General features: G+C 38.7%; 102 protein-coding genes, 3 tRNA genes and 2 riboswitches (1 of these 107 running past the window's edge). Of the genes, 62 read left to right on the top strand and 43 right to left on the bottom strand.

Going from position 1 to position 115,343, the window contains the following annotated elements; all coding sequences use genetic code 11:
- Positions 1–695: the end of a VolA/Pla-1 family phospholipase gene (locus tag C9J40_RS11890; protein ID WP_107246977.1), read on the top strand. It extends 1,738 nt beyond the left edge of the window; 695 of the gene's 2,433 nt are visible here — the last part of the coding sequence; the start codon falls outside the window, past its left edge; it ends in the stop codon at positions 693–695.
- A gap of 45 nt (positions 696–740) precedes the next feature.
- Here C9J40_RS11890 and C9J40_RS11885 read toward each other — a convergent pair whose 3' ends face one another.
- Together C9J40_RS11885 and C9J40_RS11880 are read right to left on the bottom strand one after the other, a co-directional pair.
- A complete protein-coding gene (locus tag C9J40_RS11885) occupies positions 741–1,991 on the bottom strand; it encodes a patatin family protein (protein ID WP_107246975.1) in 1,251 nt (416 codons plus the stop codon).
- A gap of 126 nt (positions 1,992–2,117) precedes the next feature.
- Positions 2,118–2,207, bottom strand: coding sequence for a YnhF family membrane protein (locus C9J40_RS11880; protein WP_107206428.1), 90 nt, complete (start codon positions 2,205–2,207; stop codon positions 2,118–2,120).
- Between the two features lie 658 nt (positions 2,208–2,865).
- On the opposite strand from C9J40_RS11880, the gene C9J40_RS11875 reads away from it, so the two are divergent.
- Both C9J40_RS11875 and panP read left to right on the top strand, forming a co-directional pair.
- On the top strand, positions 2,866–3,837 hold the full coding sequence (locus tag C9J40_RS11875) for a DUF2860 domain-containing protein (protein WP_107246974.1): 972 nt from the start codon (positions 2,866–2,868) through the stop codon (positions 3,835–3,837).
- A 149-nt stretch (positions 3,838–3,986) separates the two neighbouring features.
- Entirely contained in the window at positions 3,987–5,654 is a 1,668-nt protein-coding gene (gene panP, locus C9J40_RS11870; protein WP_107246972.1) for a pyridoxal-dependent aspartate 1-decarboxylase PanP, read from the top strand.
- A gap of 571 nt (positions 5,655–6,225) precedes the next feature.
- Here panP and torR read toward each other — a convergent pair.
- On the bottom strand, positions 6,226–6,939 hold the full coding sequence (gene torR, locus C9J40_RS11860) for a two-component system response regulator TorR (protein ID WP_107206424.1): 714 nt from the start codon (positions 6,937–6,939) through the stop codon (positions 6,226–6,228).
- Between the two features lie 201 nt (positions 6,940–7,140).
- Between torR and torC the strand changes: the two genes are divergently transcribed.
- From torC to C9J40_RS11820, 8 genes are all read left to right on the top strand, one after another.
- Positions 7,141–8,307: a pentaheme c-type cytochrome TorC gene (torC, locus tag C9J40_RS11855; RefSeq protein WP_107246971.1), complete on the top strand. Its 1,167-nt coding sequence runs from the start codon at positions 7,141–7,143 to the stop codon at positions 8,305–8,307.
- Between the two features lie 92 nt (positions 8,308–8,399).
- A complete protein-coding gene (torA, locus tag C9J40_RS11850; protein ID WP_107206422.1) occupies positions 8,400–10,928 on the top strand; it encodes a trimethylamine-N-oxide reductase TorA in 2,529 nt (842 codons plus the stop codon).
- Between the two features lie 131 nt (positions 10,929–11,059).
- A complete protein-coding gene (torD, locus tag C9J40_RS11845) occupies positions 11,060–11,707 on the top strand; it encodes a molecular chaperone TorD (protein WP_107206421.1) in 648 nt (215 codons plus the stop codon).
- A gap of 441 nt (positions 11,708–12,148) precedes the next feature.
- The gene (locus C9J40_RS11840) at positions 12,149–13,285 is read left to right on the top strand and encodes a hydrogenase small subunit (protein ID WP_107206420.1); all 1,137 of its coding nucleotides are present in this window, start codon (positions 12,149–12,151) and stop codon (positions 13,283–13,285) included.
- 3 nt (positions 13,286–13,288) lie between these two features.
- The gene (locus C9J40_RS11835) at positions 13,289–14,992 is read left to right on the top strand and encodes a nickel-dependent hydrogenase large subunit (RefSeq protein ID WP_107246969.1); all 1,704 of its coding nucleotides are present in this window, start codon (positions 13,289–13,291) and stop codon (positions 14,990–14,992) included.
- An 11-nt stretch (positions 14,993–15,003) separates the two neighbouring features.
- A complete protein-coding gene (cybH, locus tag C9J40_RS11830) occupies positions 15,004–15,747 on the top strand; it encodes a Ni/Fe-hydrogenase, b-type cytochrome subunit (RefSeq protein WP_107206418.1) in 744 nt (247 codons plus the stop codon).
- A 5-nt stretch (positions 15,748–15,752) separates the two neighbouring features.
- Positions 15,753–16,298 (top strand): HyaD/HybD family hydrogenase maturation endopeptidase, encoded by a 546-nt coding sequence (locus C9J40_RS11825; RefSeq protein ID WP_107206417.1) that lies wholly within the window; start codon positions 15,753–15,755, stop codon positions 16,296–16,298.
- Positions 16,295–18,037: a hypothetical protein gene (locus C9J40_RS11820; protein ID WP_107246967.1), complete on the top strand. Its 1,743-nt coding sequence runs from the start codon at positions 16,295–16,297 to the stop codon at positions 18,035–18,037. The genes C9J40_RS11825 and C9J40_RS11820 overlap by 4 nt, the downstream gene beginning before the upstream one ends.
- A 416-nt stretch (positions 18,038–18,453) precedes the next feature.
- Here C9J40_RS11820 and C9J40_RS11815 read toward each other — a convergent pair whose 3' ends face one another.
- Complete coding sequence (locus C9J40_RS11815; RefSeq protein WP_107206415.1) at positions 18,454–18,918, bottom strand: GNAT family N-acetyltransferase; 465 nt, start codon at positions 18,916–18,918, stop codon at positions 18,454–18,456.
- Between the two features lie 380 nt (positions 18,919–19,298).
- On the opposite strand from C9J40_RS11815, the gene C9J40_RS11810 reads away from it, so the two are divergent.
- The 3 genes from C9J40_RS11810 to C9J40_RS11800 all read left to right on the top strand — a co-directional run bounded on the left by C9J40_RS11810 (position 19,299) and on the right by C9J40_RS11800 (position 23,043).
- A complete protein-coding gene (locus C9J40_RS11810) occupies positions 19,299–20,981 on the top strand; it encodes a phosphoethanolamine transferase (RefSeq protein WP_107246965.1) in 1,683 nt (560 codons plus the stop codon).
- Between the two features lie 104 nt (positions 20,982–21,085).
- Complete coding sequence (locus C9J40_RS11805) at positions 21,086–21,778, top strand: response regulator transcription factor (RefSeq protein WP_107206413.1); 693 nt, start codon at positions 21,086–21,088, stop codon at positions 21,776–21,778.
- A complete protein-coding gene (locus C9J40_RS11800) occupies positions 21,775–23,043 on the top strand; it encodes a HAMP domain-containing sensor histidine kinase (RefSeq protein ID WP_107246964.1) in 1,269 nt (422 codons plus the stop codon). The genes C9J40_RS11805 and C9J40_RS11800 overlap by 4 nt, the downstream gene beginning before the upstream one ends.
- 345 nt (positions 23,044–23,388) lie before the next feature.
- On the opposite strand, the gene C9J40_RS11795 is transcribed toward C9J40_RS11800, so the two are convergent.
- Genes C9J40_RS11795 through hypB form a run of 5 tightly spaced genes read right to left on the bottom strand, consistent with a single transcriptional unit; the run spans position 23,389 to position 26,858 of the window.
- Entirely contained in the window at positions 23,389–23,730 is a 342-nt protein-coding gene (locus C9J40_RS11795) for a hydrogenase maturation nickel metallochaperone HypA (protein WP_107206411.1), read from the bottom strand.
- Positions 23,730–24,761 (bottom strand): hydrogenase expression/formation protein HypE, encoded by a 1,032-nt coding sequence (gene hypE / locus C9J40_RS11790; protein ID WP_107206410.1) that lies wholly within the window; start codon positions 24,759–24,761, stop codon positions 23,730–23,732. Before hypE ends, C9J40_RS11795 begins: the two co-directional genes overlap by 1 nt.
- Before the next feature lie 2 nt (positions 24,762–24,763).
- Positions 24,764–25,882 (bottom strand): hydrogenase formation protein HypD, encoded by a 1,119-nt coding sequence (hypD, locus tag C9J40_RS11785; RefSeq protein WP_105060057.1) that lies wholly within the window; start codon positions 25,880–25,882, stop codon positions 24,764–24,766.
- Positions 25,879–26,121 carry a HypC/HybG/HupF family hydrogenase formation chaperone gene (locus C9J40_RS11780; RefSeq protein ID WP_005368247.1) on the bottom strand — a complete coding sequence of 81 codons (243 nt, stop codon included), beginning with the start codon at positions 26,119–26,121 and terminating at the stop codon, positions 25,879–25,881. Before C9J40_RS11780 ends, hypD begins: the two co-directional genes overlap by 4 nt.
- A 5-nt stretch (positions 26,122–26,126) precedes the next feature.
- On the bottom strand, positions 26,127–26,858 hold the full coding sequence (gene hypB / locus C9J40_RS11775) for a hydrogenase nickel incorporation protein HypB (protein ID WP_005368248.1): 732 nt from the start codon (positions 26,856–26,858) through the stop codon (positions 26,127–26,129).
- Between the two features lie 319 nt (positions 26,859–27,177).
- Between hypB and C9J40_RS11770 the strand changes: the two genes are divergently transcribed.
- A complete protein-coding gene (locus C9J40_RS11770; protein ID WP_107206408.1) occupies positions 27,178–27,747 on the top strand; it encodes a hypothetical protein in 570 nt (189 codons plus the stop codon).
- 161 nt (positions 27,748–27,908) lie between these two features.
- Here C9J40_RS11770 and C9J40_RS11765 read toward each other — a convergent pair whose 3' ends face one another.
- The 3 genes from C9J40_RS11765 to hutX form a co-directional block, all read right to left on the bottom strand.
- Complete coding sequence (locus tag C9J40_RS11765; RefSeq protein WP_107206407.1) at positions 27,909–28,316, bottom strand: hypothetical protein; 408 nt, start codon at positions 28,314–28,316, stop codon at positions 27,909–27,911.
- Positions 28,317–28,520: 204 nt separating this feature from the next.
- Positions 28,521–29,078, bottom strand: coding sequence for a heme utilization protein HutZ (hutZ, locus tag C9J40_RS11760; protein WP_045130810.1), 558 nt, complete (start codon positions 29,076–29,078; stop codon positions 28,521–28,523).
- 55 nt (positions 29,079–29,133) lie between these two features.
- Positions 29,134–29,649 carry a heme utilization cystosolic carrier protein HutX gene (gene hutX / locus C9J40_RS11755; RefSeq protein ID WP_107206406.1) on the bottom strand — a complete coding sequence of 172 codons (516 nt, stop codon included), beginning with the start codon at positions 29,647–29,649 and terminating at the stop codon, positions 29,134–29,136.
- Between the two features lie 381 nt (positions 29,650–30,030).
- Between hutX and C9J40_RS11750 the strand changes: the two genes are divergently transcribed.
- The 11 genes from C9J40_RS11750 (at position 30,031) to C9J40_RS11700 (ending at position 41,651) form a co-directional block, all read left to right on the top strand.
- Positions 30,031–30,846: an energy transducer TonB gene (locus C9J40_RS11750; protein ID WP_107206405.1), complete on the top strand. Its 816-nt coding sequence runs from the start codon at positions 30,031–30,033 to the stop codon at positions 30,844–30,846.
- 3 nt (positions 30,847–30,849) lie between these two features.
- On the top strand, positions 30,850–31,551 hold the full coding sequence (locus C9J40_RS11745; protein WP_005368267.1) for a MotA/TolQ/ExbB proton channel family protein: 702 nt from the start codon (positions 30,850–30,852) through the stop codon (positions 31,549–31,551).
- Positions 31,548–31,973 (top strand): biopolymer transporter ExbD, encoded by a 426-nt coding sequence (locus C9J40_RS11740; RefSeq protein ID WP_107206404.1) that lies wholly within the window; start codon positions 31,548–31,550, stop codon positions 31,971–31,973. Before C9J40_RS11745 ends, C9J40_RS11740 begins: the two co-directional genes overlap by 4 nt.
- A complete protein-coding gene (locus tag C9J40_RS11735) occupies positions 31,966–32,835 on the top strand; it encodes a hemin ABC transporter substrate-binding protein (RefSeq protein ID WP_107246962.1) in 870 nt (289 codons plus the stop codon). Before C9J40_RS11740 ends, C9J40_RS11735 begins: the two co-directional genes overlap by 8 nt.
- A 48-nt stretch (positions 32,836–32,883) precedes the next feature.
- Positions 32,884–33,921: an iron ABC transporter permease gene (locus C9J40_RS11730; RefSeq protein WP_107246960.1), complete on the top strand. Its 1,038-nt coding sequence runs from the start codon at positions 32,884–32,886 to the stop codon at positions 33,919–33,921.
- Positions 33,918–34,757, top strand: coding sequence for a heme ABC transporter ATP-binding protein (locus tag C9J40_RS11725; protein WP_107206401.1), 840 nt, complete (start codon positions 33,918–33,920; stop codon positions 34,755–34,757). Before C9J40_RS11730 ends, C9J40_RS11725 begins: the two co-directional genes overlap by 4 nt.
- 405 nt (positions 34,758–35,162) lie before the next feature.
- The gene (gene purR / locus C9J40_RS11720; protein ID WP_107246959.1) at positions 35,163–36,167 is read left to right on the top strand and encodes an HTH-type transcriptional repressor PurR; all 1,005 of its coding nucleotides are present in this window, start codon (positions 35,163–35,165) and stop codon (positions 36,165–36,167) included.
- Between the two features lie 198 nt (positions 36,168–36,365).
- A riboswitch (cyclic di-GMP riboswitch) is annotated at positions 36,366–36,456 on the top strand.
- A 134-nt stretch (positions 36,457–36,590) separates the two neighbouring features.
- On the top strand, positions 36,591–37,181 hold the full coding sequence (locus C9J40_RS11715) for a TfoX/Sxy family DNA transformation protein (protein ID WP_105060044.1): 591 nt from the start codon (positions 36,591–36,593) through the stop codon (positions 37,179–37,181).
- 459 nt (positions 37,182–37,640) lie between these two features.
- Positions 37,641–38,255 carry a carboxymuconolactone decarboxylase family protein gene (locus C9J40_RS11710; RefSeq protein WP_107246957.1) on the top strand — a complete coding sequence of 205 codons (615 nt, stop codon included), beginning with the start codon at positions 37,641–37,643 and terminating at the stop codon, positions 38,253–38,255.
- The gene (locus C9J40_RS11705; protein WP_107246956.1) at positions 38,248–40,395 is read left to right on the top strand and encodes an FAD-dependent oxidoreductase; all 2,148 of its coding nucleotides are present in this window, start codon (positions 38,248–38,250) and stop codon (positions 40,393–40,395) included. The genes C9J40_RS11710 and C9J40_RS11705 overlap by 8 nt, the downstream gene beginning before the upstream one ends.
- Before the next feature lie 38 nt (positions 40,396–40,433).
- A complete protein-coding gene (locus C9J40_RS11700) occupies positions 40,434–41,651 on the top strand; it encodes an ABC transporter substrate-binding protein (RefSeq protein WP_107246954.1) in 1,218 nt (405 codons plus the stop codon).
- 95 nt (positions 41,652–41,746) lie between these two features.
- On the opposite strand, the gene C9J40_RS11695 is transcribed toward C9J40_RS11700, so the two are convergent.
- The 3 genes from C9J40_RS11695 to punR all read right to left on the bottom strand — a co-directional run bounded on the left by C9J40_RS11695 (position 41,747) and on the right by punR (position 45,358).
- Positions 41,747–42,847 (bottom strand): YibE/F family protein, encoded by a 1,101-nt coding sequence (locus tag C9J40_RS11695; RefSeq protein ID WP_107246953.1) that lies wholly within the window; start codon positions 42,845–42,847, stop codon positions 41,747–41,749.
- 71 nt (positions 42,848–42,918) lie between these two features.
- The gene (locus tag C9J40_RS11690) at positions 42,919–44,340 is read right to left on the bottom strand and encodes an alkaline phosphatase (protein WP_107206478.1); all 1,422 of its coding nucleotides are present in this window, start codon (positions 44,338–44,340) and stop codon (positions 42,919–42,921) included.
- Positions 44,341–44,455: 115 nt separating this feature from the next.
- Positions 44,456–45,358 carry a DNA-binding transcriptional activator PunR gene (gene punR, locus C9J40_RS11685; protein ID WP_105060039.1) on the bottom strand — a complete coding sequence of 301 codons (903 nt, stop codon included), beginning with the start codon at positions 45,356–45,358 and terminating at the stop codon, positions 44,456–44,458.
- A gap of 105 nt (positions 45,359–45,463) precedes the next feature.
- On the opposite strand from punR, the gene punC reads away from it, so the two are divergent.
- Entirely contained in the window at positions 45,464–46,684 is a 1,221-nt protein-coding gene (punC, locus tag C9J40_RS11680) for a purine nucleoside transporter PunC (protein WP_107246951.1), read from the top strand.
- Positions 46,685–46,828: 144 nt separating this feature from the next.
- On the opposite strand, the gene C9J40_RS11675 is transcribed toward punC, so the two are convergent.
- The 8 genes from C9J40_RS11675 to C9J40_RS11645 all read right to left on the bottom strand — a co-directional run bounded on the left by C9J40_RS11675 (position 46,829) and on the right by C9J40_RS11645 (position 56,218).
- Positions 46,829–47,311, bottom strand: coding sequence for a hypothetical protein (locus tag C9J40_RS11675; protein ID WP_233220317.1), 483 nt, complete (start codon positions 47,309–47,311; stop codon positions 46,829–46,831).
- Between the two features lie 4 nt (positions 47,312–47,315).
- Positions 47,316–54,179 (bottom strand): RHS repeat-associated core domain-containing protein, encoded by a 6,864-nt coding sequence (locus tag C9J40_RS11670; RefSeq protein WP_107246947.1) that lies wholly within the window; start codon positions 54,177–54,179, stop codon positions 47,316–47,318.
- A 1-nt stretch (position 54,180) separates the two neighbouring features.
- On the bottom strand, positions 54,181–54,528 hold the full coding sequence (locus tag C9J40_RS11665) for a hypothetical protein (protein ID WP_107246946.1): 348 nt from the start codon (positions 54,526–54,528) through the stop codon (positions 54,181–54,183).
- Between the two features lie 4 nt (positions 54,529–54,532).
- The gene (locus tag C9J40_RS11660; RefSeq protein ID WP_107246944.1) at positions 54,533–54,874 is read right to left on the bottom strand and encodes a hypothetical protein; all 342 of its coding nucleotides are present in this window, start codon (positions 54,872–54,874) and stop codon (positions 54,533–54,535) included.
- A gap of 9 nt (positions 54,875–54,883) precedes the next feature.
- Positions 54,884–55,216 carry a hypothetical protein gene (locus tag C9J40_RS11655; protein ID WP_107246942.1) on the bottom strand — a complete coding sequence of 111 codons (333 nt, stop codon included), beginning with the start codon at positions 55,214–55,216 and terminating at the stop codon, positions 54,884–54,886.
- 19 nt (positions 55,217–55,235) lie between these two features.
- Positions 55,236–55,562 carry a hypothetical protein gene (locus tag C9J40_RS11650; protein ID WP_107246941.1) on the bottom strand — a complete coding sequence of 109 codons (327 nt, stop codon included), beginning with the start codon at positions 55,560–55,562 and terminating at the stop codon, positions 55,236–55,238.
- A 202-nt stretch (positions 55,563–55,764) separates the two neighbouring features.
- Positions 55,765–55,905: a hypothetical protein gene (locus C9J40_RS22000; protein ID WP_158259553.1), complete on the bottom strand. Its 141-nt coding sequence runs from the start codon at positions 55,903–55,905 to the stop codon at positions 55,765–55,767.
- Between the two features lies 1 nt (position 55,906).
- On the bottom strand, positions 55,907–56,218 hold the full coding sequence (locus C9J40_RS11645; protein ID WP_107246939.1) for a hypothetical protein: 312 nt from the start codon (positions 56,216–56,218) through the stop codon (positions 55,907–55,909).
- A 485-nt stretch (positions 56,219–56,703) separates the two neighbouring features.
- On the opposite strand from C9J40_RS11645, the gene C9J40_RS11640 reads away from it, so the two are divergent.
- From C9J40_RS11640 to C9J40_RS11615, 6 genes are all read left to right on the top strand, one after another.
- A complete protein-coding gene (locus tag C9J40_RS11640; protein WP_107246938.1) occupies positions 56,704–57,012 on the top strand; it encodes a hypothetical protein in 309 nt (102 codons plus the stop codon).
- A 302-nt stretch (positions 57,013–57,314) separates the two neighbouring features.
- A complete protein-coding gene (locus tag C9J40_RS11635) occupies positions 57,315–57,545 on the top strand; it encodes a hypothetical protein (protein WP_107246936.1) in 231 nt (76 codons plus the stop codon).
- Between the two features lie 539 nt (positions 57,546–58,084).
- The gene (locus tag C9J40_RS11630) at positions 58,085–58,678 is read left to right on the top strand and encodes a LysE family translocator (protein ID WP_107246934.1); all 594 of its coding nucleotides are present in this window, start codon (positions 58,085–58,087) and stop codon (positions 58,676–58,678) included.
- A 150-nt stretch (positions 58,679–58,828) separates the two neighbouring features.
- Complete coding sequence (locus tag C9J40_RS11625) at positions 58,829–59,080, top strand: TIGR03643 family protein (RefSeq protein WP_107246933.1); 252 nt, start codon at positions 58,829–58,831, stop codon at positions 59,078–59,080.
- Between the two features lie 653 nt (positions 59,081–59,733).
- The gene (feoB, locus tag C9J40_RS11620; RefSeq protein ID WP_107246931.1) at positions 59,734–62,064 is read left to right on the top strand and encodes a Fe(2+) transporter permease subunit FeoB; all 2,331 of its coding nucleotides are present in this window, start codon (positions 59,734–59,736) and stop codon (positions 62,062–62,064) included.
- Positions 62,064–62,321, top strand: coding sequence for a FeoC-like transcriptional regulator (locus tag C9J40_RS11615; protein WP_107246930.1), 258 nt, complete (start codon positions 62,064–62,066; stop codon positions 62,319–62,321). Before feoB ends, C9J40_RS11615 begins: the two co-directional genes overlap by 1 nt.
- A 355-nt stretch (positions 62,322–62,676) precedes the next feature.
- On the opposite strand, the gene C9J40_RS11605 is transcribed toward C9J40_RS11615, so the two are convergent.
- The 3 genes from C9J40_RS11605 to C9J40_RS11595 are packed head-to-tail and all read right to left on the bottom strand — an operon-like array spanning position 62,677 to position 64,695.
- On the bottom strand, positions 62,677–63,111 hold the full coding sequence (locus tag C9J40_RS11605; RefSeq protein ID WP_107246928.1) for a TraR/DksA C4-type zinc finger protein: 435 nt from the start codon (positions 63,109–63,111) through the stop codon (positions 62,677–62,679).
- Positions 63,108–64,145 (bottom strand): GTP-binding protein, encoded by a 1,038-nt coding sequence (locus C9J40_RS11600; RefSeq protein WP_107246926.1) that lies wholly within the window; start codon positions 64,143–64,145, stop codon positions 63,108–63,110. Before C9J40_RS11600 ends, C9J40_RS11605 begins: the two co-directional genes overlap by 4 nt.
- Positions 64,135–64,695 carry a carbonate dehydratase gene (locus tag C9J40_RS11595; protein WP_107246925.1) on the bottom strand — a complete coding sequence of 187 codons (561 nt, stop codon included), beginning with the start codon at positions 64,693–64,695 and terminating at the stop codon, positions 64,135–64,137. The genes C9J40_RS11600 and C9J40_RS11595 overlap by 11 nt, the downstream gene beginning before the upstream one ends.
- A 584-nt stretch (positions 64,696–65,279) precedes the next feature.
- Between C9J40_RS11595 and artP the strand changes: the two genes are divergently transcribed.
- From artP to artM, 4 genes are read left to right on the top strand one after another with little or no spacing between them, the layout of a single operon-like run.
- Entirely contained in the window at positions 65,280–66,008 is a 729-nt protein-coding gene (artP, locus tag C9J40_RS11590; protein ID WP_107206477.1) for an arginine ABC transporter ATP-binding protein ArtP, read from the top strand.
- 51 nt (positions 66,009–66,059) lie between these two features.
- Entirely contained in the window at positions 66,060–66,788 is a 729-nt protein-coding gene (locus C9J40_RS11585) for an arginine ABC transporter substrate-binding protein (RefSeq protein WP_107206386.1), read from the top strand.
- A 3-nt stretch (positions 66,789–66,791) separates the two neighbouring features.
- Positions 66,792–67,499: an arginine ABC transporter permease ArtQ gene (gene artQ, locus C9J40_RS11580; RefSeq protein WP_107246923.1), complete on the top strand. Its 708-nt coding sequence runs from the start codon at positions 66,792–66,794 to the stop codon at positions 67,497–67,499.
- Entirely contained in the window at positions 67,496–68,167 is a 672-nt protein-coding gene (artM, locus tag C9J40_RS11575; protein ID WP_107206384.1) for an arginine ABC transporter permease ArtM, read from the top strand. Before artQ ends, artM begins: the two co-directional genes overlap by 4 nt.
- A gap of 62 nt (positions 68,168–68,229) precedes the next feature.
- Here artM and C9J40_RS11570 read toward each other — a convergent pair whose 3' ends face one another.
- The gene (locus C9J40_RS11570; RefSeq protein WP_107246921.1) at positions 68,230–69,429 is read right to left on the bottom strand and encodes a 3-phenylpropionate MFS transporter; all 1,200 of its coding nucleotides are present in this window, start codon (positions 69,427–69,429) and stop codon (positions 68,230–68,232) included.
- Between the two features lie 260 nt (positions 69,430–69,689).
- On the opposite strand from C9J40_RS11570, the gene C9J40_RS11565 reads away from it, so the two are divergent.
- From C9J40_RS11565 to C9J40_RS11540, 6 genes are all read left to right on the top strand, one after another.
- Positions 69,690–70,052, top strand: a complete 363-nt coding sequence (locus C9J40_RS11565; protein ID WP_107246920.1) for a cytochrome c — start codon at positions 69,690–69,692, stop codon at positions 70,050–70,052.
- Positions 70,053–70,079: 27 nt separating this feature from the next.
- Positions 70,080–71,513 (top strand): cytochrome-c oxidase, cbb3-type subunit I, encoded by a 1,434-nt coding sequence (ccoN, locus tag C9J40_RS11560; RefSeq protein ID WP_107246918.1) that lies wholly within the window; start codon positions 70,080–70,082, stop codon positions 71,511–71,513.
- The gene (ccoO, locus tag C9J40_RS11555; RefSeq protein ID WP_105060024.1) at positions 71,506–72,114 is read left to right on the top strand and encodes a cytochrome-c oxidase, cbb3-type subunit II; all 609 of its coding nucleotides are present in this window, start codon (positions 71,506–71,508) and stop codon (positions 72,112–72,114) included. Before ccoN ends, ccoO begins: the two co-directional genes overlap by 8 nt.
- A complete protein-coding gene (gene ccoP, locus C9J40_RS11550; protein ID WP_107246917.1) occupies positions 72,111–74,309 on the top strand; it encodes a cytochrome-c oxidase, cbb3-type subunit III in 2,199 nt (732 codons plus the stop codon). Before ccoO ends, ccoP begins: the two co-directional genes overlap by 4 nt.
- A 136-nt stretch (positions 74,310–74,445) precedes the next feature.
- Positions 74,446–74,619, top strand: a riboswitch (Lysine riboswitch).
- Between the two features lie 85 nt (positions 74,620–74,704).
- The gene (locus C9J40_RS11545) at positions 74,705–76,285 is read left to right on the top strand and encodes a Na+/H+ antiporter NhaC family protein (RefSeq protein ID WP_107246915.1); all 1,581 of its coding nucleotides are present in this window, start codon (positions 74,705–74,707) and stop codon (positions 76,283–76,285) included.
- 118 nt (positions 76,286–76,403) lie between these two features.
- A complete protein-coding gene (locus C9J40_RS11540) occupies positions 76,404–76,844 on the top strand; it encodes a VOC family protein (protein ID WP_107206377.1) in 441 nt (146 codons plus the stop codon).
- A 59-nt stretch (positions 76,845–76,903) separates the two neighbouring features.
- Here C9J40_RS11540 and C9J40_RS11535 read toward each other — a convergent pair whose 3' ends face one another.
- The 4 genes from C9J40_RS11535 to C9J40_RS11520 form a co-directional block, all read right to left on the bottom strand.
- Positions 76,904–77,554: a Qnr family pentapeptide repeat protein gene (locus tag C9J40_RS11535; RefSeq protein ID WP_107246914.1), complete on the bottom strand. Its 651-nt coding sequence runs from the start codon at positions 77,552–77,554 to the stop codon at positions 76,904–76,906.
- A 100-nt stretch (positions 77,555–77,654) separates the two neighbouring features.
- A complete protein-coding gene (locus tag C9J40_RS11530; RefSeq protein ID WP_107246912.1) occupies positions 77,655–78,047 on the bottom strand; it encodes a cystatin domain-containing protein in 393 nt (130 codons plus the stop codon).
- Between the two features lie 126 nt (positions 78,048–78,173).
- Entirely contained in the window at positions 78,174–78,515 is a 342-nt protein-coding gene (locus C9J40_RS11525) for a 5-carboxymethyl-2-hydroxymuconate Delta-isomerase (RefSeq protein WP_006645414.1), read from the bottom strand.
- Positions 78,516–78,694: 179 nt separating this feature from the next.
- Entirely contained in the window at positions 78,695–79,051 is a 357-nt protein-coding gene (locus C9J40_RS11520; RefSeq protein WP_107206374.1) for a DsrE/DsrF/TusD sulfur relay family protein, read from the bottom strand.
- A gap of 315 nt (positions 79,052–79,366) precedes the next feature.
- Between C9J40_RS11520 and C9J40_RS11515 the strand changes: the two genes are divergently transcribed.
- From C9J40_RS11515 to tusE, 11 genes are all read left to right on the top strand, one after another.
- Complete coding sequence (locus tag C9J40_RS11515; protein ID WP_107206373.1) at positions 79,367–79,891, top strand: hypothetical protein; 525 nt, start codon at positions 79,367–79,369, stop codon at positions 79,889–79,891.
- Between the two features lie 185 nt (positions 79,892–80,076).
- A complete protein-coding gene (locus tag C9J40_RS11510) occupies positions 80,077–83,145 on the top strand; it encodes an EAL domain-containing protein (protein WP_107246911.1) in 3,069 nt (1,022 codons plus the stop codon).
- A gap of 70 nt (positions 83,146–83,215) precedes the next feature.
- Positions 83,216–83,557: a hypothetical protein gene (locus tag C9J40_RS11505; protein WP_107206371.1), complete on the top strand. Its 342-nt coding sequence runs from the start codon at positions 83,216–83,218 to the stop codon at positions 83,555–83,557.
- Between the two features lie 650 nt (positions 83,558–84,207).
- Complete coding sequence (gene gltS / locus C9J40_RS11500; protein ID WP_107246909.1) at positions 84,208–85,434, top strand: sodium/glutamate symporter; 1,227 nt, start codon at positions 84,208–84,210, stop codon at positions 85,432–85,434.
- 313 nt (positions 85,435–85,747) lie between these two features.
- Positions 85,748–86,977 (top strand): OFA family MFS transporter, encoded by a 1,230-nt coding sequence (locus C9J40_RS11495; RefSeq protein WP_107206369.1) that lies wholly within the window; start codon positions 85,748–85,750, stop codon positions 86,975–86,977.
- 583 nt (positions 86,978–87,560) lie between these two features.
- The gene (locus C9J40_RS11490) at positions 87,561–88,589 is read left to right on the top strand and encodes an amino acid ABC transporter substrate-binding protein (protein WP_107206368.1); all 1,029 of its coding nucleotides are present in this window, start codon (positions 87,561–87,563) and stop codon (positions 88,587–88,589) included.
- Between the two features lie 108 nt (positions 88,590–88,697).
- Positions 88,698–89,897, top strand: a complete 1,200-nt coding sequence (locus C9J40_RS11485) for an amino acid ABC transporter permease (RefSeq protein ID WP_107206367.1) — start codon at positions 88,698–88,700, stop codon at positions 89,895–89,897.
- Positions 89,898–89,902: 5 nt separating this feature from the next.
- Positions 89,903–91,000, top strand: a complete 1,098-nt coding sequence (locus C9J40_RS11480) for an amino acid ABC transporter permease (RefSeq protein WP_107206366.1) — start codon at positions 89,903–89,905, stop codon at positions 90,998–91,000.
- Between the two features lie 13 nt (positions 91,001–91,013).
- Positions 91,014–91,790, top strand: a complete 777-nt coding sequence (locus tag C9J40_RS11475) for an amino acid ABC transporter ATP-binding protein (protein WP_369917481.1) — start codon at positions 91,014–91,016, stop codon at positions 91,788–91,790.
- 248 nt (positions 91,791–92,038) lie between these two features.
- Entirely contained in the window at positions 92,039–92,707 is a 669-nt protein-coding gene (locus C9J40_RS11470; protein WP_005368338.1) for a Bax inhibitor-1/YccA family protein, read from the top strand.
- A 153-nt stretch (positions 92,708–92,860) separates the two neighbouring features.
- On the top strand, positions 92,861–93,190 hold the full coding sequence (tusE, locus tag C9J40_RS11465) for a sulfurtransferase TusE (RefSeq protein WP_005368340.1): 330 nt from the start codon (positions 92,861–92,863) through the stop codon (positions 93,188–93,190).
- A gap of 83 nt (positions 93,191–93,273) precedes the next feature.
- Here the strand turns inward: tusE and yccX are convergent, their stop codons facing one another.
- Positions 93,274–93,546, bottom strand: a complete 273-nt coding sequence (gene yccX, locus C9J40_RS11460; protein WP_107206365.1) for an acylphosphatase — start codon at positions 93,544–93,546, stop codon at positions 93,274–93,276.
- Positions 93,547–93,644: 98 nt separating this feature from the next.
- Here yccX and C9J40_RS11455 point away from each other — a divergent pair, with 98 nt between their 5' ends.
- From C9J40_RS11455 to C9J40_RS11430, 6 genes are all read left to right on the top strand, one after another.
- A complete protein-coding gene (locus C9J40_RS11455; protein WP_107246907.1) occupies positions 93,645–95,051 on the top strand; it encodes a methyl-accepting chemotaxis protein in 1,407 nt (468 codons plus the stop codon).
- A 135-nt stretch (positions 95,052–95,186) separates the two neighbouring features.
- Positions 95,187–96,377, top strand: a complete 1,191-nt coding sequence (locus tag C9J40_RS11450) for a class I SAM-dependent methyltransferase (protein WP_107206476.1) — start codon at positions 95,187–95,189, stop codon at positions 96,375–96,377.
- Between the two features lie 191 nt (positions 96,378–96,568).
- A complete protein-coding gene (locus C9J40_RS11445; RefSeq protein ID WP_107206363.1) occupies positions 96,569–97,192 on the top strand; it encodes a DUF2057 domain-containing protein in 624 nt (207 codons plus the stop codon).
- A 342-nt stretch (positions 97,193–97,534) separates the two neighbouring features.
- On the top strand, positions 97,535–100,735 hold the full coding sequence (locus C9J40_RS11440) for a glycosyl hydrolase family 18 protein (protein ID WP_107246906.1): 3,201 nt from the start codon (positions 97,535–97,537) through the stop codon (positions 100,733–100,735).
- Between the two features lie 459 nt (positions 100,736–101,194).
- Positions 101,195–101,830 carry a murein L,D-transpeptidase catalytic domain family protein gene (locus tag C9J40_RS11435; RefSeq protein ID WP_199187088.1) on the top strand — a complete coding sequence of 212 codons (636 nt, stop codon included), beginning with the start codon at positions 101,195–101,197 and terminating at the stop codon, positions 101,828–101,830.
- 165 nt (positions 101,831–101,995) lie between these two features.
- A complete protein-coding gene (locus tag C9J40_RS11430; RefSeq protein ID WP_107246904.1) occupies positions 101,996–102,562 on the top strand; it encodes an isochorismatase family cysteine hydrolase in 567 nt (188 codons plus the stop codon).
- Between the two features lie 96 nt (positions 102,563–102,658).
- Here C9J40_RS11430 and C9J40_RS11425 read toward each other — a convergent pair whose 3' ends face one another.
- The 8 genes from C9J40_RS11425 to C9J40_RS11390 all read right to left on the bottom strand — a co-directional run bounded on the left by C9J40_RS11425 (position 102,659) and on the right by C9J40_RS11390 (position 110,146).
- The gene (locus tag C9J40_RS11425; protein ID WP_107206359.1) at positions 102,659–102,925 is read right to left on the bottom strand and encodes a hypothetical protein; all 267 of its coding nucleotides are present in this window, start codon (positions 102,923–102,925) and stop codon (positions 102,659–102,661) included.
- An 86-nt stretch (positions 102,926–103,011) separates the two neighbouring features.
- Positions 103,012–103,665, bottom strand: a complete 654-nt coding sequence (locus C9J40_RS11420) for an HAD family phosphatase (RefSeq protein ID WP_107246903.1) — start codon at positions 103,663–103,665, stop codon at positions 103,012–103,014.
- 69 nt (positions 103,666–103,734) lie between these two features.
- The gene (locus C9J40_RS11415) at positions 103,735–106,695 is read right to left on the bottom strand and encodes an EAL domain-containing protein (protein WP_107246901.1); all 2,961 of its coding nucleotides are present in this window, start codon (positions 106,693–106,695) and stop codon (positions 103,735–103,737) included.
- 396 nt (positions 106,696–107,091) lie between these two features.
- Entirely contained in the window at positions 107,092–107,700 is a 609-nt protein-coding gene (locus C9J40_RS11410; RefSeq protein ID WP_107206356.1) for a 2OG-Fe(II) oxygenase, read from the bottom strand.
- Between the two features lie 135 nt (positions 107,701–107,835).
- Positions 107,836–108,165 (bottom strand): hypothetical protein, encoded by a 330-nt coding sequence (locus C9J40_RS11405; protein WP_107206355.1) that lies wholly within the window; start codon positions 108,163–108,165, stop codon positions 107,836–107,838.
- A gap of 10 nt (positions 108,166–108,175) precedes the next feature.
- Positions 108,176–108,496: a hypothetical protein gene (locus C9J40_RS11400; protein WP_107246900.1), complete on the bottom strand. Its 321-nt coding sequence runs from the start codon at positions 108,494–108,496 to the stop codon at positions 108,176–108,178.
- Positions 108,497–108,659: 163 nt separating this feature from the next.
- Entirely contained in the window at positions 108,660–109,172 is a 513-nt protein-coding gene (locus tag C9J40_RS11395; RefSeq protein ID WP_107246897.1) for an RNA methyltransferase, read from the bottom strand.
- Positions 109,173–109,288: 116 nt separating this feature from the next.
- A complete protein-coding gene (locus C9J40_RS11390; RefSeq protein ID WP_107206352.1) occupies positions 109,289–110,146 on the bottom strand; it encodes a PA4780 family RIO1-like protein kinase in 858 nt (285 codons plus the stop codon).
- A gap of 357 nt (positions 110,147–110,503) precedes the next feature.
- On the opposite strand from C9J40_RS11390, the gene C9J40_RS11385 reads away from it, so the two are divergent.
- Together C9J40_RS11385 and C9J40_RS11375 are read left to right on the top strand one after the other, a co-directional pair.
- Positions 110,504–113,347 carry a right-handed parallel beta-helix repeat-containing protein gene (locus tag C9J40_RS11385; protein WP_107246896.1) on the top strand — a complete coding sequence of 948 codons (2,844 nt, stop codon included), beginning with the start codon at positions 110,504–110,506 and terminating at the stop codon, positions 113,345–113,347.
- A gap of 267 nt (positions 113,348–113,614) precedes the next feature.
- Positions 113,615–114,835, top strand: a complete 1,221-nt coding sequence (locus C9J40_RS11375; RefSeq protein WP_107246893.1) for a metallophosphoesterase — start codon at positions 113,615–113,617, stop codon at positions 114,833–114,835.
- Between the two features lie 205 nt (positions 114,836–115,040).
- On the opposite strand, the gene C9J40_RS11370 is transcribed toward C9J40_RS11375, so the two are convergent.
- From C9J40_RS11370 to C9J40_RS11360, 3 genes are all read right to left on the bottom strand, one after another.
- A tRNA-Leu gene (locus C9J40_RS11370) sits at positions 115,041–115,125 on the bottom strand.
- Between the two features lie 15 nt (positions 115,126–115,140).
- A tRNA-Cys gene (locus C9J40_RS11365) sits at positions 115,141–115,214 on the bottom strand.
- A 20-nt stretch (positions 115,215–115,234) separates the two neighbouring features.
- Positions 115,235–115,321, bottom strand: a tRNA-Leu gene (locus C9J40_RS11360).
- Positions 115,322–115,343 lie beyond the last annotated feature (22 nt).

Below are 115,343 nucleotides of genomic sequence, written 5' to 3'. Positions count from 1 at the left end.
AAACGTTATTTAATATTGATACCGTTGCACTCGCAAACCCAGGTGCTGAAATACCATACTTACTACTAAACTCGCCAAGTTTTAGTGATCTCATTAAAGGTGGAATAGTTGACGCAACTAACCCATCATTCTCTAAACAATGTGGTAACACAAATCTTGCATTGTGTTTTAAGAGCTATATTGCACAGCTAAATACAAGTAAAGATTCAGGGAACTCACTGGCCCAAATAACACTCGATACTTTAAATGACAATTTTAATAAGTTTGCCTATGCCGCGCAAACCGTCATGGACCCAGAAGATCCAATAAATCACGCTTCATTTATTCCAAAAACAACCGTTGTTTTATTAGAAGAAATGAAAAATGATATGGTGATTCCAAATAAATCGACACAAGGCACGGATCCAATTTATTCACCATTTACAGGAACTACGCCACTTCTAAAACCACTACAATTGACTCAAACACTCAAGTCTGTAACAGGGTCACCTCTGAAAACAGCGGTGAGATTTGAGGGTGGATATCACAGTTCAGTGCTTACACCTCTGAATCCATCCGAGCTATCACAGCCCGCAACAGAACAAAGTATTGCTGCAACAAATGAAATGCAGAGTGTTATCGCCTCATTTATTAATAGTAAAGGAACATCGCTTACTATTAATAATGGCAGTGTTATTACTTCATTTTATGATTAATAGATAACAAAGAGACAATAGCCGAGTAAGCAATTCTTACTCGGTTTACTCATTTCGCATGTACTGCATTAAACTGCTTTTTTCATTTAAAATATTTGAAAAACAATCTACAAACTTACGTCCAATTATCTTTCCTTCTCGATAATCCATTTCTAAATCATCTTTGCTACTCAATAGGGCTCGGCTCTTCAATGACTTTTCAGGCGCTATTTGGATAACTTGTAACCCATCGGGTGGATTCACTAAAAAATCATTCATATCTTGGTGAGTTTTGTAATATTGAAGTAACATTTCAATTACGTCGGAATTATTACTCTGCCTCGCTAATTTTAATAAACGTTCAATATTCATATGTGATAGCCAACTTTTATTACCAAAAATAGGCAGCTTCAATGCCTCTTTACTTTTACTATCCAAATATGAAAGTTCTTTCTGTATATCATCTTTATCTTTAATATCGATAGTGTCGTTACGGTATTGTTCTCGCCACTGTTCAAAACGGTGACTTAATTCATGATGAACCGTTTTAATTTTATCTACCGATTCATTAAGGCTAAGCTTATTAATATAATAGGGTAAGTAAGTTTCAACACTTTCACGCCAGTCATCAAAGATCCCCTTATCGGCATGATTGTCATGATCAAGAGGCTCAGTTCGAATCACAATAACCAGATCAGCCCCTCGACGCCATGCTTCTTTAGCCGGTATCGCAGCGCTCACACCACCATCAACCCATTCCAGCTCATTCATATTAACAGGTAAATTGTATAAAACAGGAATAGCACAACTCGCACGCAAAACTTCATACCAATCATCTTGGTACATCGGCATATAGATATCTTCAAGGGTATCTTTACGTGTTGCGCAGGCGAATGCCTGTCGATGTTGTAGGGTTCTTTTCGCGGTATGAAAGTCGAGGGCTAATTCGCCAGTGGGAGAAACGACTTGCAGCGCCCAATCAAGGTTCATTGGCTGTTGTTTGCTTAAGTACTTATACAAGCTAAAAAATTTATCTGTTGTTGTATAGTTTTGAATAAACTGATAGCCGAAACGTGGCTGACGGCTAATAAATGAAGATAAATTGAGAGCACCTGCAGATGTGCCTATATACAAAGCAAAAGGATCAAACTCGTGTGCTAAGAAACTGTCTAAAACACCAGCCGAAAAAATACCTCGCTGTCCCCCACCCTGAACAACTAATGCTATTTTCTTATTATGTGCATCAAAAAGCTGTGATGAAAAATGTGATATCGATTCTTCATCAAAAGCACTCAAACTAAACGGCAGATAATTCATTTCTCCCCCAAAGGTTAGAAAACACTCTGACGTAATATACGTATTTAATTTAAGAGTTGGAATCGCTTATAAAAAACAAGTTAAAGAAATTAAAGCTCTATCTTATCTTTTTAACTTGCCATTGTATTACGCTAATAAGGCTACTGCTGCGTAACTAAAGATTGTCGTTAGCGTCATTGTTGCTGTAACTACAGCAAGTTTCAAATTACTATCCATACTTCGCCCCTTAAAATCTTTCAAATGTAACATTTTGTTAACCATAGTATAGTTATGTTACAGCTTTGTTATCAATTAAATTGTACAGAATTTAAGATAATTATCACATTAATATCAATACTGTATATTGCATTAAATTTTCCACTGTCATCACGGACTATCGTTTGATGACATGGTAGAAGTGAGCGCATTATTTTCTTGGGTTGGAACGCCATTGAAATCATTACATTTTGCTTTCAACAAGTGTTAGCAGGGACATCAAATGAAACTTGCGACAGCACTGCTTATTATGGTTTTAGTGCTAACAGCGGAATTTGCAAAGTGATTAACGCCGCCTATCGATATCAAACAGTCGTTAGATAGCTATAATGAAAAAGCAGAAATTAGTTGCAGTAACATGCAAATAGCCCTTTAAAATATTGCTCTTATTTTCACACCTTCCTATAAAATAAGAGCAATTATCAACGTAGTGCGGTGGCATTTCATCCCAATTTCCATTGAATAAATAAATCTATTATCAAATAAACAACAAAATACTGTATTTCGATTTAATAACATCCATCGCTATTATAAAATTAATCTATATTTAAACTTTATTTTTATTCCTTACGTTAACCATTATCACAGTAATGAATAATTGAAGAAAAGGATGCTTAAAATGAAACCGATTTATATTGGTTTAGTTACCGTAGTTGCCAGTTTTAATACCGTTGCAAAACCGGTGGATTGGACACCAGGTATCAGTGGTGATATCTCGCTCTTGGCTGCATACACTAAAACAAATTCACAGTTTGATTCTGATAATGTCACCACCTCAAATTTGAATTCATCAGGTGATGATCAAGGTCACACACGTATCGCCCCACTTGGTACACTTTCATATACTTTCAGCAATGCTAAACAGCAATTATTTTTTGGTACTGATCGTTCTGATGTCGCTTTAGGGCGTTTCCATACTGAGCTTGGCTTTCGCCAACAACTTCAAGGAAACGGCACTGTTTCGTTAAGTTACATTCCTGGATTATTAGAATTAAAAACATGGCAAAACCCCTATTTAACAGGGGAGCCACGTGTAAAAACAGGAAGTAATGTAAAAGCGGTACGTGCGCAGTGGGACAATATTGCTGGCTCTATGTACTCATTAGATACTGCATATGGTCGTTATGAAGTAGATCAAGAAAAAAGTGGAGAAGGCTTAGCTATCGATCAAAATCTACTAGATAGAAACGCAAAACTCTTTTTTGTAGAAGGAAGCCACCTACTTCCACTGAGTCGAACACAAATGCTTCGTACCGCATTAAACTACAGTGGTATTGATGCTGACGGTAAAGCAATGTCTGCCGATATTTTTGGGGGTTCAGCCACTTTTATTCAACTCTTCCAGCGTTCAAGCCTAGCTTTTACTTTAAGTTATAAGAAAGCTTTGTTTGATGCAGAAAACCCTATTTTTGATAAGAAACAAGAAGAAGACCGTTTAGGTGCCTTCCTAGCTTATGAATACAAACAACCATTTGGTTGGAAGAATTGGGGCGTTGTTTCATTAGTGGGCTACAACACCACACAATCAAATATCAACTTCTATGATGCAGATACTATGCTTGTTAGCTTAGGTATGAACTACACCTTCTAACAACAATAAATGCCATCCCTTCTTCATTGTAAGCGATGAAAATTATGGCTCTGTTATGATACAGAGCCATAAATTTTACGAGACATAACACTACTTTTCTATTAGATTAACAGCACTTTACCAAAGTTAAAGAAACGTTACTGAGTATTATGGCTGTTAATAATCGCACTGCCGATGCATCACAAGAATCTCTGCATCGAATTTTTACAGTACCGGAAGCCCCAGATTCAACACTGGGTATGATCGAAAAAGAGCTATCAGAAAACTTAAATGAATTTCTGCGTACTCACATTGCTGCAACAGAAAAACCACTACTCGAAATAGAGAAAGACTTCTCCGATCCAGCAATCCCTGAAATACCGAGCTTTGTCTCCGAGCATACCCAATTTCTATTAAATAAGCTGGTTTCGCAATCAGTCCACACCTCAGCGCCAAGCTTTATCGGTCACATGACTTCTGCCCTGCCTTACTTCATGATGCCGCTCTCTAAAATCATGATCGCGCTGAATCAAAATCTCGTAAAAATCGAAACCTCTAAAGCTTTCACTCCTCTTGAGCGACAAGTTTTAGGAATGCTTCATAAGCTCATCTTCAATGAAAATGAAAGCTTCTATCAGCAATGGATGCATAGTGCTGACCATTCCTTAGGTGCTTTTTGCTCTGGTGGCACAATTGCTAATATCACAGCATTATGGGTAGCAAGAAATACAGTCCTAAAACCTGACGGGGATTTTAAAGGTATTGCCCAAGAAGGATTATTTCGTGCGATGAAGCACTACGGTTATGATGATTTAGCGATCTTAGTGTCTGAACGTGGCCATTACTCGTTAAAGAAATCAGCAGATGTATTAGGCATTGGTAGAGATAGCCTCATTTCAATTAAAACTGATGATGATAACCGTATCAACATCGACCACCTACAGTCGACGTTAGCTGATCTGAAACAGCGTAACATTAAACCCTTCGCCATTATTGGTATTGCAGGCACAACAGAAACAGGCAATGTTGATCCTTTAGATCAATTAGCAGATATTGCCACTGAGCACGATTGTCATTTCCATGTTGATGCAGCTTGGGGTGGCGCGACATTAATGTCTAATAAGTACCGTCATTTATTGAAAGGGATTGAACGCGCCGACTCTATTACAATCGACGCTCATAAGCAGTTGTATATTCCTATGGGTGCGGGCATGGTGATCTTTAAAAACCCAGAGCTCATGACAGCAATTGAACATCATGCTGAATATATTTTGCGTAAAGGATCGAAAGATTTAGGTAGTCACACCTTAGAAGGGTCACGAAGCGGTATGGCTATGTTGCTATACGCTAGCATGAATATAATTAGTCGCCCTGGCTATGAATTGTTGATTAACAATAGTATTGAAAATGCACGTTATTTTGCTGATTTAATTAAACAACAAATAGATTTTGAGTTAGTTACTGAGCCTGAACTGTGCTTGCTGACTTACCGTTATGTTCCGGAAGCGACGCAAGAAGCATTGTTAATCGCTACAGATGAAGAGCGCGAAACATTACTGGAGTTACTTAATGACTTAACCAAGTTCATCCAAAAACGTCAGCGTGAATCCGGTAAATCATTTGTATCTCGTACCCGCATTACACCGGAAAAATGGCAGCATAAGATAACAACTGTGTTCCGTGTCGTATTAGCAAACCCACTCACAACAGAGACCATCTTACAAAACGTGCTAAGCGAACAACGTCAATTAGCAAAAGAAAGTACCATTAGTCTGCCAAAAATAGAAAACTTAACCGCAGAAATAATGAGAAAAAAGACCGCAAATCGATATAAATAAGCTGTTTATCTATATTATTTTTTTATTATTTAGTGTTAACGCCCAGTTTTACTGGGCTTTTTGCATTTTATAACCATTAACAATCAAAAAATTCTATGTCTATCTTATGAATAATCTGCAAATCAACTATGAACAGCACATTATTGTAGTATGAATAGCTTCAATAATTGGCCAAATATCTACTTTCATCTCTCGCATACTGTTTCTTATTTCTAAGATAAGTATTCATTGCTCTATTTTGAGCACTGTTCAATAAATTGCCTTATTCACATTCTGTCATTATTTTTTTGTGTTGTTAACGATATGATCTCAATGTTGTTCTTTATTCTCATTACTAATGTTAATGAAAAGTTTAAATAAATGTATGCATTTGAGAATGGTTAACAATTACAGTTTTTGGTTAAAAAACAAGCAAAAAGACACCTCTTCATTGATTGATTTATATCAAGAAATTAGCTCATTTTTTTCTAGAAAAAAGGCCATATCACCGAATGATATGGCCTTTTTATTTCAAAATGTTTCACTGCAATATGCAATTTTTGATATCAGTTATATCTAGTATTGAAGGAAATTAATCCCCTGCAAACATATATCCTTCACCGTGAACGGTAACAAAAATCTGTGGGTTCTTTGGATCTAGCTCCATTTTAGAGCGCATACGACGAATTAAAACATCAATAGTTCTATCGTTTGGCGCTTCGACTCTATGGCTTAACATATTTAAAATACGTTCACGACTCAACACTACATTTGGGTGTGAAGAGAAGGCGACTAATAACTCATATTCCGCTTTAGTTAGCTTCACCGGAAGACCATTATGAGTCAGCGCTCGTTTGTTAATATCGAACTGCCATTCGCCAAAACGAATGATGTTATCTTCTTGCATTTCGACCAAGGTTTCGTCACGTGCTTTTTCCACTAAGGTTATGCGCCACAACAAGTTTTTCACTCGAACAAGGAGTTCGCGAAGCTCAAAAGGCTTAGTGACATAGTCATCTGCACCCATCTCTAAACCCACAATTCGATCGATACTATCAGTACGTCCTGTGACCAAAATAATACCCACTTCAGAGCGACTACGAAGCTCACGTGTAAGCATCAAACCATCTTCGCCAGGAAGGTTAATATCAAGCATGACGAGGTCGATTTTTTCAGTCGCCATGATCTCTCGCATCTGTGCGCCACTATCCGCTTGGCTAACCTTATATCCTTCATTCTCAAAATACCCGACCAGCTTAGTACGGGTAACAATTTCATCTTCCACAACAAGTACGTGATGAGTCATGTTTGTCTCTTTTAGTTTTTTAGGTGTTCTTACGAAACGTTAGCACAAACCGTAGTTATTCACAATTTGTCATAAACATGAGTTTGCTATTCATTCGTACCGTTAACCTTATTCACATCGTGGACATAAGATTACCCCATAAAATTTATAACGTCACCGTAGCTTACGGTGGGCATTCATTCTTAAATGGAATCATTCAACATGAAAAAACTTTGGCAGATGTTGACAAAACCAAGTAGCAAGTATTCGATTCTTGCTCTTGTATTTGTTGGTATTGTTATCACCCTTGTTGGTATCTTTGCTGCACATAAAGGTTTTGAGCACGCATCAACCAATGAATTCTGTATCGGTTGTCATACCATGCAGCAAAACTTCGATGAGTATAAAGAATCTGTTCACTTTAAAAACGCTTCTGGTGTTCGTGCTGATTGTGTTGACTGTCACCAACCTAAAGATTTAGTTGGTATGGTTCAAACTAAGCTGATGGCATCAAAAGACGTATATAACCAATTTATTACTAAAAAGATTGATACGCCTGAAAAGTTTGAAGAGCACCGTTTAGAATTAGCTCAAATGGTATGGGATCGAATGAAAAAGCAAAATTCGAGTACCTGTAAGAGCTGTCACAATTACTCTGCAATGGATCACGCTAAACAATCACCTGAAGCTGCTGCTGCAATGACAGACGCTGCTGCAAAAGACATGAACTGTATCGAGTGTCACAAAGGTATTGCACACGAACTACCAAACATGGCTGGCGGCTTCCAGAAAGACTTCCAAGGCCTACAAGCAGAAGCAACTGCACAAGGTGCAACCGCTGACAAGCTTTACTCTCTTGGTGAGAAAGATATGTTCGCCACTGACGATGCTAACGCTAAATCAGAAGGTAAATTACTACCAGCGTCTGAAGTAACGGTACTTGAACGTAAAGGCGACATGCTAAAAGTTGAAGTAAACGGCTGGCTAGAGAAAGCGGGTAAAGGTCGCGTTATGACAGAATACATGGGTAAGCGCGTATTTAAAGCGACTATCCGTGGTGACATTAAAGCTAACGAGAAAATTATTAAGGAAGAAACTGATCCAGCAACTGACATCGTATGGCAGAACGTAACAGTACAAGCATGGATTACTAAAGCTGACATGATCGATAGCATCCAGCCTATCTGGAACTATGCAGAAGAAATGTACGGCTCTACTTGTAACGCTTGTCACGCGGCGCCAGCACCAGGCCATTTTACTGCAAATGGCTGGATCGCAAGTCTGAAAGCCATGAGCTCTTACTACCGTCTGTCTAAGACAGAAGAACGTACGCTACTGAAATATCTTCAGAACCACGGTAGCGATACAGGCGGTGCAGGTGCGCACTAATCCTGCAGCCTAATAACAAATAAATGATAGGCGGGTGATATCACTATCCCCGCCCCATCGATAAAAATTAAAGTTTAAGGATTCTCCAACATATGGCGACTCAAACTCATAAAACTGGCATCTCACGCCGCCGCTTCCTATCTGGCCTTGCAATGGCAAGTGCTGCATCGGTTGTAGGTCCTAGCCTTCTTGCTCCTCGTAAAGCAATGGCTGCAGAAGAAGCAAAAGCAGCGTTTTCTGGCGAAGTGTTATCTGGCTCTCACTGGGGTGCATTCCGCGCTAAAGTTGTTGACGGTGTTTGGACTGAAACAACGCCATTTGAAAAAGACAAGAACCCAACAGATATGATCCAGGCGGTACGTGAAGTGGTTTATAACCCTGCACGTGTTAAATACCCAATGGTACGTATTGATTGGCTAAAGCAAGGCTACAAGTCAGATACAACACAGCGTGGTAATAACCGTTTTGTACGTGTGCCATGGTCTCAAGCGTTAGACTTCTTCTACCATGAGATGGAGCGTGTTCAGAACAACTTCGGTCCAAGTGCACTGTACTCTGGTCACACAGGCTGGCAATCAGTGGGTAAACTGCATAACGCAGGTACCATGATGAAGCGTGGTGTTGGCCTTCACGGTACCAGCCTAGGTAAGATGGGTGACTACTCAACAGGTGCTGCTCAGGTAATTCTTCCTTACGTTGCTGGCGCAATGGAAGTTTACGAGCAACAAACATCATGGCCACTAGTACTTGAGCACACTGACACTATCGTTATTTGGGCATCTGACCCAATTAAAAACCTGCAAGTGGGTTGGTTAGTACCAGACCACAGCCCATACCAGTACTATGATCAACTTGCAGAGAAAGTGAAGAATAAAGAAATCAAAGTGATCTACGTCGATCCTGTGGTTTCTAGCACACAAAAAGTGGTTGGTGGTGAGCAGATCCGTGTTAACCCACAGACTGATGTTCCATTAATGCTTGCTATTGCACATACGCTATACACTGAAAACTTATACAACAAAGACTTCATTGCTGATTACACAACTGGCCTTGATAAGTTCATGCCTTACGTTCTTGGTAAGACTGACGGTGTTGTTAAGAACCCTGAGTGGGCTGAAAAGATCTGTGGTATCAAAGCTGATGATATCCGTGCTCTTGCGCGCACAATGGCAAGTGGCCGTACGCAAATCATCGGTGGCTGGTGTCTACAACGTATGCAGCACGGCGAACAGTACGCGTGGATGCTCGTTGTACTTGCAGCAATGCTAGGTCAAATCGGTTTACCTGGTGGTGGTTTCGGTTTCGGCTGGCACTACAATGATGCAGGTTCAATCACCTCGAATGGTCCACTAATGTCAGGCTTTAGTGGTGTTACAGGTGTTGCTCCAATTCATAACGGTTCATTTAACGGTTACTCTACTTTCATTCCAGTTGCTCGCTTTGTTGATTGTATCGACAACCCAGGCAAGACCATTAACTACAATGGTCAGAAGATTAAGTACCCTATTATGAAGATGGCGATCTTCAGTGGTAACAACCCATTTGGTCACCACCAAGATCGTAATAAGATGATCAAGGCTTGGACTAAGTTAGAAACTGTTGTATCGATTGAGCACCAGTGGACAGCAACTTGTCGTTTTGCAGATATCGTATTACCTGCAACAACAACTTACGAGCGTAACGATATCGAACAGTACGGTAACCACTCTAACGCAGGTATTATTGCCCTTCGTAAGATTGTTGAGCCAATGTACGAATCGAAAGATGACTTTGAGATTTTCCGTGAGCTATGTTCTCGCTTTAACCGCGAAGAAGCATTCACTGGCGGTAAGACGCAAATGGAAATCATTGAAGAGATCTACAACGGTGCGCGTCTGCAAGGCCGTGGTCTAGGCGTTCGTATGCCTAACTTCAAGAAGTTCTGGGAAGGTGAAGGTTTCATCGAGTTCCCTGCGGGTAAAGAGTGGGTTCGCCACGAATCATTCCGTAAAGAACCTGACCTTGAGCCACTAGGTACGTCTTCAGGTATGATCGAAATCTACTGTAAGACTATCGCAGATATGGGTTACAAAGACTGTCAAGGTCACCCAATGTGGTTTGAAAAGACTGAACGTAGCCACGGTGGTCCTCGCTCTGATCGCTTCCCGATCAACATGCAGAGTACGCACCCGAAAGATCGTCTACACTCACAGTTATGTTCGTCAACGGATTTCCGTGCGACTTACGCTGTTGCTGAGCGTGAGCCTATCTTTATGAACACTGAAGATGCTGCTGCTCGTGGTATCAAATCTGGCGATATCGTACGTGTATACAACGACCGTGGTCAGGTATTAGCAGGTGCTGTTGTAACAGATGATTACCTACCAGGTGTTTGTCGTCTACAAGAAGGCGCATGGTACAGCCCATTAGAAGGCGGTAAAGTAGGTACTATCTGTACTTACGGTGATCCAAACGTATTAACAGAAGACATCGGTACTTCTAGCCTAGCGCAAGCAACATCTGCAGCTGCTGCCCTAGTTCAGATCGAGAAGTACACAGGTGTTGTTCCTGCAGTAACAGGCTTTAACGGTCCTATCTATGAAGAAGGTATCGACCCACTGTTCCCTGCTATGGATAAGTAATTTTACTTAGCTAGTTGATTAAAATAAGGCGATGAACGAAAATTCATCGCCTTTATTTCACCTTTTTAAAATAGATTCCAATATAATGTCTTAAGTTATATTTGAATGTGTTTTATCTGTCTGGAGTGACAATGCAAGAATTTATTGCTTTCAACGAACAACGTGCAGAGATCTACTGGTGGATGTCATCACTTTTCGCTCGCGAACTCACTGATGCAGATCTACATGAATACCACGGTGGTGAAATGTACACATTCCTTTCAGGCTTAGGCATGACCGAGGAATTAAAAGCCCCCGTTGAAGCTTTTCGCGAAGTAATTAATCAATCAAACACACGTCCTGATGAACAACTTGAGCTAGCGGCAGATTTCTGTGGTTTATTCTTAAGTACACCAAAAACAGGCGCGCTGCCTTACGCATCTATGTATGTAGGTACTTCTGGTTTACTTAACGATAAGCCAGCACAAGATATGAATGTACTAATGAATGATTACGCGATTGCACAGCGTAAAGAATTCAATGAGCCAGCCGATCACCTTGCGGTTGAATTGGATTTCATGGGTAACCTTATCATCATGGCAAACCAGCAAGAAACTGAAGAAAAGCGTGAAGAGCTAATGCAAGCACAGCTTTCTTTTATTAACACTATGCTGCTTAACTGGTTACCACTGTTTGTGAAAGAGTGTCAAAACCGAGATCAATTTGGCTTCTATGCTGCAGCGGCTAATTTATTATTGGCATTCTGTAAACTTGATGCGGCTTTCCTTGCCGGTGAATAATCAAGCAACATGTTAATAATTAAACCTCAGTATCGACTGAGGTTTTTTCTATCTGCATTTAAAATACACAAAAAAAACTAAATACTTCTAATTTTCTATTTTTTCCTCTCTCGTTAAATATTATTTATTTTTTATCCGAAAATTAAGTTGCATATTCAAGCATATTATTCGCATTTGAAATCAATACCACTTATTACGTTGATATTTTTAATCTTTAAATTTCAAAACCTTAAGCTCACGATTGACACCGCAAATTAATGAAAAGAATTCTCATTAAGAATATCAATGAGTTATTTATGCATCCCGCCATTTTTGATTTTTTATATTGTCATACAAAAATCAAAAATCTGATATAGATCAATCATCTCTCATCATTACAAGCATAAGATCTGTACGCTATTCCCTTAGCGTATAAGTATTCATAATAAACAAGGTTGATAGATGGACTCGCATGCAGCCCTTTTCGAGCTAGGCAAGAAGCGTCTTGCAGAGTTACGAGCAATGAAACCTCTTCGTGAGGAATCATTCAAAGATAAATTAGAACAAAATGGCATTACCCGTCGTGACTTCATGATTTGGAGTGCCACTATTACATCCCTACTGGCTTTACCTTTACCGTTTAGCACCATGGTTGCAGAAGCTGCAGAGCTTTCCGATCGCGTGCCTCTTATCTGGTTAAGTCTTGCAGAATGTACTGGCTGTTCTGAATCACTAACACGTACAACCACGCCAGATATTAGTACCCTTTTATTTGAACATGTTTCTCTTGAATACCAAGAAGTATTAATGGCAGCGGCTGGTCAACAAGCTGAAGAAAACCTCGAAAACGCAATGAAAGCGTACAAAGGCAAATACCTATTAGCAGCAGAAGGCGCAGTTCCTACTGCTAATAACGGTATTTATCTTACGCTTGGCAGCAAAGCTGAAACCGGTATGTCACTGATAAAGCGTGTGGCTAACGATGCAGCAGCCGTTATTTGTGTGGGTACTTGTTCTTCTTTCGGTGGTGTACAGGCAGCTCGTCCTAACCCAACGGGTGCGAAAAGCGTAGGTGCCGTGATTGATCGTCCAGTGATTAACGTTGCAGGTTGCCCACCAAACCCAGCCAACATCACGGGTACATTGATGTACTACATTATGTTTGGTCGTCTTCCTGCTCTTGATATGTTTAACCGTCCTAAGTGGGCATATGGCGCACGTGTGCATGATAACTGTGAGCGTCGTGGCCACTTTGATGCCGGTGAATTTGTCACTGAATTTGGTGATGACAACGCAAAGCAAGGGTACTGCTTATTTAAAATGGGTTGTAAAGGTCCATACACGTACAACAACTGCCCTACTGAGCGTTTCAACGCGCACACAAGTTGGCCTGTTCTTGCCGGTCATGGCTGTATTGGATGTTCTGAACCAGATTTTTGGGATGAAATGGCGTATTTCGAAAAACCATTAAGCCGTCAACCTTTACATGGTTTAGATGCCACTGCCGATACCATTGGCGCTGTGACATTAGGCGTTACTGCTATAGGTATTGGTGCTCACGCAGTGAGTAGTATTTTTGCAAAGAAAGTCGAGGAATAATTCATGAGCAAGCGTGTCGTAATCGATCCCATTACTCGTATCGAAGGCCACTTACGCATCGAAGTTGAACTTGATGCTAACAATGTTATTGAAAAAGCTTATGCCTCTTCTACCCTGTTCCGTGGTTTAGAGATCATCATGAAAGGCCGTACACCTTATGATGTAGGCCTATTAATGCAGCGTATTTGTGGTGTATGTACATCATCACACTACCTATGTGGCACATTAGCGGTTGAAAATGCCATTAATGCCCAAGTGCCTATTAACGCGAAATACATTCGTAGCTTGATTTTAACGTCACTTGAAATGCACGACCACATTGTTCATTTCTACCTACTACACGGCCTTGACTGGGTGGATGTGGTTTCTGCATTAAGTGCCGATCCTGCAAAAGCGGCACAAGAAGCAATGAAGTGGTCAAAAATACCAATGGCCGCGGGTGAAGGTGAACTACGCGCAGTACAAGAAAAAGTACAAGGCTTAGTAAACACAGGTAAGTTAGGCCCATTTGCTAACGCATACTGGGGCAACAAAACATATGCATTTACACCAGAGCAAAACCTAATTGGTTTATCTCACTACCTTAAAGCACTTGAAGTTCAACGTATTGGCGCTGAAATGATGGCAATTTGGGGTGGCAAAAACCCGCACCCACAATCTATTGTTGTTGGTGGTGTAACTTGTGTTCGTGACATGTTAGATCCTGCTCGCCTACAAGAGTTTAAACAAAAGTTTGTTCATGTCGCTGAATTTATTGAACGTGCCTACCAAGCGGACATTTTGATGGCGGCAGCGGCATTTGGCAAAGAGCCAAGTGTATTAGGCGGCTGTAACGTTAGCACTTTCATGTGTAGTGAATCTATTCAACTAAACGAAGAAGATCAGCTATTTACTGGCGGTGTTATTCGCAATAAAGATCTAACCAAAGCAGAAAAGGTTGACCTTAGCCTGATTGCTGAAGACGTGACCCACTCATGGTACAACGCTGATAAACCACAGCACCCATTTGATGGTACAACGATTCCTGAGCACACTCCGTTTATTGAACGTGACACCTTAGAAGGTAAACGTCCAACGATTAACGAAGCCGGTAAATATTCTTGGGTTAAATCGCCACGCTATAACGGCGAGCCTGTTGAAGTAGGCCCACTAGCGACTATTGCTGTGAACTACGCAAAAGGTAATCCATACGTTGTACCAGTTGTTAACGAGTTCTTAAAAACAACAGGATTACCTGCTGGTGCGCTATTTACAACATTGGGTCGTACAGCAGCACGTATGCTTCATACCTTGATCATTGCACGTAATGGTTTAACTACCTTTGAATCTATGGTCGCCAACCTAAATTCAGATCAAACTACGTACATTGAACCAACCATTGATCCTAAAAAAGAATACAAAGGTGTAGGTGTGATTGAAGCGCCTCGTGGTTTATTAAGTCACTGGTTACGTATTAAAGACGGTTTAGTTGAAAACTATCAAGCGGTTGTTCCTACCACATGGAACGCAAGCCCAATTGATGGCAACGGCAAAATTGCACCTTATGAAGCTTCTTTAGTCGGCTTAAAGTTAGAAGATCCAACTAAGCCTCTTGAAGTTCTTCGTGTGATCCACTCATTTGACCCATGCATGGCGTGTTCAGTACACGTGATGGATTACAAAGGCCAATCTTTGAGTGAATTCCGTATTCCAGCACAAGCAGTGTAAGGAAGGAATTTATGTCAACAGATACAGTGTTGTACAAACGATCCTATGTTTTCTCTTTTATTATACGTCTATGTCACTGGCTCCGTGCTTTTGCCATATTTGGTTTGGTGATCACAGGCTTTTATATTGCTTGGCCATTTTTGGTTGCGCCAGATAACACCAACGTATTAGAGCAAGGCTGGGTACGTTTTGTCCATGAAGTACTGGGGTTTGTCCTTATCGCTGTCACGTTAATTCGTGCTTATTTGTTCTTCTTTAGCCGCAGTAATGTTGAAAGACGTTCAGTAAAAGATGCTGTAAGTCCGAATAGCTGGGTAAAACAAATCAAAGCCTATTTTTGGGTTGGACAACCACCCCATCATGGTGCTTACGGCCCGTTACAGTTAGTGGTTTATGCGGGTATTTCTATCGCCGCTATTTTCATGTGTGTAACAGGTTTAACCTTGTATGCCAACGTGTATCACCTCGGTATGGGAGGCCTATTCTGGCAGCCAGCTGAGTGGGTAACCTATGCGATGGGCGGATTAGCTAACGTTCGTGAATGGCACCACATTGTAACTTGGGCGTTCATCGTGTTTGTCTTAATTCACGTTTACATGGTGATTTGGACAGGTATTCGATTCCGCAATGGCTCCGCTGACGCCATTATGTCGGGTTTTGATTACCACCCAGTGCACATTAAAGATAAGAACAAGGGTAACGACCCTGTTCAGCATCAAACTCACCAAACAAACACTGACCATAAAGGCCACTAGCACTAATGAAGATATTGCTACTTGGTATTGGCAATGTCTTGTACGCCGACGAAGGAGTCGGCGTACATTTCGTCAATTACCTCACCGAAAACTACCGCTTTTCACACCCAGAACATCAGATTGATCTCGTGGATGGCGGTACCCTTGCGCATAGTTTGATCCCAACCTTAACCCAATACGATCACCTTATTGTGATTGATACTGTTAATGCTGCTGGTGTAGATGCAGGCGAAGTCTACTTTTTCGATTTTGATAAAGCACCACCTGAGATCGACTGGCAAGGCAGTGCCCATGAAGTAGAAATGCTGCAAACATTGATCATGATGGAATTGGTCGGCGATCGCCCTAAAACATTCGTATTAGGTGTTACCCCTACTGTACTCGAGCCGATGCATTTAGGACTAACACCTAAAATTTATGCTGCTATTCCTACCATGGAATCAGCCATTCTGAATCATTTAACGGATCTGGGCATTAGCTGCGAACGTGTGAACAATATTGAGATTAATAGCTTGATCCCAACCGCTTATAAACGAGGAGTAGAGGCATGAAATTAATTCAATTTTCTTTTAAATGCTCACGCCAAGTGCCGTTTTATGCGCAATTATGTAATGACTATTTAGCCAATGAGCCTTATGAAATTACCGTTGGTTTTGTTAAAAATCGTTATCTAATTGAAGCGGTCGGTGAACAAGCACAACTTGAAGCATTAGCTGAAAAAATTGCCAATGATTTCCTGCTTTCCATTTGGTTAGTTGAATCTAAAGTGGAAGAAATCATCCATCGTGAAGGCAGTGTTGTTCCTCTGGTTAATACTCAACACCACTTACCTTTTTGCCAACATTGCGAACCATTGTTAGGCGATAACCAATCGCCACGATTTGGTGAGCTAGCATTACCTTGTGCATGTTGTCATGGTGAGCAGCGTTTACATCAAGCAATTAGCATCAACCAAGTAAAAGTTTGGGCTAATGATATTCTTACCACTGGCAATGTGTTATTTACCTTAACCACAGAGCAAGGTAAACATCAGGTATTCCAACTCAGTACAACACCGGTTTTAACCTCATCGCAGGAACGCCCACAAATTCTGATCTGTAATCCTAATAATGTACCTTCGCATTTCTTTACTCCATCAGAGCACGTACTCGCGTTATCAAGCCTTGAGAAACCGCGCGTGACTGTACAACCCAGAACACAGCATCGACAGTTACAAGCCCCCTTGTATGATTTGTGTTTTAGCTATAATCGCGTGCTCACTGTACTTACTGAAATTTTACGTCAACAAGGCGTTGATTTCGTATTTATTGATACCAACCATTGGCAACCCTTAATTACATGGATTGAAAAAGGTTGGAGCCAAGTCGATAGCGATCCTGAACTTGATCTTCCTGTGTCAATCAAAGCACTTGAACCCTTACACGATCAAGCCTGTATCAATGGCTTAAATGCCTATTGGCATAAACGTCGTATTCATTTCGATTATAAGCCGAATCATCCAAACGATGTCCCCTCTCATGCACTGCCTATTTGTGCGCTGCATGGCGGTAATATTGAATCAGGAAATGGACGAAATACCGCGGTTATTTATTTTGGTCGATACGCCGCAGGTGAGATTGTTTGCCAAGATAAATTTACCCGTACAGATAGCTTTTTAGTTTTACCTAGCTTGCCACAAACAGGTCATGAAATTATTCGCCTAATGGCAGCAGGAGAACAAGCAGCGATTCTTGCCAAATTTAAAGAATCGCTACCTTATAGCTATCAAGCCCTAAGCCAAATTAACCTTGCTGATAGTCATAATCAGCTATCAGGTTTATTTGCTGTTGCTGCCACCATTCTTGGCTTATCAACATCGAGTACTAATAGTATTCAATACTTAAACGATGCACTGATCGCTAAAGCATTACAAAATAGTGGTCAAAAAGGTCATCGTGTTGATTATTCATTAGATATGGTGAATGGCAAACGCACGATTGAATGGGCAAAAACACTGGGCAGCCTAATGAGTTTTTGCTTAGTTGTTGATGATTCAGAGCTTGATAAACTTGCTTTTGGTATCATGGATTCACTGGCTGACTATATTGCTAACTGGCTAGAGCGTATAGATGAAACCACGGGGTTAAATGCTGTTGTTTTAGCTGGCAGTGATTTTGCCAATGAAGTGTTGACTGAACGCCTATCACTCCGTGTGGGTAAAAACTTTGCAATTACTGTTAACCGTCAATTAGAACTCGATGGTAGCAACCTAAGTGCTGGCGCGTTATACCTAAAAATGCGTCGACGTTAATTCAATTAAAGCTCTATTTAGCTTTCGATAAATAGAGCTTTAATGGTCAATTCACATAACAACGTTCTCATTAATACATGAGTTATTAATTCCTGCTTATTCTTGCTATATGAGAACATAACATTGCAAATGATTATCATTAATGTTTGATAGCCAATTTTTTGACACCCTGTAAAGAAAAATGAATATATGCAATAGATATAACATAATATGTTAGGCATATAGCCACTAAGATCTCAATCTGAATATCGTGTTATTCAAATTATCTTCAGAATGTTCTAGATTAACTTCATACCTAGCCGGTAATTAGGCCCCTTGCCTAAAAATAATCTGAATTCATTGATTATTAAGCCTCATTCTCAAATGAGGCTTTTTTATTCCCTTTCAAACTACACGGTTGTCTTTTATAAAAAATCTTATTCCGCTGCAAACGTGTAACACATAAACAAGCTGTGGGGATCCGGTAAATAATCAGCAAACGGTTCACAATATTCAAAACCAAACTTTTCATATAAACGACAGGCTGACTCAAAAAAATTATGTGAGCCTGTCTCTAAGCTAATGGTCTTAAACCCCCTGTTATTGGCTTCAATTAAAACATGTTCTAAGAGCCTTGCTCCCACTCCTTGGTTTCGCGCATCAATCTTCGTCCGCATTGATTTCAGCTCAGCACTTTCAGCATTTAGACGTTTAATTGCAACACAACCAAGCAACATATCTTGCTTCCAACAGGTATAAAACGTCACATCCTCAGCCTGAAGTGCATCTAAATCTAACGCATGAACACTATCAGCAGGCGATGTTGCATACATATCTTCTAAATGCTCCATCAACAACTGAATGACTTGTGGGTGTGTTAAGTCACCAATTTTAATATCCATTTAAAATTCCTTTTACCATAATCTGAGCTGCTAACTACATACCTTGAAAACACGAGTTATAACATGATCGTACTAGGTAAACATTGACTTACCTATTATTTATAAAATGGCACCATAACGAGTGGTAAAATCCTTCCTCAATTTCTCACTCAATTTATTTTCTAAGAAGGTAAGCACTCTCTAAATTTGTAACTATTCTCAATAAAGTATGTTCAAAACTGAAACAATCAACATTCTAAATAAATTGCACTAGAGATAAAACGTTTCAACATTTTTTTCACCTTTTAGCGTTTATAACTTACGGCGAATAACGACGTGGAGAAAGAAGGGTTATTCCGCTTATTTGCATCAATTTGGTTTGTAATCCTTCGAAATAAACAATGAATATGATTAAGCAAAAACGTGTTGGTGGCGTATCTTATGCTACCTTTACTTTCCTACTCGCACTGTATTTTACAGCCATAGTTAACTTACCTGTATATAAGGCACTGATTGGAATATTTAGTCAACTTGAAACCGTTAAACTTGGTTTTGTACTCACAATCCCACTTTTCTTTCTCGTCTGCTTAAACTTTCTTTTTTCATTATTTAGTTGGCCTAAGATAAGTAAGCCGTTCTTTATTATCTTACTGATTTTATCAAGTATGGTGAGTTATGCTGGGTTCAACTATGGCATCATGTTTGACTACGGCATGATTGCCAACATCATAGAAACAGACAGCAGTGAAGCCAGCTCTTATCTCAGCTTATACTCTGCAATGTGGACACTTCTAATGGGTGTCATACCCGCGCTGCTCATCTATAAACTGCCAATCAAGCCAATAACAAGCCCTATGACTTTTATTACAGCCAAGCTTGTATCAATGCTAATTTCATTAGTGGTGGTTGGGTTAATTGCAGCAGTGTATTACCAAGACTATGCCTCGGTTGGACGTAATAATAGCTATCTGAAAAAAGTGATTATTCCCACTCAGTTTGTCTACAGCACTATTAAATACGTAAAACACACCTATTTCACCACTCCACAACCTTATAAGCACATAGGTTTGGATGCTAAACAAAGTGACGCAGCCTTAGCGCAGGCAAAAACAAAACCCACACTGATGATCATGGTAGTTGGTGAAACAGCTCGTGCGCAGAATTACGAACTAAATGGCTATCACCGTAACACCAACCGTTATACTCGTGAGCTTAATATGATCTCGTTTCAAGACGTAACAGCATGTGGTACAGCAACAGCAGTCTCGGTGCCTTGCATGTTTGCCAATTTGAACCGAGACAACTTCGAACGCTCGCAAGCGGATAACCAAGATAACCTCCTTGATATTCTGCAACGCGCTAACGTTTCTCAGCTATGGAAAGAGAACGATGGTGGTGATAAATCTGTCGCGAAGAATATTACTAAGATCGAGATAGATCGTTCCCGTAAAGATGAGATGTGTAATGGCTCAACTTGTTACGACATGGCGCTACTTGAAAATATCGAACAAGATATCGAAGATCTAAGTGGTAATCGCATGATCACGCTTCATTTAATTGGTAGTCATGGCCCCACGTACTATCAACGTTACCCATCAAATAAAGCGATATTCCAGCCTGATTGCCCACGAGCTGATATTGAAAACTGCAGCCAAGAGCAAATCATCAACAGCTACGATAATACGATTTTATATACTGACTATGTGATCAGCCAAATGATCGAGAAACTACAACAACTGAATGAGCAATATAATACTGCGCTGGTTTATATCTCAGATCATGGCGAGTCTCTCGGTGAAAACGGCACTTATTTGCACGGTATTCCTTATCGGTTTGCCCCCGAATACCAAACCAAAGTACCGTTAATAGTATGGATGTCGCCAAGTTTTCAACAAACGAAAAATATTGACTATACCTGTTTAAAACAAGCAGCTAGCAAAACGGGCACCTACTCTCACGATAATATCTTTCATTCCATGCTGGGCGTGATGGATATCAGTACCGAAGAGTATCAAGCAGAATTAGATATTTTCAGTCAATGCCGTGATAAATTTGCAACTGAAGTTGCGAAATATAACAATTAACTATCATCAATCTAACGAATAAAAGAAAAGAGAATAACTAACCTAACAACCTATTCTCTTTTCTCGTTACTTAGCGTGCTGATCAACCATCGAACTTAAATATAATGAAATTATTACTCATTGAAGATCACCAAGATATAGCCAATATCATCTTCGACTTTTTTGAAATTAAAAGTTATACGCTTGATTACGCTAACAATGGCATCCAAGGATACAAACTGGCAAAGCAACATCATTATGATTTGATCATACTTGATGTCATGCTGCCACGTATGGACGGCTACATGGTATGTCAACAATTACGTAAAGATGGCATCGATACTCCTATACTCATGCTTACAGCCCGAGATACTCGTGAAGATACATTAGAAGGTTTTGCAACGGGTGCTGATGATTACTTAATTAAGCCTTTTGATTTAGAGATCCTTGAAGCAAGGATTACCGCTTTAACCCGTCGCCGTAAAGGAAACACAGCGGCACAAATACTGCAATTTGGTGATTTGTTCCTTGATCTCAAAACTCACATTGCCACCCGTGAAAACAGACAGATACCACTTAACCCTACTCTATTTACTATTTTGAAATTAATGCTGTTACGAGCACCAGATACCCTCACAAAACAAGAATTAATTAATACCTTATGGGGCGATGATGAACCTGAAAACAATGTACTACGTAGCCACATCTATCAATTAAGAACTCAAATAGACAAAGGCTTTAATCATAGCTATATCAAAACTATCCCTAAAGTGGGCTACCAGCTCATCAAACAGATTAAAGAAGATAAGCAACAATGAAAAAACTACGCTCTGCACGCGAAATAACGTTTTTCTATTTTGCTGTTGTCGCTATAGCCATGATCACCATCCACTTCGCTTTAGTTGAGTCAACAGTGGATGAGCTCGAATTATTAAATGCACAAAATGCCCTAGAACACAAAACTGAAGATATTATAAATAAGCTACAAAACTCACCTTCAGAATTACAGTACATAACTCGCACCAGCCAAAGTTATGTGGGTTTAGCCAATGTTCCTAAACACTTTGATATTGATAAAGATCTCCCCTATAACGAGGCGATCGAAGTATACCAACCTAATGGATACTCAACAGACTATTTTGTAATGAAAAGTTTAATGACCAATAGTAACGGTCATCATGCTGATCTCTACACTTTTTACTTTGATGAAATCTATGAGCTTAGTGAAGATCAGATCTTTAAAGAGAATATCGAGCAAGCCGTAATTTCAGTCATACTTTTAATTATCACCTTGACGATTATGCTGCTAATTTCACGCCGCCTAAACCATCCTTTATCGGTTCTCACCCATCAGTTGCAACGTCGTTCAGCCAATGATTTAAGCCCAATAGTCATCCCCAAAGGTGTTAAAACACAAGAGTTAACCATGCTTGTTGATAGTTTAAACCAATACCAAGATCGTATTAAGCAATCCATCGAACGGGAGAGAGCATTTAATCGATATGCAAGTCATGAACTTCGTACACCACTCATGGTGATAAAGGGAGCAACCTATTTATTAGCACATTCTTCAGCACCCGAGTTTATTGACACGCAACGGGATCGTTTATCTAGAGCCTGTGATGAAATGAATGACTTCGTTACAACGTTACTTTCTCTTACTCGTGAGGAAAATCTAGATGAGCTACAAAGCCGTGAGTTAACCAAAGACGAATTAGAAGAAATAGTACAAAGTCACTTACATTTGTTAAAGAATAAGCCCGTCGAATACCGTATTGAATTAAGCCACTCTATTGACATTAAAATTCCTAAAACCAGTTTAAAAATCCTAGTAGGAAATTTACTCAAAAACGCATTTTCTTGCACCGAGAAAGGTTCAGTCGTGATTAGTGTTACCCCATTACGTATATCGATTATTGATACTGGAATCGGATTAGAGAAAAAGCCAAGAGGTGTGGAAGGATATGGCTTAGGATTACTCATATCCCGTGATATATGCCATAAATACGGTTATGAATTCGAGCTTCTGAATAACCCACACGGTGGTTGTCGTGCACAAATAAGCATTCAGCCGGATCAGTAATTTCACTAATATACCCAAACAACTTCAAGATGCCTGATTCAGAGCGAAGTCACTGAGTTGAATTCAAGGAAGACAACGAAGCGGAATAGCGAGCTCTTTCCAAGTTGTCTGACGCAAGAAGTCGGCTCAGTGACACGCTCCCAAAGGGCGAGCGTCCTTAGCTCTCAGACTTTGTTAACAATTCTCAATGTAGAACCACTATATCTACGAATCGTTGCCGCGCCTGAGAACTAAGGTCGTCTCGCTGAACACTGCATCTTGAAGTCGCTTGGGTATATAAACATAAAGAAAGGCAGCCACTGTATTCGACAGCGCTGCCTTTATCTTATTCATAGGATTGTTGCTTTATTCCAACTCAAGTTGCATCAGTAACAAATCTTCGCCATCAATAACCTGTGTGCGATTACTCTGGCAATGGCTGCAAATAATACTGCGCTCGTTATGCGTGGTTTCTTGCCCACACTCAAAACACGATAATACTAAGGGTTGGATCTGCATTTCAAATATTGCGTCATGACAAACCCCTTCTAACTTAAAGGTTTGAAAGGCTGTTTCTAATAACGCTGGTTCAACACCGCTTAATATACCGACTTTTATTGCAACACGAGTCACTTTGGTCGCGTCATTATCTTCGGCATGTTGTTCGCATTGTTCAATTAAAGCGCCAACAATGGAATATTCATGCATTAACAAATCCTCGGAAGTAACTCACCTTGTGGTAAATCAAGGTAACGACGGCTACCCCATCCGCTAGTTAAGATTACGCGACCTGCATAATCATCACTGACTTCACCAATAATGGCAGCATCACCACATGCAGCAAATGCGCTTAATACTTCTAATGCTTTTTCTGCTTGTTCTTGTGGTAGTGCGATAATAAATGTTCCTTCGTTTGCAAGATCAAACGGTTCAAAACCGTATAACTCACAAAGCCCACGTACTTCTTCACTTACAGGCACATCATCTTCAACCACATTGATACCAATGTCAGACGCTTGCGCCCATTCGTTAAGTACTGCAGATAAACCACCACGTGTAGCATCACGCATTGCATGAATATCAAGATCTGCGGCAATTAACGCCTCAACCGCAGGCCATAAGGTATTGCAATCACTAATAAGTTCAGATTCTAGCGTTAGCCCTTCACGTGCCATTAAAATAGCGGCGCCATGACGACCAATATCACGAGAAACAATGATTGCATCACCTTGTTTTAGGTTACGTACCGAAATGCCAGATTTAGTAATAGTGCCAACACCTGTGGTATTGATAAACAAACCATCCGCACACCCTTTAGGCACAACTTTAGTATCGCCGCACACGATTTTAGCGCCAGAAATACTGAGCTCATTTGCCATGCTATCAACAATGGTCTTTAGATTAGCAACATCAAAGCCTTCTTCGATGATCACACTGCAACTCAAATACTGAGGTTTTGCGCCCATCATCGCAAGGTCGTTCACCGTACCTGCAATGGCTAATTTACCGATATTGCCACCAGCAAAAAACAATGGCGAAACCGTAAAGGAATCGGTAGTAAAAGCCGTGTTACCTTCCAGTGTTAAAACCGCAGCATCTTCTTCATTACGAAGGATATCGTTATCAAACGCTTTAAAGAATAAGCCTTTGATCAGCTTATTCATTTCCTGACCACCGCCACCATGACTTAATTGAATCGACTTGGTTGTAGATAAGGTTGTTAAATCAATATCAGTCATTATTAAACGCCTCGGTAACGGAAATAAGCATTACATGCACCTTCAGAGCTCACCATACAGCTACCTAATGGTGTTTGCGGTGTACAACCACGTCCAAAGACTTTGCAATCTTGAGGTTTCGCTAAGCCGCGAAGAATATCACCACATTGACATGCTTTATGATCATCAATCGGTGTCATGGGTAAGCAATCCGCAAAACGTATTTCAGCATCACGGTGTTGATAAGCAGCATTTAATTTCAACGCAGAATTAGCAATAGGTCCTAAACCACGCCAGCGAAAACTATCGCGCACATCAAAACAACGTTTTACGGCTTGTTGAGCAACCGTATTACCCTCTTCTGTTACTGCACGCGTATATTGCACGTCGAGTTCAGGTTCACCCGCGATTTTTTGTTTAGTGATACGTAAAATAGATTCCATCACATCAACAGGTTCAAAACCTGCAACGACTACGGGAGTATTGTATTTCTCAACCAACGGACGATAAATCTTCGCCCCTTCAATCACACTCACATGTGACGGGCCAATAAACGCATTCACTTTTACCGCTGGATCAGCCATTACCGCATCAACAGCAGGCGGCACTAAAACATGGTTAATGTGAAAGTAGAGATTATTGATTTGGCGTTGCTCTGCAAGCTCAACTAAAACGGCGGTCATAGGCGTTGAGGTTTCAAAACCAATGGCAAAGAAAACCACCTCTTTATCCGGGTTTTCTGTCGCAATGGTTAAGCAATCAAGCGGATCGTAAATAGGTCGAATATCACAACCCTTAGCACGATATTGCGCCAAACTACCTTTTGAACCCGGAACGCGGATCATATCGCCAAGGGTAACTAAAATAACATTGGGTTGGCATGCCAGTGCAGCGGCATGATCAATACGTTCTTTGGGCATAACGCAAACAGGACAACCAGGGCCATGAATAAAATCAATATTCTCAGGTAGTAACTGCTTTAAACCATACTTCATGATGGTATGTGTATGGCCGCCACACACTTCCATCACTTTTAAAGGCTCAGGTAATTGTGGCGCTATGGCTTTTATCTGCTCGGCTAAACTCAGTACAGTATCAGCATCACGAAAGCCTTGATATAACTGTTTTAAGTCAAAACTCATAATGCTAATGGCCCTGCTTCAGCCAACAGTAAACGGTACATTTCTAAACTTTCTTGGGCATCTTTATCATCAATTTTGCTCATCACAAAACCAATATGGATTAATACATAATCCCCTAACGCCAAGGGCTCAGTTAATAAATGACAGCTTACTGTTCGCTTAACTCCCATGGTATCAACCGTGACACTATTTTCTTCAGGATGTAACTCAACCACCTGTGAAGGAATAGATAAACACATGATAATTATCCTTCAATCAGATTGTTGTTAATCCATGATACAAGTGGTTGGAAGCTTTCAGGATCTTTGGTTGATAATGAAATAACTTCAACATTAGGATTAAGTTTTTGTAGTTGCGCTTTTGCTTCTTCAATACTGAAATCAAAATACGGCAATAAATCACACTTAGTAATAAGAACGACATCAGCGCGGCGGAACATCACTGGGTATTTTTCAATTTTATCATCGCCTTCTGGTACTGAGACCAATACGATATTTTTATGCGTGCCCACATCGTAACTCGCAGGGCAAACAAGATTACCGACGTTTTCAACGAAACAAATATCAAGATCATCTAATTCAATATGATGAAGCGCGGAATGCACCATGAACGCATCAAGATGGCAGGCCGAACCCGTTTGAATTTGGTAGGCATTAATCCCTTGCGCTTTTAATCGATCAGCATCGCGTGATGTTTCTAAGTCACCTTCAACAACGGCATATTTCAGCGGCGTATACTGATGTAGATGTTCTAATAAGGTCGTTTTACCGCTACCAGGGCTACTCATTAAATTAAATGCAGTCACATTCTTAGCATTAAAATGCGCACGATTGTGTGCCGCTTCTACATCATTTTTATCTAGTATTTTGTGAATTACCGATAAGGTTTTTTTATCATTAAGCTGAGGGTTTGCTTGTAATTGGTGATGATGGTGATGATCACCACCAGCGAGTGAACAACCGCAATCTTGACACATAGGAGCTCCAACCGACATCAGTTTACCGACTCAACGAGATAAAGAGGTAAACCTTAATAGACTAAAAGGTATAAAGTGGTCATTTAATATGCAATAACCAAAAATTTAGCCTCAATTATCTATGCTATAAAAGAATATTGCAATTGTATGACGATTTATTTGCGTAGAACTATGATTTACGATATTAGTAATAAAAGTTAATACGCAGGCAATGCGAACAATTGTCAGACTATATTCAGGCTTACTGACTATCATCTGACAATACAAATTGAAACGCATCGTATATTAGCGATATCAACATAATTAAAGAGAAAGTCATATGCATACTAAAGCATCAAGCTTAAAATCAAAGCTACTAAAAGCAGCTGTTCCTCTAGCACTTGCATGCGTATTTACCGCAGCTCCTGCTATGGCTAAAGAGGCTACCGTTGTTCCAGCTGCTGCTCCTCAGATTACAGCTCAACAGCAAAATATCGCTAACCGTATTGGTGTGATTCAACAAGAGCTTGCGGGTATCCGTCATCAGACTCTTCAATCTCACCCTGAATTGGTGAAAGAGCTAAAAGCTTACGAAACAGCTTTTAATAACAAAGTAAAAGAAAAAGGTTACAACCCAGAGAAGCTAATCAAACGCGCTCAAGAAATTCAACTTGAAGCACGTAAAGACGATTTATCTAATGCGAAGCGTACTGAGCTTATCAAAGAGTTTACTAACATTCGTATGGAATTAGCGAAACAGCAGCAATCTATCCTGTCTGATCCTGCAATTAGCAAGCAAGACAAACAAGTACAAAAAGATGTACTTACAGCTATGAAAAAGCAAGATCCTAAAGCAGAGAAACTGCTTACTGAACTAGATAGCTTAGTGAAACAATTCAAAAAAAGTTAATTCCTTTTATTAACTTTTAAAAAAAAGGATAGCACTATCGCTATCCTTTTTTATAAACAAAATTTGCTATCAGCACTACTCGGCGTCAATCACCTCAAAAAAAGAGCAACCATGTTAGCTACTCTTTCTTCTTAACTTAATGTTTCACCAAATGGCTAAGCTTATAAACACATTGGCTTATTTTCGCTTAGCATTCTCATGCCTTTAATAATTTTAAATAGCCAATAAAGTACAGCAACGATAGCAATGGCAGCGCCAACAAATGGTAGAACATTTAACACACTATTCATTACATCGTGAAGCATTGAACCTTGCACCCAATAATCAGCACCGGCAACCATACCCGTTGTTGTTGCCGCTGTTACACCCAATACCACAAAAAATGTAAAGAATAAAAAGAAACTACGGATAATGGAGTAATAGTGGCTATATGTAAGCTCGTCAGTACCTTTGTTTAATTGGTACCCTGCATAAATGATTGCCACAATACCAGAGGTAAGCAGTGTAAACGGAGTAAGAAAGCTTGCTATATACGCAAACCAAACGCCTTTTTTATTATCCTGTGTCATAACGTTAATCCATATCTGCAATAAAGGTAATGATTTAGCTCTAATTATCACAGGTATTTCAGCGACTTCAAGTTTCGCTGCAAATTAGAATGATCAGGATCAAAACAGGCTGTTTACACTTCGCTAAAGTCTGCTATAACACCCTAAACAAACAAATGCCTGTACATTTCAGCACAGGCATTTATAAGAGAATAGTTTGAAATACTATAGCTTTTCTTCGGCTGACTCGATCTCACTCCCGTCTTTAACACGACGGTGACCTTCTTGTAGATGAACAAAATCTACTAAATCATCGCCACTGACTTGGAATGCCTGGCCAAACCCTTTAACAAATAAACCTTGAGTCGGTGCTAAGCGGAACAATGAAAAATCTTCTAACCCACTTAAGCCTTCTACAATTTCACCAAAACGCGTTTGCAGTGCAGCAATTCCTTGATGCCAACGATCTGATTTTCGTTCAATCACACTCACATCAGCTTCAAACGTTAGACGCTTGCGGGCGTAAAGCACTTTAGATGCAGATTCGTCTTCAATCATCATTAAAGAGACTTGCGGGTTTTCAAGTAGATTTCTGGCATGTTTAGCAATTTGGCTAATTAATACGTAATAACCATCATCAAGCAAAGCGAACGGTGCATAGCTCACATTGGGTTTACCGTTCGCATCTACCGTTGCTAATTGTAGCGTTTGGCATGCTTCGCGGAATTCTTTAATCTCAGGACCAAGGCGATTTTGCAAACGTTCCTGTTTTACTTCACTCATGATATTTCTTCCTCAATTTGACTAGCTTTTCTTTGGCCTAGTTCTTCGACTAGATTTATTTAATTTGTTTTAACAACTTAAATTTCTCAATTTGCTCTGGGAACAAGTTACGATGTTTATCTCTACCTAAATAGACTTTAAATACACACTCGCCTGTTACGGCAAAAAAACCGATGAAGTAACTTTCCTTCCCCATAAAAGGTTTACTGACGAGCGCAACGTCCGAAACATGATCTAAACGTAAGTGACCATGTAACTCGCCCTCTTTACCCATTAGATTATAATATCCACGCGCTTCTTTGCCTTTTGGGAACGCCGCTTTTACTTCAAAGATAGAGCCCATTGAATGCACAATCGTAGTAACAGGTCCCCATTCAGGTAACGACTCTACGATTGTTTTCGCTAAGTGGCCGGGCAATAAACACACCATTTCATCAGGGTAAGACATGACAACCTCACCTTCTGTTACGGCTAATTGCTCTGCGATTGAAACAGCATGAAGTTTTGGGTTATCAGTTAATAAATCAGCGACTTTCAATTTCAATTCTTCACGAGTGTATTGCTCAAACACCTTGGTTTTCCTTCTCTTTAGATATTTTTCTATACAACCAGCTTCCATAGAAAAAAAACTATTTATTGCGTCCATAAATTCTATGCATTTTTACTTTAGCCTTTGTTACTTAAACGTTCTCAATTGAGCAAGTCTAAGTCTTACATCATCGGCTAACTGTGCTCATGATATTAACGATCAAATAATATTGCAAATGATAATTGATATTATTCGTATTTCATGGATAATGATGTTTATACTGGTTATAAACATTAGTGTTACATCTGAAAAACAACTCTAATCTATTGAATAAACGGAATTATATTAAGAAATACACCATGCAAAAAACCGCAATTAAACATTTAGTTCACATTCCTTCATCTGTTCAATAAGGCGTACATTGTGAATATAAAACGTTATCTCATTGCTGGCTGTGCCTCTATTCTCTTCCACAGTCTTATTGTGTCAGCAATGCCAGAGAAGAAGATCATTACAGTCCCTCTTGAAAAGTCGACGAGCGTGGCTGTCAACTTAGTATCACTACCTAATATAAAACCAGAAACCATCGTTGCACCTGCTACGGCTCAGCCTTCAGCAATCGTGACTCCTCAACCGGTTGTTAAAAACACACCAGCGCCAAAAACAACAATGAAAAAGTTGGTCAAAAAATCACAACCTGAAAAGAAAAAGAAAACAGTTAAAGCTCCGGTTCAACCCACGAAGAAAGCCCCAAAAAAAATAGAAAAGAAGCCAGTAGTAACGAAAAATATTCAGAAAAAAGTTGAGAAAAAAACAGCGACTAAAAACGTAACAAATGCCCAACGAAAAACTGAGAAATTTGAACTTAAACCAACAAATTCTAGCCAGCCTGTGTCATCACAACTGGCATTAAATAAGACAACTAAAGCTAAAAAAACAACCGTTGGAGCACATTCACCTCAATTGGTCTCAAAACCCACGTTTGCCACGAAACCTTCCGCTGTGAAGTATCCACAATTAGCAAAACGTCGTGGTATTGAAGGCACAGTCTTAGTTGAAGTACTGATTGCAAAAGATGGTCATCAAGTTAAACAAAAACTGGTTAAATCATCTGGTGCCAATGTGCTTGATGATGCGGCACTTAAAGCGATTAAAAAGTGGCGCTTCTCACCCCATATTGTTGACGGCATTGCTATTGCACACCGTGTTCAAATTCCCGTTCGTTTCAAATTGGATTAAATCATGCCTTTTATTGATAACCTCAACCAGCAACTTGGCCTAATGGCGTGGCCTCTTATTATTTGTTCTGTGCTCACTGTTATGATTTTAACTGAGCGTCTTATTCAAGTTTTGTTATGTACCGGTGTAGGCAAAACAAAAGTTACAGCACTCCTTGCTCAACAAAACCGTCACGACGAACACGCACTAGATAATTTAACCGAGGAGCTAAAACAGCAACGCCCTTTGCTTTATAAAGGAATTGCGATGTTAATTGCGCATCGCCATTTCACTAAACCATTACGTGAAGATGCTGCCGCTATTTGGTTAATACAAAAACGCACTGAATTACGTTCAGGTTTACGCTTATTAAGTCTGATTGGTGTTATTAGTCCGTTACTTGGTTTACTCGGTACAGTGCTTGGCTTAATTGATATGTTTACCGGTATTTCCCATTCAACAGGCTCTGTGACTCCCAGCGATCTTGCTGACGGTCTTGGTCTTGCTATGCGAACAACAGCTGCTGGTTTGATCATCGCACTTCCTGCCATTACTGGTGCACAACTACTTGGGCTATGGGCTGATAATGTTACGGCTAAACTAGAACACAGTTTAAACCGTTGTAATCTTTGGCTTGAAGGAATGAATGTTGACGCTGAAAACGGGAAAACATCAGCCTGTGATACCTGCGAACAAAACCCTGCCGTTAATGGGACTGCATCATGATCAAAGCCAACAGTAGCGTTTTCCAAACCGAGGAAATGAATCCAGACCTGACTCCATTACTGGATATTATTTTTATTGTCATGGTGTTTTTACTGTTAACAGCCACAGTGAAAATTAAAGCCCTCGATGTCGATTTACCACAAACAGCAACCAAAACATTACAGACAACCCAAGCCGATCCTATTGCTATTAATTTAGTATCAGAAGCACCTTATTGGGCACTGCAAGGTAAAAAAATCAATCAATGGGATGACTTCAAAACAGCCTTGTTACAAGAAGTGAAAACTAACCCAACGAAACCTGTTGTGATTGGTGCAGATAAAGCAGCCTCTGTTGAACAAATGCTCAAATTACTCGCCTTCTTGCAAGAAAATAATATCAAAGCGACTCAGCTACTTATGGAAGAATCAAACAATGCATAAACTCTCTCTATTAAAAACCTCTTTATTGACGCTGGTGTTAGGACTTAGTAGCTACGCGCAAGCAAGTACGGACTCAGCAACTGAGAAAAATAAAATCATCAGTGCTGGTGCTTCAGTTACTCAAATCATTAACGCCTTAGATGCTACTGATCAAGTCGTCGCCGTTGATCTAACAAGTAAAGGATTAGTGGATAAATCAACCCCTAAAGTGGGTTATCACCGCCAGCTTTCAGCTGAGAACTTAATGTCTTTATCCCCGACTCACCTTGTTGGTTCTAATGAAATGGGGCCACAAAGTACACTTAACCTACTTGAGCAATCAGGTGTTGAAGTTGATATTGTTAACTCAGGGGAAACCGTTAAAGATCTACTTATACGTATCGATCAAATTGCTAAACTCACTGATCATCAAGATCGTGCTGAAAAGCTAAAACAAAAGCTTAATGTTCAGCTAGATAAAATTAATACTGCAACTGCCAATATTAAGACTCCTAAAAAAGTCTTGTTCTTAATGATCCATGATGGTCGCCCAATTAACATTGCAGGAAGTAATACTACTGCAGATAGCATCATTACACTTGCTGGTGCTAAAAACCCTGCTGCAACATCAATCAGTAACTACAAGCCTATATCTGGTGAAGCAATTGTTACCATGCAACCAGATATTATTTTGTTGAGCACACGTACAGCTAGCAAGATCAAAAACATGCAAGATCTTATTGCCCAAATGCCATTAATTGCCGCAACACCGGCTGCAACAAATAATGCATTACTCACAATAAAAAGTACTGCGCTCATTGGTGGTTTAGGACTCGAGAGTGTTAATGAAGCTTTAAAGCTTAATCAGGCTATTTATCCTTAAATTACGCCTCTATCATCCCTATTTATTCGTGCGTAAGGTTGTTGTTACATGTATGCAAAACGCTTCTCAGCCCATCATATTTATATAATAAGTATCGCCTTACTTATTTTTACAGGGCTTTCTTCTATTGTTATAGGTCCTATGGCGATCAGTTATAAACAAAGTTTGTTAGCACTATTACCCGGTGATCATGAACTTGCTAAACATGTCAGCCTAGTGATCCATCAAATTCGTTTACCACGTACGCTTCTCTGTTTTGCTATCGGTGCAATTTTAGCTGTATGTGGCGCTGTACTACAGGGACTGTTTCGCAACCCGCTTGCAGATCCTGGGATCATCGGAATCACGGGCGGTGCAGGCTTAGGTGCTGCATTGGCCATTGTCTTATTTGCCCCTCTCACCGCATCATTCCCTCAGCTTTTAAACTTCGCTATTGTGCCTATTTTTGCCTTTATTGGCGGCGCAATCAGCACCGTTTTAGTTTATCGCTTAGGCACAGATAAAAACGGCACATCGGTGATGATCATGCTACTCGCTGGTGTCGCGATAACCGCAATTTCAGGCGCAGGGCTTGGGTTACTCAATTATGTTGCCGACGATCAAGCCTTACGTGATTTATCATTGTGGTCAATGGGTTCACTGGCTGGTGCAACATGGACAGGCATTATTCTCGCCTATTGCACATTCGGGTTACTCTTTACCTATTTTTATCGTCATACCAGTAATTTAAACGCGTTGTTATTAGGCGAAGCTGAAGCTCGACATATGGGGGTTAACACGCAAAAACTAAAACGTAATTTAATTATTACATGTGCTGCGGGAGTGGGTATGACTGTTGCCGTTTGTGGCCCGATTGGCTTTATTGGCTTGGTTATTCCTCATGTGGGTAGAATGCTAACAGGTCCAAATCATAAAACCTTATTGCCAATTTCGGCTTTACTTGGCGGCTTAATCCTCTTGGTTGCCGATATGATTGCTCGAAGCGCATTCTCGCCTCAAGAGCTGCCGGTTGGGATCATCACCGCCATGTTAGGCGCGCCTTTCTTTATCTATTTATTAGTTAATCAAAAGAGTCAGATGTCATGACGTTAAATCATTCAGCAAAGGTCGATTTTACAGCAAGTAGCGACAAAGTCTGTGTTATTCAGGCTCGCGACTTATCATTACAATTCGGTGATAAAGTCCTGCTAAATCATCTTGATATTGATATTCACGCAGGAGAAGTCACCGCATTACTTGGGCCAAACGGTGCAGGTAAAAGTACCCTGTTAAAAGTATTATGTGGGGAGATTACGCCAAAATCAGGCACGGTTTCTTTCTTTGATCAACCGCTTAATAATTGGGCTCGGGAAGAATTGGCATGTCACTTAGGTGTCCTTCCACAACATAGCGCATTATCGTTTGCCTTTACCGCGAAAGAAGTTGTCGAGCTAGGCGCAATTCCATTGCAGCTCACTTCGCCTGAACTGAAAGATGCAACAGCATCAAGCATGCAATACGTTGATATTAACAATTTAGCTAAACGTCTCTACCCCACCTTATCGGGGGGTGAAAAACAGCGTGTACACCTTGCCCGGGTTTTAACACAACTCAGTAAAGCCGGTGATAAATGTATCTTGATGTTAGATGAACCCACCTCAGCACTCGATCTCGCCCACCAGCACCACACCTTACAAATTGCCCAAAATATGGCTATACAAGGCGCCGCTGTAATTGTGGTATTGCACGATTTAAACCTTGCAGCCCAATACACTGATCGGATGATTTTCCTTAACGAAGGAGAAATAAAAGCCGACGGCACGCCAACACAAGTTCTTACTCCTGAAGTAATAGATACCTTATATGGTTGGCCTGTCAGTGTTCATACTCATCCAAGTGGTGATTTTCCTTATCTTTTATCAGCCAATCATTCTGTTTTTTAACGTTTTATCTATTAATGACTAGATATACACAATAAATTGAAGCTATTAGCATGACAAACATCGAGTTTTTACGGTTAATGATCAATTAATTCAATCAAGTTGAATAGAAAGATTGCACAACGCAAAACACACAGTAAAATGTGATCGCAAGCGATTACATGTGTAATTAGTGTAAAAATAGTTTCTATCTTCTAATGCCGCATTTTACTGCGGCTTTAGTTGTTTATGATCCATGATAATTGCAACACCCTATAATTCGGTATCAAATTGAATAATTAAGTAGCTAATAACTAAAGGATCTTCATCTCTGCGAGTGAACTCGTAAGCCATAGACTACGTAATTAATCAATTTGGTATCAAAAACCTTTGTCAGATCCTAATCTGACCATGATAAGAAGAATAAATATGGCAACCATTAAAGACGTTGCACGTATGGCAGGTGTATCAACTACTACAGTGTCGCACGTGATTAATAAAACACGCTTTGTTGCAGAAGCAACGCAACAAAAAGTTTTGGCTGCAGTAGATGAACTTAACTACGCCCCAAGTGCAGTAGCGCGAAGCTTAAAATGTAATACAACACGTACTATCGGCATGTTAGTCACTAAATCGACTAACCCATTTTTTGCCGAAGTTGTGCATGGTGTTGAAGAATATTGTTATGGTGCAGGCTACACACTGATCTTATGTAACACCGAAGGTAACTTAGAAAAACAACGTGATTACTTACGTATGCTTTCTGAAAAGCGTGTTGATGGCCTATTGGTTATGTGCAGCGATCTGGATCAAATGCTGCTCGATTTACTTGAGCGTAAAAATGATCTTCCTATGGTTATCATGGACTGGGGCCCAGAAAGCCCACATACTGATAATATTCTAGATAACGCTGAAAACGGCGGTTATATTGCGACTAAGCACCTTATTGAAAATGGTCATAAGAAAATTGGCTGTTTATCTGGACAAGTTGATAAGTCTACTTGTCAAGAGCGCCTAAAGGGCTTCCGTAAAGCGATGAAAGAAGCAGATCTCACTGTTAATGATAATTGGCTACTTGACGGTGACTTTGAGTGTGAGTCAGCCGTTGAAGCTGCTCATAAGTTTATCGCAATGGAAGATCGCCCTACTGCTATCTTCTGCTTTAACGACATTATGGCTATGGCTCTGATCAGTACCTTTGAACAGGCAGGTCTGCGTGTTCCTGATGATATCTCAATCATTGGCTACGATAACATTGACCTTGCGCCCTACTTTGCGCCACCGCTAACAACTATCCACCAGCCTAAACGTCGTTTAGGTAAAAAGGCCATCGAAATCTTGCTAGAGCGTGTGAAAGACAAGAATCATGAGCGTCAAACCTTTGAAATGACGCCTAAACTTGTTGAGAGAAAATCGGTTAAAGATCTCAACTAATAAAATTTATCTTTCTATGTTAAGGAAAAGCCGATAAGTTAACCTTGTTGGCTTTTTTTTTACTTATAAAAAACAATCATGAGTATTTATAATTATAAAGCTTATTAAAATAAGCTAAGAACAAATACCTGAACCAATATCACATTTTTGAGAGCTTAGATTTAATATTAAAAGTATTATTTAATATAACTTTATATAGTCACGAACTGGCAAATTAATTGAAAGATTAAGACGCAAAACCACCGGCCTAAAAATTATGTTAATAATTCAAGGTAGCGGGGTTACCGAAGGATTATTATTGAACCGACAATATTATGACACAAACTTAACAATATATTGACAGTATCAATGTGTAGATTAATTAATCTATTTCCTCGCTCTTAATGTTTAGGTGACACTCATATTTTTTCACCGAGTAGAAGCATGGATAAACCAATATTAAAAGATTCATTAAAATTATTTGACCATTTTGGTTCAATAAAATCACGGTCGATGTTTGGCGGTTTTGGCATTTTTTCTGGTGATACAATGTTTGCATTAGTTGTGAACGATAAACTTCACTTACGTGCAAATGCTGAAACTGAAAAGGAATTCAAACAAGCTGGCTTGGAACCCTATGTTTATAAAAAACGTGGCTTCCCTGTTGTAACCAAGCACTATGCAATACCCGACCAATGGTGGGATGAACCCACAAAGATTGTAGCTCAAGGTAGGTATTCACTGGATGCAGCAGAAAAAGACAAGCAAGAAAAGGAGAGTTGCGTACCTGACCGAATTAAAGATTTACCTAATCTACGATTATCAAATGAAAGAATGCTTAAAAAAGCAGGCATAAACACTATTGAACAACTTCTAGCAGTGGGCTCTCTTGGCGCATATAAAGCACTTCAAGAATCACAAACAAGTCCATTGAGTATTGAATTGCTTTGGGCATTGGAAGGCGCAATTAGCGGTCAACATTGGTCAGTTATTCCTGAGCAACGTCGAAATGAACTATTATCTGCCTTATCTTAAAAATATAAGTTGTCTTAAATATAAAATACTTAGGAATAAAAGAGCCCCCATTCTTTTATTTCTAAGTATACCTTTCAAAAATAATTTCCGTATTATCCTTATCTTCCTTTATAAAATTCAATATTTATTTGGTTTAATTGCATAATAACAAACTTTTGCCATTAAATTAATTCCCTCCGTTTTGCACTCCTTGATTTATATAAATGATAATTATCTTTATTTATATTCCATGCCTAATTATTTGCTAATACGACCAATAACCCATCTTCTCACTAATAAATAACGCGGCGCTTTAAACTGTCTTATCTCCTGCTGATTTTTTCACCAACCAATTGAAGAAAAAGAAATATTTATCATTAAATGAAATACAATGTCTGTTGTTAAGGTCTACATGTTTACAACTGCTACTGAGTAAGATCGTATAAAACCCTACTTTTAGGGTGTTTTTTAAGGAATCACATGCGCATTTCGATCAAAAAAATTGACTCTTTATGGGTAAAGCCTTTGCTATGGCTTCAAGCTCGCCACTATGGTCAAGTATTAAACCCTGCAAAGCTATGGGGACGTAAACCTGTCTTATTTTGGTTAGTCGCAGGTTTTTTTGGTTTTCTCGACCGTAAGAAGTCACCGATTCAAGATGTCATGCGATCTTTGGTCTGTGTGCGTGTTTCACAATTAAACGATTGTGCCTTTTGTGTTGATGCCAATGGTATGAAGCTCGCCGAACGTTGTGATTCAGAAGATAAAATTAAAGCACTCGCCAACTGGCAACACTCTACGCTGTTTACAGATCAAGAACGCGCTGTGTTGGTCTACACTGAAGCGATGACAATAACAGGCAAACGAGTGACAGATGAAATGCTTGTCGCGCTACAAGAATGGTATAGCAGTGATGATATTATTGAACTCACTGCTTTAGTTAGCTTTCAGAACTTGTCGGCGAAATTTAACACTGCGCTCGATGTGCCAGCACAAGGCTTTTGTTCTCTTCCTATTACGCCTAACGATATTGCTCAAGATAACGTGCAAGCATCAGATAAAAACATAACGAAAAAGGATCAGGCAAATGAATAAGAAAAAAACGCTATTGCTGCTGGTCATTGTCAGCCTTATTGCGTTATGGCTACATTTTGATCTAGGCCAATACCTTACCCTTGAGTTCATCAAGCAAGAGCAATTAGCCCTACAAGCAAAGATTGAAAGTCAACTTTTCACTGCTTACTTGTTTTTCTTTGTACTCTATATTGCCGTGACAGCCCTTTCCTTACCCGGCGCTGCAATTTTAACGTTGCTTGGAGCGGCATTATTTGGTTTTTGGCCTAGCCTTATTATTATTTCTTTTGCCAGCACAATAGGTGCAACATTGGCTTTTCTATCAAGCCGCTATATTTTGCAAGACTGGGTACAACAGCGGTTTGGACAACGCCTCGCGACCATTAATCAAGGGATTGAAAACGAAGGCGCATTTTATCTATTAACGCTGCGTTTAATCCCTGTAGTGCCGTTTTTTCTGATCAACTTACTAATGGGTTTAACCCCGATTAAAACTCGTACCTTCTTCTTTGTCAGTCAGCTTGGCATGCTGGCTGGAACTGCTATTTATGTGAATGCCGGTACTCAACTGAGTAACATTAATAGTTTGAGCGAAATCATCTCATTTCCTGTATTGATATCTCTTGTATTACTCGGGATCTTCCCACTGCTCGCAAAAACAATTATTAATTACATCAAAAGCCAAAAGGTTTATAGCGGTTGGCAAAAACCTACAGTATTTGATCAAAACCTAGTGGTAATTGGTGCGGGTGCTGGCGGTTTAGTCAGCTCCTATATCGCGGCAGCCGTAAAAGCGGAAGTCACATTAATTGAGCGTCATAAAATGGGCGGCGATTGCTTAAACACAGGTTGTGTGCCATCTAAAGCCTTAATCCGTGTCGCTCATAGCGCTTATGAGCTGCAACAAGCAAAACAATTTGGTATTGAAGCTAAAATTGAAAAAATCGACTTTAAAGCCGTTATGACTCGTGTTCACAAGGTTATCAAAGATATCGAACCGCATGATTCTATTGAACGTTACAGCAAGCTTGGTGTGAATTGTGTCCAAGGTGACGCGACGATTTTGTCGCCTTGGGAAGTAGAAGTTAACGGCAAAGTGATCACCACACGTAACATTATTATCGCAACAGGGGCTTCCCCATTGTTGCCCAATATTTCAGGCTTAAACACAGTCAATCCATTAACGTCCGATAACCTATGGCAACTAGATACTTTACCTGAAAAATTATTGATTTTGGGTGGTGGTCCTATTGGTTGTGAATTAGCTCAAGCGTTTCATCGTCTTGGCGCATCTGTCATCTTAGTTGAAATGGCAGATCAGCTACTTAATCGTGAAGATAAAGATGCAGCCGATTTAATCTATCAAAAGCTAACTCATGAAGGCGTTAGAGTTCTTCTTAAGCACAAAGCCGCTAGTTTTGTAGAGAAAGGGGCGGCGCAATATCACCTCGTTAAGCTTGATGATCTTTCGGCAGAGCAAACGATCGACGTTGAATTTGATCAGGTTATTGTGGCGTTAGGTCGTGTTGCTAATACCAAAGGTTTTGGTTTAGAGCAGCTAAAATTAGCAACTAACCCACAAGGGACTATCAAAGTTAACCACTACCTACAAACGCAATATCCTAATATATACGCTGTGGGTGATGTGGCAGGCCCTTTCCAATTAACTCATGCAGCCGCGCATCAAGCATGGTATGCCTCAGTAAATAGCTTGTTTGGTACATTCAAAAAGTTTAAAGCTGATTACTCGGTATTACCTGCCGTTACCTATACTGCACCAGAGTTAGCTCGAGTTGGTCTCAATGAAAAAGAAGCTATTTCACAAAATATCGATTATCAAACATATACTTACCCTATATCCGATTTAGATCGTGCGATTGCCGACAATGCTGCCGAAGGTTTCGTTAAAGTTCTAACCCCGCCCAATAGCGATAAGATTTTAGGGGTCACAATTGTCGGCCATCATGGCGGCGAACTACTGGCGGAATTTACCTTAGCAATGCGCTACAAACTGGGACTGAATAAGATTTTATCGACGATTCACCCTTACCCCACCATGAGTGAAGCCACTAAATATACGGCTGGTGTATGGAAACAGGCCAATGCCCCACAAAAGTTATTGGCAATGGTTAAACGTTATCATCAATGGATGCGTAAATAGGTCATTCGGTACAAGGAATTAAAAAGGACGAAACTCTGATGATGAAAAAAAATGTACTCAAAGCCTTGTCGAAAGGCATCGCGTTATCGTTAACAATTTCTAGCTTCGCTTACGCTGAAGAAACGAAAGCACCTGCAAATGAAAGTCAAAGCTGGCAACAAATTGAACAAAAAGCCAAAGGTCAAACCGTCTACTTCAATGCATGGGGTGGCAGTCAAGAAATCAACGACTATTTAAAATGGGCCGATAAACAATTACAAAAAAGTTACGGTGTAACTCTAAAGCAAGTCAAAGTCACCGATATCGCTGAAACGACCCAGCGCCTACTGGCAGAAAAAACAGCGGGGAAAAACACCAACGGTGGGGTTGATTTAGTTTGGATCAATGGTGAAAACTTTCGTTCAATGAAGCAACATCACCTCTTGTACGGCCCTTTTACTCAACAGTTACCCAATTGGAAGTATGTTGATACTAAGCTACCTATTGATCAAGATTTCAGCGAACCAACAGAAGGCTATGAAGCGCCTTGGGGCGTTGGTCAACTCGTCTTTATTTACGATACCAGTGTGCTTAAACAACCACCTCAAAGCTTTAAAGAGCTATTAGCATTAGCGCAAAAGAATCCTGGTAAGATCAGCTACCCTCGCCCACCAGAGTTTCATGGTAGCAGCTTTTTAAAAGCAGCATTGCTAGAGCTCACTGACGATAAAAAAGCACTCTATCAGCCATTATCATTACCCGCAGAAAAAACGCTATTTGATAACGTGACAGCACCGCTTTGGCACTATTTAGATCAGCTCCATAAAGTGGCATGGCGTGGTGGTAAACAGTTCCCAGCGGGCACTGCAGAAACCGTACAACTGCTTGACGATCAGCAATTATTATTAGCTGTCACTTTTAACCCCAACGCTGCCTCAGCTGCAATTGAGAACGGTAATTTAACTCAAAATGCGAAAACCTATGCCTTTAAGCAAGGGGCATTAACCAATATTCACTTTTTAGCGATACCATGGAATGCATCAGCAAAAGAAGGAGCACTGGTTGCGATAAACTTTTTAATGAGCCCAGAAGCACAAGCGCGTAAATCAGACACCAAGATTTGGGGCGATCCAACAGTGCTAAAAGCCCAAGCATTTAGCCAATTAGCTGAGCCTTATAAGAGCCAGTCTTTTGAGCTTTATCCATCTATTGCCGAACCCAACCCTACATGGTTAATGGCCATTGAGCATGAATGGCAAAAGCGTTACGGACACTAAACTTTGTTATGTTGCTCTAACTGTTATTAAAACAGCCAGCACATCACTGTGCTCTGCTCTTTCATCAGCAAGTTCAGACATGCTGGCTGTTTTTATTAAGCTTTTTCTAATTCGATTTGCGCGTTAGGCTCAAACTCTTTACTGATCATCCAACATGCTATCCATGCCGTAATAGGTGCAACAATAATCAACGATAAACTACCAATTAATGTTCGTGCAATTTCGGCTGCCACGACTTTCATGTTGATAATTTGCATCACATCGTTACCACGACTCGCAAACAACATAATCATTGTTAAAAAACTGCCTGAATAGGCTAACAATAAAGTGGTTGTCATCGTCCCGATCACCGCATTGCCAACTCGAAAACCTGATCTCAACAAATCCATTTGATTCATGTCTGGCGCATTGATTTTTAGCTCTTCCATCGTCGCCGCCATTTCCATCGCAACATCCATTGCCGCCCCACTCGCCCCAATTAAAATGGCGGCATACAGAATATCTAGCATGTTTAAATACATGCCCGTTTCAAACAATAAGGGCTGAGCTAAAGGTTGTGTCATACCGTCTAAATGAAGTAACTTGCCGACCAACACACACAGAATCATGGTGACAATTAATCCAATAATCGTGCCTGCCAATGCCGCCTTTCCTTTTGCTGTCCAACCGGCAACGGACAAAATGATCAAACTACACAGCATTAATAAACACACGGCGGTGACTAACAAAGGAGAATAACCCGCCATAAGCCCAGGGATCAGAAGCTCTACGATGATCACAATAGATCCAATGAACGACATTAACGCTTTGGCACCGACTTTTCGTGCATACAGTAACAAGCCTAAACTAAAGGCGATTGCTAAGCCGATTAATGCAGGAAGACGATAACGAGATATCACCCTTGTACGTGTGTGATCATTCTTCGCTATCGCCACTAAGACGCGATCGCCAACCTGATAATATTCATCATATTCCATCGCACCATTCATCAAATTGTAGGCAACGACTTTTTTATTATTACTCAGCGTTAAATCTAACGCCTGCTCTCCCAGACGATTACTACCAATAATGGTGACCTTGCTGTTATTAACCGCAGTTACTTCACCGACTTTATAGTCAGATCCTGTCACACCTTGACTAAACATTTCACAACACGTCACTAGAAGAACGATAAAGGCTAAAATCACACCGCGCATTTTTGTTTCCAACTGCTTTAAAAACCACGAAAAAAGGCTGTCCAAGACAGCCTTTACCTAAAAATTAATCCCTAACTACCAATTTTTACGTTCATTAATGTCGCTAATGTTTTCGCCACTTGGGTGTTATCTTCAAAATTGCCAAATTTCTCAGCACCGACACCAACTGCAGAAAGCGGTAATTGTGTCGCGGTATGCGCATAGCTTGTCCAGTAAACACCTGCTCGTTGTGAAGTGATGTGCGCTACAGCAATGGCTACTGGATCATACCCACCATAAGTCGCATCATTATGCGTGCTGTAACCGTCAAAATCAGTGATATTTTTAGCACGAAGTTCGTCATCGATATCCATCGCATGATTTAGCGTTTGCTGCTCTTCCTTCGTCAGCAACTTCAAACCAAAATGCTCATCAATATGCTTCATGAAGGCTTTACGATCGCCGTTATATACACCTTGAAGCTTGTCTTCGATAGACTCATCAACATCTTTTAGCTTATCTAACTGTACAAAATAGTTCTCACCTAAGCCTAAGCCCATACCACCAGTTTCATGATCGCCCGCTACAATAATTAGTGTTTCATCTTTATGGTGCTCATAAAAATCAACAGCCGCTTTTACTGCTTGATCAAATGCGATGGTATCTTGAATCACCGTTGATACATCATTAGCATGTGCCGCGTGATCAATTCGACCACCTTCTACCAACATGAAGAAACCGTCAGGATCGTACTTCAATGTTTCGATCGCTTTTGACGTCATTTGCGCTAGAGATGGCGTACTAAGATCTTTCTTACGATCAATTTCATAAGGAAGGTGCGATGAGGCAAAAGAGGCGAAAACCTTTTGCGAGTTCGTTGGATGGAAGGCTAAGAAATCCGCCGAAGAATCAGCACCAATAAAAGTGTGGTAGCCTTTTTGTTTGAACCCATCAACAAGGTTCTTACCGTCTTTACGTTTACTGCCTTCGCCATTAATAAAGTGACGAGAGCCACCACCGGCAAAGAAATCGACATTCGATGCTAGGTAATCATTGGCAATTTCATTTTCGTTATCGCGACTAATGTTTTTAGCAACAAAAGTGGCTGGTGTCGCATGGGTCAAACGTGTAGTGGTAACAATACCTGTTGCCATCCCCTTGTCTTTAGCTGCATCCAACGTTGAGCGTAACTTATGCCCTTTTGGATCCATTGCAATAACGCCATTATCCGTTTTTACTCCGGTCGCTAATGCTGTACCTGCTGCTGCAGAATCGGTTACTAAAGTATTAGCTGAATGGGTGGTAATAATGCCTGCTACAGGCATTGCATTAATGGCTAAACGTTGTGTCTGATCCCCATTTTGTTGCTGCAAGTAGTATTCACTGATCTGACGTTGGGCTGTCCCCATACCGTCACCAATCATAAAGAATACATATTTCGGCGCATCTGCTGCATGAGCACTTAAAGAAAGAAGTAAAGATGATGCAATTAAAGTGGGTTTTAAAATAGACATTGTTAACTCGCTGTTTTTATTGAATGCGAGCAAGCTACATTGCATTTATTAAACAATTCTTACAAAACACACTATATGCTTTATGGGTATTCTCAATGGAATCAATATCACCTTATTAACGCATCCATTCATGATGAAGCTGCTCACTGTCGCCTAAATAATCGAGTAACCAACTGACAGCTGGGCTCAACGTTTCTGTATTCCATGCTAAACAACAGGGACTCATTGAAGGCTTCACCGCGAGCTCTTTTTCCACCAGCTCTCCTGATTCAATTTTACTGATCGCCATATGGCTAGGAACAACAGAAATACCCAGCCCTGCTTGTAAACATTGAAATGCACTGTGCCAACTTGGCACCATGATCCGACGTTGGTTATCCATTAGCCAAGTTGTTCGTTTAGGTAACGTTCGAGAGGTATCTTCTAAACAAATCGCAGGATATTGCGCTAATTCAGAAGGCTCTAACGGATGCGATGCCATTGCTAAAGGATGATCTGGCGATACCACAAACTTCCACGTTAAAACGCCCATATCACGATAATCAAAGCTGCCACCAATTGGCACTGCAGCAGTTGCGCCAATGGCAATATCAGCCCGCCCATCAGCTAAGGCATCCCATACCCCATTAAACACTTCCATTGTTAGGTGCAACTCTACATCTGGAAAATGTAAATAGAAATCTCGAACAAGGGTATTTACTCGACTTTGGCGAACCACAGTATCAAGCGCAACAGAAACATTTTCTGACCAACCATTCGCTACCCGTTGGGTTTGATATTTAATGGTATCCATCTGTTTAATAAGTTTGCGCGCTTCTTCGACGAAATACTCACCAGCGGGTGTCAATTTCACCTGCCTGTGCAATCGAACAAATAATTCGACAGCTAATCGCTCTTCTATTAATCGAACAGTATAACTAATCGCACTAGGGACCTTATGTAATTCTTCAGCCGCAGCAGAGAAGCTGCCACGACGGGCAACTACGTCAATAACTTGGAGATCGTTGTATGAAAACATATCAAATCAAATTTTTTGAAAGCAATGTTGAAATATTAGCGTTTCACAGCGATTTAAACCAGTATTACACTACACATATGTCATATAGATATAGTTATAATAAAAATGAATAAACAACACGCTAAACCATCAAAAATCACCCTATTTTGGTTCGCTTGCTTAAGCATGCTGGGCTTTTTAGCCACAGATATGTATTTACCTGCGTTTGAAACGATTCGTGCCGACTTTGCTACAACCCAATCTCTAATCGGCCTTTCGCTAAGTATCTTCTTACTTGGTATGGCATTAGGCCAACTGGTTTACGGCCCACTGTCTGATCGTATTGGACGTATTAAAGTACTACTTGGCGGTATTGCGCTATTTAGCCTTGGCTCTTTAGCCTCTGCTTTTGCGTCAAACATTGAAGTGTTCTTATTAGCACGTTTCGCTCAAGCATTGGGTGCATGTAGCGCAACGGTTATTTGGCAGGCAGTGGTTGTTGACCGTTACGAGGGTAAAACTTCTGAGCGTGTATTCGCAACCATTATGCCGCTTGTCGCGTTATCTCCAGCATTAGCACCATTATTAGGCGCACTGCTTGAACATCACGTAGGCTGGCGCAGCATCTTTATTGCATTAGTCGGTTTTGGTGCTGTTTTAGCAATGCTAACGCTTAAAGAAAAAGAAAGTGCTGCATTAGATAAAGAGCAAGAAAGCGTAACGGTTCAACTACGTAAAGACTATAGCCAAATCCTACGCTCTAAAAAGTTCTGGGGTAACATGGTTATTTTCGCAGCATGTTCTGCGGCATTCTTTGCTTACTTAACAGGTTCGCCATTTGTTATGTCTGCAATGGGTTACTCAGGTGCAGATATTGGCCTAAGCTACGCACCACAAACAGTGGCATTCATCGTGGGTGGTTACGGTTGTCGTACTTTATTAAACCGTTACTCAGGTAAGCAACTTCTACCGTGGATTTTAGCGCTATTTTTTGCAAGCGTAGCGGTAATGTTTATTATCTCGGTAACAACAACAGTAACAACAATCTGGCCTATCTTAATCCCATTCTGCTTCCTAGCAGTGGCGAATGGTGCGATTTACCCGATTGTTATTAGCGCAGCACTGTCTGACTTTAAAAACTGTAGCGCAACCGCTGCTGGTCTACTTAACTTCATGCAGACTATGGTATGTTTTGCGGCTAGTGGTTTAGTTTCAGCATTCGCTGCACACGGTCTACTAACAGTAACAACTGGCATGTTCATTACCGGCTTTATTGCAATCGTTGGTTTTGTCCTAGTCGTTCAAGCTCGTAAAGAAGAGCAAGAGGGTGAGCTACAAACTGCGTAATATGCTTTAGCCAATCTACATACTGGTTTTACAAAAGGGGGAGCTGAATTATCAGCTCCCCCTTTTTTCTTCATTAACTCTGGCAGTTAAGAGTTCATTAACGTAATACTATTTAGCTTCACTGTTTGTAACGTTACCAGAACGTTAAGCTTTCAAATCTTTCTCATATAGATTAAGCACTCTTTCATCTAGCATCGTAAGTCTAGATTTAAGTTTGCTTGCATTTTCCGGGGTTGCAGGTACATTGACAGGGACTAAATTTGCAACAGAATCTCCACATTCCGCAGCTTCGACCCACTCTTGCATCGCACCTATATACGAATCGAGAGCACAAGCCGCGTTAGGACTATCGTCGCAAGTTAGGTAAATGCTAGGTAGGTCTCCAACGACCACCCACAGCCATTCATCAACATCAGGACTACCTGGTTTTATTTTGAATAAAAAGACCCCAACAACTCCTGCAACGAAGATACCCACGTACGATTCGAGAATTTCCGAGCACCAGTTATAAAAATTCAACTCTGAATGCGCCTCAATGAGCATTGAATTAAATTCGCTTTTATCTTCAGAAATGCTAGATATGTAGATATCAGTCTTTACCACTTTCGAAAAATCAATTTCAACCACTTTATCATCTCCTTCTCTTACCCCAACGAGAGAAATCTCCCGCATCTTTATGTCGCTGCCTATGATTATCAGCCGTTCTTGGTTTCACATTGGATACGTGGTCGGGGCCACCATCATTCAAAGGAATCTCATGCGAAACATCCTGATTTTTTCCAGTAGCAGGATCTTTTGGCCAAGATTGATTGTGCTCTTTCTCCCAGTCTTTCCGTAGTTTTGGGTTAGTTGTATATCGTTCCTTATTAGACCAACTAAATGGTCCATTAGGCCCATCGGTTACAACTCCATTCTTTGTAACACGATTATAAACTTCTTCAAATGGTTTGGCTTTTTTAATCGCCACCATAGCCGCCCCATCAACAAGAGCTTTCACTCCTAAAGTTAGGTTTTGTTGAAAGGTTTGAGAAGCACTTAAAGCATCATATACATTTGTCCCGACTGTAATGACATCTTCAGGTGTAGACAAAAAGCCATTATAAACAATATCTGCTGCAAGTTGTTGATCAATAATTGAGAAACTAACTTCTTCACCAATAACTGCAGGTTTATTTGGCATAGAGTCGGGTATATAATCTTTATTACTGTCACGATGTCGGCTTTTTCCATTGTCGTCACGATCTCCATAAGGATTATTTGGCGAACGGTCAGGATTACCAACACTTCCTCCATGACCATCAGGTTCGCCTTGTCCAGATGGATTTCTTTGTCCTGTCGCCATATTCGTATTATCGCCAGCCCAGGAGTAGCCAGTTGGATCAATATACTTTAATGGGTTATTCATCACATACGAGTAACGGTTGAAGCTATTGGTCATAAATGGGGCTTGTATAATCGGATCTGGGCTAATGAAACGCCCAATATCTGCATCATACACCCGCCCATTCATGTGGATCAGGCCAACTTCCTCTAAATGTTCATGCCCCGTGAATCCCCGCGTGGTTAAGCTCAATTGCAATAATGTGGCTGGGTTATTGGTATCTTGCCATAGAAGTTTACGTGCTTTGCCCCATGCATCAAAACTACGACGTTCAACAATGTTCCCGTATCCATCTGTGATTAAATCTACCGATGAAAGAGCATCGTAATGCATGTAACGAATTTGTTTATCTCTCAGGTTTCTCTGATTGTCATAGTCGCTAACATGCAACGCAATTAGCTTACCGTCGGCATAAATGTACTGTTTGTGTTCAACACGTTTGGTTTTGGTATTAACAACTTGCTCGTAAGTTTTTCCAAAGTACAGAGTCTGTTTACCACTACTATCTTCACGATAAAAACGGGCATGATTAGCATCATACTCAAACGAGGTTGTATGCCCATTGCGTGTAATACGTTGCGGTTTGTTAAAACTTGTCCAAACAATACTGCGTTCTTCTTTACCTTGTTTAGTCGCTCTTACCATATTGCCAGCAGCATCATAGGTATAATGCGTATCACCCGCTTGAGTTACGGCATGCTTATGTGATGAACGATAGTAGTACTGGCCTACTCCTGTTTTATAGGTAATGTTGCCTAATTTATCGTAGCGGTAATCAAACCGTCGATTAAAATCAGGATTACCAGCACCATGTTGATTACGATCATCCAGCATTGGTGTGGCACTAGTTACTCTGTCGAGTAAATCGTAAGTAAAGCGTTCGTTTAACCCTAGGCTTCTATCATAACGTTGAGTAACATTACCCCAATTGTCGTAGTTGTAATTTATGTGTCGATAGCCATCTCGCGCAAATTGACGACTTAACAATTGTGTACGACTGGTAACTTTACTTGCTTTATGGGTGGCAATAATTTTTGCACGTCCCGTCTTTTCACTGTGAACATAACTGTTTGCTAGTCCATTACCTAAAACTTCACTCGTCGTGTGATCGTAGGCGTCAGTGTTAGTACGCTGCCAATAGTAAATAAACGCATCTTTATTCGCTTTTGCTAACTCTGATTGGCGGATAATAGTTTGCAAGTGCGTTTTTTGCTTAGCTACTTTTTGTATATCTTGTTTATAAAGCCCACTTAATTTGGCTACTTCTTGTGATAGCGATACTAACTTTCCAGCCAATTCGCTATAGGTTTTATAACGTGCATTAGCGATTTCACTCGCCAGTACAAGCTCTTGCGCTGTGAAGTTAATTTCTTGCGATGTCGATGCATCTTTATAAGCCCCGTAAAGATGCTTACCTGCAATTAGATCAAGTGAACCATTATCATCGTGATCCTTTAATACCCAATCATCTTGCTGTGTAGCTCCACTTCGGTTTAACTCATGACTTGAGGTTTCATAAACCGTCGCGTCATAGTATTTATTGCCACCTTTGCTATGACTGTAGCGTTTAGTTAGGCGGTAATACTTATCAATATTGACATCTAACGGAATAGAGACGTCATCATGTAAAATAAGCCATGTGGCAGGTTGCAAGTAGCAGGTACCCGCACTATTACAGTATTTTCTAAATCGCTGTGCACCATTTAGTAAGCCTAAAGATTGCGAATCAAGCTCATGAACATCGACACTGTTGCCTCTTATTTCACTGGCTTTTCGATTATAAAAATCCCTTTGCTGTGCGTAACGATTGGCTAAATTCAGGTACTTTTGTGCCTGCGACGAAGCATCATTGATAAGAGCCCGAACGTCTTGTTGGAAGCTTAAACTGGTAAAAATACTGTCAGCCGCTGATTTAGGGCTTCTTACTGCACTATGGTAACCAAACTCATTGTAAACATATTGCAAGACGAGGTTATTCGGACGAATTTCTTGCGCAATACGCTCAAAATCATCGTATTCATAACGCTGAACCAGTGTTTGCCCTTTAGCTTCCATTTTTTCTTCTACAAGCAAGCCATTGCGATAGAAGAAATTTTTTATATTTCCTGAGCTTTTTTGTCGATGGAGAAGCCCCTTTCCTCGTCCGTCATATTCCCATGTTGATACGATACCAGAGACATCTTCACGTATTTTACGACCTAATTGATCATAGGTGATACGTGTCGTTTTACCGTTTGCATCACGCTTATATACCAACTCACCAAAGGTGTTATAGTCGTAATGTAACGTACCTAAATCTGGATCGATCAATAACTTGCGGTAGCCAAGGTTATCGTATTGAATAGTCGTCGTATTGTTGGACGAATCCGTAGTTGTTTTTAACTTACCATCTGGGTAGTAAGTGTAAGTTTGTGAGGCGCCTAATGGCTCATCAATTCTTACTACATGGCCTAGTAAATTTTTGGTGATGGTTTTTGTGTATGTTCCCCCCGCTTTTGACTCTGTATAGGTTTCTTCAAGGCCTTTATAGCTTACTCTGCTCTCTTGCCACCCACTCCCAGAATCTGAAGGTATTTTGCTATAAGTTTCACGATCCAAAGAATCATAGCTAAATTGGCTATGAGGAACATTTGACATGAAATCATCGGGCTTTTCGAAGCTTGCTCGGCTATGACGCAATTTTCGCCCAAGATTATCCCAATGTTGGTCTACATATACCCAGCGTCCATCAAATGATTGATGGATATTGCGAACTTCTCGGCCGCTTCTATCGAACTGTGTGAACGTTTTTCCATGACCATTTCTTTCAGTTACGATACATGAAATAGCTTTGCTCGCTTTAGTCTCACAATTTGATCCCAATTTGTATGAATATTTGATCCAATTGTTTCTTCCAGGCAACGAAGTTTGCTGTAAACGCCCATAAGAATCATAAGCGTAGTTAGTTACACGATTATTAGGATCGGTGACCTTTGAAACAAGTCCAAAACGCTGATCATATTCATAAAGTGTTGTATGACCTAGGGAGTTTGATGAAGAACGAGGAAATAACCCTTTACTATCAAAAGTGGTGCGAACTGTTCTTGAACCCGTTTGCGTTCCCCCTGTTGATTCAGAGATAACATTGCCATAACCATCATATTGGAATTGTTGTACAAGTGACTTTGCGCCTATCGAACTACTGCCATAATCACTCGATTGAGTTGTTTGTGATAATAACATTCCACGGTTATCGTACGACATAGAACCGATGGACTTTTGTGTCAACCCGTTAAAAGAAACGGTTGTCACACGTTGCTTAATAGCACCCGTTTTCCAAAATTCCCTACCTGACTCTGAAATCAGTGTAACCAGTGATCCTTTATGTGAAACAATATCTTGTAAGCCATCACCATTATGATCATAAATATAGTACTCACCACACAGTTTGGGCGATTTTGATTTAAAGTGAGATTCGCTTACGGCTGTATAATTTGTCTTATTTATATGTATATTACCGGTTATATTCGATGAAGTGCTGGCTACATCTAACCGATAAAAATAGGGGTAATTTCCAATCAAAATTGGAGTTACAACGTCACCATGAATATGTACGAATTTATTACGTGGTTTAATGTATTGTTTATTGTCATTTCCACACCAAACATCTAGATGTTCAAAGTTAGCTAGATTTCGCGCAATATTACTTGAGCTAGTATTTTGCGCTTGATTAATAACTTTATAAGACGGCGTTCCCGATGATACGTAGCTAGTTTCATCAGTTTGAGTAAACTTTGTCTGACCAGATAAGGACTTTGTCGTTACTGTTTTTGTTACTCGACCTAATGAATTGTGAGTATATTTTTTTTGAGTTAAGCCTAAATCTTTGCCAAGTTCATCTTTAACTTGAACTTTATTTTCAGTCTGTAATATTTGGTATGAATACTTACCACCATAGCCATACTTAGGTCTATGTGTATATTTATTCCACTCTTCACGGATTAATTTATTGTTTCTTTTTTCACTTTGATAAATCAGCTTTCCAGTAGGTAATTTTTTTATTAGCCCGCCAACATTTCGATACTGCTCGTATTTAGAGTATATCTCTGTTATTACACCTGATCCGGAGTAGTACTTTGAGGTTATTGATTCAAAGCCTAAAAATCCCCCGCCGTTAGCATGTGATTTTGCACCAACATAATCATAATGGGTTCTTCCTTTTTTTCTACTGTATACATTTTCGACAACAATTAATGAAGGCGTGCTGTTCAGAACAGGAAAATCAAAATAATTTTTTTGTTTATGATAGATTTTGTTTGATATCGCAGTATAACTCAACTCTACTAAATCAGAGTATGACTCTATTGAACTAACATTATATAAACTTGGTGTAAATCTTATTTTCGATGAATATTTATTTCCATCGACTGTCAATTTCTCAATAATATTATCTGAGTTTGTATCAACGTAATAAGCATTACCATTGTAGTTTTTGATGGCTTTTACTTTATTAACATCAGAATCAAGATAAACTATTTGATGATTATTATCATGCTTATCTTTTAAGATAATTTCTTTAAGTCCATCATTGTTAACATCAATAACTTGAGAGATATAATTAGAAGTATTATTAAGTTCAACAGGTGCCTCATAGTCCTTTCCATTATTCAAAAGAATATAATAATTACCTGATTGATATAAAATATCCTTATAACCATCATTATTAAGATCGATAAATTTTACATTTCTTATCTTCCCCGTTCGGTATCTATAGTCAGCAGTTTGGGAAGGACATCTCATTCTTATGTATGTACAATAACTTAGCAATCCAAATTTTTCTTTATTATTAAATTTCACATACAAAGAAGAATAATCATAAGACCAATCTTTATCGTTAGAACCACTAAACCTTCCTTTTTGGCTATCAGAACGAAATATAAACGAATCTAATAATCCATCATTATTAATATCTAATACATCCCCATCACCAGAACTATCAGTCTTTCCATCACCATTTGTATCATGTCTTTTTAATTTAGATAGGTTGTTAATTCCATCGCCGTTATCATCAGCAACATTACATCCTGTATTAGAATTACAAGCTTTTATTTCTTTTAAACCAGTACTATTCCAAATTCCTAAAGCATGATTATTTGATTTTGAAACAACATCAAAAACACCATCCCGTTCTTTGTCGTATAAGATCGGATTGGTTACATTTAAAATATTTTTTGCCGGTGAACCAGGGTGCTGTACCTGATAATCCCATTTAATATCGATAGGTTTTAATTCATGACCAGAAATAGTGCTAGAAATTTTCGTAACAAGAGATATACCAGAAGTATCTGCATATTTATAATTCAAGGTATACTTACTGACTTCCTGATTATATGCGTTATATATTTTTACATCATTTAATCTTTTCTTCCTTAATACTTTATGACCAAGAAAGTATTTTTTATAATAATCACTTCTATCTGAATAATTAAAATTCGCCCTACCTCCAGAATAACTAATTGAAGATAAATATATTACATTATTATCAGTAATATATTTATACTCTATTTGGTTATTTGAGTTATCTTTCTTATTACTAATTTCCCATCTTAATATATTATTGGATAATGATAATCTAGAGTCAGCAGTACCACCGAATGTATGCTCGATACCTGACGGTGTCCAAGCTTTAAAATATTCGGGACCACTCCCTTTTTTATTAAAGGATACGTATTTATTACCATCATCAATTTCAGTACGATATTCTGTAAGATGCTCACCATCTTTACCAGTTATAGCAATGAGTCGTTTTCCATTAACACAATATCTATCATTACTATCAAATTTTACACCTCCCCACTGTCCATCCGTTGACAATGTACGTGCACACCTTGTAATTGTGCTTTTTCCTTTCAACCACCACCCTAATCCAAGCTCTTGATTCGTCCCATTGCTATTATATCCAATCGCTAGCGAGGGAGTATGACCCGCTCTACCTTTCGGTAAATCAAGGGGAAGCTCATAATTAGCCTGACCACCTGAAACATGAAAATCACCCTCAAGATAAGGTGCGTCTGCTTTTACATAACCGCAAAACAAAGGTAATGAGAGTAAAAATCCATTTATTATTTTTTTCATTTTAATCCTTAGCCACCATCTCTCTTAACTTGTTTATTTCACGCTGCAATCTAATTAATTCAACGTCTTCGGACTGACTATCACTTTCATAACTTAGCTTTTCTAAGCCAACATTTATCTCTAAAGGCTCATCTGTCGGTTCTTTGATATAAGAATGTGTTAGCACCTGCTGTAATTGTTTCATTGGCGCAGGGTATTCAGCTTCAAAGCCTAATTCTTTTTTTGTGTGATCAGGAAAAAAAATGCTTTCACTTTCTTTTTTATTGGGTTCGTCAGTTAGAAATAAAAAAAGAAAAATACATATGAAAGCGAGCACAAAAAATAACAGTAACTTAAAATATTTATTCATAATATCAATTATTATTTATATAGAAACTTTTGAGTTTTGCAGTATTACCGTGTACAGGACAATTACCGTCACCATCATCACCTACTAACGATACTTTTTTTCCTGTAGTTAATGCTGTTAAGGCTGCAGATATAAAAAACTTTTCATCTTCAAGTTTATGGAATGCCATTCTATATTGCTGTGGGCAACCACAATTATTAATTTTATCAACATTAATAAAAATAGTACCATCTTTATATTGATGAACTTGAGTTACCATTGCGTCAGAAACTTTGCATTCTTTAGAAAATGAGAATGTTGAAAAACTTATGAAAAAAAATAAGATAATTTTATTTAAATTAGACATAATTTTTATTTATCCTATGCGATGAACGCGAATTCTGCCTTCAGCACAATCACCTTTACTATCAAAACCTATATTGATTTTTTCTTTTGTACTGTAAGCTGCCAATAAACGAGACAAGAATCTATTCGTGATACTATCTTTTGTACTTGCAGGTATCGTAAAAAAATCCGTTTTACATTGTGGATGAGATTGTGGCTGATTTTCTAATCTAAATAACACAGAGCCGCTACTATAAGTCATTACACTTATCACTTTTTCTGACATATTCGCATCATAACCAGCCTGAGTAAATGTAGTAAAAAATAAAGTACCAACTATGACTAAAAATCTTGATATACGCATAAATAACCTATCTGAAGTTTTAATCTAAAATAACGATATAATTAATATCTTCGCCATCAGCCCAACGACTGCAGGTATTTAATCCTGTGATAGTGACCGTTTTATTTGCCAATTTCGCTGCTAATATTTGACTAAATTGACTTTTACCTGAAGTACTATGTTCATCTTTTATTAACCAATAAGAGTATTTCGCACAAGCAGGTTTATTTGTTGCATGATTTCCTTCTAAGAAAATCAAGTGTAAATTATCAGAAGCTCTCGCATAAAATAATCCAATTTTTCCCGTTTGCTCACCAGCAAAACTGAAAGGCGTAAATAAGCTTAAAATTAATAGTATTATTCTCATGGTTTATTTCATCTTGACAGACATGTATGAAAACGTGGGAAAATGGCCATAACAGTTCCAGAGACATAAAAATTTACCCTTTTTCCAGCAGCTGATGCAGCAATCAATAAACTTAACGTTTCTTTACCCGAGTCCGAATGATCTTTATTCCAACGTATGGAACTACTATGACAGTTACTTGGACCAACAGGGATATCTAGTGTTACATAACATGTACCATCACACCTAAGTGACATCCGATTTCACTAATTTCTCGCCAGCCTGTTGCTCCTGTAGACGCCGAATAACTTGAAGAAGAAAATATGATCAATAGGGCAATATAGATATATTTAGTGATTCTCATACTAGTCCTTGTAAGTTCTTACTATAAAAGCATTTGTTGAGTAATCAGTTTTGTTACAATTGAAATTGTTATTTTCATAAGCAACCATAACTTTTTTACCTGACATATGTGCTGCTAATAATGCTGAAAACCTTTCCTTTGTTCCAACATCTGTTAATACACCCAACTTTCTCCATACTCCACTTTGAAGATAAAGAACTGAAGCATTCTCAATTTGAATATTATCCACAATAGCTACAGGGCAATCTTTGCGAGCATGTGTATTTAAGCTGAAAAATAGCAATAAAACTGTAATGGTTATTTTAAAATGCATGTTTATACACCGTGTTAAATGAATAAACATATTACCTAATTAGTTTTTATAATTCTCTTTGTTAATTTGTTATTTAGACTTTAATCACACTTTTTTACTTTTAATTTATTATAATTAATTTTTAATTTTTAATTTTTATATGGGCCTGAAATGAAATATTTTTTATTTGTTTCTCTTCTATTACCTTTGCAAATACTTGGTCTGGTTCAGTTGTAGGTTCTATCGCTAATATAGATGTAGCACCTGGTGAAAATTATGGGTTTAGAGTTTCTTTAATAGGTAAACCACCATTATGTGGAAATCAGCATACTTGGGCTTACCTTCAAGAATCTGACTCTAATTACCATACATTTGTTAGTGTTATACTTGCTGCAAAAATGGCAGATAAAAAAATTCAGTTATATACACGAAAGAAAAACAATGCTGATTCAGGCTATTGTCATATAGGGTATATTGTTTTATTATAATGACTTAGGTATTTAAACATGAAAAAGATTATTTTTTTATTATTTTTATCCTCAAACACTTTTGCTGCAAGTAAAGATGCAAGTGGTACCGTTCAACTATTTGCAAATCATGGCGAGATAATTCTTCAAGTTAGTGATAACAACTCTAATTGTGGCAATAGATACTTTTTTAAACCAGATACCGATTATAATAGAGCGTTATTAACTATGTTATTAGCAGCACAGATGTCTAATAAAAAAGTTTGGGTTAATGGCTCGGGGAATTGTATTGAAGATTATCCTAAAAATAGAGCATATAAATTAGAAAATATGACAATTTTGAAATAATAATACATTACAGGCGATATAGTACGTTTAAACATACTGAGATACTGGTTAAACAACAAAAGGGGGGAGCTGAATTATCAGCTCCCCCTTTTTTGTTTCCAGTCTATTCAACGTGCTCGTCCACCTCAGCTAGACATGAAGCCACTCGCAAAATACAGAGCTTGAAATGAAATATCAGAATAAAAGCGTCTACAAAGGCAGATTTTAACTAGCCAATAATTGCTTGGTATTAGATTTAACATTAGTAAAGTGATGTGACATTCATTCAAGCGTCAATCTATTGAGCAACTAAGGTATTTCCAATGCTAGATACGTACCTCTCTTACATCAAAATATTAACGAAAGACTTTGCGAAATATTTTCTCGCTACGGTGTTAGTGCTCAGCATAAAAGGTGAATTGTTCAATATCGGCTTGCGAGTTTGGTCAGACAACGAGATGTCATTTTATGAAGATGGTTTGTGGCAAATCACTTTGATCTTATCATTCTTGATTACTTGTTGTGTGATGATAAATAAATATGCACCTGAGTAGTTGCTCTATAATGCGATTTCTTAATCAAATACAGCATTATATAAAGAGCAAAAAAGCGTAACGCTCACTACGTAAAGAATGGAGCCAAATCCTACGCTATAAAAGTTCTGGGTAACATGGTAATTTTTCAGCGTGTTCTGAAGCATTCCTTGGTAGCTTATTTAACAGGCATGTTCATTACCAGCTTTACTACAATCGCTAGTTTTGTCCTAGTGGTTCAAAACCGTAAAGACGAACAAAGTGGCGAACGACAAACTGCATAATATGCTTTAACCAATCTACATACTGGTTTAACAAAAAGGGGGAGCTGAATTATCAGCCCCCCCCCTTTTTGTTTTTTGTCTATTCTACTGCCCTGCCATCCTCTTTAGATATGTTTACACTTCTATTACAAGATAGTTAGCGTATTAATAGAGTATCATTAATACGCTTTACTCGTTTTTCAGACAAAAACGACCTGTAACATATCTACCAACATTAAAAGTCACCTCGTATGGCTTGTCTCAACAATCACGATTTATGACTAATAAAGGAAAATAATGTCACTATTTATGGCAATGTTTTCATTCGCACTCGCAATGTCTATTTCACCCGGCCCTGTTAATATGATCATTGTATCTTCAGGGGCTTCTTACGGTGTCCGTAAAACAACACCTTTCGTTTCAGGTGCAACTATTGGTTTAGTTTCATTATTGTTATTTATTGGCTTAGGGTTCAGTAAAGTTATTGATTTATATCCAAACTTTTTAAGTTATCTAGAAGTCGCAGGTTCACTATTTATTATTTATATGGGCTATCTTATTGCGTCATCAAAGCCTGAGTTAGATATAAAAAAGCAAAAACAACCCACTTTCATCCAAGGGTGCTTATTACAATGGTTAAACCCTAAAGCTTGGATTGCATGTGTTGCTGGTGTGTCAATGTTTTCAGAAGCCAATAACAATCACATCTTTTTAAGTTTTGTATTTATTTACTTTATCGTTTGTTATCTATCATTATTTTCTTGGTCTCTCTTAGGCAGCAAGGTCACTCTCTTCCTTAATAACGAACTGAGACTAAAAGTATTCAATCTTTTTATGGGCTGTTTATTAATTCTCACCGCTTGTTATTTACTCTATACACAATTTAGTTAATGAATAAATCCACTTAATAGGGAGCTAATCATTAGCCCCTATTTTCATACCTCACATCTCGCTTTCAAATCACCTTAATTAATACCAAAAAATTAAACTTTATATTAATCAATTACGTATTAGCTTTAATGTGTAAATGGAGAGTAATTGATGACAAGCAGACAAGAGTCACTATCACGTATCATCGAGATGGCTTGGGAAGATAGAACCCCGTTTGAAGCGATTGCAATACAATATGGTCTGGATGAACAAGGTGTGATCAAGCTAATGCGCCAACACCTTAAGCCAAGTAGCTTTAAACTATGGCGACAGCGCGTATCAGGAAGAAAAACCAAACACTTAAAATTGCGCTCACCATATGTCAGTCGTGGTTACTGTCCGACACAATACAAACAGCGTTAAACACGTTTTATAGGGTTATTAATGCGCCCTATTCTTACAGCACTTACCATTAATTTAATATACAGTTAAACGTGAATCTCTTCCTTTCAGCTCTTTAAACTTACCAACTTGACTAACCTTCATACTAAAAAGGTTTATTTCCTAACGTTCTAATTTTACCTCGATACTTTCCTTTTACTGTGTAGAAAAATTTTTTCTTCACCAGCAACCTACTTTAACGTAGTAAATAATATCTATGTCGCATTATTAATTGTGATAATAAATATCAACTATTTTTATATCCTTACTAAGAAATACTTTTACTACAGCTAAAATTAGAGAATTAGCAAGGTAAGTTTAATTATTTCAATATTCATCTATATAATTCAATATTTAAGTAAAAACTCTATTATTTAAATTCAAAAGTAAAATAGTGCTAACATATAGGCTTAATATAACTTTCTCCAATTTTGAACATTAATTATTCATAAAAAACATATCATCCAAGCCATTGACTAGAATGAAAAATTACATTTTATTCATCTTTTTATTTTCCTTAGTAAAAAAAATTATTGACTGAAATAAGTATTCTTTTTATAAGTGCAATTGATAAGCGATATCATTTTCGCTTGTTAATTATTTTATCTATTAGTAATTGGTTGGAGAAATAAATAATGGCAAATACTATTGCCTTATTAGGTAACCCTAACTGTGGTAAAACGACTCTGTTTAATGCCTTAACTGGCGCAAGACAACGCACAGGCAACTGGGCTGGAGTTACTGTAGATAAAAAAGAAGGAAACTACTCTTACCATAATAAGAATATAAATATTGTAGATTTGCCTGGTATTTATTCTATGTCTTCATCCGATGAACAAGGTTCACTCGATGAGCGCATCGCTTGTGAATATATTCTTTCTGATGAGGCTGATCTTGTCGTTAATATTGTCGACGCGGCCAATATTGAGCGAAATTTATATTTAACATTACAACTGCTTGAAATGAAAATTCCATGCATTGTTGTACTTAACATGTTAGATATTGCTAAACAAAAAAATATAAATATCGATGCGGAAAAGTTAGAATCTGAACTTGGTTGCCCTGTTGTTTCATTAGTTGCAAATAAATCTAAAGGACTCGATGATTTAAAAGGCTCGATTGAAAAACATTTACAAACAAAATCACTGCCTCGTCTATTTACTCAATTTCCTATTGAATTAGACCAAACCATTTCTCAGCTTTCTGACGTATTCGATGATCAAATAATTGTTAATAATAGAAAGAAATGGCTTGCTATACGCTTACTTGAATCAGATTCATCAGCCCAAAAATATATAAACGGTACAGATATCGCCTCTTTTGTCTCTCAATTACAAGCCGATTTTTCAAACACACATAATGAAAATATTGACTTATTAATTGCTGATGCGCGCTACCAAACTGTCGCCGAGATCATTCATCATTGCATCTCAAGTTACCATGCAGGACAGCATAATCTGACTCAATGGATCGATAAGATTGTACTTAACCGTTATCTGGGGATCCCGATTTTCCTCATCGTGATGTATTTAATGTTTTGGCTATCAATAAATATTGGTGGAGGGCTTCAACCTATTTTTGATGAAGGCTCTGCAGCAATATTCATTAATGGCACCGCATGGTTATGTTCATCACTCGGTTTTCCTAGTTGGCTAACTGCAATTTTATCACAAGGGCTGGGTGGCGGTATAAATACCGTTATGCCCTTTATTCCTCAAATTGGTTTGATGTTCCTTTATCTATCAATATTAGAAGATAGTGGTTATATGGCGCGAGCAGCGTTTGTTATTGATCGCTTTATGTCTACGATTGGATTACCAGGAAAATCCTTTGTTCCGCTTATTGTAGGGTTTGGTTGCAACATACCTTCCATTATGGCGTCACGTACCCTCGATACACCAAGAGATCGTATCTTAACGTCTATGATGACACCCTTTATGTCTTGTGGCGCAAGGTTAGCAATTTTCGGCGTTTTCTCAGCAGCTTTCTTCCATGGTATGGGAAGCTTTGTCGTCTTTTCTCTCTACTTGCTTGGTATTTTTGTCGCCGTTATTACTGGTTTTGTGCTGAAGAAAACCTTATTAACGGGTGAAGCATCACCTTACATAATGGAATTACCAACCTACCACCTCCCAAGCGCTAAAACGACGCTTATCCATAGCTGGAGTCGCTTACGTGGATTTTTAGTCAAAGCGTGTAAGATCATCATTCCGATTTGTGTGCTAGTAATGGCGTTGAATAGTGTCAATTTTGAAGGACAAGTTATTGAAAGTAATAACCAACAGAATTCAGCCCTATCAGAAATTGGTCGTTGGGTAACACCTGTATTGTCTCCCCTTGGTGTTAATGAGAAAAATTGGCCAGCCAGTGTGGGATTATTAACAGGATTTTTAGCAAAAGAAGTGGTTGTCGGCACTTTAAATACCCTATACACCGCAGAGTTAAGTAACAATCAAGCTGCAGATGATGGGCAATCTTTCCACCTACTGCCTGAGTTAAAAGTGGCATGGCAAGATACTATTGATGGTGTTGCCAATAGTTTTTCTTTATCAACACTTAAAAATCCGATAAAAGCCAGTGAGGCTGATGGCTCAATGGGAACAACCGCAATGGGGCAAATGCACCAAGAATTTGGTTCAATGGCGGGTGCCTATGCATACTTAATCTTTGTTTTACTTTACGTGCCTTGCGTCTCTACTATTGGTGTTATCGCCAAAGAAATTGGTCGAAATTGGGCTTGGTTATCGACAGCATGGGGAGTGGTTGTCGCCTACGCGCTTTCAATCGCCTTCTATCAAACCGCGACTTTCAAAGCACATCCATTAGAAAGTCTGCTCTGGTTATTTTTTGCTTTGAGTATCGTCACTGTATTTATTATAGGGATTAAGCGCTTATGCAATAAAGTCGATTGGCAAATGTCGATACCAGACACACCTGCGACACATAACTGCGGAGGATGCCATTAATGATATCGCTAATTACAGTAAGAAATACGGTACGTGATGCAAAAATCATTTCCTTTAGCCAGCTTACAAAGCATTTGAAGTGTGAGCCAAGATGGTTAAGTGCATTATTAGATGAATTAATTTTACGTGGGAAAGTTGAGAAATGTGATTCATCGCCTTCTTTAGCTTGCGGGAAACATTGCCAAAATTGCCAAACGCAGACAACAGATCCTGTCTACAAATGGTGTGAAAATAAAATCGCTATTTCGTTATGCTAATAGCTAAAGCATAATGAAAAAAGACCACATATACGTTATGTGGTCTTTTTTTATGTCTTATCAACACCTAGCGTCTTAGGTAGAGCCTACATTCTCGAAACATCTTTGATTCACTTTAGCGCTTTTTTGCTAGCTCAAACCATTGCAATGCTTTTTGCCTTTGTGATTCGCCATACAATTGAACGAATTTTTCGTCATGTAATCTTTAGAAGAGCTAAGAGCAGTAATATACCCTTCAACATACGATAAGGTTAAAGGTTGTTTGCAAAACAATAATGCAGTGATGTCATTCTTGAACTTTGCGGAATGATCGCCGTATTCATATAGGCCTACCTAATGATAATTGAAAATAGGATCAATCTTTGTATTGAATTTCTTTCATTTCCATCAGCGATTTTACGTCAGCACTGTACTCTGCAGTCGGTCTTATCAGTAACCGAGGAATACCTATTGGCTCACCGGACTCTAAGCAATAACCGTAGCTACCTAAACGAATTCGCTCTAACGCCAATTTGATTTTGGGCAAAAGTTTTTGTTCTCGTTCAACAATTCTTAAAGCAATGCCTGATTGCTCTTCTAACGTTGCGCGATCACTGACATCACTTAAATCACTCGCATCTGCCGTGTGCCCCATTTCCTCTCTCGCAGATTGAATGTGATGAGATGTCGACTCATAGAGAGCAATCAATCTTTGTTTAAAAAACGCCAATTGATAATCATTCATGTAATTATCTTCAGGCTCTTGCAATATTTGTTCTTCAGTTAGCATTCTAATTTCAGTGTTGTTCATGTTATTTCACTCATGTTATTAACAATCAAACAATCTAAAAGCTTGCCTTCCAATTCATCATCTAATGTATCTGCGATAATTTCGACACGGCTTTCAGCACACTCATCAAGCTCAACCTGTGTGATTCCATCTGCCGTTTTGTTATAACCAAAGATCCCATCAGAAGTAATAAACACGGCCTTCATTCGCTCAACATTCAATGTTTGAAAGAGCTGATGTAATGATTGACGATCAAAGACTTTTTCAGATGCAAAACGCCAGCCAATACTTTTGAAACCTTCACCTTGGTTAGTAGCTTTTATCATGCCACTTTCAGGTATCAGCTCTTCTGATAGTGCTTCTTCAGATACACTTGTCTGCCTATCACGATGAAGATAAGACGTCGGTAATACTTCTATACGGGTCTCACCATCAAACTCATTAGATGGGATCACACCATGTTTAGCAAAAATCACTTTAGTTTTTAGGCTCGCAACTTGCGCGACAAAAGCTTTCAACTTTTCTTTATCTTCTGTTTGATAAAGATCGGTCTTGTTTCCTACCACCGTATCGGCAATTGCAATCTGTTGCCTAAAGGTATCATGTGAGGTATAGCGAGGATCGGATAACTTCCTTGCATCCACTAATGTGATATTTTTCTGTAACGATAAGACATCGCGATAGTATTCAGTAGAAAGCACTTGCATCACTTCTTTAGGATGACCAAGCCCTGTGGGTTCGATGATCAAACGATCCGGTTTTGCTTCTGAAAGTAGTTGATTAAGCGCAATTTGCATTGGTAATCCAGCGGTACAGCACATACAGCCACCAGGTACTTCGCGGATAAATATTTGTTGCTCGTTACCGCCTTGACCTTGCAGTAAACTACCATCGACACCAATTTCACCAAATTCATTCACCAGCACAGCCCAACGCTCGTTATCAGGTTTACTTTTCATTAAGTGAAGAATGGCTGAAGTTTTCCCGACGCCAAGAAACCCAGTAATAATGTTGGTTGGTACCGCTAAAATTGGCGATGATATCTTAAAGCTCATTAGCAATCCTCCTGTATCCCTGAACCAGTTCGTGGTTAGCAGATACAACCGATTCAGAAAAAGCGGAATATTCAGGTGGGATTTTCGAAATACTATTTAAGTCAAAACCTGTACCAATATTCGTCATTGGCGGGACATGAAAATTTTCAGGCAGATCTAATCCATCGACAACGCAGTTATGACGGATCACACACCCTTCACCAATAACGGCATTAAATACCACAGAGTTGAAACCAATAAACACATCATCACTTACCTCACACGGCCCATGAATAATTGAACGGTGAGCAATAGAAGAACGCTCACCAATAGTGACTGCAGCCCCCGCTTTTGAGTGAATAACCACACCATCTTGAATATTGGTATCGCGTTTGATCACAATTGCATCCATTTCGCCCTGCTCATTTACTTCATCAGCACGTATTACGGCATAAGGCCCAATGAATACGTTATCTTCTACAATCACTTTGCCACAAATAATCGCAGTAGGATCAATAAACGCAGTTTCAGATATTGTTGGCATATGCCCTGTAGGGTTTCTTCTTAGCATCTCTTTTTCTCTTCACTATTCGCGCAATCACTCGCAACTTTTAATTCCCCCCTTACAGCAAAGTCGTACAGGGAATAGTTCAGTCACTACTCACGCAGTAAATCAAACATTAATGAAACGTTATAACATAACAATAATGGGTTATCTAGATGCTACTCGTACGTAAATATCAATGGTGTTTATTCTAACTAAGCTTATTGTAAAACAATTGATCAACACCGCCACGATGTCGCTTTCAACACATCGTTTTACTCTCTTTAATACATCTCAGTAAATCCCGTTCTTTCTCTTACTATATTCTCATTTTCGCCACCCATAATTACACAACCACAATCTGAATAATTATCCAAGTGGGGTTCTTCTTAAAAAACACACCATTTAGTCAATTGTTAACATGCTATTACATCAATTTTCGCCAGCTACATTTAAACGTTAACCCTTGGTTTTAATTAGAATATAAAACCAACAAAAGACTAAGAATTAAACAATAAATTAACAAATTAAATTATTTTCAATTTTTTATTGCATAGAATTCCAACTTAAGTAATATAAACCACAAGTGAGAACAAATGCAGAATAAGCGCATGGGCATTCAAGTAAGGAACATTAATAAATTCTATGGTAAGCATCAGGTTTTACACGATGTAACCTTCGAATGTAATAAAGGTGAAACGCTGGTTTTACTTGGCCCAAGCGGTGCAGGTAAAAGCTCTTTACTACGGGTATTAAACCTATTGGAAGATGCTTCTGCTGGCGAGCTGAGTATTGCAGAAAATTATTTTGATTTTAAAAAAACAATCGTTGAAAAAGATGGTTTAAAACTGCGTCGTAAAGTTGGCATGGTATTCCAACAATACAATTTGTGGCCCCACAAAACTGTGTTGGAAAATTTAATAGAAGCACCAGTAAAAGTGCTCGGTATCGATAAAGCTCAAGCGAAAAAAGAAGCGTTAGAGCATTTATCAAAATTACAGTTAGCAGATAAAGCCGATGCATGGCCTTTGCAACTGTCTGGCGGCCAACAACAGCGTGTTGCAATTGCACGTGCGTTGATGATGAAGCCTGAAGTGTTGTTATTTGATGAGCCTACTGCGGCGCTTGATCCTGAGATCACAAGCCAAATTGTACAAATCATCAAAACATTAAGCGGCACAGGCATTACCCAAGTTGTGGTTACCCACGAAGTGGATTTTGCAAAAAAAATCGCCAGTCATGTGCTTTACATGGAAAACGGCAAAATTATTGAACACGGCAGTAACGAGGCGTTTAGTCACCCTAAAACCTCACAATTTGCTGACTACTTAAAACATTAACGAATTATATCCCCTCTATATTCGTTCGTAATAGACGCATGGAGTATCGCGATGAACAAAATTTTATTAGCTAGCATTATCGGTCTGGTTTCTTCTCAAGCTATGGCGCAAGACATTAAGTTTGCGATGGAAGCAACCTATGCCCCTTTTGAGTACATGGATGAGAATAATCAAATCCAAGGCTTTGACGTTGATATTGCTAAAGCCCTATGTAAAGAGATGGATGCTACCTGTACTTTTCATAACCAATCTTTCGATAGCTTAATTCCAGCTCTTAAATTCAAACGATACGATGCAGCTATTTCAGCAATGGACATTACTGAAGCGCGTCAACAGCAAGTCAGCTTTACTCAACCTTATTACGATAACGCTGCTGGCTTTATTTCAATCAAAGGTAAAGTCGCTGATGTTGCCGCCCTTAATGGTAAGCGTGTTGGGGTACAAAATGGTTCGACTCACCAGAGCTATTTAACCGATCAAATGTCAGGTGTAACTGCGGTTCCTTACACCAGTTACCAAGATGCCTTTATTGATATGAAAAATGGCCGTATTGATTCGGTATTTGGTGATACTGCTGTTATCGCTGAATGGTTGAAAAAAGACGATAACCTTGCGTATGTAGGTAAGCCTGTGACAAACCCTAAATACTTCGGTAACGGTTTTGGTATCGCAGTAAACAAAGGCAACCAAGAATTGGTTACACAGTTGAATACGGCACTCGCTAAAATTAAGCAAGATGGCCAGTATCAAGTTATTTTTGATAAGTACTTTGGTAAGTAAATTATGATGTTATCGGGATATTCTCTTTCCCTGTTAGAAGCTAGCTGGATGACAATCCAGCTCGCTTTTACCAGTTTAGCGGTTGGATTGGTGCTGGCTATGTTGTTTGCTGGCGGTGAGATGTCTCGATTTCGCTTCGTGGCATGGCCAACGACAGCCTTAGTGACAGTATTACGAGGCTTACCTGAACTACTGATTGTTTTATTCATCTTTTTTGGTTCAGGCCAGATTTTATTTTACATCACGGGTGATTATATCGAGATCAGCCCTTTTCTTTCAGGTGTTATTGCGCTTTCACTGATTTTTGCCTCTTATGCAGCGCAAACTATCCGTGGTGCCATTAAAGCTGTGCCTAAAGGACAAAGAGAAGCAGCCAGTGCGCTTGGGATCAGCAAAGCAAGAACATTTGTCGCTATTATTATTCCCCAAGCGATCCGTCATGCATTACCAGGGTTAACTAACCAATGGTTGGTGTTATTAAAAGATACCGCCTTAGTATCGCTCATCGGTGTGACGGATCTTCTAAAACAAGCACAGTTAAGCTCTGCAGCAACGCATGAAAGTTTTACTTGGTATGCAACAGCTGCGGCAGTGTATTTAGTTATCACTCTAATTACACAACAAATTATTAAACGGATTGATGCGAAATATAGCGCTCAAGAAGGTTCAAGCAACGACAAAAAAACGGTTGTTGAAGGAGCGATGGCATGAATGAACAACACTTCTGGCAATTAATGGATGGCCTTGCCACCAGCTTACAATTGACCGTTGCATCGTTATTAGTTGGCTGTACTCTCGCTCTCTTAATGACGATGACATTGATTTTAAGAACCCCTGTTTTGCATTGGTTAAGCCGTGGCATCATTACCCTATTTACGGGTACACCTTTATTAGTTCAAATCTTTTTGATTTACTACGGACCGGGGCAATTTGAAGGTATTCGTGAAAGCTTTGTATGGCAATGGCTCAGCCAACCGTGGTTCTGTGCGATGTTGGCACTAGCATTAAATACTGCCGCTTACAGTACTCAACTGTTTAAAGGGGCGTTTGATGCAATTCCTAAAGGTCAATGGCAAGCATGTCGTGCGTTAGGCATGGAGACCAAAACGACATTACATACCTTGTTACCTTTTGCCATCCGTCGTTCTGTACCGGCTTACTCTAATGAAGTAATTTTAGTGTTTAAAGGTACATCGCTTGCCAGCACTATTACTATTATGGATATCATGGGTTACGCTCAACGTATTAATGCTCAAACCTACGATACGTTAACTGTGTTTGCCATTGCTGGTGCTATGTATCTTACCGTTAATGCCCTGCTTTCTATTGCGTTTAGACTAATAGAGAAAAAAGCCTTGGCGTTTGAAGTGGCGAATTAAATTTCATCTTTCACCGATTAAAAAGCCGATAATACACTTATCGGCTTTTTTATTTTTAAAGGTTAAGCTGAAGCAAATATTTTATTTCTCACTGTTTGTTGCTCTTCTTTTCTATTTGGCACAGTGTCTTTTACTTTTAAGAAAATACAAGGTATACCCATCGCAGCCATAAACCAGAACATATTTATTTCAGAATGATGCATTAACCATCCGCAAAATACAGATACAAGCGCTAATACAAAACCTGCAGGAATGGCATGGTATAATGACTGTAAAGAAACATAATTATGTTTTCGATTTTCTTCCACATAACGAACCGAAGATAAAATCGTACCAGAGAACGTAATACCATGTAGAATCTGACAGAATATAAGCACATATATATCATTTGTCGCTGCGGTTAATCCCCAACGCACCACAACAGCAATTGCAGCAAGTCTAAATAATGTTGATACTTTCCAATTAGCGAACGCTTTACGACTAATTAAGTAAAAAACGATCACAGAAATTGTCGATAGGCTCCATAAATAACCAATCGTATCAGAGTTTAGCCCCTGTTCTTTCCAGTAGACGGTACTGAAGAAATAATAACCACCATGGCTTCCCTCTAACAAAGAAGCGACCAATAAAAATAATAGTGTCTCTTTACAACATAAGACTTTGAAAATATTCTTTCTTTTTTGCTCATCATGGTGGCATACCATAGGTACTGCTGGCTTCATTAGCGTACCTAGTAATGTTGCACCCAAGCCAATAGCTCCCATGATTGGTACAGAACTGACACCAAAGTTCTGAACAACCCATCCCATACAAGCTGACGCAACCGTTAATGCAACCGCTCCCCATAAGCGAGTGTAGCCATAATCGAGTCGATCATCTCGAGCATAGTGATTTGATATCGCATCCGAAATCGCTACCGCAGGACCAATTGCTAAATTAAATAACACGAGTAGTAATGCAAGTACCCAAAATGTTGGCGTAATCGTACCTATCCAGATAAACGCAATAAAGCCGAGCAAGCTTAAAAACATTGACCAACGAAGGAACGGTATGAGATGCCCAACCTTGTGAAATAAAGGTGTTAATGTAAAGTTGATCACACAGCGAGCGGCAAGTCCAAAACCGATCAGCATCCCGATATCGGCATCTGAAATCCCTAATTTTTCTAACCATAATCCTCTAAAGGGTAAATACACCCCATACGAGAACCAGAACATAAATTGATACGTGGACATCCATACTGATGGTCGACAATTAAGCATTCGTACGATTACTCCTTTCAATGTTTGAGTAACAGTAACGAAAATAGTTATCATTAACAATTTGAAGAAATACCAAAAAATAATTAAAAACAGCCACATCACATGACTGCTTTTAGAATAAACTGAAAAATATTTTGATTTATTCCTTTAATTTCTGATGTTTTCTTAAAACAGATGTTGCGAAAATGTAAAATAATCTATCTTTATAAATGTGCGTCTATATTACGACTTCTATAAATAAGATAAAAAGGGAGATGAGCATGTCTTTAATCCTATCCATTAAGCGGTTTTTGTTTGTGGTTTTAGTTGTAACTCCCCTCGTTTCATCAGCCGATGAAATGACACCGAAACAACAATTTGAGATCGGGAAACAAAAAGCCCTTGTTTGTATGACATGCCATGGTGTCGATGGTATTTCAGCAACGGATACCTATCCCAACTTACAAGGCCAAAAGCAGCAATATTTGGTCGCTGCACTTAAAGCATACAAACAGAATCAACGTGTTGATGGTTTAGCGATATTAATGCAGGGTTATGCTAAAGATTTAAGTGATCAAGATATGAAGGATCTCGCGTATTACTTTAGTACCGTAAAAACAGATACCAGCCATCAATCACAATAAACGGCATTACTTGCTAAGGTTATGACGATGGATACTCAGTATAATTATAAAATCGTTAAGTACTTTATGATCGCGAGTGTTAGTTGGGCGTTCATAGCTATGTTAATTGGTGTTATTTTAGCTGCGCAACTTTATTGGCCTGCCCTTAACCTCGATTCTGAATACTTTCAATTTGGTCGTCTCCGTCCATTGCATACTAATGGCGTCATTTTTGGCTTTGTCGTCAATCTTTTAATGGGAACGTCCTTTTATATTGTTCAACGCACCTGTAAAACACCGCTATATAATAACACTGCTGCTTGGTCTGTCTTTTGGGGTTGGCAATTTATCCTTCTTCTTGCCCTTATTACCCTGCCATTAGGTTTTACTACCTCAAAAGAGTACGCCGAACTTGAATGGCCAATTGATGTCTTAATTGCTGTTATCTGGGTGATGTACGCCATTGTGTTTTTTATGACAGTCGCCAAACGTACCGTTCATCATATCTTTGTTGCTAACTGGTTTTACGGCGCGTTTATTATTGTTATTGCGATGATTTTTATTGCTAACAATCTCGAATTGCCCGTCACGATGTGGAAATCTTACTCTATTTACTCAGGGGCTGAAGATGCTATCGTGCAATGGTGGTGGGGACATAATGCGGTTGGTTTCTTATTAACCGCTGGCATCATTGGTATGAACTACTATTTCATTCCCAAAATTGCCGAGCGCCCTATTTACTCTTATCGCTTATCTGTTATTCACTTTTGGGGCTTAGTCGGCTTTTATACTTGGGCTGGTACGCACCATCTTATTTATTCTTCTGTGCCAGATTGGTTACAAAATCTCGGCATTGTGATGTCGTTAATTTTATGGCTTCCCTCATGGGGTGGCGCGTTTAATAGCATCATGACCTTGCTCAATAATAAGCAGAAACTTAAGCACGATTACATTATGTGGTTTTTCTTCTCTGCCATTGTTTACTACGCGCTAGCGACTTTTGAAGGGCCATTATTAGCCATTCGTTGGTTTAATATGATTGCACATAATACCGATTGGATCATCGGTCATGTGCATTCAGGAGCCCTAGGTTGGGTTGGCATGTCTGCCATTGCCGTATTTTATTACTTTATTCCTCGTTTATATGGTCACGAGCAATTGTGGTCAAATCGTTTAGTTAAATGGCATTTCTGGTTTGCGCATATTGGGATAGTACTTTATGCCGTTGCACTGTGGATAGCTGGAATTGGACAAGGCTATATGTGGCTAAAAGAAGATGCTAATGGCTCTCTTAGCTATAGTTTTGTCGAAGCGATGAACTTCAGTGCACCGTGGATGTTAGTTCGCTTTATCGGTGGTGCGTTGTTTGTGTTAGGTATAATTTTAATGATTTATAACCTATACAGAACGCTAAAACAGCCAAAACCTAGATCAGTTAAGCATCAAAATGCAGCAACAGAAAAGGTAGATACTCATGATTAATAAAGATTTTACCTCATCTGTAGTGATCCTTATTGTTGCAACAACTTTGGTTGCTGCCTTTTCATTCTTAGTATGGGTACTTCCTGCTTTTTTTTACCAAGATAAGTTAATTGCTGAATCAAGCGCGAAACCATTAACCGCATTAGAAGTTGCTGGGCGTGATATTTATATCAGTGAAGGTTGCCATACTTGTCATACCATGATGGTACGTCCATTAAATGCAGAAATTAAACGTTATGGACGATATAGCCGAGAAAGTGATGATATTTATGAACATCCCAATTTATGGGGTTCAAAACGTACTGGACCTGATCTCACTAATTTAGGTCGAAAATATTCTGATCAATGGCACATCATTCACCTAAGAAACCCTCGTGATGTTGTACCAACTTCGATTATGCCCTCTTATCCTTGGCTCTTTGAACAAGTACTTGATGGTGAAGATATTGATGCAAAACTAATTGCATTACGTACGCTTGGTGTTCCTTACACTGATAAGGAAATTAAACAGGCACGATTAGAAGTAAAAGGTAAAACCAAGGCACAGGCATTAATCGCCTATCTACAAAGTCTGGGACAAGATCAAGGAGTACGACCATGAGTACTTTTTGGAGTGGTTGGGTCATTATCCTAACCCTTATTTTTCTCGCAATTATGATCGTCGTTGTTGCGTACTACTGGAAGAAAAACAGTGCAGCCAACGCTAATCGAACCGTCGATAGCTTTGATGGTATCGATGAAAACGATGCCGCCGTACCAAACCTTTTACTTCTTTCTTATCTTCTCGCTTTCATTATCGCTGCCGTTTTTTTGGTGCTCTATCCTGGCATGGGAAACTGGCAAGGACTCATGAAGTGGCAATCAAGTAGTGAAGCGGCTTCAACCTCTACTACTTCATTAGCCAAACAAATTAGCCAAGTACCTAATAGTGATACATCATTTCAAGCATTAAGTACCTCGCCTGAAATTGTGGTCGCTGGGCGTGCTTTATTTCAAACCCATTGTGCGGCTTGTCATTTAAATCAAGCACAAGGTCAGCTTCATTTCCCTAATTTAAGTGATACCGTTTGGCTTTATGGTGGTAGTGATGAGGCGATCCATCATTCGATTGTTAAAGGTCGTAACGGAGTCATGGCTGGTTGGAAAGATATTCTGACTGAAGAAGAAATTGAGAATGTTTCATATTATGTCGCTTCACTTGAAAAAAATCGCATTATCTCAGAGCCAGCGGTCAAGCTTGAACTCGGTAAAACCGTATTTGATGCTAACTGTACGGCTTGTCATGGCAGTAATGCAAAAGGTAATACTGCGATTGGTGCGCCAAATCTAACCGATAATATCTGGCTTCACGATGGCAGCGTTGAAGGTATTATTTCAACGGTAAAATATGGCTTGAACAATCTCATGCCTGCTTTTGAAGAGCAACTCAGCGATAGCGAAATTCAAGCATTAGGGGCTTATATTCGCCACCAAGGAAATAGACAAAACGAGAAACTCGCAGCACTTGATCCGGATATGGTTAGTAAAGGGCAATACCTTGCTTATGCAGGAGATTGTATTGCTTGTCACACTGGTGAAGGTGGCGAACCATTTGGTGGCGGTTTAGGATTTTTAACGCCATTTGGCACGCTTTATTCTACCAATATTTCAGCACATCCAACCTATGGTATTGGGGATTACACCTACGATGAATTTTATGATGCGCTACATAAAGGTAAAGGCAAACATGGCTACCTATATCCAGCGATGCCCTACTCGTCTTATCAATATGTGACAGATGAAGACACCCAAGCACTTTGGGCTTACATGCAATCGCTTAATTTTGTGAATACTCGTAATGAAGAAAACAAGATGATGTTCCCAAGTAATATCCGGTTAGGACTACTTGGTTGGAATATTGCCTTTCTTAATACCGACCCTTTGCAATACCCAGCAGATGCCACCGAACAATGGAAACGGGGTAAATATTTAACCATGGGGTTAGGCCATTGTTCGGAATGTCATACTCCACGTAACGTTGCACAAGCCTTGATAGAAAAAGAGCTATTCCAAGGTAATTTGATTGATGGCTGGAAAGCCCCAAATATTACCGCAACAGAGCTATATCAAGATCGTTGGGATGTAAAAACACTAACCGACTTTTTAAAAACGGGTCATTCAGATAAAGGAACCGCATTTGGTGGTATGGCGGAAGTGGTACAAAACAGTACCCGTTTCTTGACAGAACAAGACGTCGCAGCCATTGCGGAATACTTGATCACTGGCGATAAATATAACGAGTTAGATAGCTCGGTTCCTCAGCTTAACCCACCAGGCTTTGGTGACTTGGTGCCAGCCAATGTTGATATTCAAACCGTTGAGCTAAAACCGTTAAGTAGCAACGATCCTGAAAACGAAGCCAAACTATATGGTGTGTATGTGCAAACCTGTGGTGCATGCCATGGTAAAGACGGTAAAGGTAGGAAAGGGATCGCCCCTACGCTGCTTAACAACGGGATAATTATGCACAGTGATCCTTACGATACGATTGCCGTTACCATTCGTGGTTTATCGCCAAACTTCATGGAACAAGACAGTAACTTTATGCCTATGAGTAGCTTTAACTCGGTGCTCAGTGATGCCAACCTTGCGAAATTAATTAGCTTTGTCCGCGATAAGTTAGGTGATAGAACTGTACCTGTTACACCACAAGAAGTAGCAGAGGTAAGAAAAGATTTAATTAAAGGTGGCTATGCTGGGAATATACACTCCATGACAACACCAGAACAAAATCAGCCCAATAGCATAACAGAATGAGCGATTATCTAAATGGAATATATCGCTACTAATTGGTTAACATGCCATCAACAGTAACAATATTTACAATTAATATGCATTTTCTGTCTGCTTTTTATTGCCTAAGCAAAATTAATAGGTATCATCAAATTTCAATCCTTTGAGTAGAGGCGCGCTGCCTAAAAGTATCCGGATGGAGGGTGACACCTTTGAAGTCTGGGGAAAGGAGTCGGCGCCGAAGTGTTTGTTGTGTCGTCAACAATCGCTGGGTCTGCATTAAATAAGTGCAGAACTGCCATAGTTATTTTGTCTATGGAGCGCTACCCTAAGGGATACGAAGAAGTATTTTTTCTCCTGAAATCTGTTTCTCTATCCTTTCGGTAGATCTCCACCTAATATAGGTGTTTAAGAGATCCATGAATCTAGTTCAATATTCTGACTCCCTGCTATCTGTTGTACCACCCTTACTGGCGGTTGTTTTAGCAATCACTACACGACGTGTATTGTTATCACTTGGCCTTGGTATTGTTGCAGGCGCAATCCTTCTTAATGATTACAGCCCTTTAGCGGCGCTTCAATATATCGTAAATAAAGTTGTAGGCCTTGTTTGGGCAGACGGTGCTGTAAATAGCGGTAACGTTAATATGATCATCTTTATGCTTTTGCTCGGTGGTTTGATCAGCTTAATGACGGCAACAGGTGCCACTAAAGCATTTGCTGAATGGGGTGTTCGTCGCTGTAAAGATCGCCGTAGCGCAAATATGCTAACGGGTTTAATGGTTTTTGCTTTCTTTATTGATGACTTTTTCCATAGCTTATCTGTGGGGCCTATTTGTCGCCCAGTAACAGATCGCTTCAATATCTCACGTGCAAAGCTTGCTTATTTACTTGATTCAACGGCTGCACCTGTTTGTGTTATCACGCCAATTTCTTCTTGGGGTGCTTACATTATTGCTATTCTTAGCGGTATTTTAGTAACAAACCATATTACCGATATCAGTGCTATTTCATTGTTTGTTCAAATGATCCCAATGAACTTATACGCCGTGTTTACGCTATTAATGGTTATCGTTGTTATTTTCTTCCAACTTAACATTGGTCCAATGCGTCAACACGAAGCATGGGCAGAAGAAGGTAAGCTATGGGATGAATCTAAAGGCCACCCTAAAGGTTTAGAGATCACGACTGAGTCTGAAGGCCAAGGTACTATGATTGATATGGTATTGCCTATTCTGACACTGACAGTCTCAAGCGTTATCTTTATGATCATCAGTGGTGCTGAAGTATTAAGCGCAAAAGGCGAGGCTTTTAGCTTAATTGCTTCTTTAGAGCATACCGATCTAGGTGCTTCATTGGTTAATGCATCTTTATGTAGCCTAGCTGTTTCTATTCTTCTAGCTTTACGTTTAAAGCTGCCACGTAAGACTTGGTTAACTGCGGCACCTCAAGGTGTACAAGCGATGATCCCTGCAATCATTATTCTACTTTTTGCATGGACGATCGGTACTGTTGTGAGTGATATGTCTACAGGCCAATACCTAGCCTCTTTAACAAAAGGGGGGTTCCCAACGGAATTACTACCAGCATTAGTCTTCATCCTTTCATGTGCAATGTCATTTGCGACAGGTACAAGCTGGGGCACGTTCGGTATTATGTTGCCACTTGCTGGTGATATGGCGGTAGCAAGTGATGCTCACCTATTAATGCCGATGTTATCTGCAGTACTTGCAGGTTCGGTATTTGGTGATCACAGCTCACCTATTTCAAGCACAAGTATCTTGTCTGCAACAGGTGCAGGTAGTCACCATATGGATCACGTTATGACTCAGCTTCCTTATGCTATTACTGTCGCTTTTGGCGCACTATTAGGTTATTTGGCAATGGGTATCTTATCTTCAACAATTGCGGGTATTGCAGTAAGCTCTGTTTGGTTCCTTGCATGTTGTACGATTCACCTACGTCGTCATAAGAAACAACTGCAAGCGGTAACAGCATAAATAAATACATTAATATTAGATCATAAAATCTAATAATCCCCGTTCGTTTTAATACGCATTTGCTTTATGCTAAGTATTAGACAACGGGGATTTTTTTGTATAAAAGCTAGGAAATAGAATGGAATACTTACATACCATGGTACGAGTGAGCAACTTAGATGCTTCACTGGATTTTTACTGTAACAAGCTTGGTTTGGTAGAAATTCGACGAAAAGAAAGCGAACGTGGACGTTTTACTCTCGTATTTTTAGCTGCACCTAATCAGGCAGAAACGGCAAAAGAAACACAATCGCCTTTATTAGAACTAACTTATAACTGGGATCCAGAATCGTACACTGGTGGCCGTAATTTTGGTCACCTCGCTTTTGCCGTCGATAATATTTACGATTTATGTGCTCATTTACAAAATAATGGTGTTGTCATTAATCGCCCACCCCGTGATGGACATATGGCATTTGTTCGTTCACCTGATGGCATTTCGATTGAACTGCTACAAAAAGGTGACGCACTAGAACCCGCTGAACCTTGGGCTTCGATGCAAAACCAAGGTGAATGGTAAGAAATAGCTTTTGTTTGTCGGTATTATTTTATTCGATAATACCGACAGTTATAGAGCCTTTAAAGCACAATAATGCCAAGTTGACTTAGTAATTGCTCTTGTTGCCAGTCGCAAATTTTTACACCGTTCAAATTCACACGTCGAATATCAACCCCCTCTAAATCCACATGACAAAGATCTGCGTCTTCTACAACGCATTGACCCCACTGTTCAGAGGAAAACTCACCGCGACTTAAGTCAGATCCTTTAAACGATGTTGCCAACAAATTAGCCCCATTCCATCGGTTTTCAAACAGTTCGCACTGCTCTAATTTTATGTCTTCGAAATTGCTATAACGTAAATTGCAGCCAGTGATAAATGCCGAGCAAAAGAAAGTGTTATGGGTAATATAATTTGCAAAAGAAGCATATTGAAAATCAACGCCTTGGAGATTAGATTGTCGCATTTCTATGCCAAAACACTGCGCATTACGAAAACTAGCCATTGACAAATTACACTGCTTAAAACTCGCATCTTTGAGCTTTGAATAGGAAAAATCACAGCCTTTGTCATCCCCCACATCAATAAAATTACAGTTGATAAAACTCGCTTCAACTAAATTTGCACGTGAGAAATCACAACGATAAAACTGACAACTTTCAAAAATAGCTTCGGACAATTCTTGTTTAGAAAAGCTTTCATCTTGATAGCACTGACCTACAACATGCATACATTATCTCTTCTATTACTCTGCGACTGATCAAAAAAAAGCGCAATTACTGATTGCTCAATAATAGCGCTTTCTCAATCTATTAGAACTTATTATTTAATTACTTATGAACATCACAATTCGAAGCTACTGATGATACTTGTTTTACATCTTTAACATCATAAGTATTCTGTAGGCTATGGAAAACAGTCGCATTGTAGTAATCACCATTTTCAATACTAAATGTAATTGAGTAGTTCATACCTGCAACCACTTGCTGTGTTACATGATAGATTTCACCGAGCTGATGCTCACCAGGGATTGCTTTAACGGCGTCTTTTGCTGCTTGTTCCACTTCAGGTGTTATGTCACCTTGTGCCCAACCACCAACGATTGCGTGAGAAAAATTACAACTTTCTTGCATATTCGCCTCATTCGAAGTTACGTCTTTTGCAGAATTACATGCAACTAATGTAACTGAGCTTAAAGCAATGAGTAAAACTTTCTTATTCATCATCAAATCCTAATTCACATTTTCTGCATATATATCAACAGAAAACATGATTAAGTGCAAATATACTTTATTCGAACGGTGATTTATTGCTATAAGTAATGATATAAAGCAATTATATTTGCATTTTTATATGACATACTTGCGATAAGATTGCTGATTAATATCTTCAATCTCGACTGTGACGCAAATATCATTCTGAAACATTGCTGCCACTTGGTGCAAGATGACTTCCGATAGATTATCTTTTTGCTTTGGATCTCTACCTGGAAGTACCCTTACGGTAATATGAACGAAAGGCTTTTCGGTTGTCCCTGTACGATATAACTCATAAGGTATGGCACGGGTTTTTATATCTTCTTCATCAAAAAGCCCTGAACTAAACGTCGCGTAATGCGTTGTTGCCATTAATTCATTTAAATTAATCTCTGTTTCAAGATCTTTGGCATATTCAATAATGCAATGCGGCACAGCTTATCTCCTGTATATGAATAGCTTATTTAATGACACTAGCATATATAAATAAGAGAACTCTTAGTTTGATCAGCTTTTTGATAATAAATACATTTAATATCTGAGTTCTTTTGCTTTCTGTGATTCCTGTACAAAAATAGCTCTTTTCTGTTACGTTAAATCACTGAGCATAACAATTAAAATGTTAGTACTTTTTCCGCCTTTAGTGTCCAACTTGCTAAATCATCTAACGAGCCTATTTCACAATCTTCAATGAGCAATGACTCAGACAGCCCTCGCGCACAACAACAGGTTTTACACAATTTGACCTTGCTTCCTTGTGCAATAAGGATTTCAAGCATTTGTTGAATATCATAGCCTTCTACCGGATTTTGCTGTTTCATCGCGCACATCACAGCATCAGACATTAAAAACAATTTGAGACTTACAGGTTGTTCTTCCTGTTCATTAAGTTTAATGGCTAAGCGTAATGCATTAAAAGGACGCTCAGAGCCATAAGGAGCGTCATTGATAACGATTAAAATAGTTTGCATTTAATACCCATCTAAAAAATAAAATCAATTGCCTTTATTGTCACACAAAATGAGATTAAATATATAAAAACCCCAAACACTACTGATCAATAATAGCAATAGTCAATTAATATCACAGTTCACATTTCTAATGTCTTTACGTCACTGTACGTCTACAAAACATTCAGTTAGTACACATTATTATCTCAAATTCACGTTATATGCATATTCTACTATTCTCAACTCGAATAATTTGGCACATTACCGCCTCAGTTGATTTAACACGTTTATTCATAGCAGCTGAAGTGTACTTAACCTCTAGAATGAGAACATAAAATGAGTCATCGTCTTCAACTAACCGATGCACCATCGGTCCTATTTTTATTTGGTCTTTCTGGTGCCGGTAAATCTTTTGTCGGTGATGTCATTGGTGCTCATGACGATTGGTTTGTTTACCATGCAGATGACGATTTAACTGATGAAATGCGTGAAGTTATTGCTGCGAACAAGCCTTTTACGGATGAAATGAGAGATGATTTTTTTATTCGTATCAGTCAAAAAGTTAATCACTTCCGGACTCTTTATCCCCGTGTAGTGGTTACACAAGGTGCTTATAAAAAACAACACCGTGATTTCCTACGTCAAAGTATCACAGACATAGATATGATTTATGTCACTGCAACGGACTCGTTAATTCACCAACGTTTAGAGTATCGTATCAATGGTATTTCTAACGAAAGTGCAGACGCTATAAAGCATATTTTTGAAACACCTGATGATACTGTAAAAACAATTTTTAATTGTGAAGGCAAGGCTTCTATCATTGCGCAATTAAACCGTTTTTATAACAATATGCAATAAAAACATGATAGATAAGATCATTAAATTTTATGTTTATAAATTTAACCTTGATGCTACCTTGTTACTTTTATAACTTCCTTGAAATATTTACCCGTCACGTTTCTCATTATTTCCCCTTAACTATATGAACACTTTAGCATAGACTTATACATTGTATGTCTATGGATTCATATTAAGGTGTCTGTGTGAATGGGTTAAAACAGTATCTTCTTGCCATTTTAGTACCATTAGTTGCTATGGTGACTATTTTAAGTCTCTATTTTTACCAGAAAGACAGTGTTCAGCTTGCAGAACATATCAAAGAAAATGAACTGCGCCAGTTAGATTCTCTTATACAAATTAGTTACTTACATCTAAACACTATCACTGAAGATTTAAACCGTCTCACTTATCAATTACAGCAAGAACCTCTTCATGAACCATTACGGGTCTTGGAAAAGGCAAATGTACTAAAACAATTTAAGAGCATCCTTATTACCTCAGAGCTCTATGACTCCATTCGATTAATTGACTATAAAAACAGCCAAGTTCTTCTCCTGGACAAGGTGAAAGATGGCTTTCATATTGATTACAGTAAAGTCATTGAAGAACCACAAGAATTAAAAAATATAGATCATACATTTTCTCTTAATAATAAAATAAGTTACATTTATAAACATCAAAATAAAGTATCATTTTATCAACATTTAAAATTAGAACACAGCAATTGGGTTGTGCAGCTAAGTTACCACCAAATCCCTGTTAGTAATATTGCAAGCAATAAAGAGCGTACAAATTTTATTATTAACAATGATGCAAAATGGATCACACAGCCATACTTAAACAAATCACTGACCCCATCAAGAGATGATAATACAAGTTCTGATGACGTACTTTTCTCTGTTACCTATCCTTATTTATGGAACGCTGTAAAACGATTAAACAAAGGACAAACGATCATTGGTGACTATCTCTACACCTATACCCCACTGATATTTAAAGATAAAAAATTAAATAAAAATATAGATAAAAACACATCTGAGTGGGTGTTAATTTCCTCACTAAATTTTGATAAAGAACTGAACAATCTGTATTTTTCTAATTTTACACGAATACGTTTAACCGCCATTTATATTACGTTTTTTATTTTAATTATTAGCTCAGCAATGTTGATACGACGATTAATTAAGAATCGTAAAAATGAACAGATATTACGTAAGCAACGAGATCAAAATATAAAAAGATATACGGCGGTTATTAAAAATAGCGAAGATGGTATTGTAGCACTCAATAAAAATAGAGAAATTACAGCGATTAATGACGCTGCTTTTAAAATACTTAATATTCATTCTCGCGCTTTACAAAAACCATTAATAGGTCTCTTCTATTCAAAACAAATTCAAGATGAACTCACAACCTTACTTAATACTATTGATCAATTACCTAACACAGAGCATTTAAAGACTCATATAAAACTTAAATATAAACGTTCAAAACACCTTGAAGTTATTGCAACTAAGCAAGTTGATAATGTTGAAGATAACATTTTACTTCATATTGCTGATATAACTTATTGGGTTAATCGTGAGAAGAAATTACAAGCCTTATCTCGCGCAGCAGAACAAAGCGCAGAATCCGTTATCATTACCGATAAAAATGGCTTTATTCAGTATGTAAATACGGCTTATGTAAAAATGAGTAACAAGCCTTTAAATCAGCTTATTGGTAGCCACAGCTCAATTTGTATTAATGACTATATCGATAATAAGCATGAACAAGATGAACTCATTAGCAAATTAGTCTCAGGACAATCCATTCGCCATGTTATTACCAAAAAAACGGATAACGATATAATTTATATGGATTATACCATTTCACCTATTCGCGGTGATGATGGCAATATTTGTAACTACATAGCAACAAGCAAAGACATAACAGACAGAGTCAGTTATGAAAATAGATTACACCGTCTTGCACACTATGATGCATTAACCCAGTTACCTAATAGAACAATGTTTACTCAAGATATTGCACACAGCATGCAAGAAGCAATTCGACATAAGGCTCAAATTGCTATCATCGTGATCGATTTAGAATTAACAAAACAGCTTCATGAATCCATGAGTAATGAAGACATTGAAAAAATCCTTTTAATTGTCTCAAAACGGATAAAATCTAATTTACGAGAGACAGATGTTTTAGCCCGTATTGATACTAATGAATTTGGCATTTTAATCAGATCATTTCACGATTTACAAACAATCACGCAAGTGGCTGAACGATTACTACAAAATACTAATGCGCCGTTATCTATCGATAGCCAAGTACTTTCTATCTCAACTAACATTGGTATTGCATTAAGCTCAGACACCGAATCAGACCCAAAGCTGATACAAAAATACGCTCATATGGCCTTATATCGCGCTAAAGGATTATCCGGTAGCAACTACTGCTATTTCACTGAATCGATGGAAGCGGAAAACATTCAGCGTTTAATACTTGAGTCTGACCTTCGGAAATCCGTTGGTAGTGAACAATATGAATACTTCTATCAACCTAAGGTGAATGCCAATACACACACACTGTGCGGTGTTGAAGCCCTACTACGTTGGAAAAACAGCAAAGGAGAATACCGTTCACCTATTGATGTTATCCCTGTTTTAGAATCATCCGAGCTTATTATCGATGCTGGGCGTTACCTGATAAATCAAGCATGCCTTCAATTAAAATCTTGGCAAGACAAAGAGTATTACTTTGATATTGCAATCAATATTTCTGCAAGACAGTTATTAGAAGCCGACTTAGTAGAAACAATAACACAAGCGATTAACAATACGGGTTGTAACCCTCATTTTCTCGAACTTGAATTAACAGAAAGCGTGCTCATGTGTGATGTTAATTTTGCTTTAAAACAGCTTAAATCTTTACGTAAACTAGGCATTAAAATCGCTATTGATGATTTCGGAACTGGTTACTCTTCCCTCGCTTATCTTTCGCGCTTTCCTATAAACATTCTAAAAGTCGATAGAGAATTCATCAAAGATCTGCCTTTTAACAAAGACAGTATTACGATTTGTCGTTCTATCATAGAACTTGCTCATAATTTAAATTTAACAATTGTCGCTGAAGGTGTTGAAACAGAAGTTCAACTTAAGTTCTTAGAATCTCTCGGCGTGGAAGAATTACAAGGCTTTTATTTTGATAAACCATTACCATTATCCGATTTTGAGAGGAAATATTTAAACACAAATGAAATAAGGTCAACTTTAAGTTGAAAACAAGGTTCTCATCATTCTTAATGTGTCTTATTATTATGGTAATGAAATTGTTATGTAGGATGCTTTGATGAGCTTTGATGACCACTTAAATAACTTTATCAAGCAGCGCGATCAATTTGGTGGCACAGCCCAACAACGGCAGCAGAAACGTAATAGCTATGTCGTTGTCGATGCAACGGATCAAAGTAAAGCCCGTGAGTCGATGGCTCGTGAACAAGAATTAGCTGCAAAACGTGCTGAATTTGAAACCAAACAACACCATGAACGCGTGAGTGGGCGTTGTGTTTTACCAGATGAAGCACAAACATTGGAAAACAATAAATTACAAGCAAGACCGGCAGATCCTAGTCGTATCGCATATATACAGCAGCTTAAAAAAGATCTAAAACTCAAAAAATACAGTAACTGATTTTATCTTCATTCATCAAAAGGAAGCTATCGCAATAGCTTCCTTTTTTATTGTAAATAACCAAATAAAATTACAATAAGTTTTAATCACAATAAATAGAACACAAAAAACAAGCACAAATTACAGCATTGAATACTCTTAAAGTGTAAATCGCTCAATTTTTTTAATTTTTTATCCAAATAAATCAAAAAACATCTGTGCAAAAAACAACCAATCTTATATTGTGAGAAATTTCCGTTTTTTTTCAATTGCATTCATAATAACTAAAATTTCATTTTAACCTTCGTATTACAGTGCACATTTCGTTATAAATATGACTCAACTTACTGATTTAGGCAAAAACAATAAGATAAGCATATGTTTTATAATAAAAATTAAATTTAAAAGATGACATTTATGTAATTTTTATTTGCAGTTTTAACCTTCGAAAAATAACAACCGTCAACGCATAAAAATAAAACAATTCAATAACATCAAGAGCACCAGAAAGTAACTTCATTTACTTTTTAAAGTAGGTATATTCGATATTTTATACAATATCACCACTTAAAGCTTAATTGACTACTACATTATAATTTGAATAGCAATATGGTAAGAATACCTTTTAAACGTTAAAATTAGCGTCAAAGAAGTACAATAGAAGATTATCGATGAACACAACTATTCAAATTAATGAGCTCGAATCATTGCTCATAGCAATAATCGTGCTTTTTCTAGGTTACTTTATTAATAGTAAAGTTGCGATTTTAAGAAAGTATAACATTCCAGAGCCGATTGTTGGTGGCTTGGTTGTTGCTGTTATTATAACAATCTTTCATTTCCAAGGGTTTGATATTAGCTTCAAGCTAAGTATGAAAAATGCATTAATGGAAATGTTCTTCGCAACAGTTGGCCTTGCTGCTAGCTATAAACTCTTAGCGAAAGGTGGATCACGTGTCTTCTTATTCCTAGCCTTAGCAACGGTATTTATTGTTATTCAAAATGCTGTTGGCGTTGGCTTAAGTAAGCTACTTGGTCTAGATCCATTACTGGGTCTTGTTGTTGGCTCGATTACATTATCAGGCGGTCATGGTACAGGCGCCGCTTGGGCACAAACCTTCTCGACTGACTATGGCTTAAATACGCTTGAATTATCGATGGCATGTGCAACATTTGGGTTAGTCATGGGGGGTATTATTGGCGGACCTGTCGCACAGCGTCTTATTAATAAATACAACCTAAAATCAGATTTTGGTGAAAGTGGTAATCACCATATTGATCACCCTGATCTTGTAACATACAGCGACAAAGAAGAAGATCGTATTACCTCAAAGAATACAATTGAAGTGTTATTTATTCTTCTTGTCTGTGTTGCTGGTGCATCACATGCTAAAGAGTTTGTTGATAGCTTTGGTATTAGCGCACTTCGGATTCCTGAATTTGTTTACGCACTTTTCATTGGTGTCTTCATTACTAACTTTTGTGAAGGCACTAAGTGCTACAAAATCAATAAGGAAACCGTTGATGCTTTAGGTACTATCTCGTTATCCCTATTCCTTGCAATGGCCTTGATGAGCCTGCATTTATGGGAATTAATGGATCTCGCATTACCTATGTTGGTGATTCTTATCGTACAGACCATCGTGCTCGCGCTATTTGCTTACTTCGTAACTTTCCGCGTAATGGGTAAAAATTACGATGCCGCAATTATTGCTGGCGGCCACTGTGGCTTTGGTATGGGTGCAACACCAACAGCTGTAATGAACATGGGGGCACTTGTATCTCGAAATGGGCCATCACCACAGGCATTTATGGTTGTACCTATTGTTGGTGCTTTCTTTATTGATATTACTAACCTACTTGTACTACAGGGCTATATAAGTTTCCTTGGTCACTAATAGTAATCACACTTCATAGTTCATAAAGGGGAAAGAGATGCACTCTTTCCCCTTTTGTTATTCCTTTTGAAACACTCAATAACGCCACAAATAAATAACACCCCTATTACATTCACCTCTCAATTAAAACGCTATTCAAATTCAGTTACACTCTAACTTTCATACTTTCAGCTCATTTGTAACAAACAATTTCTAGCCAATTTTAAATTTAAATAATCTTGATAAGATTCGCGCACTTTAAAAAACCCATTTAGATATAACATTATCTTTGTTGGCAAAGTGATCTGCTGACATCGCCTTAATTGAGAAAAGTATGAAAAAATTTGATAGAGCAATGCAGATCTTACTTGCTGGATTCTGCATTAATTTGTGTATGGGTATTCTTTACGCATGGAGTGTTTTCAAAAAAGCACTTGTTGTTGATTTAGGCTGGTCAAATGCCGACGCTTCGCTACCTTATACGGTTGCCATTATTACCTTCTCATTATCATTATTGGTGGCAGGTATTCTGCAAGACCGTATGGGTCCACGTCGAGTACTCATCCTAGGTACAGTGATGGTTGGTCTAGGTATGATCATTTCAAGCTTTGCTACCACGCCTACGTTACTGATCGTAACATTCGGTATCTTAACAGGTAGTGGTATCGGTTTTGGCTACGCGTGTCTTAGCCCATCTGCAATGAAATGGTTCCACCCTTCGAAGAAAGGTCTAGTTAATGGCTTAATTGCAGCAGGCTTTGGTTTAGCAGCTGTATACTTAGCCCCGCTAACATCTTTCCTGATTAAAGAAGTTGGAATAAATACAAGTTTCTTAGTATTAGGTATTGCTGTACTTATTATTGCAGTGCCTCTTGCTTGTACCATTAACAATCCACCAGCAGGCTATACACCAGAAGTCCCTTCTGGCTACGATGTAAATAATAAATCAGGTAATGCTGCAGATCTAAACTGGCGTGCAATGCTAAAAACACCACAGTTTTACTCTCTTTGGGTAATGTATGCATTTGCTTCTGCATCAGGTTTGATGATCATTGGTAACATCACCTCTATTGCAGCAACACAAGCAAATATCGCAGATGCTGCATATTTAGTTGTAATTTTAGCAATATTCAACTCTGGTGGCCGTGTAGTTGCAGGTATCCTATCTGACAAGATCGGTGGCATTAAAACCCTCATGATTGCCTTTATTATGCAAGCAATCAACATGGTAATGTTCGCAACGTTTAAGTCTGATTTTACGTTAATTATTGGTGCAGCCGTTGCAGGTATTGGTTACGGAACACTGCTTGCAGTATTCCCATCAATCATTGCTGATTTCTATGGTTTGAAAAACTATGGTGCAAACTATGGTGTACTTTATACCGCTTGGGGTGTGAGTGGTTTCATTGGCCCTGTCGTAGCGGCGTTCGCTGTTGATACTACAGGTACTTACACACTGGCATATACCGTGTGTTCTATCATGCTTGGTGTCGCGGTTGTGCTTTCTTTTGTGACTAAAAAAGTAGATTCAGTCGCACTGGCAGCAAAAGCGACAAACGCATAACGAACTAAAATATAAGTAAGAAAGACTCAATTTTTATTGAGTCTTTCTTTATAAGACGATATTCCCCAACTCGCAAAAAATTCAAAACACTAATTCGAATAACACAAAAAATTCAGACTTAAATACTTAATGCATCAACTAAATATGATATTTAAGTTTAAGCTACGACAAAATACCAAACAATTTAACTACAAAGCAGCACTCCCACCAAACCGCATAAAAAATCATAATTATGCAAATTGAACATCTTTGAAGATATCAAGATGCAACTTAACCTCTGCGCACACCAACTTAAAACACCCGTTTAAATAAGGCCACGGCGCAATAATCACGCCAATATACTCATTATTTTCAATCCCTAACCTCACACTATTCAAAGCACCCAGCATGAATAATTAGTCACATATGGTAATGATTATTATTTTATTCTAATTTTCATCTTGTTAGCTTTTCGTGATCTATATCTTTTCGTTCACTAGACCTTTTATTTTCTCTTCCTATAATTAACAACTGTTAACATGTTGTTAAAATTATTAACGATCTATTTTTAATTTCACATCAAGACCAACAAAGGAAGGTACAAATGGCTAATAAATTATCAGTGGTATTTGCGGCGTTAGCCTCTTCAACTGCCCTTTTTGCTGCAAACGCCAATGCTGAAACTACGTTAGACAAAGTGATGAAACAAGGTTATGTCCAATGTGGCGTAAGTGCTGGTCTACCTGGCTTTTCAAACCCTAATGCAAAAGGTCAATGGGAAGGCCTTGATGTAGAATTCTGTCAAGCTATTGCGGCAGCAACTATTGGCGATAAATCGAAAGTTAAATACATCCCACTGACAGCAAAAGAGCGTTTCACTGCACTACAGTCTGGTGAAATTGATGTTTTATCGCGAAATACTACATGGACACTCCACCGTGATACCTCTTTAGGCCTCAACTTTACCGGTATTAACTATTACGACGGTCAAGGCTTTATGGTTAAAAAAGACATGGGCATAAAAAGCGCTAAAGAATTAGATGGTGCGGCAGTTTGTGTCCAATCAGGAACGACTACGGAGCTAAACCTTGCTGATTACTTCCGTGTTAATGGTATGACTTATAAGCCAGTTGTATTTGATACAGCACCTCAAACATCTAAAGGCTTTGATTCTGGTCGTTGTGACGTATTAACAACGGATCAATCTGGTCTATATGCTCTGCGTTTAAACTTAAAAGATCCTAATTCAGCTGTTGTACTACCAGAAATTATTTCTAAAGAGCCTTTAGGCCCTGTAGTCCGTCAAGGTGATGACCAATGGTTCAACGTCGTTCGCTGGACGCTCTTCACTATGATCAATGCTGAAGAATTCAATGTAACTTCTGCTAACATTGATAAATTAGCGAAAGAATCAAAAGATCCAAATATCCGTCGTCTTATTGGCTTAGATGGACCAAAAGGTAAAGGCTTAGGACTTAAAGATGATTGGGGCTACCAGATTATCAAACAAGTAGGTAACTACGGTGAGAGCTTTGAGCGTACTGTCGGTGAAGGCTCACCACTTAAAATTAAACGTGGTTTAAACGCGCTTTGGACGAACGGTGGTATCCAATACGCACCACCAATTCGTTAATCACACGCATAGATATTTATTGAAAGAAACATAGTACAACGTAGCACTATATAGGGATTCGGCAACGGGTCCCTACTTTTACATCTCAATAGGAACTGAGGTTGTTGTATGGCTCCTACACCACATACATCGGATGTATCGAATCCAAAGTCCAAACAGAACATTTTTTATAACCCAACTTTCAGAGCGGTTATTTTTCAACTTATTGCTGTTATTGGGCTAGTGTTCTTTTTTTACTCCATCGTAAATAATGCCCTTACCAATTTAGAATCACGAGGTATCTCGACAGGATTTGACTTTCTTAACCAAGAAGCAGGATTTGGTATTGGCTTAACACTGATTGATTACGATGAAACTTACACTTATGGGCGAACCTTTGTTATTGGATTACTAAATACTGCGTTAGTTGCAGGATTAGGTATTATCCTTGCCACAATTATTGGCTTTATCATGGGCATTGCTCGACTCTCTTCAAATTGGTTAATCAGCCGTTTAGCTGCTGTTTATATTGAAGTCTTTCGTAATATTCCTTTATTACTGCAAATCTTTTTTTGGTACTTTGCAGTACTCCAGGCACTTCCCTCTCCTCGACAAAGTATCAGCTTAGGCGAAGCTATATTTTTAAATATTCGCGGACTATCAATTCCTAGCCCTATCTATGGCTCGGGCTCTGAAATTGTTGGATGGTGTTTAGCCATTGCTGTTGTTATTTCTTTGTTCTTTTATCAATATGCTAAGAAAAAACAACAACAAACAGGTCAACAACTTCCCGTACTATTAACCGTAACAGGATTAGTTTTAGGCTTGCCGTTAATCGCCTTTTTTGTCACAGGTATGCCCATTGATTTGGAATATCCAGAACTTAAAGGTTTTAACTTTAAAGGTGGAATAACCATCCTTCCTGAACTTGCAGCCCTTTTACTGGCACTAAGCATCTATACCGCTTCATTTATTGCTGAAATTGTTCGTTCAGGTATCAATGCTGTTAGTCATGGTCAAACCGAAGCCGCTGAAGCGTTAGGGTTATCGAGAAATAAAACCTTACGCCTTGTCGTTGTACCGCAAGCACTGCGTATTATTATTCCGCCGCTCACCAGCCAATATTTAAATTTAACCAAAAACTCATCGCTTGCGATGGCCATTGGCTATCCCGATCTTATTTCTGTCTTTGCAGGAACAACCTTAAACCAAACAGGTCAAGCTATTGAAATCATAGCAATGACTATGGCTGTCTATCTCACATTAAGCCTATTCACCTCTTTGGTGATGAATATCTATAACAAGAAAGTCGCGTTGGTAGAGAGGTAATCACTATGAATAAACATCAATTTCAACCCGATCTACCGCCACCAGCTAATACCGTCGGGATTATAGGCTGGTTACGTACCAACTTATTTTCCTCTTTGACCAATAGTATCGCGACATTTCTCTTAGGCTATTTTGCTATTTTAGGCATTTGGTACATCGTTGAATGGGCATTTATTAATGCTGACTGGACAGGTGATAGCCGTGATGCATGTACCAGTAGTGGTGCATGCTGGACATTTATTAACGTCCGTTTTGATCAGTTTATGTTTGGCTTTTATCCAACAGAAGAGCTGTGGCGACCTAAACTTTTTTACGCAACATTAGCCCTGTTCATTGGACTATTAGCTTACGAAAAAACACCTTATCGTGGATGGATATGGCTATTTTTCGTCAACATTTATCCATTCATTGCCGGCTTCCTGCTTTATGGTGGCGTATTTGGTTTACCGATTGTTGAAACGCACTTATGGGGCGGTCTATTAATTACCTTAGTAATTGCGATTGTTGGTATTGTGGTTTCTTTACCCATCGGCGTCGTACTCGCCTTAGGGCGACGTTCAGAAATGCCTATAATTCGTAGTATTTGTACGGTTTATATTGAGTTATGGCGAGGTGTTCCACTGATCACCGTACTCTTTATGGCATCGGTGATGCTCCCTCTTTTCCTTTCCGCCGAAATGGAAACCAATAAATTATTCCGCGCACTTATTGGTGTGGTGATGTTTAGTGCCGCTTATATGGCAGAGGTTATTCGTGGAGGCTTACAAGCAATCCCTAAAGGGCAATATGAAGCAGCGGATGCATTAGGTTTAACGTATTGGAAGAAGATGTACCTTATCGTTTTACCTCAAGCGTTAAAGATTACCATTCCCTCTATCGTAAATACGTTTATCGGCTTGTTTAAAGATACCAGCTTAGTCCTCATTATCGGTATGTTTGATGTATTAGGTATAGGGCAAGCAGCCACCAGCGATCCTGAATGGTTAGGCTTTGCAACTGAAAGCTATGTCTTCGTTGCTTTAGTCTTCTGGATTTTCTGTTTTGGGATGTCACGTTACAGTATTTATTTAGAAAACAAATTACACACTGGGCACAAACGTTAGCAAGGACAGCATTATGACGAGTAGTACTTCAAAACCTAACACGGATAACACCAGCTCTGATCTTATGATCCAGCTAACTGATGTGAATAAGTGGTATGGTCAATTCCATGTTCTGAAAAATATTAACTTACAAGTAAAGAAAGGCGAGAAGATCGTGATTTGTGGTCCTTCAGGATCAGGTAAATCAACCATGATCAGATGTATTAACAGCTTAGAAGAACACCAAAAAGGACAAATTATTGTTGGCGGTACAGAGCTAACTGATGATTTGAAAAATATCGAATTAGTACGTAAAGAAGTCGGCATGTGTTTCCAGCACTTCAACCTCTTCCCTCACCTAACGGTATTAGAAAATTGTACCCTTGCTCCTATTTGGGTGAAGAAAATGCCAAAGAAAGAAGCAGAAGCCCTAGCGATGAAGTACCTTGAGCGCGTTCAAATTACCGATCAAGCAAATAAATTCCCAGGACAACTTTCTGGTGGCCAGCAACAACGTGTTGCTATCGCCCGCTCACTTTGTATGAATCCGCAAGTTATGCTTTTTGATGAGCCGACATCAGCACTCGATCCTGAAATGGTTAGAGAAGTGCTTGATGTTATGGTTGAATTGGCAAATGAAGGCATGACGATGCTTTGTGTGACTCACGAAATGGGGTTTGCACGACAAGTTGCTGATCGGGTTATATTCATGGATCAAGGGGAAATCATTGAAGAAAATAATCCTCATGATTTCTTTGATAATCCAAAATCTGATCGTACCCAATTGTTCTTAAGCCAAATATTACATTAAGCCGTATAATTTAAATGTTTCAAAGAAAACAATTGATTAGTACTACTGCTCATTGCTACTTTGAAACATTTACTTACACATTTGTCTGATTTTCATCGCCGCGGTTAAGTAATATACGAGCTAAGTGATGATAACGTGCTTCAGTACAAATATTTTAATGTTGAGTGCTTAGTTAAACTTGCTTTTATGGTAATTTAGCCTCATATATAAATTAATAGTCTCAATATAACTACCCTAAGGGGATTTTTATGAACGATCGTATAGTTAATCGTGACGGCGGTTACGAAGGCTTACTATCTACCAACAAGGTTCTACGTAACACCTACTTCCTACTTTCGTTAACTTTGTTATTTTCTGCAGGTATTGCAGGTGTAGCGATGGCAATGAATGTACCGCCTGTACACTGGATTGTATTACTTGTAGGTTTCTATGGTTTAATTTTCTTAACCGAACGTAACCGAGATAGCAGCTTAGGCTTAGTTTTCGTCTTCGCACTGACTGGATTTATGGGTTATACCTTAGGTCCAATTCTAAACATGTATGTTGGCGCGGGTATGGGCGATGTTGTAATGACTGCCCTAGGTGGTACAGCAGTAACTTTCCTTGGCTGTTCAGCTTACGCACTAACAACTAAACGTGACCTATCGTTCTTAAACGGTATGTTAATGGCAGGCTTTATCGCAATTCTTGTTGCAGTGGTTGCTAATATCTTCTTGAAGATGCCAATGCTGTCACTTGCTATTAGCGGTATGTTTGTTCTGTTCTCATCAGCTGCAATTCTATTGACTACACAGTCAATTGTTCGTGGTGGTGAAACAAACTACATTTCAGCGACAGTAACGTTGTACGTTTCTATCTACAACCTGTTCCTAAGCTTGTTGCAAATTCTTGGTGTTATCAACAGCGATAATAACTAATAGCAACCGCTATTCTTAATACTAAATGCCCGCTATCTTGCGGGCATTTTTATATCAGCAATAGTCAAATACATCAACATAGTGAACAGTTTTACTTGCAGCGCCGTACCACACTCACTATGCTTTGAGCCGTAATGAATACCGAGGCTCACCATGCTTGAATTTAATAAAAAAGAAATCGAAACAGATGCACAAGGCTATCTGAAAAATGTTAGTGACTGGTGTGAAGAACTTGTCCCTTTACTTGCAGAAGAAGAAGGGATTGATCTTTCTGCTGCGCACTGGGAAGTGATCCATTTTGTACGCGAATTTTATTTAGAATTTAATACATCACCGGCTGTCCGTATGTTGGTTAAAGCAATGGCGAAAAAATACGGCGAAGAAAAAGGAAATTCTCGTTATCTTTATCGCCTATTCCCTAAAGGGCCAGCAAAACAAGCAACAAAATTAGCCGGATTACCGAAACCAGTAAAATGCATTTAATTCACTACTGTTACTAACCCTCCGTGGTCACAGGATACGCATTGACTTGCTATTTTGTGACCCTCTGTTATTGACAACAATGTCTACTTAATCGTAAATCCATCAACATGCCGCCATTCCAACTCTTCCGTTGTTATTGACTTAACATCAGCTAGCTTTACCCCGCTCCCTAACCAAAGTAATAACGCATCTATATTTTCTTTTTCACCACAAGCTAAAATTTCCACACTGCCATCAGGTAGGTTTTTCGCATAGCCTTTTAAACTGTATTTCAACCCTTCATGAGCAGTGTGAAAACGAAAACCCACCCCTTGCACACGGCCTGTAATATTCGCTCTTATACATAACTGTGACATTCATCACCTCAAGTTCTAAGTAATTTTGTCGATGTATATGTAGTTACACCATCAATGTTATCTCGCAACCACTTATCTATGCTCATTAGGATGTAAGTATGAAAGAAGTCGCTTTTCGATGGATCGATAAATACCTTATACATTTAAAAATTACAGAAAAATTTTACTTACTTTTTCTTCTTCCGTTTGCCGCTATTATCTTTGTTAGTGCTATTTTAGTTGATGCCGCCTCTCAACAACGCTTAGAAATAACACAGCAACAACTAAAGCTGACCGCTAACATCCTCCAACAACAAAATATTTCTTCTACTGATGCTGCCATTTTACTGCAAAATAGCGCAATAAAAGTGACAAATTCATCATCAGATTCTGTATTAGTGAATGGTCAAAATTATAGTTTACAAGCTGTCACACAGACTGGATTATTTGATTATTTATCAACAACTCAGTTTATAGTCACTGGCATTTTATTGGTTATTATTCTTGCTTCTGTGTACTACATCATGACCTTCATTGGCGGTGCGATGTTTAATATGCAAAAAGCGCTACAAAGTTTAGCCGATGGCGATCTCACCCACCGATTAAATTTCTTTCCTGTTCGAGATGAATTTAGCCTGATTGCTATCACAATTGATAAAGTCGCAGAACGTGAACAACAGTTAGTACTCGCAACGCAACAAGCTGTCGCGCTTATGCAACAAATAAGTGTGGATTTACATCGTCGCAGTGATAACAGTGGTGATTTATCACAATCTCAACAAAGCCATTTAGATTCACTCGCAAGTGCGACTGAAGAAATGGCAAGCTCAATTCGTGAAGTTGCTACCCACGCCCACGAAACATCACTGCAAACTCAAGAAGCACAATCGGTGAGTGAAAATGGTCGTGTAAAAGTAAGCGAAACAAAAAATGCCATTTCGATTCTTTCTAATGAAATTAATTCCGCCGCTCAAGCAGTATCTGCGTTAGATAGCAATGCGGCAAAAATTGATGACGTTGTCACAACCATTAATGGTATTTCAGAACAAACTAACCTACTTGCACTAAACGCAGCAATTGAAGCGGCACGTGCGGGTGAACAAGGGCGTGGGTTTGCCGTGGTTGCAGATGAAGTACGTACCCTTGCTGGGCGTACCCAAAGTGCTACTGTTGAAATTCAGCAAATGATTGAATCACTACAACAAAATAGCCAACAGCTCATTGCAGTTATGAAAAATACCGTTGATAACGCCATTAACAGTGAACAATTAATGGATTCTGTTGATAGCGAAATTGGCCAAATTAACGAACGAAACCAAGGGATATCTGATCGTAGTTCCGAGATTGCAGCAGCTGCTGAACAACAAGGTGCTGTTGCTGAAAATATCGCAAGCAGCGTAGAACAGGTTCGTACCCAATCCAGTCAGATAGCACAGATGATCAGTGAATCTAGTAATGAGATTGAACAACTGAGCCAGCAAGCACAAACCCTTGAACAGTTAATGAGTGGTTTAAAAGCCTCATAACCAGTTCGATTGCTTAAATCCTCTTTTATGCCGCTATCTTGTTTGTATCCGATAAGATAGCGGCTTTTTCATTTGATTTTATATGCCTAGAGAAAGATAATACGCCCCCACTCGAATTCCATACTGGGCATGTTCATGACAGCTTCTATTTATTTGGTAAAAGGCCGCGAAAAATCACTACGTCGTCGCCACCCTTGGGTTTTCTCTCGCGGTATTGATCGCATTGAAGGTAAACCAGGCTTAGGCGAAACCGTCGATATTTACGACAACAAAGGCGAATGGTTAGCAAAAGGCGCTTATTCACCACAATCACAAATTCGCGTTCGCGTATGGAGTTTTGAGAAAAACGAAAATATCGACGTTAACTTCTTTATTAAACGTCTAAACCAAGCACAAGGTTTGCGCGATATTTTAGCTCAGCGTGATGGCTTAACAGGTTATCGTTTAATTGCAGCAGAATCTGATGGCCTACCGGGCATTACGATTGACCGTTACCAAAACTTTTTAGTTTGTCAGTTACTCAGTGCTGGTGCTGAAGCACAACGTGATGTGCTGATTGAAGCGCTTCAACACTGCTACCCAGAATGTAGCATCTACGAACGTTCTGATGTTTCTGTGCGTAAAAAAGAAGGCTTGAAACAACGTACAGGCGTTCTTCATGGTGAAGAGCCACCTAAATTTGTAATGATTGAAGAAAACGGCGTTAAAATTAACGTTGATATTGTTGGTGGTCATAAAACAGGTTTCTATCTTGACCAACGTGACAGCCGTGAAGCTTCTGTTAAATACGTTAACGGCAAACGTGTACTTAACTGTTTCTGCTACACCGGTGGTTTCGGTCTTTATGCACTGAAAGGTGGCGCTAAAGAAGTGGTTAACGTTGATGTCTCTCAACACGCGCTTGATACTGCATTACAAAATGCACAAGACAACGGCTTCCCTGTTGAAAATGCACAATTCTTAAATGCTGATGTATTCAAATTACTACGTGAGTACCGTGATCGTGGCGAGTTATTTGATGTTGTGATTATGGATCCACCAAAGTTTGCTGAATCTAAATCTCAGCTTGTTGGTGCATGCCGTGGTTACAAAGATATCAATATGCTAGCAATGCAAATTCTTAAACCTGGTGGTACGTTACTGACTTACTCTTGCTCAGGTTTAATGGATAACGGCTTATTCCAAAAAATCATTGCCGATGCCGCTCTTGATGCGAAGCGTGATGTTCAATTTATTGAGCGTTTTAGCCAAGCGGCGGATCATCCATTAGATAGCGCCTACCCTGAGGGTTTCTACCTAAAAGGATTTGCGTGTTACGTTAAGTAATCATCAAATTAGCTTTAATTAGTGCCTAATGTAACGAAAGCCCAATGAGCATAACTCATTGGGCTTTTTATTTTCTAACTGTTTATAAGCTTAATTACAAATAGACATTATTTGTCATTGGTATTAATAAAAGAATACAATAAGAAAATACCAATAGCGCATTTAGCTATCAACAAATACAAGGAATTAACATGAAATTACGTACAGCACTTTTAACCTTAGCCGTTTGTGGTGTGAGCTTCTCTTCTTTTGCTAACGTTTCGCTTACACTACCCGACTCAGCTGATCTTGTGCTTGTTAATGGTACAAAAGCGCAAGGTAACGGCCCACTGTCATTAAAAGATGGTGATAATCAAATCGCTTTTCGCTATGAAACTAATTACCGTGAAAACGGCGATACTCACCTATTCAAATCTGAAGTTGTGATCGTCACATTTGATGGTACAGACGCACACTACACATTGAATCTACCTAAAATTCATAGCCAATATGAAGCTAGAGCATTTAACAAGCAGCCAAATGTTGTAATTACAGACAAACAAAATAATGATATCGCCATTAAGCAGGATGTATTAATCAAAAATGGCGTGCAAATTGGACGAAATTTTCAGCAAGAAATCGCTAAGTATAATTTAAGTAACGCACCAGCAGCTCTAACCACTGCAATTTCTGTTTCTGTACCTCAAGTACAACAAATAGCTGTTGAAAAAAGTGGAAAAGTCGATCAAGCCTACGTAACCAAGATGCTAAATTACTGGTACAAAAAAGCAGACAAGGCTACGCAAGAACAATTCAAATCTGCTATTAACAAATAAGTAATTTATAAAACTTTTTCTAATCAATAGGATAGCTTACAACTTGTGGCTATCCTACATATTGCATTATAAAAACACTGCGCAAAAAAAGCATTTAACCAGCACTCCTCCGACGACAAAAAAGCCCTAAATACTGTTGAAGACTTGCTTTTAATTCAATAACAGCAAGTTTATTTACATTTTTTTTACACCTTTCCGAGAGCATGTCTGAAGATCAGTACATCGCATCGTGCAAATTTAGCTATCAGCATTATAGTTTTTTTACGGCACTCAAAAAGATTCACAAAAGAATAACGGACAAACTGAGTGTTGCTTATTTTACTGAAACTAAAAGGATACCTAATGGATAATGGTAAACATGGAACGATGAGGAAAGGGATTTTCACTCTTAGTACTCTAACTATGTCATGCTTATTTGCATTCAACGCACAAGCTGCTGTTGATTGTACTGACCTTACAGAATGGAAAAGTGACAGCGTTTATACTGGCGGCGATCAAGTTAAACAAGCGGGTGTTGCTTATAAAGCAAATTACTGGACACAGAATAATTCTCCGAAAGACAACAACGGTCCGTATTCACAATGGGTTCAACTCGATCTTTGTTCTGGTGGCGAGCCACCTATCGACCCACCAGTTGATCCAGTAGAAAATGCAGCACCTACAGCAAGCCTTACAGCACCAACAGCAACAACGGCTATCACAACCGGTGAAACTGTTCTCATCAAAGCAAATGCAACCGACACTGACGGTACTATTGCGAAAGTTGACTTCCTAGTCGACGGACAAGTTGTTGGTTCAACAACAACAGCACCATACGAGTTTGCATGGACCGCAACAGAAGGCGTACATAGCCTTTCAGCAATGGCTTTTGATGATAAAAATGCAGCAAGTAGCCAAGCAAGTGTTAGCGTCGATGTTGCACCTGAAGGACCTGTTAACGAAGCGCCTACCGTTTCTGTTGCTGTTTCAGCGACAAGTGTGGAATTAGGTGAAGTTATTACCATTACTGCTGATGCTGCAGATACTGATGGCACGGTAGAAAAAGTTGATTTCTACGTAAATGGCGCACTGGTTGGCACCGCAGCTACAGCCCCTTATGCTCTTGAATACACAACGGTTCAAGCTGGCAATGCAAAAATCTTTGCTCGTGCAACTGATGACCAAAACAAAACTTCTGATTCTGCCGTAAGTTCTGTTGCAGTTAATGGCGCTGTTGTATCAAATGGTTGTCGTCCTGACGGTTTATACCAAACTGAAGGCGTAAATGTGCCTTACTGTTCTATCTATGATGAAGATGGCCGTGAAATGATGGGGGTTGATCACCCTCGTCGTGTTATTGGTTACTTCACTAGCTGGCGTGCAGGCGATGATCCTCAAAGTAGCTACTTAGTTAACGATATTCCATGGGAACAACTAACTCACATTAACTACGCATTCGTTAGTATTGGTGAAGACGGTAAAGTTAATATCGGTGACACATCAGATCCAAGTAATGCCGCTGTAGGTATGGAATGGGATGGCGTTGAAATCGACCCAGCACTTGGCTTTAAAGGTCACTTCGGTGCACTTGCAACAGCAAAAGCGAAACACGATGTTAAAACATTAATCTCTATCGGTGGCTGGGCTGAAACAGGCGGCCACTTCGGCACAGATGGTGGTCGTGCAGCTGATGGTGGATTCTACACGATGACAACAAATGCTGATGGTTCTATTAACCATGCAGGCATTGAGAAATTCGCCACATCTGCTGTTGAAATGTTACGTAAGTACAAGTTCGATGGCCTTGATATTGATTACGAATACCCAACGTCTATGGCGGGTGCAGGTAATCCATACGATAAAGAGTTCATGGAACCGCGTCGTCCATACCTATGGGCTTCTTACCAAGAACTGATGAAAGTACTTCGTGAAAAACTGGATGTTGCTTCAGCAGAAGATGGCATTCACTACATGCTAACGATTGCAGCACCATCATCTGGTTACCTACTACGTGGTATGGAAACATTTGATGTAACGAAATACTTAGATTATGTAAACATCATGTCTTACGACTTACACGGTGCTTGGAACGACCACGTTGGTCATAATGCTGCGCTATTTGATACAGGTAAAGATTCAGAGTTAGCACAGTGGAACGTATACGGCACTGCAGCATACGGTGGTATTGGTTACCTTAATACTGACTGGGCTTACCACTACTTCCGTGGTTCAATGCCTGCTGGTCGTATCAATATCGGTGTTCCATACTACACCCGTGGTTGGCAAGATGTTAAAGGTGGGGATAACGGTCTATGGGGTCGTGCAGCACTACCTAACCAGTCTGAGTGTCAGGCTGGTACTGGTGAAGGCGAGAAGAACAACTGTGGTTACGGTGCTATCGGTATCGACAACATGTGGCACGATCTTGATCCAAATGGTAAAGAAATGGGTGCCGGTTCTAACCCAATGTGGCACGCGAAAAACCTTGAGCAAGGTATCTTCGGTTCGTACACAGCCGCTTATGGCTTAGATCCTGTTAATGATCCACAAGATAAACTTGTTGGTTCGTATACCCGTAATTACGATGATGTCGCTGTTGCACCATGGCTATGGAATGCAGAGAAGAGCGTATTTATCTCTACAGAGGATAAAGCATCGGTTGGCGTGAAAGCTGACTACGTAATTGATAAAGAAATCGGTGGTATCATGTTCTGGGAGCTTGCAGGCGACTACAACTGTTACTTATTTGATGCAAACGGTAAGCGTACTAACACTATTGACGCAACTGAAAAGGCATGTGCTTCTGGCAACGGTGAGTACCACATGGGTAATGCTATGACGAAAGCTATCTACGATAAGTTTAAGTCAGCAACTCCATATGGTAATACAATCGCAACAGGTGCAATCCCAACTCAAGCAATTGATATTGCAGTTAACGTTAGCGGCTTCAAAGTTGGTGACCAAAACTACCCTATCAACCCAACCGTAACCTTTACCAATAACACAGGTACTGATTTACCGGGTGGAACTGAATTCCAGTTTGATATTCCAGTATCTGCACCCGATAACGCGAAAGATCAATCTGGTGGTGGTCTGAAAGTCATCTCTTCTGGTCATACTCGTGGTGATAACATTGGTGGCTTAGACGGAACAATGCACCGTGTTGCCTTTACTCTGCCTAAGTGGAAAACATTACCAGCGGGTGAAAGCTACGAGCTAGACTTTATTTACTACCTACCAATCTCAGGCCCTGCTAACTACTCAGTGAATGTAGATGGTAATGAGTATGCGTTTAAGTTTGAGCAACCAAACCTACCTATCGGTGATTTAAATGCCGGTGGTGGTAATAATGGTGGCGGCGATACAGGTGGTAATAATGGCAACTGTGATTCAGATGGCCTAAATACTTACCCTAACTGGCCTCAGACTGATTGGCAAGGTACGCCAACTCATGCTGGTAGCGGCGATGAAATCATCCATGATGGTGCTGTATACAAAGCTAACTGGTGGACATCATCAGTACCAGGAAGTGACGGTAGTTGGACGAAAGTTTGTAACATCTAAATCAACGTCTAAGTAAAGTGCTACAAGCAGGTAGTTCGCTACCTGCTTTTTTAGTCACTGAAATCTAGAAAATAGGCTTTTATATAAATAAGATCGTTTACGCGGTTATTTTTCAACGCAATTTCATTTTTTCCAATAAAAAGAATTATTTTTACTTTAGTGAGCACCATTATATTTTTAACTTTTAAAACAATCGCTTAGCAACCTATCAACGACTAAGCGTGTGATTTACACATCCCAGATAAACTGATATCTATAAATATAATTAAATGCTGTTCTTTTTTATAACTCACTGTTATTTAATGTTTATCTTTAACCCTTTATGAAATAAACATCACTCAGCACATTCCCTCAAGGCATAGCACTACATTCACACTACCTATTAATTCGTTATTTTTATGCTAAAGTTTAGCCCGCAAAACATCCACGTAAGCATTGTTCGATGGTAGTACTGACTTAATGAAAAAAGCAATATGTCTAATAATTTTGATCATGTGTTCTTTGTCATTCCAAACATCAGCACATGCTCTTCATACTGAAAGAAAGAATACTGATATCGTAGTAGATTATGTTTACCAAAAAGCACATCTTAAAAACAAAATTAACTACGACGTATTTAAACAAGCCTTTATTGCGTATAACAAAACCAAAGGCAAAAAAAAGTCATTACTGACAATCATTGATTATAGTAAACCATCAACACAAAAAAGATTTTATGTGATTGATTTAAAACAAAACAAATTACTTTACAAAACATACGTATCGCATGGCATGAATAGCGGTTTGCTTAAAGCCGATAAGTTTTCGAATCAAGTAAATTCGCACAAAACGTCACTGGGTACATTTTTAACCGAATCGACTTATATAGGTGGTAATGGTTATTCTCTTAAACTAAATGGCTTAACCCGTGGTAAAAATGACAACGCACTAAAACGCTATATTGTTATTCATGGTGCAAAATATGTTTCTGAAAAGTTTATTAAACGTAATGGCTATTTAGGTCGTAGTTGGGGCTGTCCAGCCCTACCTGAAGCAATTGCAAAGAAAATTATTGATACTATCAAAGGCGGTAGTGTTATTTTTGCTTACGCTTAATTTATTCATTGAAACGAGCTGTTAGTATTTAGCTAAAATAAGTTAAATGATAACAGCTTTTTTGTACCTCTATTTTCAATCAAGCCTTTTACTCCCTATAACTCATCCGTTAAGTTGTGATTTACTGTGTAATGTTAGAATGGTTTTAATTTTTCGAGGTTTAGTATGAATAAAGCACTTGTTGTTATTGATTTTATTAATGATATCGTTGATTTAAACGGGAAAATACCTAGTTGTGCTCAACAAGTTATTGATAATAATACAATTGAAAATGCAAACCGCTCAATTCTATGGGCACAAAGCCAACATATTCCTTGTATTTATGTCAAAGTAGGTTTTCATAATCATTATCTCGATCTCCCCCTACACTCGCCAATGTTTGGTAAAGCGCAATCTATCAATGCATTAAACTTGAACGATTGGGGAACACAATTTCATCAAAATTTACTGATAAGTAAAGACGATATTGTGATCACTAAACCAAGAGTCAATCCTTTCCATAACACACAGTTAGATAGCGTATTAAGTGCAAATAAGATCACTGATATTTACTTTTGTGGGGTAAGCACAACATGGGCGATTCAATCTGCGGCTAGAGATGCTCATGATAGAGATTATCAGGTGCATATTATTGCAGATGCTTGTACAGCGGCAACAGAAGAAGAACACAATATTTCACTTGCAACCTTGGCTCGCATAGCAACAATACACCAATCAACGGATATTAAATAAAAGCGATGTGAGTTTCATACTGGTATGAATGGTTGAAATAAATAAACCGCATAATCTTTTTTATAGCAACAAGATATTATGCGGTTTTATTATGATTTAAATATCATCTTCCCAAGGCATATCAGGAAGCGCTGCTAAGTTTTCGCTATAACGCTTGAGATCAAATTTACCATCATTTTTCATAACATCAAAAACTTCAATGGATAATGCGCACGCTATCATTTGAATTGCTTCATCTCGTGGTGTACCTGTCATTACAAGACGCATTAGCGTTTCTTTAACAACTAACGGCTCACCGTCAGCAAGTTGATTTTCAACCGTCTCAACAAGCATATCGCCTGTCATGATATCTTCGTTTTCCATTTATAACAGCCTATCTAAAATTTGACATATTCTAACTTAACTCGTTAGGTAATAGCTAACCTAGACCAATAAGCTAAACAATATGTTTAATCATTAACCTTAAGCAATGATAACAACGCAGGTGTTGCCTCTTTCATTGATGTAAACGAATGCTGAGCCTGAGCAGTTAATTCTATATTATGACTATTTACAAAAACCGCATAGGTATTAGCACTCAGTGCTGACATTAATCCAGTACGGCTATCTTCTACTGCAACCGCCTTTTCAGGCAGCACACGCATTGTTTTACAGGCCTGTAAATATACATCTGGCGCAGGTTTATTATTTGCCACTTCATATCCACTGAATACATGCTCAAAGAGTGCTAACCAGCCATGTTGCGCTAAAACACCTTGCACGTAATCTTTTGGAGCTCCGGTGACGACAGCCATCGGCACTTTACCCGATAAGGTTTTGAGCAATTCATCCACACCAGGCATCGGTGGTATGCCTTTTTCAACGATCATCTTCTCTGTTAATGCTTCCATCTCTTCAATCATTACCGTTTCCGTTAGCGGTATATTGTATTGATAGATAAAGTGCTCTGCGATCTGAGGCCAAGTTACGCCAGCGTACTGAGACATGAACGTCTCAAAATTTAGTTCAACGCCATAGCTAGCTAAATACTGACTCCAATTCACAGCATGAAAGCGCTCAGAGTCAACGAGTGTGCCATCAAAATCAAAAAATATCGTTTGCATGTACTACCTGAAAAATACGAATAATTCTTACTTTATAGCACGACTATGATTATCCATGTAGCTTGTTAGTTAAACATCTGTAGGGATCGTACAAGCTGCATTCTGTTCAAGTAATCTCATTACCTGTTTGATTTCAACGGCAGGGCTAAAATAGAAACCTTGAATATAGTGGCAGCCCATTTTAGATAAAATACGCACTTGAGCTTCAGATTCAACACCTTCAGCAACAACATCTAGGTTTAGCTTTCGGCTCATATCCATCACGAGAGAAACTAAAATTTGGCTTTCAACACTATGTTCTATATCAATAATGAAACTTCTATCAATTTTAATGACATTTGGTTTATTGGCGATAATAGCTGACATTGAGGAATAACCTGTGCCAAAATCATCAATCGCAATAGATATCCCTTTTTGAGAAAATTCAGATAATAATTCCAAAATATTATTACCTTCATCTAATGCTGCAGATTCGGTTATTTCAATCATGATTTTATCAAACGGTAAGTTATATCGTTCAATAACATCGTAGATATATTTTTGATCACAGCTTGAGAACTCACGAACAGAACGATTTATAGATATACAAATATCAGTAAAACCCTGCTGACGAATATCTGCAAGATCACAACACGCTTTATCAAAAACTATTTTCCCAAGATCACCAATCAGGCCATATTTCTCTGCCATCTCAACGAAAATAACAGGTGATATATACCCTTCTTCTTCATCAAACCAACGCGTAAGAGCTTCAAACTTACATATTTTACCTGTTTCAATGTCAATAATTGGCTGATAATAAACTTGTATTTTATATTCTGAAATAGCTTTAATTAGACGATCTTTCAATCTTAATTGACGTATATATTCCGCTTGTAATTTTCCATCATAAATAGAAATACCATTGCACCCATTACGCTTTTGTTCATACATTGCATAATCAGCATTCTTTAATAAATCTAGATGTGTAAAACCACTTTCTGGATATGAAGAAATACCAATACTAATTGTAATATCCAATTTAATAGTGTCGATATAAATAGGTTGAAGCAATACGCCTATTAAATCTTCAGCATATTTTTTAGCTTCAGAAGATGAGTAGCCTTTGAGTAAAATAGCAAATTCATCACCACCATATCTACAGACTAAACTGTCATCACTACAATGTTTTAATAACGTTTCAGCAATATATTTTAGAAGTTTGTCACCTACAGCGTGACCGTATAAATCATTGATTGCTTTAAAGTCATCAAGATCAATAAATAGAATGGAAAACGCCTGATAACAACGATCGTCTGCTTTGTTGTCTTTAACAAATACGAGTTCTTTTTCTACCATTTCACTAAAACAACGGCGATTCATAAGTGTGGTTAGCGCATCATTATTCGCATAAAAACGTAATTTTTTTTCTGTTTGTTGGCGTACGCTAACGTCATGAAAAACACCAAGATAGTTAACGACTTCATGATTATCATCTTCAATTTTATTTATTGTCATTTCTTCAGGATAAACATGACCATTTTCCCGGCGATTATAGAGCAGTCCTTTCCATTGGCCTGTCGTTTCCACACTATGCCACATGTTTTCATAGAACCGTTTATCATGCATGCCAGACGCTAATATGCTTGGATTTTTTCCGATCACATCCTCTTTTTTATATCCTGTCACTTGCTCAAATGACTTATTTACCGTAACAATATTATTGCAGTGATCAGTAATAACAATACACTCTGAAGTATTATCAAAGACAGTTTTTGCTAAATTCAATTGCTGAACAGTTGATATTGATTCTGTGATATCAGTTAACACACCAGCTATTTTTTCATTTTTACCAAAAGCATCAACTTCAACAACACGACCTTCACACTTAAACCAACGATCAGTTAAATTGCTATCATTATTAACTGAAGAAGGATTTGTTCTAAATTCAAAACTAAATAACTGACACTTATTTTTTTTAATTTTTTTGAAAGCATTAATTGCAGCTCTTCGCTCATCTTTATGAATGATTGATATCCAATCATGAAGCGAATTAACTTTACCACTTTCAACTTGCAAAAGCTCCCATATTTTAGGTGATGTTATTGTCTGATTATTTGAAAAATCATACTCCCATACACCTTCTATAATTGCATTATAAGTAACATGTAATTTATTTGATGTTATAGAGAGCTCTGATGATAAATGATAAAACTCAGTTATATCTTGAACAATGCCACGTACTAGGTTTGTATTTCCATTATCATCTTTAAATATATTCGATTCATTCCTAACATATTTAATTTTCCCACTCGGCAATAATAAACGATATATAATATTATAGCTTGAATGTGATGATATTATTATATTATTCATAAAATGAATAACACGATCTCTATCTTCAGGATGGATGTATTCCTGAACTAATTTCAAATTTGGCGTTAGCTGCTTATCGACTTCATAAATATGGTATACTTCTTGACTCCAAGTAAATGTGTTTGTCTGTACATCCCATTGCCAATTACCCAACTTAGCAACACGTTGAGATGACTCCATCTCACTTAACAACAGCTTTTGCTCAGCTAGTAATGCTAAGTAATGAAGCTCTGAACCTAATTGTTGACCAATACCCTCACACCAATTAAATTGTAAAGGTGTTAAAGTAGTGGGTTGTTCAAACAAGCAAACGAGGATACCTATCACATCATCATATTTTGAAAAAATAGGAATACCTAAATATGCTTCAAAACCATACTCAACCAGTAATTTATCTTTAGGATAAACAAGATACGCTTGCGAGCTCAGCAAGTATATTGCACCGCTTTCTAACACTTTACGACAAGGTATATCATCTAGCATATAGCTAATATTACTGACTTTTTTGTTACCATTGACGTAATAAGCTAATGACGTTGCTTTTGTACCAGTTTTATTAAAATAGGCTATATAAAAATGATCTGGCTTTAATTCATCATATACCGATTGCATGGTTTTACAGATAAAATCTTTACCATATTGGTTTCGTTTTAAAGCTTTTAGTTCAGTAACCATTAAATGCTCTAACCTAGCTGTTCTGAATTTGATTTATTTATAAAGTTTATGATTTGAATATACAGTATCATTTAATTGAAAAAAAGTTTCTAGACATAGATGCCTAGATTTGTCATGCCTATTTTGATTTAAATCAGATTACGTATTAGCTTTTAAGCAATAATTCTATGTTTTATTGCATTTTGAAAATAAATATATGAAACTTATTCTATAAAACTTTAGCCTTTAAGGCTTTTATCATATAAGAAATACTATCTTACTGATTGAAATATCTTACTATTTTCAATAATTGATATAATCAATATTAATAGCATCGTGTTTAATTTAATATTTAATTCAAATATATTACATATTAAAAAGATAAAAAGGAGCAAAAAGCTCCTTTTTTATCATTAATTAACGAGAGATATCTAATTGATTACCTGTAACCCCATTAGTTCGGAACCAACCAGCGATACTAAAACGACGTTGTGTTGCTGGCAACACTTCATGAGGGAAGAATTCAGATAAGAATACAACTAAACGCCCCGCTTTTGGGTCTAATGTTGCTAATTCATTATCATCTAAATCATACATTTTTAAACGACCACCGTGTTCGGGTAGCCAATCATCATTAAGGTAAAATACCGTTGTTAATTTACGATTTTCTTGACCACGAAAACAATCTAAATGCTTTTGATAGAAATCACCGTGCTCATATTTGGCAAAATGTGCTTCATATTCAAATAAGCCAAGAAAAAAGTGACGATTCACCTCTAGGCGAATTTCATTCATTTGTTTTAAAAAATTGGCAACAGGCTCTCCCATCTCAGCCGAGAGCCATTGAATTTTATCGCTTCGAATAGATTTTTGGGTGGTATATTCATCTTTTCGGCCAATTCCCGCTTGGCTCCAATCATCGGGAATGCAAGCTTTAAGTGCTTTAACCTCATCCTGAGCTAAAAAGTCATCCCAGACAAACCAACCTTGCGTGAATAAAGCATCAATAAGTTTGTCGTAATTCATATTCGTTCCAATCGAGATAAAAAAAGATTTATATCGCCTGTTGGGGTTGAGAGCAAATCAGAAAATTTATACTCAAATGCAATTTTTCTACTGCTGAGATGTTTTGTTACACCATTAATAAAAACCACATTATGATTAAAATAAATGATATTGTGTTTGCTGGTTTTTACTTAATTCATCAATCGACTTTACCCCATGGAAATGCTCAATCCATGCAATATTACTTCTCGGAAACTCTATTTTAATAGCTTTTTTAATGTGTTTTTTCAACGCACTAGACTCAGATACAATATTCTGCTCAATGTAGCCAAACTGCTTAAACACATAATCTGTTGATGACTGTTTCAATACTTTAAAACCACGATCTTTTTTAAAAGTCAGTACTTCAAATGCATCACCAACCTGCATCGACTTTAAAAAACGTTCACAACCGGATTCAACCTGAGAAATATGTAACTTTGACATTAGCAACCTCTTAATCAAGTAAATCTGTTTTCGCTATCAATTTACAAAAATGTGCTTTTATGAGTACTTCACTAATAAAAATCACTGTCAGTACTTCATCTTTCACTGTAAACGCAACCCTAAATGCAACATCAGGTTTCACAATAATCTTATATTCTAAGACTCTCAATTTAGAAGAAAAAGCATGAGGTACCGATTTAATTTTACCATTATGTAACGTTAATAAGAGCGGTAATCGTTCACGAAGGTCACACATGATTGCTTCTTCGTAACAGGCATGTTGATGGAAAAACTTACGTAAATGTCGATTGTTATCTATACAAATATTCATGCTTTTTTCTTTTCATATAAGAATTTTAAAAAGCATACGCTGCAGACTAATAGTTAGAAATATAAATATTTTTAAGGGAGGGTTAAGTGATAGTTAATCTCTAGAAGCTAAATGATAGCCCTTAAGATAGGGCGTACCATTAAGTTTTTATTTTTGCTATACGTTATTTAGCCGTTACACGCAGATTATTTTTATTATCTCTATTTTGGCGAATATGTTCATCACTTTGAACAATATTCTCCTGCTTTGCTAGGCGATCATATAGCACAACATTTACTGAGGCGGCTAAATTCATACACCCAACAGTAGGAACATAAACAACATGATCGGCTTTGTCTGCAACATCTTGTGCGATTGAACCATCTTCAGGGCCAAAGATGTAAATCGCTTTTTCTGGATGCGTAAAATGAGGAAGTAATGTTGCGCCTTCTGCAAAATCGACACACACAATCTTCATATCTACGGGTAGATCATCAATCATTGATGCTACCCCAGTCAAAGGAATTGTCTGTTGCATTTGTTTCGTGTCAGTTTGAAACTTTGCCGCTTTATCATATCGGGTTCCTGTATATAAAACCGCATCCGCCTGATAACACCCTGAAGCTCTTAGTACTGCTCCAACATTTGTAGGGCTTTTAGGGTTAGTTAACCCAATAATGACTGACGCCTCTTTCATTGCTAGATGTACCTTTTCATTGTAATAAAAACGAAGATTAGAGCTTTATTTTACCAAAGCTCTAATAATGACGATATTGATCGTTGTGCTCAACAATCAACGGAATTAATGAGGAGTTAGTCTATTTCTTCGTGTTCTGCGATGCGAGCACGTCGAAGTGCAGCTTCTTCCATCACAGCATTTATTTCCGCCATCACGCTATCAATATCTGCGTCGGCATCAGTTTCAACATAAATACCGGTTAGTTCAGTCTCTGGCTTTAATGTTCCAGCTTCAAATAATGCCCACATTTCTTTTGCGTATTGTGTATTAAGCAACTCAGGTACATATTGACCATAATAGTTAGCCATATTTTTAACATCACGCTCAAGCATCCATTTGGCATTATTATTGGCTGAGGCATCTACTGCTTGCGGTAAATCAATAATAACAGGGCCATTAGCATCCACTAACACATTAAACTCTGATAGATCGCCATGAATAAGGCCGATGCATAGCATACGTTTAACATAGTTAATCATTAGCTCATGGTGGTGTAATGCCTGATCTTTAGTTAGCGTGATATCGTTGAGTCGAGGTGCAACATTACCATCTGCATCGGTGATCAACTCCATCAATAATACGCCATCAAAGCAGCCATAAGGCACAGGCGCTCGTATGTCAGCTTTGGCTAACAACGACAACGCATCAACCTCAGCTTGCTGCCACACTTTTTCTTGTTCATCACGGCCAAACTTAGAGCCTTTTTCCATCGCTCGAGCACGACGACTATTGCGCACCTTTCGCCCCTCTCGATATGAGACGGCTTTTTTAAAACTACGTTGATCTATTTCTTTGTAAACTTTAGCGCAACAGATTTTTCCACCACTGCGAACAACATATACGGAAGCTTCTTTGCCACTCATTAATTGTGATAAAACATCATCAATAAGGCCATCCTCTACAAGAGGTTGTAATCGTGGGGGTATCTTCATTGCACCTACATAAATTAATTACAAAACAAACTTTCAATTTATCGCATTATCACTTGCTTTGAATTTTTAACAAGCATCGAAATCAATTTATTCTTATTCTCTTCAAATCGCTCTTATATTTACTAAGAAATCGTTCGATTTGGTGAGTGAAAGTGAGCTTCTAGTACTACTAAATAATTGAACCAACATCAAATCGACAAATGTAATATACCGTGTATCTATAGTGAAGTATTTCGGCTATCACAATACCTCTACTAAATTTACCGAAGTTATGCTTACTTGCCTTCCTCACGCTAATCTTTAACAAAAAAATAACAAATATTAATGATCAGCAACGCTTTTAGCCAAGGAATGCATATGAACAAAAGAATTAAATATCTTCCCTTCTTATTACCCCTATTTAGCTTTAATGCTCAGGCAAACTCAATCGAGTGGGTTAATGGTAAAACCAAGGTCGTTAATGGCGATACCGTTATATACAATGAACAATGTTATATCGCACAAAATAATCCAGGCTCATGGGAAACACCTTCACCATCGTCTAATTGGTTTTGGCAACCGACCGAATGCGGTGGTTCCCCCCCTCCAACATGCAAGGATAATCAAGAGTTAATCGATGACATTTGTGTCGATATTGTTGAACCTGTGGTCTGTCCAAATGGTCAAATATTGGTTGATAATATCTGTGTCGATGAAACAACACCTCCGGTATCTGATATCACGTTATGGATTGCGGGAGAAACAAAAGTTAATAACGGTGATATTGTTAGCTACCAGTCTCAATGCTTTGAAGCTAAAAATGGTCCTGGATTATGGGAAACACCTAAGTCATCATCATGGTTTTGGAATGAAACAAGTTGCCCAGATACGCCCCTAGAACCGATTGAGTGCCCTGACGGCTCTACCGCACCAACGATTGCAGAATGTCCTACTGAACCACCAACAGAAGTTACTTGCCCTGACGGCACTATCGCCGAAAACTACGATAGCTGCCCTGCAACACAAGCTATTTTTGTTAGCCCTAATGGCAACGATAATAATAACGGCTCATTCACTAAGCCTTACAAAACCCTAAAGAAAGCTTTATCTCAAGCTAAAGCAGGCAGCATTATTGAACTGGCAGAAGGTCGTTATAAAACAGCAGAAGTCATTGATAAGGCTAACGGGATCAGCGAAGCACCCATAGTGATCAGAGGAAATAACAGCGTCTTTGATGGCACCATAGATATTACGACACCATGGCAACGACACGACGGTAATATTTACAAAACGCAAATCAATCAAGATATTTGGCAACTGTTTATTGACGATAAAATGGTGATGTCAGCGCGTTGGCCTAATGCTCAATTAAGTGATGGCTCACTGTGGGATATGAAGTCGACATGGCGTCATCAAGCCCCTGAAAGTCGTTTCGGTGAAATGATTGATGAACGCCCGTATGAAAAGATCACTGTTAAAAACAGTGGTAATGAATATCAACCTCTTCCTAGTGATGTAAACACACAATCACTAGCTGATTCAGGTATTGATGCAACAGGTGCCATTGCCATCATGAACATTGGTTCTTGGTTGAACTGGGCACAAGTGATTGATAGTCACACGGTTGGTAGTGATCGCTTTACCTATAGTACCGATTTTTCTCAATCAGGCACTGCGATGAAAAAAGCCGCTACTAATATGCTCTCTAAAGGCAATTTTTGGGCAAATAAAAACGGCAAATATGAAGAAGGCCACTATTACCTTGAAGGTAAACTCGCGCTATTAGATAGTCCCAATGAGTGGTTCTTTGATAAGAAAACGAAAACCGTTTATTTATGGGCACCCGATAATGCTGATCCTAACCAGCTTCATGTGCGTGGTAAGCAACAGACCTATGGCTTAACAATCCGAAATTCTAGCCACCTTATTTTCGATAATGTCGACTTTTTTGCGACAGCATTTACAGTGATAAGCTCACAGTCTATTACCTTTAATGATCTTGATGCGAAATATTACGCGTATTCAAAGCGCATGTTAGGTGACTTAACTCGCCCTCAAACCATTAAGTTTATTAATAACAATAAAGCCATCACAGAAACACACAACAAGATCACCAATAGTTACCTTGCTTACACTGATGGACCTGCGTTTGAGATGATCAAAGAAAACAGTAACGTGGTAGATAATAACCTTATCCATGATATTGACTATTCAAATCTAGGTACAGGTGGTGAAGGCTCCATTAACATGGCTTCACAAAGCCAGAATATCACTTTTAGCAATAACACTTTTCATACCGCAGGTAACTCTGAAGGTGTACGCGTTGGCGCTCGCTCTAAAGTCATTGGTAATCATGTATACAACACCAGTCTATTACAACATGATGGCGCAGCAATCAATGTGGGGATTGATGAACAAGCAGGCACAGAGATCGCTTATAACTGGGTACACGATACACCAAAAGCAGGTATTCGTTTTGATGGTGTCGAAGGTGCGGCTAAAACAGGTAAAGATGGCTTAGTTCATCACAACGTTGTGTGGAATAGCGCCTTCAATATTATTAAAGGTGATACGCAAGGTACGTACAATAACTTGATGTTTAATAACATCATCACAGATCTAATCATCTTTAATAAAGCGTCAGCCGGTGGCTTGAATGACAGCTCTGAAACGCTAAACAACTTAGTAGGGACACTTCAAGGGCGTAAATCGGGTACTAGCGAGCAATTAACTGTGCCGGGTATGGTTGCGAATAATATAACAGGTAATACATCTGAGATCTTAAGCCACTTAAGGGGCGCTTATTGGGGTGACTTTAGACCGAAAGATAACGCAATGACCATTGATATGGGAACAACTAACAGTAGTTTAATGGCGATTGATTATCTTGGCTCTTTCCCTGATATTGGCGCTTATGAATATGGAGCCCCTAACACTTGGATTCCAGGTCATAGGCATTCAATCGCCTCTAACCCTGTCCCTTTTGATAAGGCTGCCAATGTTGATCTGAATATTGAATTAATGTTCTCACAGGATCTCAACCGATTTAGTTATGATGTCTACTTAGGTAAGAATATCGACGCCTTATTACCCATTGATAAAGTAGATAATAAGTATAGCTTGAATGATCTTTTGCCAAATACCCAATATTACTGGCGTGTCGATGTTATCGATGATAGCAAAGTAACGACTGGAAATATTTGGTCATTTCATACTAAGTAACCAAAAGAAAGCCTCAGTCTCTTTGATTGAGGCCTTCTTAATATCACCGCTGTTATTACAGCGGTTTATATTATCTAATAAGCCACTTATCACATTGATATATATAATATTTATAACATCAACAAGCTTAAAAAAATAAAATATCACCGCAAATAAGTAAAAATATTTGATGATGAATAGCATATTAAAAGTATACTCTTATCTAGATCTTTCGCTAATATACTAAATAATTATATTTTCATTTGTTATATAAATAGGATTATCTCATTGAACTTTATTTTGGATAATATTGTAGCAATAACATTATCTTTATTACTCTTTAACTTTGTTATTAGTTGGTTATTTCGTTCTAAAGCGTTTGCCATTATTCGAGGCGTTATTTTAACTTTTTATAGTTTAGTTTTTCTTAGCTTATTTAGTACGTTAGTGAGTGTTATACCTCCCTTCATTATATTACTATTATGCAGTTTAGTATTTATAGACACCTTTCTTCTTCTACGACCAAAGATGCAACCTTTTTGGGTTAGAATATTAATTAATTGGCCTGGGCAATGGTTTTTAGGTTCAACGATAATCGCCTTCCCTTGGGCAATATGGTTACTTTTTTTCAAAAGTGCCGACTTCTTATATGTTCCCTATATACTCGGTCTGATAGGTGTCTTACAAAATTTTCGCATAAACGAAGAGAATATATTTATTGACCTTAATAATAAGGCTCAGCCATCAGATTTGAGTCGATTAGATTTAGCAAATCCGACTTCAAATAGTGATGAAAATCTACATATTATACAATTAACAGATCCTCATTTAGGTCCATATATGTCTGTTGCTAGGCTCGAGCGCATTTGCAAAAGTGCAGTAGCGAAAAAGCCGGATCTCATTTTGTTAACGGGTGATTTTTTAACCATGGAATCAAAAGGATCAACACAAGTACTGTCACAATCACTGAGCCCACTTAAAGAATATAGTGGAAAAGTATTTGCATGTATGGGTAACCATGATTACGAAGCGCCTGAAATAGTAAAAGAAGCATTAGCTAACAATAATATTCATTTATTAATTGACGAGGCTCAGATAGTACAAACTCGTCTAGGCCCCGTTCAAGTTATTGGCTTTGATTTTCATTTTAAAGATAGAGCGTCAAAACTTCTTAGAGCAATTGGTAACTTACCTAATAAAAGCAAAGTCATTGCAAGTATTGCAATGTTACATGATCCAACACATATCCGAGATATTCCGACAAAGAGCCACTCTATAGATTTATTTTTAAGTGGTCATACCCATGGTGGGCTTATAGGGTTAGTGAGCCTCGGTTTTAAAACGACGGTGATCAGTTTATTGTCCAAATCCCCTGATCATGGGCTATGGGGAATGGAAAACACAAAATTATATGTACATCGTGGCACTGGTCATTATGGTTTTCCTTTTCGGTTAGGTGTTCCGACTGAACATAGTGTTATCAACGTTATCTTAAATAAATCAAAATAACATTAACTGAGTAGTACAGTGAACAACTCACTGTACTACCTTCTTTTAGTGACCAATGCTCTCAAATAAGCTTTAAGTACAAGTATGCGTAATAACGGCGGTTTAAAACAAAATAGGAAAGCAACCAGAAAAAGACAGGGCTAAGTTTTTGATTAAACTAGAAACAACAAAGCCCCAGCGTGAGCTGAGGCTTTATCGTTTATACTGGTGCCCGAGGACGGACTTGAACCGTCACTCCCGAAGGAAACGGATTTTGAATCCGTCGTGTATACCAATTTCACCACTCGGGCTTAATTATTAGAGAATGGAGGCGCGTCCCGGAGTCGAACCGAGGTCCACGGATTTGCAATCCGCTGCATAGCCACTCTGCCAACGCGCCATTTTTACTTCTCAATTAGATGGTGCCCCGGGCCGGACTTGAACCGGCACAGCGCGAACGCCGAGGGATTTTAAATCCCTTGTGTCTACCAATTCCACCACCAGGGCACGCAATTTCTTGCGATGGTTA

Source organism: Photobacterium sp. GB-72 (assembly GCF_003026095.1).
GTDB lineage: Bacteria > Pseudomonadota > Gammaproteobacteria > Enterobacterales > Vibrionaceae > Photobacterium.
Note: the sequence above shows the minus strand (reverse complement) of the source record. Positions and strands in the feature narration are given on the sequence as shown.

What these genes read in the sequence shown, in the direction of transcription:
- C9J40_RS11615 (WP_107246930.1), top strand. Translation starts at nt 62,064, where the DNA reads ATGATATCGCTAATTACAGTAAGAAATACGGTACGTGATGCAAAAATC.
- C9J40_RS11690 (WP_107206478.1), bottom strand. Translation starts at nt 44,340, where the DNA reads ATGTCTATTTTAAAACCCACTTTAATTGCATCATCTTTACTTCTTTCT.
- C9J40_RS11425 (WP_107206359.1), bottom strand. Translation starts at nt 102,925, where the DNA reads ATGGAAAACGAAGATATCATGACAGGCGATATGCTTGTTGAGACGGTT.
- hypB (WP_005368248.1), bottom strand. Translation starts at nt 26,858, where the DNA reads ATGTGTCAAGATTGCGGTTGTTCACTCGCTGGTGGTGATCATCACCAT.
- yccX (WP_107206365.1), bottom strand. Translation starts at nt 93,546, where the DNA reads ATGTCACAGTTATGTATAAGAGCGAATATTACAGGCCGTGTGCAAGGG.
- C9J40_RS11730 (WP_107246960.1), top strand. Translation starts at nt 32,884, where the DNA reads ATGTATGCAAAACGCTTCTCAGCCCATCATATTTATATAATAAGTATC.
- C9J40_RS11530 (WP_107246912.1), bottom strand. Translation starts at nt 78,047, where the DNA reads ATGAATAAGAAAGTTTTACTCATTGCTTTAAGCTCAGTTACATTAGTT.
- C9J40_RS11740 (WP_107206404.1), top strand. Translation starts at nt 31,548, where the DNA reads ATGATCAAAGCCAACAGTAGCGTTTTCCAAACCGAGGAAATGAATCCA.
- C9J40_RS11475 (WP_369917481.1), top strand. Translation starts at nt 91,014, where the DNA reads ATGACGAGTAGTACTTCAAAACCTAACACGGATAACACCAGCTCTGAT.
- panP (WP_107246972.1), top strand. Translation starts at nt 3,987, where the DNA reads ATGGCTGTTAATAATCGCACTGCCGATGCATCACAAGAATCTCTGCAT.
- punC (WP_107246951.1), top strand. Translation starts at nt 45,464, where the DNA reads ATGAATAAACAACACGCTAAACCATCAAAAATCACCCTATTTTGGTTC.
- C9J40_RS11700 (WP_107246954.1), top strand. Translation starts at nt 40,434, where the DNA reads ATGATGAAAAAAAATGTACTCAAAGCCTTGTCGAAAGGCATCGCGTTA.
- C9J40_RS11405 (WP_107206355.1), bottom strand. Translation starts at nt 108,165, where the DNA reads ATGTCAAAGTTACATATTTCTCAGGTTGAATCCGGTTGTGAACGTTTT.
- C9J40_RS11715 (WP_105060044.1), top strand. Translation starts at nt 36,591, where the DNA reads ATGGATAAACCAATATTAAAAGATTCATTAAAATTATTTGACCATTTT.
- C9J40_RS11625 (WP_107246933.1), top strand. Translation starts at nt 58,829, where the DNA reads ATGACAAGCAGACAAGAGTCACTATCACGTATCATCGAGATGGCTTGG.
- C9J40_RS11415 (WP_107246901.1), bottom strand. Translation starts at nt 106,695, where the DNA reads ATGGTTACTGAACTAAAAGCTTTAAAACGAAACCAATATGGTAAAGAT.
- C9J40_RS11665 (WP_107246946.1), bottom strand. Translation starts at nt 54,528, where the DNA reads ATGAATAAATATTTTAAGTTACTGTTATTTTTTGTGCTCGCTTTCATA.
- C9J40_RS11600 (WP_107246926.1), bottom strand. Translation starts at nt 64,145, where the DNA reads ATGAGCTTTAAGATATCATCGCCAATTTTAGCGGTACCAACCAACATT.
- C9J40_RS11390 (WP_107206352.1), bottom strand. Translation starts at nt 110,146, where the DNA reads ATGAAGATACCCCCACGATTACAACCTCTTGTAGAGGATGGCCTTATT.
- C9J40_RS11470 (WP_005368338.1), top strand. Translation starts at nt 92,039, where the DNA reads ATGAACGATCGTATAGTTAATCGTGACGGCGGTTACGAAGGCTTACTA.
- C9J40_RS11435 (WP_199187088.1), top strand. Translation starts at nt 101,195, where the DNA reads ATGAAAAAAGCAATATGTCTAATAATTTTGATCATGTGTTCTTTGTCA.
- C9J40_RS11645 (WP_107246939.1), bottom strand. Translation starts at nt 56,218, where the DNA reads ATGCATTTTAAAATAACCATTACAGTTTTATTGCTATTTTTCAGCTTA.
- C9J40_RS11835 (WP_107246969.1), top strand. Translation starts at nt 13,289, where the DNA reads ATGAGCAAGCGTGTCGTAATCGATCCCATTACTCGTATCGAAGGCCAC.
- tusE (WP_005368340.1), top strand. Translation starts at nt 92,861, where the DNA reads ATGCTTGAATTTAATAAAAAAGAAATCGAAACAGATGCACAAGGCTAT.
- C9J40_RS11540 (WP_107206377.1), top strand. Translation starts at nt 76,404, where the DNA reads ATGGAATACTTACATACCATGGTACGAGTGAGCAACTTAGATGCTTCA.
- ccoN (WP_107246918.1), top strand. Translation starts at nt 70,080, where the DNA reads ATGGATACTCAGTATAATTATAAAATCGTTAAGTACTTTATGATCGCG.
- C9J40_RS11840 (WP_107206420.1), top strand. Translation starts at nt 12,149, where the DNA reads ATGGACTCGCATGCAGCCCTTTTCGAGCTAGGCAAGAAGCGTCTTGCA.
- C9J40_RS11430 (WP_107246904.1), top strand. Translation starts at nt 101,996, where the DNA reads ATGAATAAAGCACTTGTTGTTATTGATTTTATTAATGATATCGTTGAT.
- C9J40_RS11515 (WP_107206373.1), top strand. Translation starts at nt 79,367, where the DNA reads ATGAGTCATCGTCTTCAACTAACCGATGCACCATCGGTCCTATTTTTA.
- C9J40_RS11670 (WP_107246947.1), bottom strand. Translation starts at nt 54,179, where the DNA reads ATGAAAAAAATAATAAATGGATTTTTACTCTCATTACCTTTGTTTTGC.
- C9J40_RS11660 (WP_107246944.1), bottom strand. Translation starts at nt 54,874, where the DNA reads ATGTCTAATTTAAATAAAATTATCTTATTTTTTTTCATAAGTTTTTCA.
- cybH (WP_107206418.1), top strand. Translation starts at nt 15,004, where the DNA reads ATGTCAACAGATACAGTGTTGTACAAACGATCCTATGTTTTCTCTTTT.
- ccoO (WP_105060024.1), top strand. Translation starts at nt 71,506, where the DNA reads ATGATTAATAAAGATTTTACCTCATCTGTAGTGATCCTTATTGTTGCA.
- hypD (WP_105060057.1), bottom strand. Translation starts at nt 25,882, where the DNA reads ATGAGTTTTGACTTAAAACAGTTATATCAAGGCTTTCGTGATGCTGAT.
- artM (WP_107206384.1), top strand. Translation starts at nt 67,496, where the DNA reads ATGAATGAACAACACTTCTGGCAATTAATGGATGGCCTTGCCACCAGC.
- C9J40_RS11630 (WP_107246934.1), top strand. Translation starts at nt 58,085, where the DNA reads ATGTCACTATTTATGGCAATGTTTTCATTCGCACTCGCAATGTCTATT.
- feoB (WP_107246931.1), top strand. Translation starts at nt 59,734, where the DNA reads ATGGCAAATACTATTGCCTTATTAGGTAACCCTAACTGTGGTAAAACG.
- C9J40_RS11440 (WP_107246906.1), top strand. Translation starts at nt 97,535, where the DNA reads ATGGATAATGGTAAACATGGAACGATGAGGAAAGGGATTTTCACTCTT.
- C9J40_RS11420 (WP_107246903.1), bottom strand. Translation starts at nt 103,665, where the DNA reads ATGCAAACGATATTTTTTGATTTTGATGGCACACTCGTTGACTCTGAG.
- C9J40_RS11495 (WP_107206369.1), top strand. Translation starts at nt 85,748, where the DNA reads ATGAAAAAATTTGATAGAGCAATGCAGATCTTACTTGCTGGATTCTGC.
- C9J40_RS11705 (WP_107246956.1), top strand. Translation starts at nt 38,248, where the DNA reads ATGAATAAGAAAAAAACGCTATTGCTGCTGGTCATTGTCAGCCTTATT.
- C9J40_RS11765 (WP_107206407.1), bottom strand. Translation starts at nt 28,316, where the DNA reads ATGACACAGGATAATAAAAAAGGCGTTTGGTTTGCGTATATAGCAAGC.
- C9J40_RS11400 (WP_107246900.1), bottom strand. Translation starts at nt 108,496, where the DNA reads ATGAATATTTGTATAGATAACAATCGACATTTACGTAAGTTTTTCCAT.
- C9J40_RS11635 (WP_107246936.1), top strand. Translation starts at nt 57,315, where the DNA reads ATGCTAGATACGTACCTCTCTTACATCAAAATATTAACGAAAGACTTT.
- C9J40_RS11710 (WP_107246957.1), top strand. Translation starts at nt 37,641, where the DNA reads ATGCGCATTTCGATCAAAAAAATTGACTCTTTATGGGTAAAGCCTTTG.
- C9J40_RS11815 (WP_107206415.1), bottom strand. Translation starts at nt 18,918, where the DNA reads ATGGATATTAAAATTGGTGACTTAACACACCCACAAGTCATTCAGTTG.
- purR (WP_107246959.1), top strand. Translation starts at nt 35,163, where the DNA reads ATGGCAACCATTAAAGACGTTGCACGTATGGCAGGTGTATCAACTACT.
- C9J40_RS11480 (WP_107206366.1), top strand. Translation starts at nt 89,903, where the DNA reads ATGAATAAACATCAATTTCAACCCGATCTACCGCCACCAGCTAATACC.
- C9J40_RS11535 (WP_107246914.1), bottom strand. Translation starts at nt 77,554, where the DNA reads ATGCATGTTGTAGGTCAGTGCTATCAAGATGAAAGCTTTTCTAAACAA.
- C9J40_RS11395 (WP_107246897.1), bottom strand. Translation starts at nt 109,172, where the DNA reads ATGAAAGAGGCGTCAGTCATTATTGGGTTAACTAACCCTAAAAGCCCT.
- C9J40_RS11605 (WP_107246928.1), bottom strand. Translation starts at nt 63,111, where the DNA reads ATGAACAACACTGAAATTAGAATGCTAACTGAAGAACAAATATTGCAA.
- artQ (WP_107246923.1), top strand. Translation starts at nt 66,792, where the DNA reads ATGATGTTATCGGGATATTCTCTTTCCCTGTTAGAAGCTAGCTGGATG.
- C9J40_RS11450 (WP_107206476.1), top strand. Translation starts at nt 95,187, where the DNA reads ATGACAGCTTCTATTTATTTGGTAAAAGGCCGCGAAAAATCACTACGT.
- C9J40_RS11410 (WP_107206356.1), bottom strand. Translation starts at nt 107,700, where the DNA reads ATGAATTACGACAAACTTATTGATGCTTTATTCACGCAAGGTTGGTTT.
- C9J40_RS11805 (WP_107206413.1), top strand. Translation starts at nt 21,086, where the DNA reads ATGAAATTATTACTCATTGAAGATCACCAAGATATAGCCAATATCATC.
- C9J40_RS11490 (WP_107206368.1), top strand. Translation starts at nt 87,561, where the DNA reads ATGGCTAATAAATTATCAGTGGTATTTGCGGCGTTAGCCTCTTCAACT.
- C9J40_RS11565 (WP_107246920.1), top strand. Translation starts at nt 69,690, where the DNA reads ATGTCTTTAATCCTATCCATTAAGCGGTTTTTGTTTGTGGTTTTAGTT.
- C9J40_RS11650 (WP_107246941.1), bottom strand. Translation starts at nt 55,562, where the DNA reads ATGAGAATAATACTATTAATTTTAAGCTTATTTACGCCTTTCAGTTTT.
- C9J40_RS11825 (WP_107206417.1), top strand. Translation starts at nt 15,753, where the DNA reads ATGAAGATATTGCTACTTGGTATTGGCAATGTCTTGTACGCCGACGAA.
- C9J40_RS11385 (WP_107246896.1), top strand. Translation starts at nt 110,504, where the DNA reads ATGAACAAAAGAATTAAATATCTTCCCTTCTTATTACCCCTATTTAGC.
- C9J40_RS11810 (WP_107246965.1), top strand. Translation starts at nt 19,299, where the DNA reads ATGAATATGATTAAGCAAAAACGTGTTGGTGGCGTATCTTATGCTACC.
- C9J40_RS11770 (WP_107206408.1), top strand. Translation starts at nt 27,178, where the DNA reads ATGCATACTAAAGCATCAAGCTTAAAATCAAAGCTACTAAAAGCAGCT.
- C9J40_RS11885 (WP_107246975.1), bottom strand. Translation starts at nt 1,991, where the DNA reads ATGAATTATCTGCCGTTTAGTTTGAGTGCTTTTGATGAAGAATCGATA.
- C9J40_RS11445 (WP_107206363.1), top strand. Translation starts at nt 96,569, where the DNA reads ATGAAATTACGTACAGCACTTTTAACCTTAGCCGTTTGTGGTGTGAGC.
- C9J40_RS11485 (WP_107206367.1), top strand. Translation starts at nt 88,698, where the DNA reads ATGGCTCCTACACCACATACATCGGATGTATCGAATCCAAAGTCCAAA.
- torC (WP_107246971.1), top strand. Translation starts at nt 7,141, where the DNA reads ATGAAAAAACTTTGGCAGATGTTGACAAAACCAAGTAGCAAGTATTCG.
- punR (WP_105060039.1), bottom strand. Translation starts at nt 45,358, where the DNA reads ATGTTTTCATACAACGATCTCCAAGTTATTGACGTAGTTGCCCGTCGT.
- C9J40_RS11735 (WP_107246962.1), top strand. Translation starts at nt 31,966, where the DNA reads ATGCATAAACTCTCTCTATTAAAAACCTCTTTATTGACGCTGGTGTTA.
- C9J40_RS11880 (WP_107206428.1), bottom strand. Translation starts at nt 2,207, where the DNA reads ATGGATAGTAATTTGAAACTTGCTGTAGTTACAGCAACAATGACGCTA.
- C9J40_RS11875 (WP_107246974.1), top strand. Translation starts at nt 2,866, where the DNA reads ATGAAACCGATTTATATTGGTTTAGTTACCGTAGTTGCCAGTTTTAAT.
- C9J40_RS11745 (WP_005368267.1), top strand. Translation starts at nt 30,850, where the DNA reads ATGCCTTTTATTGATAACCTCAACCAGCAACTTGGCCTAATGGCGTGG.
- C9J40_RS11595 (WP_107246925.1), bottom strand. Translation starts at nt 64,695, where the DNA reads ATGCTAAGAAGAAACCCTACAGGGCATATGCCAACAATATCTGAAACT.
- C9J40_RS11780 (WP_005368247.1), bottom strand. Translation starts at nt 26,121, where the DNA reads ATGTGTTTATCTATTCCTTCACAGGTGGTTGAGTTACATCCTGAAGAA.
- C9J40_RS11585 (WP_107206386.1), top strand. Translation starts at nt 66,060, where the DNA reads ATGAACAAAATTTTATTAGCTAGCATTATCGGTCTGGTTTCTTCTCAA.
- torD (WP_107206421.1), top strand. Translation starts at nt 11,060, where the DNA reads ATGCAAGAATTTATTGCTTTCAACGAACAACGTGCAGAGATCTACTGG.
- gltS (WP_107246909.1), top strand. Translation starts at nt 84,208, where the DNA reads ATGAACACAACTATTCAAATTAATGAGCTCGAATCATTGCTCATAGCA.
- hutZ (WP_045130810.1), bottom strand. Translation starts at nt 29,078, where the DNA reads ATGAGTGAAGTAAAACAGGAACGTTTGCAAAATCGCCTTGGTCCTGAG.
- C9J40_RS11455 (WP_107246907.1), top strand. Translation starts at nt 93,645, where the DNA reads ATGAAAGAAGTCGCTTTTCGATGGATCGATAAATACCTTATACATTTA.
- C9J40_RS11725 (WP_107206401.1), top strand. Translation starts at nt 33,918, where the DNA reads ATGACGTTAAATCATTCAGCAAAGGTCGATTTTACAGCAAGTAGCGAC.
- C9J40_RS11655 (WP_107246942.1), bottom strand. Translation starts at nt 55,216, where the DNA reads ATGCGTATATCAAGATTTTTAGTCATAGTTGGTACTTTATTTTTTACT.
- torR (WP_107206424.1), bottom strand. Translation starts at nt 6,939, where the DNA reads ATGACTCATCACGTACTTGTTGTGGAAGATGAAATTGTTACCCGTACT.
- hypE (WP_107206410.1), bottom strand. Translation starts at nt 24,761, where the DNA reads ATGACTGATATTGATTTAACAACCTTATCTACAACCAAGTCGATTCAA.
- ccoP (WP_107246917.1), top strand. Translation starts at nt 72,111, where the DNA reads ATGAGTACTTTTTGGAGTGGTTGGGTCATTATCCTAACCCTTATTTTT.
- C9J40_RS11640 (WP_107246938.1), top strand. Translation starts at nt 56,704, where the DNA reads ATGAAAAAGATTATTTTTTTATTATTTTTATCCTCAAACACTTTTGCT.
- C9J40_RS11695 (WP_107246953.1), bottom strand. Translation starts at nt 42,847, where the DNA reads ATGCGCGGTGTGATTTTAGCCTTTATCGTTCTTCTAGTGACGTGTTGT.
- artP (WP_107206477.1), top strand. Translation starts at nt 65,280, where the DNA reads ATGGGCATTCAAGTAAGGAACATTAATAAATTCTATGGTAAGCATCAG.
- C9J40_RS11545 (WP_107246915.1), top strand. Translation starts at nt 74,705, where the DNA reads ATGAATCTAGTTCAATATTCTGACTCCCTGCTATCTGTTGTACCACCC.
- C9J40_RS11795 (WP_107206411.1), bottom strand. Translation starts at nt 23,730, where the DNA reads ATGCATGAATATTCCATTGTTGGCGCTTTAATTGAACAATGCGAACAA.
- C9J40_RS11570 (WP_107246921.1), bottom strand. Translation starts at nt 69,429, where the DNA reads ATGCTTAATTGTCGACCATCAGTATGGATGTCCACGTATCAATTTATG.
- C9J40_RS11820 (WP_107246967.1), top strand. Translation starts at nt 16,295, where the DNA reads ATGAAATTAATTCAATTTTCTTTTAAATGCTCACGCCAAGTGCCGTTT.
- C9J40_RS11505 (WP_107206371.1), top strand. Translation starts at nt 83,216, where the DNA reads ATGAGCTTTGATGACCACTTAAATAACTTTATCAAGCAGCGCGATCAA.
- C9J40_RS22000 (WP_158259553.1), bottom strand. Translation starts at nt 55,905, where the DNA reads ATGAGAATCACTAAATATATCTATATTGCCCTATTGATCATATTTTCT.
- torA (WP_107206422.1), top strand. Translation starts at nt 8,400, where the DNA reads ATGGCGACTCAAACTCATAAAACTGGCATCTCACGCCGCCGCTTCCTA.
- C9J40_RS11800 (WP_107246964.1), top strand. Translation starts at nt 21,775, where the DNA reads ATGAAAAAACTACGCTCTGCACGCGAAATAACGTTTTTCTATTTTGCT.
- C9J40_RS11520 (WP_107206374.1), bottom strand. Translation starts at nt 79,051, where the DNA reads ATGCAAACTATTTTAATCGTTATCAATGACGCTCCTTATGGCTCTGAG.